Annotated in this window: 125 protein-coding genes, 1 other RNA gene, 3 riboswitches and 1 other annotated feature (2 of these 130 running past the window's edge); of the genes, 105 read left to right on the top strand and 21 right to left on the bottom strand. The window is 41.6% G+C overall.

Annotated elements, in window-relative coordinates; translation table 11 throughout:
- Both NRI27_RS02955 and dtd read left to right on the top strand, forming a co-directional pair.
- On the top strand, nucleotides 1-1,223 hold the 3' portion of the coding sequence (locus tag NRI27_RS02955; RefSeq protein ID WP_371389474.1) for a RelA/SpoT family protein. Its footprint begins 970 nt before the window's first position; the window shows 1,223 of its 2,193 coding nt (coding positions 971-2,193); the start codon falls outside the window, past its left edge; its stop codon occupies nucleotides 1,221-1,223.
- Nucleotides 1,224-1,259: 36 nt separating this feature from the next.
- Nucleotides 1,260-1,700 (top strand): D-aminoacyl-tRNA deacylase, encoded by a 441-nt coding sequence (gene dtd / locus NRI27_RS02960; protein ID WP_371389475.1) that lies wholly within the window; start codon nucleotides 1,260-1,262, stop codon nucleotides 1,698-1,700.
- Between the two features lie 245 nt (nucleotides 1,701-1,945).
- Here the strand turns inward: dtd and NRI27_RS02965 are convergent, their stop codons facing one another.
- A complete protein-coding gene (locus tag NRI27_RS02965) occupies nucleotides 1,946-3,466 on the bottom strand; it encodes an N-acetylmuramoyl-L-alanine amidase family protein (protein ID WP_371389476.1) in 1,521 nt (506 codons plus the stop codon).
- A 128-nt stretch (nucleotides 3,467-3,594) separates the two neighbouring features.
- Nucleotides 3,595-3,825, top strand: a binding site (T-box leader).
- 64 nt (nucleotides 3,826-3,889) lie between these two features.
- On the opposite strand from NRI27_RS02965, the gene hisS reads away from it, so the two are divergent.
- The 4 genes from hisS (at nucleotide 3,890) to NRI27_RS02985 (ending at nucleotide 8,061) form a co-directional block, all read left to right on the top strand.
- Entirely contained in the window at nucleotides 3,890-5,161 is a 1,272-nt protein-coding gene (hisS, locus tag NRI27_RS02970; protein WP_371389477.1) for a histidine--tRNA ligase, read from the top strand.
- An 18-nt stretch (nucleotides 5,162-5,179) separates the two neighbouring features.
- Nucleotides 5,180-6,937: an aspartate--tRNA ligase gene (aspS, locus tag NRI27_RS02975; RefSeq protein WP_371389478.1), complete on the top strand. Its 1,758-nt coding sequence runs from the start codon at nucleotides 5,180-5,182 to the stop codon at nucleotides 6,935-6,937.
- Between the two features lie 80 nt (nucleotides 6,938-7,017).
- A non-coding RNA gene (gene ssrS, locus NRI27_RS02980) (6S RNA) lies at nucleotides 7,018-7,200 on the top strand.
- A 93-nt stretch (nucleotides 7,201-7,293) separates the two neighbouring features.
- Nucleotides 7,294-8,061 carry a tRNA threonylcarbamoyladenosine dehydratase gene (locus tag NRI27_RS02985; protein WP_371389479.1) on the top strand — a complete coding sequence of 256 codons (768 nt, stop codon included), beginning with the start codon at nucleotides 7,294-7,296 and terminating at the stop codon, nucleotides 8,059-8,061.
- A gap of 110 nt (nucleotides 8,062-8,171) precedes the next feature.
- On the opposite strand, the gene NRI27_RS02990 is transcribed toward NRI27_RS02985, so the two are convergent.
- Nucleotides 8,172-8,936 (bottom strand): 3-oxoacyl-ACP reductase, encoded by a 765-nt coding sequence (locus NRI27_RS02990; RefSeq protein WP_371389480.1) that lies wholly within the window; start codon nucleotides 8,934-8,936, stop codon nucleotides 8,172-8,174.
- 73 nt (nucleotides 8,937-9,009) lie between these two features.
- Nucleotides 9,010-9,108: riboswitch (TPP riboswitch) on the bottom strand.
- Between the two features lie 175 nt (nucleotides 9,109-9,283).
- On the opposite strand from NRI27_RS02990, the gene NRI27_RS02995 reads away from it, so the two are divergent.
- On the top strand, nucleotides 9,284-10,189 hold the full coding sequence (locus NRI27_RS02995) for a chemotaxis protein (RefSeq protein ID WP_371389673.1): 906 nt from the start codon (nucleotides 9,284-9,286) through the stop codon (nucleotides 10,187-10,189).
- Nucleotides 10,190-10,233: 44 nt separating this feature from the next.
- Here NRI27_RS02995 and NRI27_RS03000 read toward each other — a convergent pair whose 3' ends face one another.
- Nucleotides 10,234-11,520: a replication-associated recombination protein A gene (locus NRI27_RS03000; protein ID WP_371389481.1), complete on the bottom strand. Its 1,287-nt coding sequence runs from the start codon at nucleotides 11,518-11,520 to the stop codon at nucleotides 10,234-10,236.
- Between the two features lie 130 nt (nucleotides 11,521-11,650).
- On the opposite strand from NRI27_RS03000, the gene cymR reads away from it, so the two are divergent.
- The 15 genes from cymR to mtnN all read left to right on the top strand — a co-directional run bounded on the left by cymR (nucleotide 11,651) and on the right by mtnN (nucleotide 26,222).
- Nucleotides 11,651-12,070: a cysteine metabolism transcriptional regulator CymR gene (gene cymR / locus NRI27_RS03005; protein ID WP_371389482.1), complete on the top strand. Its 420-nt coding sequence runs from the start codon at nucleotides 11,651-11,653 to the stop codon at nucleotides 12,068-12,070.
- A gap of 25 nt (nucleotides 12,071-12,095) precedes the next feature.
- Nucleotides 12,096-13,238, top strand: a complete 1,143-nt coding sequence (locus NRI27_RS03010) for a cysteine desulfurase family protein (protein WP_371389483.1) — start codon at nucleotides 12,096-12,098, stop codon at nucleotides 13,236-13,238.
- Nucleotides 13,239-13,259: 21 nt separating this feature from the next.
- Nucleotides 13,260-14,384: a tRNA 2-thiouridine(34) synthase MnmA gene (gene mnmA, locus NRI27_RS03015; RefSeq protein ID WP_371389484.1), complete on the top strand. Its 1,125-nt coding sequence runs from the start codon at nucleotides 13,260-13,262 to the stop codon at nucleotides 14,382-14,384.
- A gap of 12 nt (nucleotides 14,385-14,396) precedes the next feature.
- Entirely contained in the window at nucleotides 14,397-15,059 is a 663-nt protein-coding gene (locus tag NRI27_RS03020; protein ID WP_371389485.1) for a tetratricopeptide repeat protein, read from the top strand.
- A 27-nt stretch (nucleotides 15,060-15,086) separates the two neighbouring features.
- Nucleotides 15,087-17,543, top strand: coding sequence for an SF1B family DNA helicase RecD2 (recD2, locus tag NRI27_RS03025; protein WP_371389486.1), 2,457 nt, complete (start codon nucleotides 15,087-15,089; stop codon nucleotides 17,541-17,543).
- 315 nt (nucleotides 17,544-17,858) lie between these two features.
- Nucleotides 17,859-20,492 carry an alanine--tRNA ligase gene (alaS, locus tag NRI27_RS03030; protein WP_371389487.1) on the top strand — a complete coding sequence of 878 codons (2,634 nt, stop codon included), beginning with the start codon at nucleotides 17,859-17,861 and terminating at the stop codon, nucleotides 20,490-20,492.
- Nucleotides 20,493-20,573: 81 nt separating this feature from the next.
- Nucleotides 20,574-20,846, top strand: a complete 273-nt coding sequence (locus NRI27_RS03035; protein WP_317942329.1) for an IreB family regulatory phosphoprotein — start codon at nucleotides 20,574-20,576, stop codon at nucleotides 20,844-20,846.
- Nucleotides 20,843-21,259 carry a Holliday junction resolvase RuvX gene (gene ruvX / locus NRI27_RS03040; RefSeq protein WP_317942222.1) on the top strand — a complete coding sequence of 139 codons (417 nt, stop codon included), beginning with the start codon at nucleotides 20,843-20,845 and terminating at the stop codon, nucleotides 21,257-21,259. The genes NRI27_RS03035 and ruvX overlap by 4 nt, the downstream gene beginning before the upstream one ends.
- Nucleotides 21,260-21,272: 13 nt before the next feature.
- Nucleotides 21,273-21,566 (top strand): DUF1292 domain-containing protein, encoded by a 294-nt coding sequence (locus tag NRI27_RS03045; protein WP_317942221.1) that lies wholly within the window; start codon nucleotides 21,273-21,275, stop codon nucleotides 21,564-21,566.
- Between the two features lie 114 nt (nucleotides 21,567-21,680).
- The gene (mltG, locus tag NRI27_RS03050; protein ID WP_371389488.1) at nucleotides 21,681-22,799 is read left to right on the top strand and encodes an endolytic transglycosylase MltG; all 1,119 of its coding nucleotides are present in this window, start codon (nucleotides 21,681-21,683) and stop codon (nucleotides 22,797-22,799) included.
- Nucleotides 22,796-23,473, top strand: a complete 678-nt coding sequence (locus tag NRI27_RS03055) for an O-methyltransferase (RefSeq protein WP_371389489.1) — start codon at nucleotides 22,796-22,798, stop codon at nucleotides 23,471-23,473. The genes mltG and NRI27_RS03055 overlap by 4 nt, the downstream gene beginning before the upstream one ends.
- 31 nt (nucleotides 23,474-23,504) lie before the next feature.
- Entirely contained in the window at nucleotides 23,505-24,143 is a 639-nt protein-coding gene (gene udk, locus NRI27_RS03060; RefSeq protein ID WP_317942218.1) for a uridine kinase, read from the top strand.
- A gap of 101 nt (nucleotides 24,144-24,244) precedes the next feature.
- A complete protein-coding gene (greA, locus tag NRI27_RS03065; protein WP_317942217.1) occupies nucleotides 24,245-24,721 on the top strand; it encodes a transcription elongation factor GreA in 477 nt (158 codons plus the stop codon).
- A gap of 70 nt (nucleotides 24,722-24,791) precedes the next feature.
- Nucleotides 24,792-25,490: a YrrS family protein gene (locus tag NRI27_RS03070; RefSeq protein ID WP_371389490.1), complete on the top strand. Its 699-nt coding sequence runs from the start codon at nucleotides 24,792-24,794 to the stop codon at nucleotides 25,488-25,490.
- A 39-nt stretch (nucleotides 25,491-25,529) separates the two neighbouring features.
- Nucleotides 25,530-26,222 (top strand): 5'-methylthioadenosine/S-adenosylhomocysteine nucleosidase, encoded by a 693-nt coding sequence (mtnN, locus tag NRI27_RS03075; protein WP_317942215.1) that lies wholly within the window; start codon nucleotides 25,530-25,532, stop codon nucleotides 26,220-26,222.
- A gap of 263 nt (nucleotides 26,223-26,485) precedes the next feature.
- Here the strand turns inward: mtnN and sigK are convergent, their stop codons facing one another.
- The gene (gene sigK / locus NRI27_RS03080) at nucleotides 26,486-27,187 is read right to left on the bottom strand and encodes an RNA polymerase sporulation sigma factor SigK (RefSeq protein WP_317942214.1); all 702 of its coding nucleotides are present in this window, start codon (nucleotides 27,185-27,187) and stop codon (nucleotides 26,486-26,488) included.
- Between the two features lie 167 nt (nucleotides 27,188-27,354).
- On the opposite strand from sigK, the gene NRI27_RS03085 reads away from it, so the two are divergent.
- From NRI27_RS03085 to NRI27_RS03135, 11 genes are all read left to right on the top strand, one after another.
- Nucleotides 27,355-27,870 (top strand): YqeG family HAD IIIA-type phosphatase, encoded by a 516-nt coding sequence (locus tag NRI27_RS03085; RefSeq protein ID WP_317942213.1) that lies wholly within the window; start codon nucleotides 27,355-27,357, stop codon nucleotides 27,868-27,870.
- Nucleotides 27,858-28,973, top strand: coding sequence for a ribosome biogenesis GTPase YqeH (yqeH, locus tag NRI27_RS03090; RefSeq protein WP_371389491.1), 1,116 nt, complete (start codon nucleotides 27,858-27,860; stop codon nucleotides 28,971-28,973). Before NRI27_RS03085 ends, yqeH begins: the two co-directional genes overlap by 13 nt.
- A gap of 13 nt (nucleotides 28,974-28,986) precedes the next feature.
- Entirely contained in the window at nucleotides 28,987-29,817 is an 831-nt protein-coding gene (aroE, locus tag NRI27_RS03095; protein ID WP_371389492.1) for a shikimate dehydrogenase, read from the top strand.
- A complete protein-coding gene (gene yhbY, locus NRI27_RS03100) occupies nucleotides 29,818-30,105 on the top strand; it encodes a ribosome assembly RNA-binding protein YhbY (RefSeq protein ID WP_317942210.1) in 288 nt (95 codons plus the stop codon).
- 12 nt (nucleotides 30,106-30,117) lie between these two features.
- Entirely contained in the window at nucleotides 30,118-30,711 is a 594-nt protein-coding gene (locus NRI27_RS03105; RefSeq protein WP_371389493.1) for a nicotinate-nucleotide adenylyltransferase, read from the top strand.
- The gene (gene yqeK, locus NRI27_RS03110; RefSeq protein WP_371389494.1) at nucleotides 30,680-31,258 is read left to right on the top strand and encodes a bis(5'-nucleosyl)-tetraphosphatase (symmetrical) YqeK; all 579 of its coding nucleotides are present in this window, start codon (nucleotides 30,680-30,682) and stop codon (nucleotides 31,256-31,258) included. Before NRI27_RS03105 ends, yqeK begins: the two co-directional genes overlap by 32 nt.
- Nucleotides 31,259-31,262: 4 nt before the next feature.
- Nucleotides 31,263-31,607 (top strand): ribosome silencing factor, encoded by a 345-nt coding sequence (rsfS, locus tag NRI27_RS03115; RefSeq protein ID WP_317942207.1) that lies wholly within the window; start codon nucleotides 31,263-31,265, stop codon nucleotides 31,605-31,607.
- Entirely contained in the window at nucleotides 31,604-32,344 is a 741-nt protein-coding gene (locus tag NRI27_RS03120) for a class I SAM-dependent DNA methyltransferase (RefSeq protein WP_371389495.1), read from the top strand. The genes rsfS and NRI27_RS03120 overlap by 4 nt, the downstream gene beginning before the upstream one ends.
- Before the next feature lie 66 nt (nucleotides 32,345-32,410).
- Nucleotides 32,411-33,091, top strand: coding sequence for a helix-hairpin-helix domain-containing protein (locus tag NRI27_RS03125; protein WP_371389496.1), 681 nt, complete (start codon nucleotides 32,411-32,413; stop codon nucleotides 33,089-33,091).
- 17 nt (nucleotides 33,092-33,108) lie between these two features.
- The gene (locus NRI27_RS03130) at nucleotides 33,109-33,672 is read left to right on the top strand and encodes a ComE operon protein 2 (RefSeq protein WP_317942204.1); all 564 of its coding nucleotides are present in this window, start codon (nucleotides 33,109-33,111) and stop codon (nucleotides 33,670-33,672) included.
- Nucleotides 33,669-35,960 (top strand): DNA internalization-related competence protein ComEC/Rec2, encoded by a 2,292-nt coding sequence (locus NRI27_RS03135; RefSeq protein ID WP_371389497.1) that lies wholly within the window; start codon nucleotides 33,669-33,671, stop codon nucleotides 35,958-35,960. The genes NRI27_RS03130 and NRI27_RS03135 overlap by 4 nt, the downstream gene beginning before the upstream one ends.
- Nucleotides 35,961-36,018: 58 nt before the next feature.
- On the opposite strand, the gene NRI27_RS03140 is transcribed toward NRI27_RS03135, so the two are convergent.
- Nucleotides 36,019-36,153, bottom strand: a complete 135-nt coding sequence (locus NRI27_RS03140) for a YqzM family protein (protein WP_317942202.1) — start codon at nucleotides 36,151-36,153, stop codon at nucleotides 36,019-36,021.
- 158 nt (nucleotides 36,154-36,311) lie between these two features.
- On the opposite strand from NRI27_RS03140, the gene holA reads away from it, so the two are divergent.
- A complete protein-coding gene (gene holA, locus NRI27_RS03145) occupies nucleotides 36,312-37,331 on the top strand; it encodes a DNA polymerase III subunit delta (RefSeq protein WP_371389498.1) in 1,020 nt (339 codons plus the stop codon).
- Nucleotides 37,332-37,376: 45 nt separating this feature from the next.
- Here holA and rpsT read toward each other — a convergent pair whose 3' ends face one another.
- Nucleotides 37,377-37,628 (bottom strand): 30S ribosomal protein S20, encoded by a 252-nt coding sequence (gene rpsT, locus NRI27_RS03150; RefSeq protein WP_317942200.1) that lies wholly within the window; start codon nucleotides 37,626-37,628, stop codon nucleotides 37,377-37,379.
- Nucleotides 37,629-37,795: 167 nt separating this feature from the next.
- Between rpsT and gpr the strand changes: the two genes are divergently transcribed.
- The 25 genes from gpr (at nucleotide 37,796) to recO (ending at nucleotide 62,875) form a co-directional block, all read left to right on the top strand.
- Nucleotides 37,796-38,839: a GPR endopeptidase gene (gene gpr, locus NRI27_RS03155; protein WP_371389499.1), complete on the top strand. Its 1,044-nt coding sequence runs from the start codon at nucleotides 37,796-37,798 to the stop codon at nucleotides 38,837-38,839.
- 42 nt (nucleotides 38,840-38,881) lie between these two features.
- On the top strand, nucleotides 38,882-39,712 hold the full coding sequence (gene spoIIP / locus NRI27_RS03160; RefSeq protein ID WP_371389500.1) for a stage II sporulation protein P: 831 nt from the start codon (nucleotides 38,882-38,884) through the stop codon (nucleotides 39,710-39,712).
- A gap of 271 nt (nucleotides 39,713-39,983) precedes the next feature.
- Nucleotides 39,984-41,807, top strand: a complete 1,824-nt coding sequence (gene lepA / locus NRI27_RS03165; RefSeq protein ID WP_371389501.1) for a translation elongation factor 4 — start codon at nucleotides 39,984-39,986, stop codon at nucleotides 41,805-41,807.
- A gap of 146 nt (nucleotides 41,808-41,953) precedes the next feature.
- A complete protein-coding gene (hemW, locus tag NRI27_RS03170) occupies nucleotides 41,954-43,087 on the top strand; it encodes a radical SAM family heme chaperone HemW (protein WP_371389502.1) in 1,134 nt (377 codons plus the stop codon).
- A 95-nt stretch (nucleotides 43,088-43,182) separates the two neighbouring features.
- Entirely contained in the window at nucleotides 43,183-44,238 is a 1,056-nt protein-coding gene (hrcA, locus tag NRI27_RS03175; protein WP_317942195.1) for a heat-inducible transcriptional repressor HrcA, read from the top strand.
- Entirely contained in the window at nucleotides 44,238-44,852 is a 615-nt protein-coding gene (grpE, locus tag NRI27_RS03180; RefSeq protein ID WP_317942194.1) for a nucleotide exchange factor GrpE, read from the top strand. The genes hrcA and grpE overlap by 1 nt, the downstream gene beginning before the upstream one ends.
- 41 nt (nucleotides 44,853-44,893) lie before the next feature.
- Nucleotides 44,894-46,732: a molecular chaperone DnaK gene (dnaK, locus tag NRI27_RS03185; RefSeq protein ID WP_371389503.1), complete on the top strand. Its 1,839-nt coding sequence runs from the start codon at nucleotides 44,894-44,896 to the stop codon at nucleotides 46,730-46,732.
- A 277-nt stretch (nucleotides 46,733-47,009) separates the two neighbouring features.
- Nucleotides 47,010-48,134, top strand: coding sequence for a molecular chaperone DnaJ (gene dnaJ / locus NRI27_RS03190; protein ID WP_371389504.1), 1,125 nt, complete (start codon nucleotides 47,010-47,012; stop codon nucleotides 48,132-48,134).
- Nucleotides 48,135-48,149: 15 nt separating this feature from the next.
- On the top strand, nucleotides 48,150-49,094 hold the full coding sequence (prmA, locus tag NRI27_RS03195; RefSeq protein ID WP_371389505.1) for a 50S ribosomal protein L11 methyltransferase: 945 nt from the start codon (nucleotides 48,150-48,152) through the stop codon (nucleotides 49,092-49,094).
- Nucleotides 49,095-49,096: 2 nt separating this feature from the next.
- A complete protein-coding gene (locus tag NRI27_RS03200; protein ID WP_371389506.1) occupies nucleotides 49,097-49,837 on the top strand; it encodes a 16S rRNA (uracil(1498)-N(3))-methyltransferase in 741 nt (246 codons plus the stop codon).
- A 16-nt stretch (nucleotides 49,838-49,853) separates the two neighbouring features.
- On the top strand, nucleotides 49,854-51,194 hold the full coding sequence (gene mtaB, locus NRI27_RS03205; RefSeq protein ID WP_317942328.1) for a tRNA (N(6)-L-threonylcarbamoyladenosine(37)-C(2))-methylthiotransferase MtaB: 1,341 nt from the start codon (nucleotides 49,854-49,856) through the stop codon (nucleotides 51,192-51,194).
- A 107-nt stretch (nucleotides 51,195-51,301) separates the two neighbouring features.
- On the top strand, nucleotides 51,302-51,973 hold the full coding sequence (deoC, locus tag NRI27_RS03210; RefSeq protein ID WP_371389507.1) for a deoxyribose-phosphate aldolase: 672 nt from the start codon (nucleotides 51,302-51,304) through the stop codon (nucleotides 51,971-51,973).
- Between the two features lie 151 nt (nucleotides 51,974-52,124).
- Nucleotides 52,125-52,298 carry a 30S ribosomal protein S21 gene (rpsU, locus tag NRI27_RS03215; protein ID WP_009496905.1) on the top strand — a complete coding sequence of 58 codons (174 nt, stop codon included), beginning with the start codon at nucleotides 52,125-52,127 and terminating at the stop codon, nucleotides 52,296-52,298.
- Between the two features lie 170 nt (nucleotides 52,299-52,468).
- Nucleotides 52,469-53,803, top strand: a complete 1,335-nt coding sequence (locus NRI27_RS03220; RefSeq protein WP_371389508.1) for an NfeD family protein — start codon at nucleotides 52,469-52,471, stop codon at nucleotides 53,801-53,803.
- Nucleotides 53,803-54,816 (top strand): flotillin-like protein FloA, encoded by a 1,014-nt coding sequence (floA, locus tag NRI27_RS03225; protein WP_317942187.1) that lies wholly within the window; start codon nucleotides 53,803-53,805, stop codon nucleotides 54,814-54,816. Before NRI27_RS03220 ends, floA begins: the two co-directional genes overlap by 1 nt.
- Before the next feature lie 37 nt (nucleotides 54,817-54,853).
- Nucleotides 54,854-55,339, top strand: coding sequence for a hypothetical protein (locus NRI27_RS03230; RefSeq protein ID WP_371389509.1), 486 nt, complete (start codon nucleotides 54,854-54,856; stop codon nucleotides 55,337-55,339).
- A gap of 47 nt (nucleotides 55,340-55,386) precedes the next feature.
- Nucleotides 55,387-55,644 carry a hypothetical protein gene (locus NRI27_RS03235; protein ID WP_371389510.1) on the top strand — a complete coding sequence of 86 codons (258 nt, stop codon included), beginning with the start codon at nucleotides 55,387-55,389 and terminating at the stop codon, nucleotides 55,642-55,644.
- Nucleotides 55,619-56,725: a sporulation protein YqfD gene (locus NRI27_RS03240; RefSeq protein WP_371389511.1), complete on the top strand. Its 1,107-nt coding sequence runs from the start codon at nucleotides 55,619-55,621 to the stop codon at nucleotides 56,723-56,725. Before NRI27_RS03235 ends, NRI27_RS03240 begins: the two co-directional genes overlap by 26 nt.
- Before the next feature lie 5 nt (nucleotides 56,726-56,730).
- A complete protein-coding gene (locus NRI27_RS03245) occupies nucleotides 56,731-57,687 on the top strand; it encodes a PhoH family protein (RefSeq protein ID WP_371389512.1) in 957 nt (318 codons plus the stop codon).
- Between the two features lie 67 nt (nucleotides 57,688-57,754).
- Nucleotides 57,755-59,881 carry an HD family phosphohydrolase gene (locus NRI27_RS03250; protein ID WP_371389513.1) on the top strand — a complete coding sequence of 709 codons (2,127 nt, stop codon included), beginning with the start codon at nucleotides 57,755-57,757 and terminating at the stop codon, nucleotides 59,879-59,881.
- 20 nt (nucleotides 59,882-59,901) lie between these two features.
- Nucleotides 59,902-60,372, top strand: a complete 471-nt coding sequence (gene ybeY, locus NRI27_RS03255) for an rRNA maturation RNase YbeY (RefSeq protein WP_371389514.1) — start codon at nucleotides 59,902-59,904, stop codon at nucleotides 60,370-60,372.
- Between the two features lie 7 nt (nucleotides 60,373-60,379).
- Nucleotides 60,380-60,730 (top strand): diacylglycerol kinase family protein, encoded by a 351-nt coding sequence (locus NRI27_RS03260; protein ID WP_317942180.1) that lies wholly within the window; start codon nucleotides 60,380-60,382, stop codon nucleotides 60,728-60,730.
- 22 nt (nucleotides 60,731-60,752) lie between these two features.
- A complete protein-coding gene (locus NRI27_RS03265) occupies nucleotides 60,753-61,166 on the top strand; it encodes a cytidine deaminase (RefSeq protein ID WP_371389515.1) in 414 nt (137 codons plus the stop codon).
- Nucleotides 61,147-62,061, top strand: coding sequence for a GTPase Era (gene era / locus NRI27_RS03270; protein ID WP_317942178.1), 915 nt, complete (start codon nucleotides 61,147-61,149; stop codon nucleotides 62,059-62,061). Before NRI27_RS03265 ends, era begins: the two co-directional genes overlap by 20 nt.
- Nucleotides 62,062-62,089: 28 nt before the next feature.
- Nucleotides 62,090-62,875, top strand: coding sequence for a DNA repair protein RecO (recO, locus tag NRI27_RS03275; protein ID WP_317942177.1), 786 nt, complete (start codon nucleotides 62,090-62,092; stop codon nucleotides 62,873-62,875).
- A gap of 32 nt (nucleotides 62,876-62,907) precedes the next feature.
- Here the strand turns inward: recO and NRI27_RS03280 are convergent, their stop codons facing one another.
- On the bottom strand, nucleotides 62,908-64,287 hold the full coding sequence (locus NRI27_RS03280) for a glycine--tRNA ligase (protein ID WP_371389516.1): 1,380 nt from the start codon (nucleotides 64,285-64,287) through the stop codon (nucleotides 62,908-62,910).
- Between the two features lie 330 nt (nucleotides 64,288-64,617).
- Complete coding sequence (locus NRI27_RS03285) at nucleotides 64,618-64,932, bottom strand: hypothetical protein (protein WP_371389517.1); 315 nt, start codon at nucleotides 64,930-64,932, stop codon at nucleotides 64,618-64,620.
- Between the two features lie 328 nt (nucleotides 64,933-65,260).
- Here NRI27_RS03285 and ccpN point away from each other — a divergent pair, with 328 nt between their 5' ends.
- The 9 genes from ccpN to NRI27_RS03330 all read left to right on the top strand — a co-directional run bounded on the left by ccpN (nucleotide 65,261) and on the right by NRI27_RS03330 (nucleotide 74,339).
- A complete protein-coding gene (gene ccpN / locus NRI27_RS03290) occupies nucleotides 65,261-65,941 on the top strand; it encodes a transcriptional regulator CcpN (RefSeq protein ID WP_317942175.1) in 681 nt (226 codons plus the stop codon).
- Between the two features lie 36 nt (nucleotides 65,942-65,977).
- Complete coding sequence (locus tag NRI27_RS03295) at nucleotides 65,978-66,793, top strand: pyruvate, water dikinase regulatory protein (protein ID WP_371389518.1); 816 nt, start codon at nucleotides 65,978-65,980, stop codon at nucleotides 66,791-66,793.
- 202 nt (nucleotides 66,794-66,995) lie between these two features.
- Nucleotides 66,996-68,810 (top strand): DNA primase, encoded by a 1,815-nt coding sequence (dnaG, locus tag NRI27_RS03300; RefSeq protein ID WP_371389519.1) that lies wholly within the window; start codon nucleotides 66,996-66,998, stop codon nucleotides 68,808-68,810.
- 35 nt (nucleotides 68,811-68,845) lie between these two features.
- The gene (gene rpoD, locus NRI27_RS03305) at nucleotides 68,846-70,018 is read left to right on the top strand and encodes an RNA polymerase sigma factor RpoD (protein WP_371389520.1); all 1,173 of its coding nucleotides are present in this window, start codon (nucleotides 68,846-68,848) and stop codon (nucleotides 70,016-70,018) included.
- 80 nt (nucleotides 70,019-70,098) lie between these two features.
- A complete protein-coding gene (locus NRI27_RS03310; protein ID WP_317942172.1) occupies nucleotides 70,099-70,650 on the top strand; it encodes a hypothetical protein in 552 nt (183 codons plus the stop codon).
- Between the two features lie 99 nt (nucleotides 70,651-70,749).
- Nucleotides 70,750-71,889: an acyl-CoA dehydrogenase family protein gene (locus NRI27_RS03315; RefSeq protein ID WP_371389521.1), complete on the top strand. Its 1,140-nt coding sequence runs from the start codon at nucleotides 70,750-70,752 to the stop codon at nucleotides 71,887-71,889.
- Nucleotides 71,890-72,027: 138 nt separating this feature from the next.
- Nucleotides 72,028-72,408 carry a cytochrome c550 gene (gene cccA / locus NRI27_RS03320; protein ID WP_371389522.1) on the top strand — a complete coding sequence of 127 codons (381 nt, stop codon included), beginning with the start codon at nucleotides 72,028-72,030 and terminating at the stop codon, nucleotides 72,406-72,408.
- A gap of 114 nt (nucleotides 72,409-72,522) precedes the next feature.
- Entirely contained in the window at nucleotides 72,523-73,221 is a 699-nt protein-coding gene (locus NRI27_RS03325) for a tRNA (adenine(22)-N(1))-methyltransferase (protein WP_371389523.1), read from the top strand.
- Nucleotides 73,218-74,339 (top strand): Nif3-like dinuclear metal center hexameric protein, encoded by a 1,122-nt coding sequence (locus tag NRI27_RS03330; protein ID WP_371389524.1) that lies wholly within the window; start codon nucleotides 73,218-73,220, stop codon nucleotides 74,337-74,339. The genes NRI27_RS03325 and NRI27_RS03330 overlap by 4 nt, the downstream gene beginning before the upstream one ends.
- Before the next feature lie 119 nt (nucleotides 74,340-74,458).
- On the opposite strand, the gene NRI27_RS03335 is transcribed toward NRI27_RS03330, so the two are convergent.
- Both NRI27_RS03335 and vrrA read right to left on the bottom strand, forming a co-directional pair.
- Nucleotides 74,459-75,439, bottom strand: coding sequence for a 4-hydroxy-3-methylbut-2-enyl diphosphate reductase (locus NRI27_RS03335; protein WP_371389525.1), 981 nt, complete (start codon nucleotides 75,437-75,439; stop codon nucleotides 74,459-74,461).
- 67 nt (nucleotides 75,440-75,506) lie between these two features.
- Nucleotides 75,507-75,947 (bottom strand): VrrA/YqfQ family protein, encoded by a 441-nt coding sequence (vrrA, locus tag NRI27_RS03340; RefSeq protein WP_317942166.1) that lies wholly within the window; start codon nucleotides 75,945-75,947, stop codon nucleotides 75,507-75,509.
- A 111-nt stretch (nucleotides 75,948-76,058) separates the two neighbouring features.
- On the opposite strand from vrrA, the gene NRI27_RS03345 reads away from it, so the two are divergent.
- Nucleotides 76,059-77,360: a DEAD/DEAH box helicase gene (locus NRI27_RS03345; RefSeq protein WP_371389526.1), complete on the top strand. Its 1,302-nt coding sequence runs from the start codon at nucleotides 76,059-76,061 to the stop codon at nucleotides 77,358-77,360.
- Nucleotides 77,350-78,255 carry a deoxyribonuclease IV gene (locus NRI27_RS03350; RefSeq protein ID WP_371389527.1) on the top strand — a complete coding sequence of 302 codons (906 nt, stop codon included), beginning with the start codon at nucleotides 77,350-77,352 and terminating at the stop codon, nucleotides 78,253-78,255. The genes NRI27_RS03345 and NRI27_RS03350 overlap by 11 nt, the downstream gene beginning before the upstream one ends.
- Nucleotides 78,256-78,320: 65 nt before the next feature.
- Here the strand turns inward: NRI27_RS03350 and NRI27_RS03355 are convergent, their stop codons facing one another.
- Nucleotides 78,321-78,569: a hypothetical protein gene (locus NRI27_RS03355; RefSeq protein ID WP_371389528.1), complete on the bottom strand. Its 249-nt coding sequence runs from the start codon at nucleotides 78,567-78,569 to the stop codon at nucleotides 78,321-78,323.
- A gap of 147 nt (nucleotides 78,570-78,716) precedes the next feature.
- Here NRI27_RS03355 and NRI27_RS03360 point away from each other — a divergent pair, with 147 nt between their 5' ends.
- Genes NRI27_RS03360 through NRI27_RS03370 form a run of 3 tightly spaced genes read left to right on the top strand, consistent with a single transcriptional unit; the run spans nucleotide 78,717 to nucleotide 80,763 of the window.
- A complete protein-coding gene (locus NRI27_RS03360; RefSeq protein WP_317942162.1) occupies nucleotides 78,717-79,481 on the top strand; it encodes a metal ABC transporter ATP-binding protein in 765 nt (254 codons plus the stop codon).
- A 2-nt stretch (nucleotides 79,482-79,483) separates the two neighbouring features.
- Nucleotides 79,484-80,350, top strand: a complete 867-nt coding sequence (locus NRI27_RS03365; RefSeq protein WP_317942161.1) for a metal ABC transporter permease — start codon at nucleotides 79,484-79,486, stop codon at nucleotides 80,348-80,350.
- The gene (locus NRI27_RS03370) at nucleotides 80,347-80,763 is read left to right on the top strand and encodes a Fur family transcriptional regulator (protein WP_371389529.1); all 417 of its coding nucleotides are present in this window, start codon (nucleotides 80,347-80,349) and stop codon (nucleotides 80,761-80,763) included. Before NRI27_RS03365 ends, NRI27_RS03370 begins: the two co-directional genes overlap by 4 nt.
- Before the next feature lie 53 nt (nucleotides 80,764-80,816).
- On the opposite strand, the gene NRI27_RS03375 is transcribed toward NRI27_RS03370, so the two are convergent.
- From NRI27_RS03375 to NRI27_RS03390, 4 genes are all read right to left on the bottom strand, one after another.
- Nucleotides 80,817-81,404, bottom strand: coding sequence for a 5' nucleotidase, NT5C type (locus tag NRI27_RS03375; protein WP_371389530.1), 588 nt, complete (start codon nucleotides 81,402-81,404; stop codon nucleotides 80,817-80,819).
- Complete coding sequence (gene ispG / locus NRI27_RS03380) at nucleotides 81,401-82,525, bottom strand: flavodoxin-dependent (E)-4-hydroxy-3-methylbut-2-enyl-diphosphate synthase (protein WP_317942158.1); 1,125 nt, start codon at nucleotides 82,523-82,525, stop codon at nucleotides 81,401-81,403. The genes NRI27_RS03375 and ispG overlap by 4 nt, the downstream gene beginning before the upstream one ends.
- Nucleotides 82,526-82,614: 89 nt before the next feature.
- Nucleotides 82,615-82,941: a hypothetical protein gene (locus tag NRI27_RS03385; protein WP_317942157.1), complete on the bottom strand. Its 327-nt coding sequence runs from the start codon at nucleotides 82,939-82,941 to the stop codon at nucleotides 82,615-82,617.
- A 44-nt stretch (nucleotides 82,942-82,985) separates the two neighbouring features.
- Nucleotides 82,986-83,489 (bottom strand): DUF1189 family protein, encoded by a 504-nt coding sequence (locus NRI27_RS03390; protein ID WP_371389531.1) that lies wholly within the window; start codon nucleotides 83,487-83,489, stop codon nucleotides 82,986-82,988.
- Between the two features lie 204 nt (nucleotides 83,490-83,693).
- On the opposite strand from NRI27_RS03390, the gene NRI27_RS03395 reads away from it, so the two are divergent.
- The 4 genes from NRI27_RS03395 to NRI27_RS03410 all read left to right on the top strand — a co-directional run bounded on the left by NRI27_RS03395 (nucleotide 83,694) and on the right by NRI27_RS03410 (nucleotide 88,796).
- Nucleotides 83,694-85,325 carry a Na/Pi cotransporter family protein gene (locus tag NRI27_RS03395; RefSeq protein WP_371389674.1) on the top strand — a complete coding sequence of 544 codons (1,632 nt, stop codon included), beginning with the start codon at nucleotides 83,694-83,696 and terminating at the stop codon, nucleotides 85,323-85,325.
- 6 nt (nucleotides 85,326-85,331) lie between these two features.
- Entirely contained in the window at nucleotides 85,332-85,817 is a 486-nt protein-coding gene (locus NRI27_RS03400) for a DUF456 domain-containing protein (protein WP_317942155.1), read from the top strand.
- 84 nt (nucleotides 85,818-85,901) lie between these two features.
- On the top strand, nucleotides 85,902-86,504 hold the full coding sequence (gene sodA / locus NRI27_RS03405) for a superoxide dismutase SodA (RefSeq protein WP_317942154.1): 603 nt from the start codon (nucleotides 85,902-85,904) through the stop codon (nucleotides 86,502-86,504).
- 105 nt (nucleotides 86,505-86,609) lie between these two features.
- Nucleotides 86,610-88,796, top strand: a complete 2,187-nt coding sequence (locus tag NRI27_RS03410; RefSeq protein ID WP_371389532.1) for a peptidoglycan D,D-transpeptidase FtsI family protein — start codon at nucleotides 86,610-86,612, stop codon at nucleotides 88,794-88,796.
- Nucleotides 88,797-88,916: 120 nt separating this feature from the next.
- Here NRI27_RS03410 and NRI27_RS03415 read toward each other — a convergent pair whose 3' ends face one another.
- Entirely contained in the window at nucleotides 88,917-89,375 is a 459-nt protein-coding gene (locus NRI27_RS03415; protein WP_371389533.1) for a hypothetical protein, read from the bottom strand.
- Nucleotides 89,372-89,728, bottom strand: a complete 357-nt coding sequence (locus NRI27_RS03420) for a hypothetical protein (protein ID WP_371389534.1) — start codon at nucleotides 89,726-89,728, stop codon at nucleotides 89,372-89,374. The genes NRI27_RS03415 and NRI27_RS03420 overlap by 4 nt, the downstream gene beginning before the upstream one ends.
- Nucleotides 89,729-89,901: 173 nt before the next feature.
- Here NRI27_RS03420 and rpmG point away from each other — a divergent pair, with 173 nt between their 5' ends.
- The 5 genes from rpmG to NRI27_RS03445 all read left to right on the top strand — a co-directional run bounded on the left by rpmG (nucleotide 89,902) and on the right by NRI27_RS03445 (nucleotide 94,313).
- Complete coding sequence (rpmG, locus tag NRI27_RS03425; protein ID WP_317942150.1) at nucleotides 89,902-90,051, top strand: 50S ribosomal protein L33; 150 nt, start codon at nucleotides 89,902-89,904, stop codon at nucleotides 90,049-90,051.
- A gap of 60 nt (nucleotides 90,052-90,111) precedes the next feature.
- On the top strand, nucleotides 90,112-90,696 hold the full coding sequence (locus tag NRI27_RS03430; RefSeq protein ID WP_371389535.1) for a 5-formyltetrahydrofolate cyclo-ligase: 585 nt from the start codon (nucleotides 90,112-90,114) through the stop codon (nucleotides 90,694-90,696).
- Nucleotides 90,689-90,883 carry a YqgQ family protein gene (locus NRI27_RS03435; RefSeq protein WP_371389536.1) on the top strand — a complete coding sequence of 65 codons (195 nt, stop codon included), beginning with the start codon at nucleotides 90,689-90,691 and terminating at the stop codon, nucleotides 90,881-90,883. The genes NRI27_RS03430 and NRI27_RS03435 overlap by 8 nt, the downstream gene beginning before the upstream one ends.
- Nucleotides 90,884-91,209: 326 nt before the next feature.
- Nucleotides 91,210-93,075 carry an LTA synthase family protein gene (locus tag NRI27_RS03440; RefSeq protein ID WP_371389537.1) on the top strand — a complete coding sequence of 622 codons (1,866 nt, stop codon included), beginning with the start codon at nucleotides 91,210-91,212 and terminating at the stop codon, nucleotides 93,073-93,075.
- Between the two features lie 137 nt (nucleotides 93,076-93,212).
- The gene (locus NRI27_RS03445; RefSeq protein WP_371389538.1) at nucleotides 93,213-94,313 is read left to right on the top strand and encodes a YqgU-like beta propeller domain-containing protein; all 1,101 of its coding nucleotides are present in this window, start codon (nucleotides 93,213-93,215) and stop codon (nucleotides 94,311-94,313) included.
- Between the two features lie 49 nt (nucleotides 94,314-94,362).
- Here NRI27_RS03445 and NRI27_RS03450 read toward each other — a convergent pair whose 3' ends face one another.
- Nucleotides 94,363-94,545 carry a DUF2759 domain-containing protein gene (locus NRI27_RS03450; RefSeq protein ID WP_317942145.1) on the bottom strand — a complete coding sequence of 61 codons (183 nt, stop codon included), beginning with the start codon at nucleotides 94,543-94,545 and terminating at the stop codon, nucleotides 94,363-94,365.
- A gap of 162 nt (nucleotides 94,546-94,707) precedes the next feature.
- On the opposite strand from NRI27_RS03450, the gene NRI27_RS03455 reads away from it, so the two are divergent.
- Nucleotides 94,708-95,343, top strand: coding sequence for an MBL fold metallo-hydrolase (locus NRI27_RS03455; protein ID WP_371389539.1), 636 nt, complete (start codon nucleotides 94,708-94,710; stop codon nucleotides 95,341-95,343).
- A 43-nt stretch (nucleotides 95,344-95,386) separates the two neighbouring features.
- On the opposite strand, the gene NRI27_RS03460 is transcribed toward NRI27_RS03455, so the two are convergent.
- Nucleotides 95,387-95,629 carry a DUF2626 family protein gene (locus NRI27_RS03460; protein ID WP_317942143.1) on the bottom strand — a complete coding sequence of 81 codons (243 nt, stop codon included), beginning with the start codon at nucleotides 95,627-95,629 and terminating at the stop codon, nucleotides 95,387-95,389.
- Between the two features lie 279 nt (nucleotides 95,630-95,908).
- Between NRI27_RS03460 and comGA the strand changes: the two genes are divergently transcribed.
- The 11 genes from comGA to gcvPB all read left to right on the top strand — a co-directional run bounded on the left by comGA (nucleotide 95,909) and on the right by gcvPB (nucleotide 104,585).
- On the top strand, nucleotides 95,909-96,916 hold the full coding sequence (gene comGA, locus NRI27_RS03465) for a competence type IV pilus ATPase ComGA (protein WP_371389540.1): 1,008 nt from the start codon (nucleotides 95,909-95,911) through the stop codon (nucleotides 96,914-96,916).
- A complete protein-coding gene (comGB, locus tag NRI27_RS03470; RefSeq protein WP_371389541.1) occupies nucleotides 96,909-97,964 on the top strand; it encodes a competence type IV pilus assembly protein ComGB in 1,056 nt (351 codons plus the stop codon). The genes comGA and comGB overlap by 8 nt, the downstream gene beginning before the upstream one ends.
- A gap of 12 nt (nucleotides 97,965-97,976) precedes the next feature.
- Entirely contained in the window at nucleotides 97,977-98,303 is a 327-nt protein-coding gene (gene comGC, locus NRI27_RS03475; protein ID WP_371389542.1) for a competence type IV pilus major pilin ComGC, read from the top strand.
- A complete protein-coding gene (gene comGD, locus NRI27_RS03480) occupies nucleotides 98,269-98,733 on the top strand; it encodes a competence type IV pilus minor pilin ComGD (protein ID WP_371389543.1) in 465 nt (154 codons plus the stop codon). Before comGC ends, comGD begins: the two co-directional genes overlap by 35 nt.
- Nucleotides 98,723-99,025 carry a hypothetical protein gene (locus tag NRI27_RS03485; RefSeq protein ID WP_317942041.1) on the top strand — a complete coding sequence of 101 codons (303 nt, stop codon included), beginning with the start codon at nucleotides 98,723-98,725 and terminating at the stop codon, nucleotides 99,023-99,025. The genes comGD and NRI27_RS03485 overlap by 11 nt, the downstream gene beginning before the upstream one ends.
- On the top strand, nucleotides 99,010-99,459 hold the full coding sequence (gene comGF / locus NRI27_RS03490; RefSeq protein ID WP_371389544.1) for a competence type IV pilus minor pilin ComGF: 450 nt from the start codon (nucleotides 99,010-99,012) through the stop codon (nucleotides 99,457-99,459). Before NRI27_RS03485 ends, comGF begins: the two co-directional genes overlap by 16 nt.
- Nucleotides 99,440-99,619 carry a hypothetical protein gene (locus tag NRI27_RS03495; RefSeq protein ID WP_371389545.1) on the top strand — a complete coding sequence of 60 codons (180 nt, stop codon included), beginning with the start codon at nucleotides 99,440-99,442 and terminating at the stop codon, nucleotides 99,617-99,619. Before comGF ends, NRI27_RS03495 begins: the two co-directional genes overlap by 20 nt.
- Nucleotides 99,620-99,623: 4 nt before the next feature.
- Complete coding sequence (locus NRI27_RS03500) at nucleotides 99,624-100,136, top strand: shikimate kinase (protein WP_371389546.1); 513 nt, start codon at nucleotides 99,624-99,626, stop codon at nucleotides 100,134-100,136.
- A gap of 277 nt (nucleotides 100,137-100,413) precedes the next feature.
- A riboswitch (glycine riboswitch) is annotated at nucleotides 100,414-100,505 on the top strand.
- A gap of 1 nt (nucleotide 100,506) precedes the next feature.
- Nucleotides 100,507-100,585: riboswitch (glycine riboswitch) on the top strand.
- 59 nt (nucleotides 100,586-100,644) lie between these two features.
- On the top strand, nucleotides 100,645-101,742 hold the full coding sequence (gcvT, locus tag NRI27_RS03505) for a glycine cleavage system aminomethyltransferase GcvT (protein ID WP_371389547.1): 1,098 nt from the start codon (nucleotides 100,645-100,647) through the stop codon (nucleotides 101,740-101,742).
- Nucleotides 101,743-101,767: 25 nt separating this feature from the next.
- Complete coding sequence (gcvPA, locus tag NRI27_RS03510) at nucleotides 101,768-103,114, top strand: aminomethyl-transferring glycine dehydrogenase subunit GcvPA (protein ID WP_371389548.1); 1,347 nt, start codon at nucleotides 101,768-101,770, stop codon at nucleotides 103,112-103,114.
- A complete protein-coding gene (gcvPB, locus tag NRI27_RS03515; protein ID WP_317942035.1) occupies nucleotides 103,107-104,585 on the top strand; it encodes an aminomethyl-transferring glycine dehydrogenase subunit GcvPB in 1,479 nt (492 codons plus the stop codon). The genes gcvPA and gcvPB overlap by 8 nt, the downstream gene beginning before the upstream one ends.
- A gap of 137 nt (nucleotides 104,586-104,722) precedes the next feature.
- Here gcvPB and NRI27_RS03520 read toward each other — a convergent pair whose 3' ends face one another.
- Nucleotides 104,723-105,103, bottom strand: a complete 381-nt coding sequence (locus tag NRI27_RS03520) for a rhodanese-like domain-containing protein (protein WP_317942034.1) — start codon at nucleotides 105,101-105,103, stop codon at nucleotides 104,723-104,725.
- Between the two features lie 107 nt (nucleotides 105,104-105,210).
- On the opposite strand from NRI27_RS03520, the gene NRI27_RS03525 reads away from it, so the two are divergent.
- Both NRI27_RS03525 and NRI27_RS03530 read left to right on the top strand, forming a co-directional pair.
- Nucleotides 105,211-106,047 carry a lipoate--protein ligase family protein gene (locus NRI27_RS03525; RefSeq protein ID WP_371389549.1) on the top strand — a complete coding sequence of 279 codons (837 nt, stop codon included), beginning with the start codon at nucleotides 105,211-105,213 and terminating at the stop codon, nucleotides 106,045-106,047.
- Nucleotides 106,048-106,215: 168 nt separating this feature from the next.
- A complete protein-coding gene (locus tag NRI27_RS03530; RefSeq protein ID WP_371389550.1) occupies nucleotides 106,216-108,780 on the top strand; it encodes a vitamin B12-dependent ribonucleotide reductase in 2,565 nt (854 codons plus the stop codon).
- Nucleotides 108,781-108,827: 47 nt separating this feature from the next.
- Here the strand turns inward: NRI27_RS03530 and NRI27_RS03535 are convergent, their stop codons facing one another.
- Complete coding sequence (locus tag NRI27_RS03535; protein WP_317942031.1) at nucleotides 108,828-109,811, bottom strand: DUF1385 domain-containing protein; 984 nt, start codon at nucleotides 109,809-109,811, stop codon at nucleotides 108,828-108,830.
- Nucleotides 109,812-110,018: 207 nt separating this feature from the next.
- On the opposite strand from NRI27_RS03535, the gene NRI27_RS03540 reads away from it, so the two are divergent.
- From NRI27_RS03540 to NRI27_RS03580, 9 genes are all read left to right on the top strand, one after another.
- Nucleotides 110,019-110,432, top strand: coding sequence for a hypothetical protein (locus tag NRI27_RS03540; RefSeq protein ID WP_317942030.1), 414 nt, complete (start codon nucleotides 110,019-110,021; stop codon nucleotides 110,430-110,432).
- A 76-nt stretch (nucleotides 110,433-110,508) separates the two neighbouring features.
- Complete coding sequence (gene aroQ, locus NRI27_RS03545) at nucleotides 110,509-110,955, top strand: type II 3-dehydroquinate dehydratase (protein WP_371389551.1); 447 nt, start codon at nucleotides 110,509-110,511, stop codon at nucleotides 110,953-110,955.
- Nucleotides 110,952-112,010: a M24 family metallopeptidase gene (locus NRI27_RS03550; RefSeq protein WP_371389552.1), complete on the top strand. Its 1,059-nt coding sequence runs from the start codon at nucleotides 110,952-110,954 to the stop codon at nucleotides 112,008-112,010. The genes aroQ and NRI27_RS03550 overlap by 4 nt, the downstream gene beginning before the upstream one ends.
- A gap of 21 nt (nucleotides 112,011-112,031) precedes the next feature.
- Nucleotides 112,032-112,589 carry an elongation factor P gene (gene efp / locus NRI27_RS03555; RefSeq protein WP_371389553.1) on the top strand — a complete coding sequence of 186 codons (558 nt, stop codon included), beginning with the start codon at nucleotides 112,032-112,034 and terminating at the stop codon, nucleotides 112,587-112,589.
- Between the two features lie 145 nt (nucleotides 112,590-112,734).
- Entirely contained in the window at nucleotides 112,735-112,944 is a 210-nt protein-coding gene (locus NRI27_RS03560) for a SpoIIIAC/SpoIIIAD family protein (RefSeq protein ID WP_317942026.1), read from the top strand.
- Nucleotides 112,944-113,321 (top strand): SpoIIIAC/SpoIIIAD family protein, encoded by a 378-nt coding sequence (locus tag NRI27_RS03565; RefSeq protein ID WP_371389554.1) that lies wholly within the window; start codon nucleotides 112,944-112,946, stop codon nucleotides 113,319-113,321. The genes NRI27_RS03560 and NRI27_RS03565 overlap by 1 nt, the downstream gene beginning before the upstream one ends.
- 15 nt (nucleotides 113,322-113,336) lie before the next feature.
- Nucleotides 113,337-114,236, top strand: a complete 900-nt coding sequence (locus NRI27_RS03570; RefSeq protein ID WP_371389555.1) for a stage III sporulation protein AE — start codon at nucleotides 113,337-113,339, stop codon at nucleotides 114,234-114,236.
- 243 nt (nucleotides 114,237-114,479) lie between these two features.
- Nucleotides 114,480-114,905, top strand: coding sequence for a hypothetical protein (locus tag NRI27_RS03575; RefSeq protein ID WP_317942023.1), 426 nt, complete (start codon nucleotides 114,480-114,482; stop codon nucleotides 114,903-114,905).
- Nucleotides 114,892-115,343: the 5' portion of a SpoIIIAH-like family protein gene (locus tag NRI27_RS03580; protein ID WP_317942022.1), read on the top strand. The gene runs 91 nt beyond the window's last position; 452 of the gene's 543 nt are visible here — the first part of the coding sequence; it begins with the start codon at nucleotides 114,892-114,894; the stop codon falls past the right edge of the window. The genes NRI27_RS03575 and NRI27_RS03580 overlap by 14 nt, the downstream gene beginning before the upstream one ends.

Genomic DNA, 115,343 nt, shown 5'->3' on the forward strand with positions numbered 1-115,343 from the left:
AAATCCAAATTCGTACGGAAGAGATGCACCGGATTGCTGAATACGGGGTGGCTGCTCATTGGGCATACAAAGAAGGAAAAACTGTATCCGAAAAACCGGATAATATTGATTCTAAACTGAAATGGTTCAGGGAAATACTCGAATTCCAAAACGAATCATCAAATGCAGAAGAATTTATGGAATCCTTAAAGTTCGATTTATTCTCGGATATGGTGTATGTCTTTACGCCGGATGGAGATGTCATTGAAATACCGAAAGGATCCGTACCGATCGACTTTGCATACCGCGTCCATTCGGAAGTTGGGAATCGGACGATTGGCGCCAAAGTAAATGGCAAAATGGTTCCGCTAGATACAGAATTGGTAACTGGCGACATTGTCGAAATCCTCACATCGAAACAATCATTTGGACCGAGTCGTGATTGGTTGAAGCTTGCCAATACATCTCAAGCAAGAAATAAAATCCGTCAGTTTTTCAAAAAACAGTTGCGTGAAGAGAATATCGTCAAAGGTTCTGAAATGGTCGAAAAAGAGATTAAGCTCCAGGAATTTGACAGTAAAGCAGTGTTAACGACTGAAAATATACAACGGGTCATTGATAAATTCAGCTTTACATCTGAAGAGGACATGTATGCGGCAGTCGGTTCAAACGGCATTACTGCTCAGCAAGTCGTCAATCGATTAGCGGAGAAAATTCGCAAAGAACGTGAACAGCAAGATACAATCGATAAAATTGTCTCGGACATGAAAGCGACACATCCAGTGCGCACAACCGAATCAGGTGTTATCGTTCGGGGACTGGAAAACTTGCTAATTCGACTTTCGAAATGCTGTAACCCAATTCCGGGTGATGATATTGTCGGGTTTATCACAAAAGGCCGTGGTGTTTCTGTCCACCGAGCGGATTGTCCGAATATTGACGCAGAAGATAGCGACCGTCTCATTGATGTTGAATGGGCTGTAGAGCCGAATAATACGAGCAAAGATTTCCAAGTAGATATCGAAATTTCTGCGTTTGATCGTCAAGGTTTGCTGAATGAAGTGATGATGGTGGTAGCTGATACGAAAACGCCAATGGTGGCGGTAAGTGGCAAAGCGGATCGTGACAAATTGGCTAAAATCAATATGACGATAAAGATTACAGATATTGCCCATTTGCATCGTATTGTTGAGCGCATTAAGCAAATTAGGGATATTTATTCTGTGCAGCGCGTTATACATTAACGTTTAGTAATTGATCAACAAGAGAGGTGTTTTACGATGAGAGTCGTTTTACAACGTTCAGGTCAAGCGTCCGTAAAGGTGAACGGAGAAATGACCGGCTCGATTGAAAAAGGGTATGTCCTCCTCGTGGGCATCACACATGAAGATACTGAAGACGACGCAGCATATGTCGCAAAGAAAATCGCAGGCTTGCGATTATGGGAAGATGAAGAAGGGAAGATGAACCGGGCAATTGACGAAATCGATGGCGCCATTCTATCGGTTTCACAATTTACATTGTACGGAGATGTCAAGAAAGGCCGCCGCCCGAGTTTCATTGAAGCTGCAAGACCCGAAGTTGCAAAACCATTATGGGACTATTTCAATGAGTGTTTACGCGAATGTGGTTTACATGTTGAAACAGGTATTTTCGGAGCTATGATGGATGTTGAGCTAGTAAACGATGGTCCAGTTACAATTATCGTCGAATCGAAATGAGCAGATGTAGATCGGAAAGCGGAATTGCCATCGTGTAATTCCGCTTTTTGATTTTTTTGTATCGCGTCGGTAGTGCAAGTCCTTTGTGTTATGCCGCGCTTAGAACGAGCTATCCCTCGAAGAAAACCTAACATCTACTAAAAACGCATGGAGCCAAGCATTTAATTGCTTGGCTCCACGCGCTTTTCTAGTGATTATTTCATTCTTTAATACTTTTATAAAGCTAAATAAAATAGTAAAGTTCTTCATTGCTCATCAAAATACGCTAGCAACCCTTTATAAATCCCGTGAGTAGCTTGCTCGCGAAATTTTTCTGTGATGAGCACTCGCTCTTCTGAAGGGTTTGAAAGGAAGCCTAGTTCAATTAAGATCGAGTTTTTCCGATTTTCTCGGAGGACTAAAAAGTTTGCGGGTTGTGCGCCGCGGTTTCGTAAATTGATGTTATTGGCAAGCCCATCATTAATGGATGTAGCCAATTGCTTTTGATTCGAATGCGTGTAGTAAGTTGTAAAACCCGTGATCGAGGTATCTGGATTTGCATCATAATGCAAGCTGATGAAAGCATCTGCATCTGCCGTTTTGCTGATGGTCGTCCGTTTTCTTAAGGCGATATACGTATCGGATTCTCGTGTCATTACGACATTCGCACCCGCTGCACGGAGTTTTCCTGCTAACAATTCAGCGGTTTTTAGTGTCAAGTACTTTTCGTCAGTCCCTTGAGCACCAGTTGTTCCTCTGTCATGTCCTCCATGCCCGGCGTCGATGGCAATTGTTAACCCTTTTAATGTCCCTGGTACTCTTTTTTCTACTGGTTTATCGGTTGTCATATTTGCTTGCGATACATTGCCGGTAGAAACAACCCATTTAGCAATATAAGCAGGCTGTCCTGAAGGCAATGTCACATGATACCAATCTCCCTCTTCACCCGTAACCGTCAAACGATCACCTGCATCTGCACGTGTGACAATGGTGGAAGAAGTAGTTGCAGAGGACCGGATATTTGTCCCATTTGTCAATACCGTAACTTGCTTTGTTGTTGAAGCCGTTTCCGATTTAGTTTTCTTGGGTCCAAGTGTGCCATGGAAAGTGTATACCCAACCGTACCCATCTTTCCCCATTGAAATGCGGACCCAATTTCCGTCAATCGCATCAACAGGGTAAGCGTCGCCTTCGTGTACTTGTCCTATTACCTTAGAAGAGAGACCCGCTTCTTTACGGACGTTCAATGCATTGACAGACACAGTAAATTGTTGAGCATTTTTTGTTTCAGTTGTTTTTCCGTTTGTTTGTTGAGTAACTGAAGAAATGTAATCCGTATGTACCCATCCTTGTGATCCGTTTCGTGAGATAGAAGCCCATTGTCCTTGTCTGCCAGTGACCGTAACGGTTTCACCCGCTGATAGTTTACCGATTACAGCAGCATTCAGCGTAGGTTCTGTTCGTATGTTTAAAGCATCTACTTTTGAAACTGCTGTTCCTTGAACGGATTCAGAAACACCGTTTTTCAACACGAGCCATGAAGCAACCCAGCCAGTACCGGAGTTCAACTGAATTTTATACCAGTCGCCCGATGAAGATACTATTTCTGCCTTGTCCCCTTTTTTTAAGGAGGCGACTACAGGGTATGTAAGACCTGGGCCAGACCGCACATTCAACGATTGCGTATTGATTGTCACGGTTTCTCCACCTGCTAAAACAGATGGTGTGTTATGAAAAATTGAAATTAGCAGGATGAATGCGAGCACCCATTTCATTAATGTAGACAATCTATCACTCTCCCTTAGTTTCATTGTAGAAGTTTTTGTCGGAAAAAACCATAGTGAAATGAAAAAGGTTGACACTTTGCCAATCAATGATTAAGATAATGTTTAACTGAATTGCGTTTACGTCGTAAACAAAGCTAATGATATGGAAAGTAACTGTATTGCAGACTGACAAGAGAGGGATGAACGTGGCTGAAATTCATCCTACAGACGGATAAAGTGAACAACACCATTGAAGCTCCATGCTGAACGATTTCTAGTAGGTATGGACGGAACCGGCCGTTATCCGGATACGAGTGGGTACGATTTCTGTACCAATTTGGGTGGAACCGCGGAAGCTTAACTTAGCTCTCGTCCCTTGTGCAAACAAGGGATGGGGGCTTTTTTGTATTTCTGCATCTAACAGTATATGGGAGGGGAAGTCAAATGAATTTTAAAGTACCAAGAGGAACGCAAGACATTTTGCCTGCAGAATCGTGGAAATGGCAAAGAGTAGAGGCCATTATCCGTGAAGTTTGTGACATGTATCGCTACAAAGAAATCCGAACGCCAATTTTCGAACAAACTGAACTCTTTCAACGGACGGTTGGTGATACGACGGATATCGTAACAAAAGAAATGTATACATTCAAAGATCGTGGAGACCGGTCTATGACGCTTCGTCCAGAAGGAACGGCACCCGTTGTACGTTCATATGTGGAAAATAAAATGTTCGGTTATCCGGACCAGCCGGTAAAGCTTTACTATCAAGGTCCTATGTTTAGATATGAACGTCAGCAAGCTGGGAGGTACCGTCAATTCGTACAATTCGGTGTGGAAGCGATCGGTAGTGCGGATCCAGCCATTGATGCGGAAGTCATTTCATTAGCGATGGAAATGTACAAACGAGTCGGCTTGAAGGATGTCAAACTTGTGCTCAATTCGTTAGGAGATAAAGAATCAAGGACGGCTCACCGAGAAGCGCTTGTTGCGCACTTTACGCCAAAAATCGATGAACTTTGTTCCGATTGCCAGTCTCGTCTTGCGAAAAACCCGTTACGGATCCTTGATTGCAAAGTTGACCGTGAACATCCGTTAATGGCAACCGCACCATCTTTGACGGATTATTTGAATGAAGAGTCGGCAACCTACTTTGAACAAGTGAAACGCTATTTGGGCGCAATCGGTATAGAGTATGAGTTAGACCCGAACTTAGTACGAGGCCTTGACTACTATAATCACACAGCGTTTGAAATAATGAGTACTGCTGATGGCTTTGGAGCAATTACAACACTTTGCGGGGGCGGTAGATATAACGGAGTTGCTGAAGAAATTGGTGGTCCACCGTCACCCGGTGTAGGGTATGGAATGAGCATTGAACGCTTATTGCTTGCGATGGAAGCAGAGGGCAAGAGCTTTACGGAAGATGCCCAACTAGATGTCTATGTCGTAACGCTTGAAAAGGCCGCTCATGAAAAAGGGTTTGCTTTGTTGCAACAGCTTCGCAATGCTGGCATCCGTGCGGATATGGATTATTTGGATCGGAAAATGAAAGGGCAGATGAAGTCTGCAGACAGATTCAATGCGAAAGCAGTCATTGTAATCGGGGAAGATGAAGTGAATAATGGCGTGGTGCAAGTAAAGAATATGGCAGACGGCACGCAAGAGAAAATTACAGATGCAACAGTTATTGACACATTGTTAGAAAAGTTGAGATAAGGAAGGTTGATGAACAGTATGCAACGGACTCATTATTGCGGACAAATGACAGAAGAAGTAATAGGGCAGAAGGTAACCCTTAAAGGATGGGTGCAAAAAAGGCGCGATTTAGGTGGACTCATTTTCGTAGATTTACGCGACCGTACAGGAATTGTACAAATTGTCTTTAATCCGGATTTTTCACAAGACGCGCTTGCAATTGCTGAAAAAATTCGAAGTGAGTTTGTCGTTGAGGTTAGTGGAAAAGTAGTGGAACGTGAAGAGAAGCAAAAAAATCATAAAATCCCTACCGGTTCAATCGAAGTGCACATCGAAAATGTCCATATCATTAACGAAGCGAAGACGCCGCCGTTTATGATTGAAGATGATACAGATGTGAATGAAGAGACACGTCTTAAGTACCGTTATCTTGATTTACGTAGACCTCAATTGGCACGCGTGTTTAAAATGCGTTCAGATATTACGAAAACTGTTCGCAACTTCTTGGATGATGAAGGTTTCCTAGAAGTTGAGACACCAATCTTGACGAAATCTACACCTGAAGGGGCACGTGATTACTTAGTACCAAGCCGAGTACATGATGGCGAATTTTATGCATTGCCACAATCCCCTCAGTTGTTTAAACAGATGCTGATGGTGTCCGGTTTTGATCGTTATTACCAAATTGCCCGTTGTTTCCGTGATGAAGATTTACGAGCAGACCGTCAACCTGAGTTCACGCAAATTGATATGGAAATGAGTTTCATGACCATTGAAGAAATTATTGAGTTAAATGAGCGCCTCATGAAAAAAGTGATGAAGAATGTAAAGGGAATCGACGTAGAAACACCTTTCAAACGCATTCCTTACGACGAAGCGATGAGTCGTTTCGGTTCGGATAAACCAGATACGCGCTTTGGCATGGAACTACAAGATGTGTCCGAACTTGTGAAAGATTCATCCTTTAAAGTGTTTGCAGGAGCAGTGGAATCTGGTGGCCAAGTGAAGGCGATCACAGTCAAAGGAGCAGCAGCGAACTATTCACGAAAAGACATTGATGCTCTTGGTGAATTTGCGGCTCGATATGGCGCGAAAGGGCTTGCTTGGTTGAAAGTCGATGCAGAAGGATTGAAAGGTCCGATCGCAAAGTTCTTTGAAGGCGAATTAGCTGAAGCGCTTATTCAAACAGTACAAGCGGAAGACGGGGACTTATTGTTGTTCGTCGCAGATAAAAAATCTGTTGTCGCAGACGCACTCGGTGCTTTACGTTTAAAATTAGGGAAAGACTTAGGCTTGATTGATGAGTCGCAATATAATTTCCTTTGGGTGACAGATTGGCCGTTGTTTGAATATGACGAAGAAGAAGGTCGCTACTATGCTGCACATCATCCATTCACGATGCCTGCAGATGTTGAGGAACTAGAAACAAATCCGAGCGCGGTAAAAGCGCAAGCGTATGACCTTGTGCTAAATGGTTTTGAACTCGGTGGAGGATCGCTGCGTATTTATCAACGTGATGTTCAAGAGAAGATGTTCAAGGCGTTAGGCTTCACAGCGGAGCAAGCACGTGAGCAATTCGGTTTCCTTCTCGATGCATTTGAATACGGAACACCACCTCATGGGGGCATTGCATTCGGTTTGGACCGCCTTGTCATGTTGTTGGCGGGCGCGACGAATTTACGCGATACGATTGCATTCCCGAAAACAGCAAGTGCGAGTTGTTTATTGACAGAAGCACCAAGTTCTGTTGATGGAGCACAGCTAGCAGAGTTAGGAATCGCTATTCAATCGAAGTGAGTAGTTTGTTGAAAAAGGAACAAATTGCCGAAGTGTAATTGTTGAATCGGCAGGAGTGATATGATAGGATACTAGTAATACGAATCCTGAAGTGTACGTTTTATGTTCATCAATTTTTGACCCAACATTTTTGTCGTAGGGAGCTCTAATTTCACTCTAGATGACCTGCCCTTTAGGGGGACTTCAGAAAGAGTGGATTGGGCACCCACCTGCTGAGAGCGGGTTCAAAACGATAACGATAAGACGGCACATTTGGGATTCGTCTCAACCGATATTATACGGATTTACCCATATTCCCCTCTTGCGATCTTGCGGAGGGGTTTTTACTTGATTCATAGAAGAAAGGCGGAATTGTCATGCTCCATCAATTTTCCCGTAATGAGCTCGCGATAGGCAAAGAAGGACTTGAGCGTATGCGCAACAAGACGGTTGCCATTTTAGGTGTAGGTGGTGTCGGTTCGTTTGCTGCGGAAGCTTGTGCACGCAGTGGAGTCGGCCGAATCATTCTCGTAGATAAGGATACTGTCGACATTACAAACGTAAATCGTCAATTGATTGCGACGTTGTCGACGGTTGGTCGTTCAAAAGTGGAAGTGATGCAAGAACGGATAGCGGATATTAATAAAGACTGTGAAGTAGTTGGTCTTCATATGTTTTATACGGAGGAAACGTACGAAACCTTTTTCAGTTATGAACCTGACTATGTCATTGACGCTTCCGATACAATTAGTTACAAAATTCACCTTATTAAAGAATGCTTACAACGTGGAATACAAATTATTTCCAGCATGGGCGCAGCAAATAAATTAGATCCTACTCGTTTTCAAATTGCAGACATTTCTAAAACGCACACCGACCCAATTGCCAAAGTCATTCGCCTCCGATTACGAAAAGAGGGCATTCGAAAAGGCGTCCCGGTTGTTTTTTCTGATGAAAGTCCGATTGTTGTACGTGAAGATGTTGTTGAAACGGTAGGGAATCCGGATGCCGCTATACGGAAAGCAAAAATGCCGCCCTCGTCGAATGCTTTCGTACCATCAGTAGCGGGATTGGTTTGTGCAAGCTGGGTGCTTAACGATATTGTTAAGGACTTGCCGATTGAAAGAGTGAACGACAGTAAGTAAATTTCACAAATTTTAGAGAAGAAAAAATAAAACTGCACGAAACGAAGTTACACAAACTTGGTTTCATGCAGTTTTTTTATGCTTTTGAAATCCTGTAGTCACATGTGTAATTAGTTCATGACTAGTCCGCCGTCCACAATTAAGTTTTGGCCTGTCACTGCGCGGCTCCATGGGGATGCGAAAAATAAGATTGCGTCCGCCACGTCTTCAGGTGTCGTCACTTGTTGTAGAGGGGTGCTCGCTTTAATGATGTCAAAGACAGCATCAGGTGTTGCTGCACTTGCGTCCGTCTTATGTAACAACCCACCAGACACCATATTAGCAGTGATACCGTATGCCCCTAGTTCTTTTGCAATGTTCCTCGTTAAACCGAGTAACGCTGCCTTACTCGTATTGTATTCATGGTATGGGACGACAGGGTTTTGAAATAAATTTGTGCCGATTGTAATAATGCGACCGAACTGCAGGGATTCCATATCTTTTCTCGCTGCTTGTAACGTATTAAGAGTCGCTTTGACACTTCCTTCAAATTGACATTGAAAATCTTTCCATCCAATTGTTTCGAGATCTTTCCTTGCATCTCCATTGAACGAAAAATTGACAAGGGCATTATTAACGATCGTTGTGATAGGTTTCCCGAAAAATCTTTTACCTTCCTCGAACATTCTTTTGACATCTTCTTCACTTCGGATATCTGCTTGAATTGCGACCGCTTTTTCTTTGCCAATTGAGCGAACGAGCTCTTCTGCTTGTTCGGCGCTTTTATAATAGTTTACGATCACTTTTGCACCTTCGCGGGCAAATGCTTGGACCACAGCTTTTCCTAATCCTCGACTACCTCCCGTAATGACTACCACTTGTTCTGCAATGTTCATTCTCCATCTCTCCTTCAAATGTTTGAATTGCACAAAAAAAAGACCACTGGAAAAAGCGGTCATGTGCATAGATAAGATGAACTCGCCACTTCCCTCCGTCGGTATTAACCGAATCAGGTTCAAAGGGTCAGAGTTTCCTCTTCTCAGCCAATAGGCTCCCCCAGTGATCATATGTATTTGTGTCTACCTCTTACTATACCATAGTTTGTTAGAAATAAGTCACTTGTTGAAAGGGGAGGGAACTGCTACAATATGAATATGGGTCATAATACATAGAATTGTTCTTGTGATATGTAAGGAAGAAAGTTATAAATCCACTGCAAGTTACGATGAGAGGACTGGAAATGATGCAAAGACAAGACGGCATATTATTGGAAAGTGGTACGAACGAAATTGAAATCGTTGAATTTGAAATTGGTAATAATCGATATGGCATTAATGTGATTAAAGTAAAAGAAATCATTTTACCTACTCCAATCACAATCATTCCACATGCACATCCTTCAATTGAAGGGATAATCCAATTGCGTGGGGACGTATTGCCGGTCATTGATATGGAAACCGTTATGGGCTTACCGAAGACAATTGGAAAAAATGAAGGTAAATACATCGTCGCTGCGTTTAATCAACAACAAGTAGTTTTCCATGTGCAAGATGTATCACAAATTCACCGGGTATCATGGGATCAAATTGAAAAACCCGCAGACCTCTATTCAGGTGATACGACACAAGTGATCGGTGTAATTAAACGATCGGAAGATATGCTGTTGCTACTAGACTTCGAAAAAATTGTCCTGGACATAAATCCTGAGAGTGGAATCCGTGTCGAAGAAGTGAAGAAACTTGGTGTACGCGAGCGGTCTGACAAACGTATACTTGTTGCGGAAGACTCTCCTTTGCTACGTAAATTGTTAAATGATACGCTTACCGAAGCAGGTTATGCAAACATCGAGTTCTTCGAGAACGGAAAAGATGCATTGGCCTACTTGGAAAATGCGATTGCTTCAGGTAAGAAGGCGCAAGAAGTTGTCCAACTCATTATTACAGATATTGAAATGCCACAAATGGATGGTCATCATTTCACAAAACGTATCCGTGAAAACGAACAGAGTGCTATGTTGCCAGTCATTATTTTCTCATCATTGATTACGGATGAATTAAAACATAAAGGTGAAAACGTTGGTGCGAATGATCAAGTAAGTAAACCGGAAATTGCTGAACTTGTTTTGAAAATGGATCAATATATTTTATAAAAAAAGAACACATCCTGTACACAAAATAGACAGGATGTGTTTTTTTATTTTCTTTGTCTGAATTCCTTTAACCGTTCATAAATCCCTGCGAGTTTCTTCTCCTCACCCGCGATAACAGGTTCGTAAAATTCTACGTCTTTCAATTTGTCTGGGAGGTATTGTTGATTTACCCAGCCGCCGAAAGATCCAATTGGGGTATCATGAGGATATTGATACCCACCGTGGCCGAGTTCAGCAGCTCCAGCGTAATGCGTATCACGCAAGTGGAGGGGGATGTCACCTGTTTTCCCTTCGTTGATGGCGCGGATTGCTGCATCCATTGCTTTATATGCTGAATTGGACTTTGATGCGAGACACATTTCGATGACCGCGTTCGCAAGTGGGATACGCGCTTCGGGCATGCCTAATCGAATAGCGGCATCCGTCGCTGCAAGTACGTGTGGACCAACTTCGGGTGCTGCTAAACCGATATCTTCGTACGCCATGACGAGAAGCCGTCTTGAAACAGCAATCAAGTCGCCGGTTTCAAGCAGATTAGCCAAGTAGAAGATCGCTGCATTCACATCACTTCCACGCACAGACTTTTGCAATGCAGAGAGCAAGTTGTAATGATGAGATCCTTTTTTATCGCCAACGAGTCCAATTCTGCCAATTAAGTTTTCGATGAGCCAATCTTCAATAACAATTATTCCCTCTTCCTCATCACTCGCTGATACGATTGACTCGAGTAATGTAAGAGCTTTTCGAGCATCTCCGTTCACACCGCCTGCTATCTTTTCGACTTGCTCGTCCGTAATGGCAATAGGCGTTTTCCCAAGACCTCGCTCAACATCATGGATGGCACGTTTCAACAACTTGACAACATCTTCGGTTTCCAATCGTTTGAGCTGTAAAATCTCCCCGCACCGTGAACGAATGGCAGGATTCACGTCGTGGAAAGGATTTTCGGTTGTTGCACCGATTAGCACGATTGATCCCTTTTCGACATGTGGTAACAACGTGTCTTGTTGCAATTTATTAAAACGGTGGATTTCATCCAAAAACAAAATGACTTTTCCTGTTATCCGAGCTTCTGCAACAACTTCCTCGACATCTTTTTTACCGGAAACTGTTGCATTCAGTGCGATGAACGGTAAGTCGCTAGTGCCGGCAATTGCATACGCTAAAGAGGTTTTGCCGATACCCGGTTCGCCGTACAGTAGCATGGAAGGGACATGCCCTTTACGAACTAACCGGTAAAGGGCTGTATCTTTTCCGATAATATGTTGTTGACCGGCAATCTCGTCAATTGTTCGTGGTCGCATTCTAAAAGCTAATGGTTCGTTGTGCAAACTATTCACTCCCCGTACGTACATCCGTTCCACCATTATACACAAAGAAAACCGAGAAGTCATTTGCAGGAAGCCAACCTTCAATTATGCTATAATGTTTTGTACTTATTGAAAAGGACGTTGGTTATACATGAGAATTTCAACGAGAGGCCGCTATGGCCTTACAATGATTGTTGCACTTGGAAAGAAATATGGTGAAGGTCCAATGCCTTTACGGAAAATTGCCGAAGAGCATGATTTGTCTGATGCGTATCTTGAGCAACTCATTCCGGTATTGCGAAACAGTGGTCTCGTAACAAGTGTTCGTGGTGCTTATGGCGGCTATAAACTTTCCAAACCGCCAACAGACATTACAGCAGGGGACATCATTCGGTTATTAGAAGGTCCTATCCAAGTTGTTGAAGGGATTGAAGAAGGAAATATCCCTCAACAATCATTATGGAATCGGATTGGGGATGCAATTCGAGAAGTTCTTGACACGACAACGATCCAAGATCTCGTCGATGCAGAAGAATCTACTACAAATGACGGATATATGTATTACATTTAAACGGTTTCAATAAAGGAGTTTACTCATGCAAACAATCTATATGGATCATGCTGCAACTACACCTGTACATCCGGAAGTACGGTCAACATACATTGAAGCGATGGATAAAGTATTCGGCAACCCTTCGAGTATTCATCAATACGGACGTTTAGCTAGAAAATGGATCGATGACGCTCGTAAGGAAATTGCTCTGAGCTTACAAGCGGAGCCAAATGAAATTATTTTCACTTCAGGTGGTACGGAAGCTGATAACATTGCAATTTTTGGAACTGCGAGTGCAATGAAGGAGAAAGGTAATCACATTATTACAACAACCATCGAGCACCATGCCGTCTTACACGCCTGCCAGGAACTGGAGAAAACAGGTTTTCAAGTGACGTATTTACCTGTGAATGAAGACGGTGTAATTGCTGTAGAGCAAGTAAAAGATGCATTAACGGAGAATACGATTCTCGTTACGATTATGTACGGGAACAATGAAGTTGGTTCCATCCAACCGATTCAAGAAATTGGAGAACTGCTCAAAGGACATCAAGCAATTTTCCACACCGACGCTGTTCAAGCCTACGGTATTGCGCCCTTAGATGTACAAGAATTACAAGTAGACTTGCTCAGTGCATCCGCTCATAAGTTGAATGGGCCGAAAGGAATTGGCTTTCTTTATCAACGAAAGGGCATCTCTACCCACCCCTTATTATTTGGCGGAGAGCAGGAACGGAAGAGACGAGCGGGGACTGAAAATGTGCCCGCCATTGCCGCATTTGCTAAAGCGGTTCGTATTGCTCAGGTTGATATGGAGAACAACCAAAAAACGTATGAACGCTACAAACAGCTCATACAAGCTGTTTTTACCGAAGAGGGAATCCAATTTGAATTGAATGCCCAACGAGCGCACCGATTACCACACATCTTCAATATCAGTTTTCCAGGTACAGATATCGAGTCGTTACTCGTCAACATGGACATGGCAGGAATTGCTGTATCAAGTGGTTCTGCTTGCACTGCAGGATCACTTGAACCGTCTCATGTTCTGTCAGCGATGTACGGGAACAAGTCTTCAAAGCTAAGAAATTCGGTACGATTCAGTTTTGGCTTAGGATTGGATGAAGATATGGTGCGGCGTGCAGCTACTACAACAGCAACGATTGTTAAACGTCTAGTGAAATGAACGGATAAAGGATGAATATAAATGAGAACAACAACTAAATCGAAAGCAGAAACCCGCGTAGTTGTCGGGATGTCCGGAGGTGTCGATTCTTCTGTTGCTGCATTACTTTTAAAAGAGCAAGGCTATGATGTCATCGGTATTTTCATGAAAAACTGGGATGACACAGATGAATTCGGCGTATGTACGGCGACCGAAGATTACGAAGATGTCATTAAAGTTTGTAACGATATTGGTATCCCTTATTATGCAGTCAATTTTGAACAACAATATTGGGACAAAGTGTTTACCTATTTCCTTGAAGAATATAAAGCAGGACGGACACCAAACCCTGATGTGATGTGCAATAAAGAAATTAAATTTAAAGCTTTCCTCGATCATGCGATGAGTTTAGGTGCTGATTTCTTGGCAACAGGCCATTATGCGCAAGTTGTTGAAACAGATAACGGTGTTGCAATGTTGCGAGGGAAAGATGAAAACAAAGATCAAACGTACTTCTTGAACCAGTTAAATCAAGAGCAATTACAAAAAGTGATGTTCCCAATTGGCTCCCTTGACAAATCAGAAGTACGATTGATTGCTGAAAAGGCCGGACTAGCAACTGCGAAGAAAAAAGATTCAACAGGCATCTGTTTCATCGGGGAGCGTAATTTCAAAGTATTTCTTTCCCAATACTTGCCCGCTCAACCTGGTGATATGAAAACAATGGATGGAGAAGTTGTCGGCAAACACGATGGACTGATGTATTATACAATTGGTCAACGGCACGGTCTCGGAATCGGTGGAGCAGGGGATCCTTGGTTTGTTCTTGGAAAAGATTTAGCGGACAACGCTTTGCTCGTCGGACAAGGATTCCATAATGATGCACTCTACTCGGATAGCTTAACAGCCATTCAAATAAGCTTTGCAACCGCAAGAAACTTACCGGACACTTTTTCATGTACTGCGAAATTTCGTTACAGACAACCGGATACCGACGTCACTGTCCATTTAGGTGAAAACAATACTGCGACAGTCACTTTTGCACAACCGGTTAGAGCGATTACTCCAGGTCAAGCAGTCGTCTTTTATGATGGGGAAGAATGCCTAGGTGGAGGGACGATTGACACAGTCATTAAAAACGGTGTCCAACTAGATTATGTAGGATGAGAGGAATCACAAATGGAATTTAATGAATTAGGTATTAAAGCACTTCAAGACGGAGAATACGAAAAGGCGATTGAGGCGTTCATGAAAGCGGCAGAAGCAGAACCAGATAATCCAGTCGGATACATTAACCTTGGAAATGTATTTGCTTCTGCAGGTGATATTGAAAGAGCAGAACGCTTTTTCCAAAAAGCAATTACGCTTGATGAACATGCAGGATCTGCGTTGTATGGACTTGGAAATCTTTATTTTACAAATGAGCGCTTTGAAGAGGCGGCTAAGTTATATGAAAAAGCAATCCGTGCGGGATTAGATGAAGCGGATGCCTACTTTATGCTCGGGAAATGTTTACGAAATACCGACAACAGTAAACTCGCACTCCCTTATTTCCAACGAGCAGCTGAGCTGGCGCCTTCAGATTTGGAGATCAGATTGTCATTCGGCATTTTACTCGCAGAAATGGAATTGTTTAAGCAAGCTCAAGAAGAGTTTACATTCATACTGGATAATGATGCAGATAATGCAGATGCTCATTACAATCTAGGTGTATTGTATGCGGTATCTACAGATCGCAAAGACGATGCACTCCATCATTTGGAACAGGCTTTTACCATTGAACCTGAACATACTCAAGCTCGCTATATTTTTGACATGATCAAAATAGGGGAACAATCGTAACAAGTAGATGGCTAGGTGGTGATGACCATGACGGTAGGAAATGGACAAGGGAATATTGAGCAACTATTCATCGTCGGAAGACCGGTCGTCACGATTTTTCACAATCCTGACAGCCTTTTTTCTATTGTGAAAATGAAAATCACAAAGACGAACAGCGGTTATGAAGATAAGGAAATTGTCATCAAAGGCAGTTTTCCTCCATTGTCAAACGAAGATGATTACCGGTTTACAGGGCGACTCGTCAATCACGCCACTTATGGCAAACAGTTTGATGTATTCACGTTTACAAAAGAAATGCCTGAAACGGAAACTGGAATTGTCCATTATCTTTCGGGCGACTTGTTTCCGGGTATCGGGAGGAAGACTGCTGATACGATTGTAAAGCAATTAGGAAAAGATGCGATTAAACGCATCCTTGAAAATCCCGATGTTCTCGATCAAATCCCTAAATTAGCGGCTGATAAAAAAGAGACGCTCGTCACGGTGTTACAAGAAAATCTCGGTTTGGAACGGAGCATGGTCCAACTGAACGAATGGGGATTTGGTCCACAACTTTCCATGCGAATCTACCAAACATATCGTGAAGAAGTATTAGAACTTCTGAGAGAGAATCCTTATCGACTCATTGAGGATATTGAAGGAATCGGTTTTCAACGTGCAGATGAATTAGGAAGGCAATTGGGCATCACCGGCAATCATCCTTCACGCGTCAAAGCGGCTATATTACATACAATGAATCTAGCCGTTCAATCAGTAGGTCATGTTTACTTGGAAGCAGAGAATGTCTTGCCAGAAGTGAAACGGCTGTTGGAAAGTAGTCAACGTGCAGAAGTTCCTTTTGACAACATTTCTCAAGCAGTAATCGAACTGGTTGAGGAAGGAAAGTTGTGCGGAGAAGGAAGACGACTCTATATCCCTACTCTTTATTATTCAGAAATTGGTATTGTCTCCAAGCTGGATCGGATTATGGAAAATGACCATTCGGATAAATTCCCGGTGTCTGAAATCCGTAAAGCAATTGGGGAGGCGGAGGAACGGCTTGAAGTCAGCTACGCGCCTACACAAGTTGATGCGATTGAGAAGGCGCTCCATTCTCCTGCGATGATCCTGACAGGCGGACCAGGTACGGGCAAAACGACAGTTATTAGAGGTTTGGTTGAAGTTTATGCCGAATTGCATGGACTGTCACTCGATCCAAAAGTGTACGCGCAAAAAGAAGAGACATTTCCAATTGTTCTGGCAGCACCGACTGGTCGTGCGGCGAAAAGGATGTCAGAGTCAACAGGCCTTCCAGCCATGACTATCCATCGCCTTCTAGGATTCACTGGGCAAGAGAAAGAAGATGCCATTGGAAAAGAAGTCGAGGGAAGACTCATCATTATTGATGAGATGTCGATGGTTGACACTTGGCTTGCGCATCAGTTGTTAAAGGCGTTGCCGACTGAAATCCAAATTCTCTTTGTGGGGGATCAAGATCAGTTGCCTCCTGTAGGTCCTGGCCAAGTGCTAAGAGACATGCTCGATTCGAAAAAGATTCCCGTCGTGGAGTTGAAGGAAATTTATCGTCAAAGTGAAGGGTCAACGATTATCGAGCTCGCACATATGATTAAAAATGGATCATTGACAACTGATATAGTGAAAAAGACAGGTGATCGTTCATTTATACGCGCAACGGGCGATCAGATTCTCGAAGCTGTTGAACAAATAGTCAAAAATGCGGTCTCCAAAGGGCATCCAATTAAAAATATTCAAGTATTGGCCCCGATGTATAAAGGACCAGCAGGCATTGATGGCTTAAATAAAATGATCCAGAAGATGGTGAACCCCCCCGGTCCGGACCGTAAGGAAGTCACTTTCGGCGACGTCGTGTACCGAATCGGTGATAAGGTACTGCAACTTGTCAACCAACCCGAAAGTAATGTTTTCAATGGAGATATGGGAGAAGTCATATCAATAATTAAGGCGAACGAAACCGTAGACAAAAAAGAAATGCTCATCGTCTCTTATGACGGAATCGAAGTTGAATACGAGCGAAATGACCTGAATCAAATTACTTTGGCGTATTGTTGTTCCATCCATAAATCGCAAGGCAGTGAGTTTCCAATAGTCGTCATGCCTGTCGTACGTGGTTATCGTAAGATGTTGCGAAGAAATCTCTTATATACAGGGATTACAAGAGCAAAAGATTTCCTCATCCTGTGTGGTGAACCTGAAGAGTTTTCAATTGGTATACAGCGTACGGATGAACTGGAAAGGCAGACAACGTTGAAAGAACGTCTTCGAAAAGAAGTGGCTGCCCAGTCGCAAGAAGTTGAACCACCGATGCAGTCAGCAGATGAAGTGAAGAAGCAATCGGACAATCCTTCTTTGGCCGATGAAGAAACAGAAGACTTTAGACTGACCAAAGAAACGATCTTTGGAATTGATCCGATGATTGGTATGCAAGGAGCCAGTCCATATGATTTTATGGAAGTGATGGATTGACAACCCGTTAGGTTTTTCCTATAATCACAAGTAACATACGAATTCGTTGACGGAGACAGTACGCAATGAACCATGTAATAGAAAGGAATCCCACAGGCTGAAAGGATTCTCATGGTAATTGTCGGAAAGCTACTCCTGAGTGCAACTAATCCTTGCCGTTAGCCGCGTTATGGCTTCTTGAGATACCGGTCTAACCGGTAAATTAGGGTGGTACCACGAAAAGTCTTCGTCCCTTGTACAGGGGCGGGGATTTTTTTATTGCCAAACGGCATGACGCTCTACCGAATTCGTGCATATAGAACAGGAGGCTTACACATGAAACAATTGACTGCAGCAGAAATTCGTAAAATGTTCCTTGATTACTTTAAAGAATTTGGTCACGATGTAGAACCATCAGCTCCACTTGTGCCGATTGATGACCCTTCACTCCTTTGGATTAACAGCGGTGTGGCAACGCTTAAAAAGTATTTTGATGGACGTGTTGTGCCGACGAACCCTCGAATTGTCAATGCACAAAAATCCATCCGAACGAATGATATTGAAAATGTAGGGAAAACTGCTCGTCACCATACGTTTTTCGAGATGTTAGGGAACTTTTCGATTGGTGATTATTTCAAGAAAGAAGCGATACATCGTGCATGGGATTTTCTCACGAACGAAAAATGGATCGGCTTTAATCCTGAACTGTTATCGGTAACAGTCCATCCGGAAGACGAAGAAGCCTACGCTATTTGGCGAGATGAAATCGGTATTCCTGAACAACGAATCATACGATTGGAAGGGAATTTCTGGGATATTGGGGAAGGCCCAAGTGGTCCAAACTCAGAAATATTCTACGACCGTGGTCCGGCATATGGAGATGATTTTTCAGATCCTGAATTATATCCAGGCGGGGAGAACGAACGGTATTTGGAAATCTGGAACTTAGTCTTCTCTGAATTTAACCATAACCCAGATCATACGTACACGCCGCTCCCTAAGAAGAACATTGATACAGGAATGGGATTGGAGCGAATGGCTTCTGTTATTCAAAACGTGCCAACCAATTTCGACACAGATCTGTTCATGCCGATTATCCATGCAGTGGAAAAGGTATCAGGTGAAACTTATGGACAAGATGCAAACAAAGACACTGCTTTTAAAGTCATCGCAGACCATATCCGTACAGTAGCATTTGCAATTGGAGATGGAGCGCTACCATCCAACGAAGGGCGTGGATATGTCCTTCGACGACTATTACGTCGAGCGGTGCGTTTTGCAAAACAGATTGGTATTCACAAGCCTTTCATGTTTGAGTTAGTACCAGTTGTCGGTGCGATCATGGAAGATTTCTATCCACAAGTGACCGAGAAAGAAGCGTTCATCATGAAAGTCATTAAGAATGAGGAAGAACGCTTCCATGAGACGCTAAACGAAGGATTAACGATTTTAAACGGCATTATTGACAAAGCAAAGTCATCAGGTCAAGCAATCGTTTCAGGCGCAGATGCGTTTAGACTGTATGATACGTACGGTTTTCCGTTTGAACTGACAGAAGAGTTTGCTGAAGAAGCAGGCGTGACGGTCGATCGAGCAGGTTTTGATGAAGAAATGGACAGTCAACGAAAGCGTGCGAGAGCGGCTCGGGTTGACGTCGATTCGATGCATGTCCAATCAGAAGTACTAGGCAATATTCATGCTGCTAGTGAGTTTGTTGGGTATGATCAATTGACGACTGAAGCACAAATCATCGCATTGTTGCATAATGGTGAAATGGTTGCACATGCTTCTGAAGGTGATGAAATCCAATTCATGCTGGATCGTACCCCGTTTTATGCTGAAAGTGGTGGACAGATTGCAGATACCGGTACGATTTCTGGAGAAGCGTTCATCGTCGATGTGAAAGATGTTAAAAAAGCACCAAACGGTCAGCATTTGCATAATGCCATTGTTCGTTCAGGAGAAGTGAGCGTGGATGCAAACGTCTTGGCTGAAGTGGATGCTGTTTCACGTCAACAAATTATTAAAAATCACACAGCAACACATTTGCTCCATAAAGCATTGAAAATCGTACTTGGGGACCATGTCAACCAAGCAGGTTCATACGTAGGTCCAGATCGACTCCGTTTTGACTTTTCTCACTTCGGACAAGTGACGAAGGAAGAGTTGGAAAGAATTGAAGCAATTGTTAACGAAAAGATATGGGATGATATACCTGTTGGGATTGCTCAAAAGCCAATTGAAGAGGCAAAGCAAATGGGTGCAATGGCATTGTTCGGTGAAAAGTATGGCGATGTCGTCCGTGTGGTCACTGTGGGAGACTTCTCTTTGGAGCTTTGTGGAGGTTGTCACGTACCTGCAACTTCTTCCATTGGACTTTTCAAGATTGAATCAGAAAGTGGAATTGGCGCTGGGACGAGAAGAATTGAAGCGTTGACAGGTAAAAATGCCTACAAATCCTTTAAAGAAGAGGAAGCGTACCTAGGAGAAGCGGCAGCTCTGTTAAAATCAAACCCGAAAGAAATCGTCAACAAACTTTCTTCCACATTGGCAGAGATGAAAGAGATCCAACGTGAAAATGAATCCCTTTCTGCTAAATTAGGAAATAGCCAGTTGACGGACATTCTTTCTTCTGCGCAACAAGTGGACGATGTAACGGTCATCTCTGCGAAAGTGGACGTCAAAGATAATCAAGCGTTGCGCCAAATGATTGATGAGCTGAAACAGAAAGTTGCAAAAGGAATTATTGTACTCGGTGCCGCTGCAAACGACAAAGTTTTGTTAGCAGCAGGTGTAACAGAAGACTTGAAAAATGGGAACTTCCATGCTGGAAAAATCGTCAATCATGTAGCAACGATTTGTGATGGAAAGGGCGGCGGTCGTCCCGATATGGCAATGGCTGGAGCAAAAGATGCTTCCAAACTTGATGAAGCACTTCAATCCGTGTATGATTATGTCAAATCCGTTTAAGCGGAAATGGATGTCGGGTATAGAGAAATTGGGAAAGGTATCCGATTTGTAAACGGACGATTGGAAAGCGGGGTGTCGACTATGAATTCATACGACAAGACGATGAAATTCAACTTTCCTGAAGAATCGATGGAACAAGAAGTGAAACAGGTCATGCTTCATGTGCATACTGCGCTGGAAGACAAAGGTTATAATCCCATTAACCAAATCGTCGGTTATCTTCTTTCCGGCGACCCGGCTTACATTCCTCGTCACTACGAAGCTCGGAATCTAATCAGGAAGCTGGAAAGAGACGAAATTCTTGAGGAATTGGTCAAGTTTTACATTCGTGAAAACAGAGGTAAATCGAATTGAGAACAATGGGATTGGATGTAGGTTCAAAAACGGTCGGCATTGCAATTAGCGATGCGCTCGGGTGGACAGCCCAAGGTATCGAAACGATAAAAATCGATGAGAGTGCCGGCCAATTTGGCATCGAAAGAATTCAACAACTCGTTAAAGAACACGTTGTTACATGTTTCGTAGTAGGTTTTCCGAAAAACATGAACAATACCGTTGGACCTAGAGGAGAAGCATCTGAAAAATTTGCGGAGCTGTTAAAAGAGACGTTTAATTTGCCTGTCATTCTTTGGGACGAGCGTCTGACGACGATGGCAGCAGAACGGATGTTAATTGAAGCGGATGTCAGCAGGAAAAAACGCAAGTCAGTCATCGATAAGATGGCGGCTGTCATGATACTACAAGGGTATCTTGACTCAAAAAATTGATGAGGTGAATGAAATGGAACATGGACAAGAAACAATGACAGTAGTAGATGAGCACGGCGAAGAGCACGTTTGTGAAGTGATTTTCACATTTGAATCGGAAGATTTCGGGAAGTCATATGTTCTCTATCATATTTTAGGTGAAGATGAGAACGACGATGAAGAAGTTGAAATCCATGCATCTGCATTTATTCCTTCTGAAGACAATGAAGACGGTGAATTGTTACCGATTGAAACGGATGAAGAATGGGATATGATCGAAGAAATGTTGAATACCTTCCTAGCTGAGGAAGATGAAGACGAAGAGTAATTGATAATGTGCACGTACGGAATGGTGCAAGCCATTCCGTTTTTTTTCGGTGCAAAAAAGTAAACGATTTCTTTCTACTAGACAGCAAGATTGTTTGAAATGAGGTGAAGCAAAGTGGATAAAGGGACGAAAAAAGATCAGATGTTTGAAAAGATGTTGGAGCAAAAAAAAGAAGTGAAAATCGTTAGACGGATTGTATTTGTTGTAGCAATCGTACTACTGATTGTCGGGCTTCTAAGTGGCCGCGCCATGTATAAATACATAACAGAAGCCTTGCAACCAGTAGATCCCAATTCTGAAGAAGTCATTGAAGTTGAAATACCGATAGGATCAGGTCTCACTTCAATTGCACAAACTCTTGAAAAAAAGGGGATTATTAAAGATGCAAAGATTTTCAAGTACTATGCAAAATTTAATAACGAATCCCAATTCCAAGCCGGATCTTATGGCTTAACAAAAGCAATGACGTTAGATGAGTTAATTGAAAGTTTGAAAACGGGTAAAGTGTACCGGACGCCGGTATTTACAATGACTGTGCCTGAGGGATTAACACTGGATCAGATCGCAAAGGTTGTCGAAAAACGTACTGGTGTTAAAGAACAAGCTTTTCTTGATTACGTCAATGATAAAAATATTATCGCAGACTTGATGAATAAGTATCCAAATATCTTATCCGATGAAATTTTAGCGGAAAACGTGAAATATCCATTGGAGGGCTATTTGTATCCAGCGACTTATCCATTCTACGAAGAGAAACCATCTGTTGAGACAGTTGTCACAACGATGCTCGATGCAACTTCAGCCAACCTGACCCCGTATTTTGCTTATTTGCAAGAGAATGAGAAAACCGTTCATTGGTTGCTGACATTTGCCAGTTTGCTTGAGCGGGAAGCGACTGCGAAAACGGATCGTGAAACAATTGCAAGTGTGTTTTACAATCGGATGAAAAAAAATATGCCACTTCAGACAGATCCGACTGTTCTTTATGCTTTAGGAGAGCATAAAGATCGTGTTCTTTTTGAGGATTTGAAAATACAAGATCCTTATAATACGTATGTAAATACTGGGCTTCCTCCTGGTCCAATTGCCAATGCAGGGAAATCATCTATTGAGGCAGTTGTGGATCCGTCCATCACTGACTATTTCTATTTTCTTGCAGACAATGAAGGGAATAACTACTTTTCCAAAACGTACGAAGAACACTTGAAGAAAAGAGCGGAATTCATAGATTGATTAGACACAGAATGATTGGAAGTGGCGATGCATTGACTGACTATGAAAGTTACTTGGCAAGCTTTACAGGAACGGTAGAACCACTCATTACAGAGATGGAGGACTACGCACAGAAATATCACATTCCAATCATGGATTCTAATGGAATAAATACATTTCTTGGGTTGCTACGTATTCAACAGCCGAAGCAAATACTTGAAATTGGAAGCGCAATAGGATATTCTGCTATCCGTATGGTTTCTGCTTTGCATGGTGCATCCGTTGTAACAATCGAACGCGACCAGGAAAGGTACGAGAAGGCATTAGATTTTATTGCGAGAAGTGAATTCGGCAATCGCATACGGATTATTAAAGGCGACGCGTTGGAATTGGAAACGCAAGGAATTTTTGATGAATCATTTGATACGTTATTTATTGATGCAGCGAAGGGGCAGTATAAACGTTTCTTTGAAAAGTATTCTGAGTTTGTGCGGCCGGGTGGAATTATTTATTGTGATAATATGTTCATGCACGGTGCCGTTCTATTACCCGATGAGGATGTACCAAAGCGTAATCGAACGATGATCCGAAATTTGAAAGAATTTACAGCATGGGTTATGAAACACCCTGCCTACGAAACATCATTGTTACCTGTCGGTGATGGAATACTTATTGCAGTAAAAAAGAGCAACTGAGGCGTGCCTCTATGTGCTAGGGGGATAGTGAATGAATTCAAGTAAACCGCTTGTCATTGGAATTGCCGGTGGTTCCGGATCTGGTAAAACGAGCGTCACGAATCGAATTTATAATGTGTTCAAAGAGCATTCGGTCGTAGTCATCGAACAAGATTATTATTATAAGGATCAATCGCATTTAGAATTCGAAGAGCGATTGCTGACGAATTATGATCATCCGCTCGCGTTTGACACTGATTTATTAATTGAACATGTAGAGATGTTATTGCAGCGACAACCCATTCAAAAGCCGGTGTACGATTATGCGCTGCATACGAGAGCAGAAGACATCATACCAATTGAACCGAAGGACGTCATTATTCTGGAAGGGATCCTTGTCCTTGAGGATGAACGACTTCGTGAGTTGATGGACATTAAGCTTTTCGTCGATACGGATGCAGATTTACGCATTATTAGACGCCTTATGAGGGATATTCAAGACCGTGGAAGAACAATCGATTCAGTCATCGAGCAATATTTATCAGTCGTCCGTCCGATGCATAATCAATTCATCGAACCGACGAAAAGATATGCGGACATCATCATCCCTGAAGGCGGCCAAAATGAAGTAGCAATCGATTTAATGGTCACGAAAATAAAAACAATTCTTGAATATGGAACGAAATTGTAATATGATGTAGTCAGAATTCAATATAAATAATCCTATGTCGCATACCTCTTGAAGGAGCGGCATAGTGTTTTTATGAACAGGAATATGAGGAGTGTTGTATGATGGTATCAGAAAAAAAATATCCAATGACAGTTTCAGGGAAAAAGAAATTAGAAGAAGAACTTGAGTTTCTAAAAACGGTTAAACGAAAAGAAGTAGTAGAACGTATCAAAATCGCACGTAGTTACGGTGACCTTTCTGAGAACTCAGAGTATGATTCTGCGAAAGAAGATCAGGCGTTTGTTGAAGGGAAAATTTCTTCTTTGGAATCGATGATCCGTAATGCTGTTATCATTACAGAAGATGAATTGAACAACGATGAAGTGCAACTAGGGAAAACGGTTACATTTAAGGAACTCCCAGATGGGGATGAAGAGACGTATACAATCGTCGGATCAGCTGAAGCAAACCCAATTGAAGGCTTAATTTCTAACGATTCACCAATCGCAAAAGGGTTACTAGGCCGAAGCAAAGGTGACGAAGTGAAAATCATCACACCAGGCGGAGAAATGTCGGTTGTAATTGTCGAAATCAAGTAATTGAAAGTGGCCGCCGTCTATATGGTGGCCATTCTTCATTAGATGCAAGGATGATCAGGGGGAATAGAAAATGAATGAACATGAAGATTTTTCTCGGATTAACCGAAAAAAACGTCACAACAAAAGTAATCGTTTCCTCAACATAATGATTGGCATCGTGGTCGTACTCATACTCATCGTTGGAGCTACTCTTATAACAGGTGGTAAAGATAAAGGGAAAAAAGACGATCAGGCATCTGAAGAAGTACCAATTGACAAGCAAAAGAATGATTCAAGTACGGACGAGGGTGCTGAAGCAGACGATGAGACATCCAGACAGGACGAGGACGATGAAACAGATGGAACGTCAGAGGACTCGGCACTAGAGGATGAAGAGGACGCAACCGGAAGTAAAGAAGAAGAGCAGGATACGGAAGCTGGTTCTGTAACGATCGTACCTAACGACGATGCAATTATTGAAGAAACGGTTGTCAATACTGCATGGGAACCAATTGGGACCGAGCAATCTGGTGCGCATACTTCCAAATACGATGGTAATTCAGTTGACTGGAATGAGAAAAAGAAGGCCATTGCGTATGCGACTGGCATTCCGGAAAATGAGTTAATTTATTGGAAAATCAAAAACGGTGGAAGCCCTCAAAAATCGATTGGAATTGTTTCAACAAAAGACAAGCAACAAAAGTACCGTGTCTATTTGGAATGGATCGATGGAGCAGGGTGGAAGCCTGTAAAGATGGACAAACTAACAACTTTAGATTTTGACTATTAATTAAGTGGAAATTGTCCGCTGACACGGAGGGTAAACAACATGAAAATCGCAATAATTGGTGCAATGGAACAAGAAGTGGAATTGTTAAGAGGGAAAATTGATGCGGCTACAACAACTACGATTGCTGGCTGTGAATTCATTGAAGGAAGTGTCGGCAGTCACGAGGTAATTCTTGTGAAAAGCGGCATTGGGAAAGTGAATGCAGCGGTTGCAACGACATTACTTATTCAGAACTACGCTCCTGAGGCTATCTTGAACACAGGTTCAGCAGGAGGATTTAAAGAGGATCTGGAAGTCGGAGCAGTTGTGATTTCCGATGAAGTGCGGCACCATGATGTGGATGTCACAGCTTTTGGTTATGAAATTGGACAAGTGCCAGGTATGCCAAATGCATTCCGTTCGGATGACAAGTTGATTGCACTTGCAAAGGAAGCGGTTGAAGAGATTGGTGAACATCGACACGCTACAGGTCTTATTGCATCTGGAGATGTGTTTATGAGCGACCCCTCTCGCGTACAACTTGTGAAAAAACAATTCCCGACGATGATTGCTGCTGAAATGGAAGCTGCTGCAGTGGCTCAAGTTTGTCACCAATTCGGAACACCGTTTGTTGTCATCCGTGCACTGTCTGATATTGCTGGGCAAGAAGCGTCCATCAGTTTCGATGAATTCCTTCCGTTGGCTGCTAAGCATTCTTCGGAAATTGTCATGCATGTCCTATCGAAATTGTAAGGGCTTTATGATATGATACAAACAGGTATTATTTCGTTTAAAGGAGGGGATCATCGATGTTTTATCTAATGGCAGGTGTATTTTTTGCATCGACTGTGATTGCGGTAGTCATCATGCGCGAGGTTAGTGCAGACTGATTTCTTTTACAAACAGAGGTAGTTTATAAACGTAACAAGAGGCGTTTCCTTTCACAGGGCCGTACCCTGTGGTTGGAAACGCCTTTTCAATGACTTATTGTGAGCAACGGATGACTGAAGAAACGTTCACTCATTGTATTCGTGCTTAAACAGTTGATATAATCGAACGATCGCCCGCTTTTCAATGCGTGAAACATAACTTCTGGAAATGTTCAGTTGCTCTGCAATCTCTTTTTGGGTCATTGGTTTGTCATCTAACAAACCGTATCGCCGTTGGATAATTTCTAACTCTCGACTATCCAATTTGCCAAGATGTCGATATAGCCTCTCTTTTTGTTCCTTTTGTTGCACCGTTTCAATTGGCGCTTCTTCGTCAGTTTGCAGTAAGTCTGCGATTTGTAAAGATTGGCCATCCTTATCAGTACCAATCGGGTCAAATAGCGAGACATCTTTTTGCACTTTCTTTTGTGTGCGCAAGTACATAAGTATTTCGTTTTCGATGCAACGGGCTGCATATGTTGCCAGTTTGGTCTTTCGGTCCAATGTAAAACTGTTGACCGCTTTCATAAGCCCGATTGTACCGATCGAAATGTAATCATCAAGTTGTTCGTGTTTTGGATGGAATTTTTTTACGACGTGAGCAACGAGGCGCATGTTTCTTTCAATGAGCTCATCTCGTGCACTTTCATCACCTTCTGCCAATCGTTTCAAACAATCCGCTTCTTCTGCTTGTGACAGTGGTCTACGGAATGCCTGCCCCCGAATGTATCCTACCATTGCTGGGATTTCGACCCACAGTTGGACGAGTGCCATGACAAACCCGCTCATCAGTCCACCTCCTGTGTCGTTCTATGACAGCATATGCGTAGATGGCTTGTTTTAATTCGATGTTGAAGAAACGTTATGTATGAAGGGTTCGAATAACTGCAACACCTACTTTAGGCGTATGTTATGCTATAATTAATTTGAAAAAGTGAACTAACGGAGTGGATATTTTGTATAAAAACTTTTTACCGGATGAATATGTAAAAAGCATCTTTCAAATTTCACCGGATACATTACTGGAAAAAGGTATTAAAGGAATCATCACTGACTTGGATAATACGCTTGTTGAATGGGACCGTGCTGAAGCTACACCTGAAATTATTGAATGGGTCCGAATGATGGAGCAGGCTGGTTTAAAGGTGACAATTCTCTCGAATAATAATGAATTGCGCGTGAAGGCGTTTTGTGATCCTTTAGGAACACCATTCATCTTTGACGCACGTAAACCTTTACGTAGATCGTTTAAAAAAGCGCTTGCGCTCATGGGACTGAAAAGGGAAGAAGTCGTGATGGTCGGTGATCAGCTCATGACGGACGTGTTAGGTGGCAACCGTTTCGGTGTGCATACGATACTTGTTGTGCCTGTAGCTAGTTCCGATGGATTTTTCACGAAATTCAATCGCAAAATTGAAAGAAGAATCATGGCCAAGCTGAAACGTTCGGGACTGATTGAATGGGAGGAATAACATTGGAACCAATTACATGTATTGGGTGTGGAATTGAAATACAAACAGACGACCCCCAAAAAGAAGGGTATGCACCTGCCGCTTCTTTGGAGAAAGAGGAAGTCATCTGTCGTAGATGCTTTCGATTAAGAAATTACAATGAGTTACAACCTGTTTCATTATCAGGTGATGATTTTTTAGCGATTCTGAATGGAATTGGTGAAAAACAAGGCTTAGTTATTAAAGTCGTCGATATTTTTGATTTTAATGGAAGTTGGATTAATGGGTTGCAACGTTTTGTTGGCCAAAAAGATATTTTACTCATCGGTAACAAATCAGATGTACTGCCAAAGTCTGTCAATCGCAATCGTCTCATTAATTGGATGAAGGCGGAAGCTGCAAAGCTTGGATTAAAGCCGGTTGATGTTTTGCTTATTTCTGCCCATAAAGGACATGGAATGGAAGAGGCGATGGCTGCAATCGACCATTACCGTAAAGGCAAAGATGTATATGTCGTCGGTTGTACAAATGTTGGAAAATCGACGTTCATTAACCGCATCATTAAAAATGCTACCGGCATGGGAGAAGTCATTACGACTTCGCACTTCCCGGGTACAACGCTTGACCTTGTTGAAATCCCGATGGATGACGGGAAAGCAATCTATGATACGCCAGGTATTATCAATGAGCATCAAATCGCACATCATCTAGACGCTAAAGATTTAAAGGCGATTACACCGAAAAAAGAACTGAAGCCGAAAGTGTTTCAGTTAAACGCACAACAAACGTTATTTATTGGTGGGTTAGCAAGATTTGATTTTATGGCAGGTGATCGTTCGTCGTTCACCATTCATGTTTCAAATGAATTAACGATCCATCGGACGAAACTGGAAAATGCCGATGCGTTGTATGCTTCGCATCGTGGTGGAATGCTTGCACCGCCAACCGGTGAATCAGTTGAAAAATTGCCTCCACTCGTCAGGCATGAATTTTCCATTAAGAATTCCAAAATGGACGTTGTAATATCCGGATTAGGCTGGATCACCATCCAACATCCGGGTGTTGTCGTGGCAGTACATGCCCCACGTGGCGTGAATGTTGTTCTACGACCTTCACTCATTTAAGGAGGGGCACAACATGAAAAAATGGTACGCAGTCATTGGTGACCCAATTGCGCAATCCATGTCACCAGCCATGCATGATGCGTGGTTCAAGGAGAATGGAATTGATGCGTCCTATATTCCGGTTCGGGTAAAGTCGGAGGATTTGGAGAAAACTGTAGCAAGTTTAAAACAACTTGGCTGTAGTGGCTGGAATGTTACTGTGCCTCATAAGACAGCAATCATTCCGTTCTTAGATGAAGTGGATGAAGCGGCAAAACAAATGAATGCTGTGAATACGGTTTGCGTGATGGAAGATGGGACTTTGTACGGGACAAATACAGATGGTCGTGGTTTTTACAGATCGCTTGAAGAGGTTTATCCAGAAGAAGTGATCGATCGATCGATCTTAATGATTGGGGCAGGTGGAGCGGCCAGTGGTATCGCCTTCGCTTTACATGAAGCGGGATGCAGATCATTGACATTTACAAATCGTACTGTGGAAAAGGCACAACAGTTGCAAGGCAAGTACCCCGATGCTACTGTACTTTCAATTGAAGAAGCGGAAGCGATGGTCAATCAATATTCATTACTCGTGCAAACTACATCTGTTGGGATGAATTATGCACAGTCCGGTATGCCATTAAATCCTACTGGTATTCATAAAGATACGATTGTAGCAGATATTATTTACAATCCATTAGAAACTGAATTCCTTCATCAAGCACGTATAAGTGGCGGGCGTACGGTGAATGGCATTGGCATGTTTGTTCACCAAGGTGCATTGGCATTCGAATTATGGACGGGTATTTACCCGGACACAACAACAATGATTCAAACAATCTCAGAAAAACTTGGAGGAAATTAAATGTTAACAGGCAAGCAAAAAAGTTACCTTAGAAGTGAAGCACATCACCTTCAACCGATCTTTCAAATTGGGAAAGGTGGTCTAACTGAACCAATCATTAAGCAGATTGAGGAAGCATTAGAAGCACGTGAATTGATTAAAGTGAGCATTTTGCAAAATTGCGAAGAAGATAAAAGTGAAATTGCTGAAAGACTTGAAGAAGCAGGTATTGATGTTGCACAAGTGATTGGAAAAATTCTTGTGCTCTATAAAGAATCAAAAGAAAAAAAACGGATTGTTTTGCCATAAGAGGGACTGTCGATGAGAAAAATTGGACTATTGGGAGGTACGTTTAATCCGCCACATATAGGACATTTAATCATTGCAAATGAAGTGAAACAAGCACTTGGATTAGATGAAGTGCGTCTCATGCCTACTGCAATTCCTCCTCATAAACACAATCCAACCGATGCAACACCAGCACAACGGTTGCGGATGGTACAGCTTGCAGTTGAAGGCACGGATGGGTTAATGGAATCTTCATTTGAAATTGACCGTGGTGGTGTTTCGTACACCTATGATACAATGAGAGCTTTAAAAGAAGTGGAACCTGAAACGGATTTTTATTTCATCATTGGTGGAGACATGATCGACATACTGCCACAGTGGTTTCAAATCGAAGCGCTATGTAAGTTGGTCACGTTTGTAGGTGTCCAACGGCCGGGCTCTTCAGGTGAACAATCAGTCATTCCAGTTGAGTTCATAGATATCCCATCAATCGATCTTTCTTCTACGATGATTAGAAAAAGGACGGAAGCGGGACAGTCTATTCAATTTCTAGTACCGGATCCGGTCATATCGTATATTCGACAGGAGGGTCTGTATGGAAGTACAACTGCTAAAAGAAGAACTTGAACGTAGACTACCTCAGAAAAGATATGAGCATGTATTACGAGTGGCTGCCACTGCCAAGACGTTAGCGCGCCATTATGATGTGGATGAAATACGTGTCGAACTAGCTGCGTTGTTTCATGATATCGCAAAATTCATGGAACCAGCAGAAATGCGCACACTGATTGAAAAGCATGGTGAAGATGTGCGACTCCTCACTTTCCATCACGAGTTATGGCACGCTGCAGCTGGCCGAATTATTGCAGAAAAAACGTTCAATGTGACCGATGAAGATGTTCTTAACGCCATCCGGTATCACACGACGGGAAGAGCGGGAATGTCTCCCATTGAGAAGATTGTCTATGTAGCCGATTTAATCGAACCGGGCAGAGCGTTTCCTGGTATTGAACAATTACGTACCGTAGAAGGTAAATCTCTAGACCGAGTGATGCGGGATTGCGTGTCACATTCCATTAAATACTTACTGGACAACCATGTGGCGGTTTTTCCGGACTCGCTTGAATGTTATAATGAACATGTACAAAAAACGCAACTACGAAAGGAATCGTGAAAATATGCCAACATTACTCGAAACAGCTTATAAAGCGGTAGATGATAAGAAAGCACAAGAAATTGTCGTTCTAAATATGGAAGGAATCTCATTAATTGCAGACCAATTCATCATTTGCCATGCAAACTCTGAACGACAAGTGCAAGCAATCGCAAGAGAAGTAGTCGATAAAGCTGCTGAGCACAACTATGAAGTGAGAAGAATGGAAGGGTTGGACAACGGACGATGGGTCCTTGTTGATCTTGGGGATGTAGTCGTTCATGTATTCCATAAAGATGAGCGTGGCTATTACAACCTTGAAAAATTGTGGGGAGACGCGCCGTTATTACAATTGGATGAAATGCAATGACAGCAGCATATAAGGAATTTGCGACGGTCTATGACGAATTAATGACCGATATTCCGTACGATGACTATGTTGAACTGCTTGAATTAGCAATTGGCAGACTAAATGGAAAAAAGGTATTGGATGTCGGTTGTGGAACAGGGTTGCTGTCAGTGAAGCTTGCGCAAATGGGTGCGGAAGTCACGGGCATCGACCTTTCAAACGACATGCTTGAAGTTGCTCGCAATCGGGCGATTGATTCCTCGCTATCTATCGAATTCAATCAACTGCCGATGCAACAAATTGCTGGGAATCCTAGCTTTGACGCAGCAGTGATTGCAATCGATTCATTAAATTATGTGTGTACCGAAGAAGAGGTACTCCAAACGTTCAAAGGCATCTACTCAGTGTTACAAAACGGTGGCACCTTGTTGTTTGATGTCCATTCTACTTTTAAAATGGATACAATTTTCCTCGAAGGTCCATTTACGTTTGATAATGAAAAGATTACGTACATATGGGAAACAGAAGAAGGGGAAGAAGCATACTCCGTCTATTCGGAGCTTGCTTTTTTCGTTAAACAAGGTAGCGGACTGTATCGCCGTTTTGACGAGCGTCATACACAACGCACTTTCCCAGTCAATCGTTATGCAGAAATGCTAGCTGATGTAGGTTTTCACATTGAACGGATTTTTTCTGACTGGGAAGATGAGCCACCACATGAGGAAAGCGAAAGAATATTTTTTCAAGTGCGCAAATAACACTTTCAATTTTCTGTGAAATCGTTTATAGTGGGAAGGACTCCATGTGAATGCCTCGTAGAAAGGGTGACTGCACTGTTTTTTACGAAGCTCTCTAAAAAATGGCGCATAATCATTACCCCTATTGCAGCAATCGCAATCCTATCCGTATTCTTGTTCTTCCCCCGAGAGCAAAATGACAATACATCTGCAATTGTCAGCGGAAAATCTCCTGTTATGAATGTAATTGATGAAGAACCGACAATAGCGGCTGAACTACCCGCTGATGATCCACTCCCAACGGTATTGAGTGAACCAGCTCCAATCGTTGTGGATATTCGTGGTGCCGTAAAATATCCAGGTGTATACTCCTTGTTGGAGGGCGACCGTCTTATCGATGCAATTAACGCGGCAGGCGGTTATTTACCTGATGCGCAAACAAAGATGCTGAATCACGCGATGAAGGTTCATGATGAATTTTTCATCTATGTTCCAAGTGAAGGCGAGGAAGTTGAGCCACTGGCATCTGTTGGGCTGCTCGGCCAACACGAAGAAGAAACTGCTGTTGATGAGTCTACGGTAAATATTAATCTTGCGAATATGCAAGAGCTTATGACGATACCGGGGATTGGTCCCTCGAAAGCGACTGCGATACTTCAATATCGAGAGGAACATGGACCGTTTCAAACAGTAGATGCAATTATGGAAGTGTCTGGCATTGGACAGAAAACATTCGATAAGTTGAAAACTTATATTTCAGTGAACTAATGTTAGGAGGCATACATATGGAGCGAATTACATGGGATCAGTTTTTCATGGCGCAATGCCATTTACTAGCAGTCAGAAGCACGTGTACGAGGCTTGCTGTAGGTGCAACGATCGTTCGAGATAACCGGATAATTGCAGGCGGTTATAATGGCTCGATTTCAGGTGGAGATCATTGCATCGACAATGGATGTTATGTTGTGGACAACCATTGCGTCCGCACCATCCATGCTGAAATGAATGCATTATTGCAATGTTCCAAGTACGGGAGTCCTGTGGAAGGTGCGACGTTATATGTCACACATTTTCCGTGCTTGCAATGCTCAAAAGCGATCATCCAGTCAGGCATAAAGAAGGTCAATTATGCAACTGATTACAAAAATGATGCTTATGCGATAACGCTTTTTGAACAATCAGGCGTCGAAGTAAAACACATTCCTTTTGACGAAAGGGAAGTGGACTTCACGAAGGATTTAAAAATTGAGCTTATGCATGACTTGCTTTCAAAAATGGAGAGCGTTGGCACTCCGCATGAAGAACTTGTTCCATTCAGACAAAGGATGGATGACTTATTTGGAAAATGATCGGTCAAATACGTCTGATCTATGTGATGATACCGTTGACCGTATCGGCATTTGCTGTGTACGGTCAGGTTCATTTACTGGCACTTAATCTCCTTCTTATCCCCATCTTTCTTCGTAGAAAACAAGATTATTTGACCCCCATTATTGCATTGGCTACGGCAATTATTTCTTATACTTTTTTCTCTACACAAATACCTTTTTCCAATGAATTCGTTGATGACGTGATTGATATTCGATGGACGGACAAAGTGAAAGTCGATGGCGGTTCACTTAAAGGGTTTGCGAAAACACAAACTGGTGACGTCGTCTATGTTATTTATCGGCTTGAAAGTGAACGTGAGAAAGAGCAATTTCAGTCTATGCATATTCCATCTTTACAAATGAAACTAGCTGGGACTTTCAAACAAATTCCAGATAGTCCACATGCGTATTCATTTCAAATGGCTTCATACTTACGAATGAATGGTGCTGCTAATTTGTTTGAATCAGATATGTTGGTAGAAGTCCGATATGCAAACGGTTTGTATTCATCGCTAAGTGCACATCGATGGTCGGTGCAACAGCATATTGAACGACTATTTCCAGTTGATTTGCAAACTGAGGCGAAAGCGTTATTGATAGGTGATCGTAGTGGGATGTCAGACGAACTGGCAGCTACCTATCGTACATTAGGCATTACACATTTGTTTGCGATCTCGGGACTTCATGTAGGATTGTTGACATACTTTATACGGGTTTTGCTCATTCGAATGAATGTCAGAATGGAAACCGTGGATACGTTGCTCGTTATCCTGTTACCTCTGTATGCTGTGCTTGCAGGAGGCGCACCCTCTGTATGGCGGGCGGTATTGGTCACGATGCTTGTTTTATTAACAGCTACTGGAAAAATGAAGATGAAGACAGACGATGCATTAGCCCTTAGTGCCATCCTTTTTATTAGTTGGCAACCGTATGTCGTCTTCCAGCCTGGATTTCAAATGTCCTATGTGGCTGCTTTTTCCCTCGTTTACTCCAGTACGCTCTTATCGAGGGCACAGTCACCAATAGTAGTAGCTTTTCTCGTTACGGCGATTACACAAATTGCATTATATCCAATTTTATTGGTACATTTTTATGAACTGTCTTTGTCTTCTTTCTTCGTGAATCTACTTTATGTACCGTTGTATGCGACGATTATTTTACCAGCAAATATTTTATTACTTGTATTCACGTATGTTGCGCCAGTCCTTGCTTCAATTAGTTTTACATTGTATACACCCTTTAGAGTTTTGGTAGAAGAAGGTACTTTTTTCTTCGCTTCGCTTCCTTTTCAATTATGGACTCCTGGTAAACCTCATCCTCTATTTGTAACGCTGGCATTGATCGGTAGCTTGGTCTTTTTCATCAAAATAGAACAGAGGAGAAATCTATTCTATGCTTCACTTTTCCTACTTGTCCCAGCATTATGTATACAGTTTACGCCTTATTTGGATTCGACGTTACGCGTAACGTATGTAGATGTCGGACAAGGGGATGCAATTGTTATCGAATTGCCGAATCGTAAAGGTGTATATGTGGTGGATACGGGAGGAGTCGTCAGGTGGGGTGAACAAGATTGGAAGACACCTGAAAAAGAGTTCGAAGTGGGTAGAAGAATTGTTCTTCCTTATTTAAAAGGGAAAGGTATTACGAAGGTAGATAAGCTAATCCTTACGCATGCAGATAGTGATCATATGGAAGCTGCGGATGAAATAATAGAAGAAATTGAAGTGGTGGAAATTCATATTGCGCCGCATACTGAGAAGGAAGAGACGATGAAAGAAGTATTGGAACTGGCGAGAGCGAAGCAAATACCGGTGTTAACCGTATCTGAAGGGGCTACTTGGTCTAACTCGTCGATCACTTTCACTTACCTCGCACCAGATGAAGGAATTTATAAAGGGAATGATAGTTCGCTTGTTTTGTTCATGCAAACAACAGGGCCGAATTTTCTTTTTACTGGTGATTTGGAACGTGAAGGGGAAAGCAAGCTCATTCGGGACTACCGACATATCAATTGGGGGGAAGTCTTCTTAAAAGCGGGTCATCATGGCAGCCGGACATCGAGTTCAGATGCTTTCATCGAAATGATACGACCGACAGTAGCCATCTTGTCGTATGGGAAGGACAATCGCTACGGCCATCCGCATGAAGAAGTGATAGAGACTCTTCACAAGTATAATGTGAAGTCGTATTCAACTGCTGAAGATGGATCGATTACAATTTCAGTAAATAAGGGGAAGTATGTCATTTCAGCTACAAGAAATTGATAAGACGGTCTTGTCTAGTTCAATTAAGGACTAAACAGACCGTCTATTCATCGTACAATTATTGTGCGACGAAGTCGATAACTGTAGCAATAACGAAAATTGCAGAAAAAGCTACGAATGCTACAACAAAGCCGACACCAGAATCAATTAAATCATTGCGTTTTGACTGTACGTCATGTTCAAACTCATTCATTGCTACACCTCCAATTCCTATATAGTATAGATGATAATGACTAAAAAATCTATATGTAACGATTTATTCGTAAGACTTTATGACAAACGACACAAAGTGTTCATAGTTAGGGGAACGTGCTGTATAATGAAAACAGCTTTAGACTGGAGGGGAAATTTGTGGTCAATGCAATTTGGAAAAAAATCAGTAACGGTAACATCGAACCGGTCTATTTGCTTACGGGAATCGAACAACAGTTAATTGATACAACGGTCCAACGGCTTATCAAAGCGATGCCTGATATTGACGCAGCAACGGTGATTCGTTTTGATTTAGAGGAGACGCCGATAGAAGCTGTCATTGAAGAGGCGGACACGCTGCCGTTTCTAGAAGAACGAAAGCTCATTATCGCCAACCATGCAACATTTTTAAAAGCTGCTGATAAATCGAAAGAGAAAATTGTACATAATGTTTCATTGTTAGAGCAATGGCTGGAAAATCCTTCGCCTACCGCTGTCGTGGTGTTTGTTGCGCCTTATGAAAAATTGGACGGTCGAAAAAAAATTACGAAGCTGTTCCAACAAAAAGCAGTCGTTGTCGAAACATCTCCGCTAACTGGCCGAGATTTAACGACTTGGGTTCAACAGGAAGCAGCGAGTAGAGGAATTACAATTAGCGGAGAAATTGCGCAGTTGCTTGTTACGATGGCAGGAGATAGTTTGCTCGCGTTATCGTCAGAAATTGCAAAGATTGCGATGTACATGGACGGTGATGGAGAAGTTACTGGGCAAATTGTTGAAATGCTCGTCCCTCGTCAACCCGAAATGGATGTATTCAGATTGACGGATGCTTATATGACAGGAAATGTACCTGAAACGATCAAGATTTACCATGACCTCTTACGAAACGGTGAGGAACCAATCATGTTGACGTCACTTATCGCGGGACAAATCCGTTTGATGATTCATGTGTCGTCACTGGTGAAAAAAGGGTATCACCAACAACAAATCGCGAAAACGTTGAATGTGCATCCTTATCGCGTAAAATTGATTATGGAAAATCGACGGATTCCATCGATGCAAAGGTTGTTACGGATTTTAGAGCGACTCGCCCATATTGACCATCAATTGAAATCAACTGGTGGGAAGAGGGAGAGAGTGTTGGAAATTTTCTTTATGGATCCAATGCGAGGCGAATGAAAAAGGCTGTACCTTGTCCATGTTAACAAGGTACAGCCTTTTCTCTTATAGCGCCTTTTTTGTAAGACGTGCTTTTTGACGAGCAGCTGTGTTTTTGTGGATTAGACCTTTACGAGCAGCTGTGTCCAATTTTTTAACTGCGTCTTTCAAAAGATCAGTAGCGTTCTCTTCCTTATTGACGATCGCAGTGTCAGCTTTACGTACAGCAGTACGCATAGCAGCTTTAATTTGTGAGTTTTGCTCATTTGCAGCAGCACTTTGTTTAACGCGCTTAATAGCACCTTTAATGTTTGGCATTCCATTCACCTCCAATTTCAGGTAAGGCAAGAGTGTTTCCATAATTACCATCCGGATATCTCTATACAACATTAACATTTTAGCAAAATGAGCGCAAGAACGCAATAAAAATATGCAAAGAATATTTCCTTGACACAACGTGCAAACTGCATCATGAGGTGATGACAATGGAAAAGTTGAATTTCTTTCGTACGGACTTGTTAGTAGAACACGAAGAGATGGTACGCCATCGGACTGAGCAAGAAAAAGAAACATTGAAAGAATCCAAGGGCGTGTTATTCGATGAGCAAAGAAAGGGTAGAGTCATTGTTACTTCAGTGACGATAGATGCTGAAGGGGAGAAACGTATTGGGAAAAAGGCAGGAAAATACTTGACGTTGACTTGTCCCACGTTAACTCCATCTGACACAGATGGATTGGAGGAGTTGACGAACGTATTAAAAACGAAGTTGGCTGAAATGACAGCGCACATTCCGAACTTGCAAAGTGGGAAAATATTATTGATTGGTCTTGGCAATCGTGAAGTGACACCGGATGCAGTCGGGCCATTGACAATGGACCGTATGAAAGAAATCGTTCCTCACTACTATTCAGATGAGGGAAGTGAACTTTATGTCTATGCGCCAGGTGTCACAATCCAAACAGGTCTTGAGACAGCCCATTTTGTCAAAGCAATCGTTACGGAAATTAAACCAGACCTTTTAATTGTTGTGGATGCGTTAGCCGCCCGAGACAGTTCGAGATTATGTAAAACCATTCAACTCACGGATACGGGAATCCATCCAGGATCGGGAGTAGGGAATAGCAGAAAAGAGGTATCCCGTGAAACATTAGGGGTGCCTGTAATCGCAATTGGCATTCCGACAGTCGTAGATGGACCTGTGCTAATCGCAGATGCCATCAATACGTTATTCAATTACATTGCAACAAAAATTGAAGAAGAAAATAGCCCTTCTTCTCGCTTGTCCGTTTCTCCTTGGCTACGTAGTGAAAATAAAAATGCAGATCAATCGACATTGGTACCCATTTTTGGCGATTGGACAGCTTGGCCACACGAAGAACGCGTTCAATTGTTTGAAGAAGTTTTGGCAAACCATGAGTTGAATACGTTCATCTCCCCAAAAGAAATCGACTCATGGGCATATCAATATGCAGACTTACTTGCGACTGCTGTTACGGATTGGATGGAAACGATAAAAACGAGTCATTGACCTCCTTCTTCAAGCATATAGTTTTAGACGGGGGGATGTCGCTTGAAGAAAAATATGCAAATTTGGACCGTTATCGTATTCGCTCTTTTCCTGTTCCCGGTGATCATTCAATTTATACCGGAAGAATCCAAAATCTCCAACACTAAAATCATTAAAGAGAACGCATTGATCGTGTATGCATCCAATGTTGTTGAGGAAGAAGTTGAACCTGTCGTTCCGACTGAAGTGACCGCTGGCAAAGTGTTATTGTACTACACCCATTCGCATGAAGCGTATGAACCGATGACGAAAGCCGCGGATGGCAAAGTAGCCGTTTCACACCATACGGAAAATATCATGAAGATGGGAGAAAAACTGAAAAACCAACTAACCATCAATGGATTGGAAGCAGAAGCGATTGAAGTGGACATTATGAAAGAAATGCTGAAAAACCGTATTCCTTATGCGAGAGCCTATAAAGAAATCCGACCTCACGTTAAAAAACGTTTAGCCGAAAAAGAGTATGATCTCATTATAGATATACACCGGGATGCAGTCGGACCGGAATTGACAACGCTCGTCCATGAGGGACAGCGTTATGCAAAAGTAGCGTTTGTTGTCGGGACGGATCATGCCGGATATAAACAAAACGAACAGCTTACAAAACAATTGAAGTTGCAGATGGAAAAAAGGATACCTGGTATTACACGAAATGTAATTTCTAAAGGTGGAGCAGGTGTCGATGGCAAATACAATCAAGATTTACATCCGAAAATCATCTTGATTGAACTAGGAGGCATCGGAAACAACGAAGAAGAGTTGAATCGGACAATTGGCGTCATTGCAGAAGCTGTGAAAGAATTAGTGGAGCAAGGAGAAGGAACTGAAAAATAAGTGTTTGAGCGGAACGGTGACAATTACAAGGCTTGCAACATAAAAATCGTCCTAAACGATTATCTATGTAGGATATCGTATGGACGATTTTTTGTTTACTTTAGGACAACCCTTTTTCCGAAAGCCATTCTTTATCTAATGCCATTCATCTGTTAGACTTGAGAAGCCTACAAAGTATCTATAGTAGTTTGGAATTTGAAATAAGAAAATGTAACATGTTTATCAGTTATTTGCTATAATGCAAATAGCTTATATAGGAGTGAACTGACAGATGAATCATGAAGAGAGAATGGCACGTCAAAAGAATATACGAAACTTCTCCATTATCGCGCATATCGACCATGGGAAATCGACATTAGCCGATCGATTATTGGAAAAGACTGAAACCGTTAGCTCGCGCGAATTGAAGTCGCAAACATTGGACTCCATGGATTTAGAGCGTGAAAGAGGAATTACGATCAAGTTAAATGCGGTACAATTGAAATACACAGCTAAAAATGGTGAAGATTATACGTTCCATTTAATCGATACACCTGGGCATGTCGATTTCACGTATGAAGTATCAAGAAGCCTTGCTGCTTGTGAAGGGGCAATACTTGTAGTAGACGCAGCGCAAGGAATTGAAGCGCAAACATTAGCGAATGTGTATCTTGCGCTCGATAATGACCTTGAAATATTGCCGGTTATTAATAAAATTGATTTACCAGCAGCAGATCCTGACAAAGTGAAACAGGAAATTGAAGATGTTATTGGTCTTGATGCCTCTGAAGCTGTACATGCTTCCGCAAAAGCGGGCATCGGTATAGAAGAGATATTGGAACAAATCGTTGAAAAAGTACCTGCACCGACCGGAGATCCAGAAGCACCACTAAAAGCTTTGATTTTTGACTCGCATTACGATCAATACAAAGGTGTCATCGTCAATATCCGTATTGTTGAAGGAACCGTGAAACCGGGTGATAAGATCCGCATGATGGCGACAGGTAAAGAGTTCGAAGTTATTGAAACAGGAGTCTTCACGCCAAATGTTTCTTTACGTGATGAACTATCCGTCGGAGATGTTGGGTTTTTATCAGCTGCCATTAAAAATGTCGGTGACACACGTGTTGGTGATACAGTAACGAACGCTAAAAACCCGGCGAGCGAGCCGCTTCCGGGATACCGTCGAATGAATCCTATGGTATTTTGTGGATTGTATCCAATTGACTCATCGAAATACGTAGACTTACGTGAAGCGCTTGAAAAGCTCGAACTCAATGACTCTGCACTCGAATACGAAGCCGAGACTTCCCAAGCACTTGGTTTCGGATATCGTTGTGGATTCTTAGGCCTTTTGCATATGGAAATCATTCAAGAGCGTATTGAGCGTGAATTCAAGATTGACCTCATTACAACGGCGCCGAGTGTTATTTATAATGTTGTTTTGACTGATGGTACCCAAAAGAAAGTGGACAATCCATCAATGATGCCCGACGCTCAAAAAGTGGATTATGTAGAAGAGCCATATGTAAAAGCGTCGATTATGGTTCCGAACGAATATGTTGGTTCAGTAATGGAACTTTGCCAACAAAAACGTGGAAACTTCAAAACAATGGATTACATGGATGCATCACGTGTAAACATCATTTATGAACTACCGCTCGCGGAAATCGTTTATGACTTCTTCGATCAATTAAAATCAGGCACGAAAGGCTATGCATCACTTGATTACGAGTTAATCGGTTATAAACAATCGAAACTTGTGAAAATGGACATCTTGTTAAATGGTGAGCAAGTAGATGCTTTGAGCTTCATTGTTCACCGTGATTTCAGCTATGAACGTGGAAAAGCGATTGTCGAAAAGTTGAAGACATTAATTCCGAGACAACAATTCGAAGTGCCAGTACAAGCAGCGATTGGACAAAAGATTGTTGCTCGTTCAACGATCAAATCCATCGGTAAAAACGTATTGGCGAAATGTTACGGTGGAGATATTTCACGTAAACGGAAATTGTTAGAGAAACAAAAAGAAGGTAAAAAGCGTATGAAGCAAGTCGGTTCTGTTGAAGTACCGCAAGAAGCCTTCATGGCAGTTCTTAAAATGGATGAAGAGTAAAAGGAGACGGGGGTCCGAATGGGACTCCTTTTTCTATGGAATCCGTTCATTTGTAGCGAGCGACTTGATAAGGTAAACTAATTGGATGTAGAAGATCCAACGATATTGTTTAGACCATTAGCAGTTTAGAAAGGAGCACACTTTTTATGCGAGGCATGTACATTCATATTCCTTTCTGTCATCAAATTTGTCATTACTGTGATTTCAATAAAGTATTCTTTCAAAATCAACCAGTGGATGCTTATATCGAATCCATCGGAACGGAACTTTCGATAATGGTGGATGAAGGGCATTCATTCAACGAGTTAGAGACGGTGTTTATAGGAGGTGGAACACCGACCTCCTTATCAGAAAAGCAGTTAGAACGCTTACTCGAAATCGTTCATCAATTTGTGGATGTTCGTTCATTAAAAGAGTTTTCAACTGAGGCGAATCCAGATGAATTGACAGCAGGTAAGCTGGCGGTCTTAAAAAACGGAGGCGTAAACCGATTAAGCATTGGTGTCCAATCTTTTGATGAACAACTATTGAAACGAATTGGACGGACGCATGGCGCGAATGACCCGATAAAGGTGGTTCAGGATGCAAGACGCATCGGTTTTGAGAACATTAGCATTGATTTAATATACGGACTACCCGATCAAACAATGCAACAATGGAAAGAGACGCTTGACCTTGGGCTAGGACTTGACTTGCCTCATTACTCAGCATATTCATTAATCGTAGAACCGAAAACTGTGTTTTACAACTTAATGAATAAAGGGAAATTACCTCTACCGGGAGAGGACGCCGAAGCAGAAATGTTTGAGGTCCTCATGGAAAGAATGCATAAAGAGGGCAAGCGGCAATATGAAATCAGCAATTTCTCTGTACCAGGTCTTGAATCGGTGCACAACCTCATTTATTGGGAAAATGATGAATATGCCGGAATTGGTGCTGGTGCGCACGGGTATTTGAACGGTTGGCGATATGCAAATCTTGGCCCGTTAAAAAAATACATGGGCAGTTTAGAGTCACAAGCTAGACCCATTATGGAACAACATGAAGTGACGCAAACGGAGGCGATGGAGGAAGAGTTGTTTTTAGGCTTACGTAAGCTGTCAGGTGTATCAACGCACACATTTCATGAGAAGTTCGGCAAAACGCTTGAAGATGTGTACGGAAAAGTGCTCAACGACTTAAACCAAAAAGGGTTAATTGAATTGACACCGACTCGTATTAAACTGACGAGGAAGGGAATCTTTAGGGGCAATGAAGTGTTTCAACAATTTCTTATGTAACCTCGAGTTTATCCGTTGACAGTCAATCGTCAATTTGATAAATTATGAGTAGTATTAGCACTCGCTTATAAAGAGTGCTAACAGGAGTGATGATCATGTTGACAAACAGACAATTGCTTATTTTGCAACTGACGGTTAACGATTTCATCGAGTCCGCACAACCTGTCGGGTCAAGGCAGTTATCTAAAAAACCGGAAGCGCCTTTCAGTCCTGCAACGATTCGGAATGAAATGGCTGATCTGGAAGAACTGGGTTATCTTGAAAAAACCCATACTTCTTCAGGAAGAATCCCTTCTGACAAAGGATACCGTTTTTATGTCGATCATTTACTGACACCAGAAAAATTGACAGTGGAAGACAGTGTCCAATTGCGTTCCATTTTTCAGGACCGCGTTGTAGAAACAGAAGAACTCATTCGTAATTCCGCGAAGATTATTTCTGAATTGACGAATTACACAGCAGTATTATTAGGGCCAGACATGTCCATGCACTCCGTGAAAAGGTTCTCCATCGTTCCGTTGGATGAAACAAAAGCGGTCGCAATTATCGTTACCGACAATGGGCATGTTGAAAATCGGGTTTTTGACGTGCCAAATGGTATGCGCGCATCCGATATTGAAAAAATGGTCAATATTTTAAATGAACGTCTAGTAGGAACCCCGTTAAGCTTTCTTCAAAACAAGCTTGCCCGTGAAGTGAAAATGATTTTTGACCAACATGTACACCAAGCTGGTGACTTGTTTGCTTCGTTCCAACGGGCTATGACAATCAAGCCTGAAGAACGTTTATATTTTGGCGGTAAAATGAACATGATGAAGCAACCGGAATTCCATGATTTTCAAAAGATGAAATTGTTTTTTGAAATGATGGAAAATGGCATGCCTGCTATGACTTTTTTCCAAGATGACAAACAAGGAATTCATGTACGAATTGGTTCTGAGAACAACAATAATGCAATTGAAGACTGTAGTGTCATCACCGCTAAATACGCTGCAGGTAGTAACGTAACAGGTGCAATTGCAATTATCGGACCAAAACGGATGGATTATGGTAGAGTCATTACGATGTTGGATATTTTAAGTGGTGATTTATCTAAAGCACTTGGAAAATTGTCAATAGGCGGCGACGGATTGGACAGGAGGAAAGATTGATGGCTGAAGTGACTAAGAAAGAAACAGAGGAAACCGTTTCACAACAACAGGTTCCTGAAGAGGCTGAACACGAAGTTCAACTAGAAGAAGATCAGCAACCTACGAATGGAACTGATGAAGGTGAGGACCAACTAGCTGGTGAACCTGAAGAAGTTGACGAGAAAGAGGAACGCATTCGTGAATTGGAAACAAAACTCCAAGAGCAAGAAAATAAGTTGCTGCGTGTTTTAGCAGACTTTGAGAATGCCAAAAGAAGAGCAACTCTTGATAAGGAAGCGTTAAACAAATACAAAGCGCAAAGTCTTCTGACAAACCTCTTGCCAGTATTGGACAATTTCGAACGCGCGCTTGCTGTAGAAGTCAAAGCGGAAGAAACACAATCTCTACTTACGGGTATGGAGATGATTTATCGAAATCTGATGGATTCACTGAAAGGTGAAGGATTAATAGAAATCGAAGCGCAAGACCAGGAATTTGATCCGAATTTCCATCAGGCCGTCATGACAGACAGTGACCCTGACAAAGCCTCAGGTATTGTGCTTCAGGAGCTCCAAAAAGGGTATATGTTAAAAGATCGTGTTCTTCGACCAACAATGGTTAAAGTTAACGAATAATAATTACTTGTTGAGACGCATTTATTTAGGAGGAATTTAGAATGAGCAAAATTATTGGTATTGACTTAGGGACTACAAACTCAGTAGTAGCAGTCTATGAAGGTGGAGAAGCAAAAGTAATTCCGAATCCGGAAGGCAACCGCACAACGCCATCTGTTGTAGCATTTAAAAATGGTGAAAGACAAGTTGGTGAAGTCGCTAAACGTCAATCCATTACAAATCCAAATACGATTATGTCCGTCAAAAGACATATGGGTACAGATTACAAAGTAAAAGTTGAAGATAAAGAGTACACGCCACAAGAAGTTTCTGCAATGATCCTTCAATATATGAAAGGGTATGCAGAAGAATATTTAGGCGAAAAAGTAACGAAAGCAGTTATTACTGTGCCGGCTTATTTCAATGATGCACAACGTCAAGCGACAAAAGATGCTGGTACGATTGCTGGTTTAGAAGTTGAGCGTATCATTAACGAACCAACAGCTGCAGCATTAGCATATGGTTTAGATAAAACAGAAGAAGATGAAACAATCCTCGTCTATGACTTAGGTGGCGGGACGTTCGACGTATCTATCCTTGAACTTGGTGACGGTGTATTCCAAGTCCGTGCAACGGCGGGAGACAACAAATTAGGTGGAGATGACTTTGATGATGTCATTATCGACTACCTTGTACAAGAGTTCCGCAAAGAGAACGGCATTGACTTGTCAAAAGACAAAATGGCGATGCAACGTTTGAAAGATGCGGCAGAAAAAGCGAAAAAAGACCTTTCTGGTGTAACATCAACGCAAATCTCATTACCATTCATCACTGCTGGAGAAGCAGGTCCTCTTCACTTGGAAATTTCTCTAAGCCGTGCGAAGTTTGATGAACTGACTGCGAACCTAGTAGAGCGTTCAATGGTGCCAACTCGTCAAGCGATGAAAGATGCTGGTTTGTCTCCATCTGAAATTGACCGTGTCATCCTTGTTGGTGGTTCTACACGTATCCCGGCAGTTCAAGAAGCAATTAAGAAAGAAACAGGTAAAGAGCCTTTTAAAGGCGTAAACCCTGATGAAGTAGTTGCAATGGGTGCAGCGGTTCAAGGATCCATCATCCGTGGAGACGTGAAAGACGTCGTCTTATTGGATGTAACGCCACTTTCCCTTGGTATTGAAACAATGGGCAGCGTGTTTACAAAATTGATTGAACGGAATACGACAATTCCTACAAGTAAATCACAAGTATTCTCGACAGCAGCTGATAACCAACCAGCAGTAGACATTCACGTGTTACAAGGTGAGCGTCCAATGGCAGCAGACAACAAAACACTTGGTCGTTTCCAATTGACAGATATTCCACCAGCACCACGTGGCGTTCCACAAATCGAAGTAACATTTGATATCGATAAAAATGGTATTGTAACTGTTAAGGCGAAAGATCTTGGAACGCAAAAAGAACAAAACATTACAATTCAATCTAGCTCAGGTCTTTCTGATGATGAAATTGATCGCATGGTAAAAGACGCTGAAGCAAATGCAGAAGAAGATAAAAAGCGTAAAGAAGAAGCAGACTTGAAAAACGATGCGGACCAACTCGTATTCATGGCTGAAAAAACAGTCAAAGACTTGGAAGGCAAAGTTTCTGAAGAAGAAGTGAAAAATGTTGAAGAAGCGAAAGAAGCGTTGAAAGCTGCAATTGAAGCAGGCAAGTTAGAAGACATGCGTGCGAAGAAAGAAGCGCTTGAAGAAATCGTTCAACAAATGACAATGAAGCTCTATGAACAAGCTGCTGCAGAAGCACAAGCGCAAGGTGAAAACGGCGAAGCAGGCAACCAATCGAAAGATGATGGTGTAGTAGATGCTGATTTCGAAGAAGTAGAAGATGACAAGAAAAACTAATTGATCGACCGATTGACGGAAAAGTCAAAGTCCGATATTCCGGCTTTGACTTTTTCTTTTTGAAAGATAAAAGAAAGAAGTGGAGAAATGACCGCACTTTTGTCTCTTTTTTCTTAGCGTGTTACAATGAAGCGAGTCTCCAACCTGTTGATGGTTGGTAACGGGAAAATTTACGGGCAGTTGGGTTCCAATATGCATCTATTGAATTGTATGGATGCAGGAGTCTACTGCTCATTCATTTGAATAAGCAGTCAATGATTCATGGGAGAGTGGAATGATGAGTAAGCGAGATTATTACGAAGTGCTTGGCGTGCCTAAAACAGCTACAAAAGAAGAAATCAGAAAAGCCTATCGAAAACTTTCTAAACAATACCATCCTGATTTGAACAAAGAAGCTGGTGCTGAACAGAAATTTAAAGAAGTGACAGAAGCATTCGAAAACTTAAGCGATGAAAATAAACGAGCACAATATGATCAATTCGGTCACGCTGGTCCAAATCAAGGCTTTGGTGGCTTTGGTGGTGGCGCTGCAGACGGATTCGGTTTTGAAGATATTTTTAGTTCGTTTTTCGGTGGTGGTGGTTCACGACGCCGTGATCCAAACGCGCCACGAAAAGGTGACGATCTCCAATATACAATGACAATTGATTTCATGGAAGCAGTGTTCGGTAAAGAAACTGAAATTGAAGTACCGCGTGAAGAAGCTTGTGACACATGTTCTGGCACAGGTGCGAAAAAAGGTACACCAGTCAATACATGTTCACACTGTGGTGGTTCCGGTCAAATTTCAGTGACTCAAAATACACCACTTGGTCAAATGGTAAACAGACGGACATGTCCACATTGTCAAGGAACAGGAAAAATCATCCCAGAAAAATGTAACACTTGCCATGGTGCAGGTCGCGTAATAAAACGTAAAAAAATTAAAGTAACTATCCCTGCAGGCGTTGACAACGGTCAACAATTGCGTGTGAGCGGTCAAGGTGAAGCAGGCATAAATGGTGGACCATCCGGCGATTTATATATCGTCTTCCGCGTCAGAGATCATGAGCGCTTTGTTCGTGAAGATGACGACATCTATTTAGAAGTACCAATGACCTTCCCGCAAGTTGCATTAGGAGACGAAATCGAAGTGCCAACAGTCCATGGGAATGTTAAATTGAAAATACCTGCAGGTACACAAACTGGAACGAACTTCCGTTTAAGAGGCAAAGGGATAAAAAATGTCCACGGGCATGGGATTGGTGATCAACATGTCATCATTAAAGTGGTAACACCTAAGAAAATGACTGAAAAACAAAAGGAATTGCTACGTGAATTTGCTTCAATTGAAGGAAGTTCACCAGACGAGTTCTCAAGTTCTTTATTTGATAAAATCAAGCGGACGATAAAAGGCGATTGAAAGGGATGAATGCTGTTGAAGTGGTCTGAAATCTCCATCCATACGACACACGAAGCAACTGAAGCCGTTGCAAACATTTTACATGAAGCAGGTGCGAGTGGGGTGATCATTGAAGATTCCCATGAGCCTGATAAAATTCATGAAGATCGATTCGGAGAAATTTACGAATTGAACAAAGATGACTTCCCAGCAGAAGGGGTCATTGTAAAAGCCTATTTGCCAGTCAACAGTTTTCTAATCGAAACAGTGAAGGAAATTAGTGAATCTGTTAATGATTTAGCAGATTACGGACTTGACATTGGTATGAATATTGTAAAAACGAACGAAGTGGATGAAGAAGATTGGGCAACAGCATGGAAAAAGTATTACCACCCAGTTAAAATTTCAGAACGTTTTACAATTGTGCCCACTTGGGAAACCTACACTCCGGTGGCTTCAGATGAATTAATTATTGAACTTGATCCCGGCATGGCTTTCGGAACGGGGACGCATCCTACAACGGTCATGTGTTTACAAGCACTGGAGAAGTATGTGAAAAAGGGCGATCGTGTCATTGATGTAGGTACAGGTTCTGGTGTTTTAGCAATTGGTGCTGCACTCCTTGGGGCATCTCATGTTCATGCATTGGATCTCGATGAAGTCGCAGTCACGGCTGCAAAAGAAAACATTCATTTGAACAAAGTGCATGAAACGATTCAAGTAACACACGGAAACTTATTGGACTCTGTCAAAGACCCGGCATCTATCATCGTTGCAAACATTCTAGCAGAAGTAATCATGACATTCTCCCAGGATGCATTTGACATATTGCCAAATGAAGGCCTTTTCATCGTATCTGGCATTATTGCGCAAAAGAGAGACTTGGTAAAAGAAGATTTGATTGCAAAAGGATTTGAGATTGTAGAATCCGTTTTAATGGAAGAGTGGGTTGCAATTGTTGCTTCCAAAAGGAGTGCGTAACGATGCAACGCTATTTTCTAGATACTCCATTTAGTAATGAAGGAAATGCAACAATTACCGGAGAAGATAGTAAGCATATCGTAAAAGTAATGCGAATGACGGTCGGCGATACACTGATTGCTGTATCAGAAGGTGAAGCGTGCGTCGCGAGCATTATTCAGACTCAACCTGATGGGGTAACCATTCAACGGCAGGAAGGTTCTCTTCCCTTAAACGAGATGCCAGTCAAGGTGACGATCGCGTGTGGTTTGCCGAAAGGCGATAAATTGGATTTGATCGTTCAAAAAGGTACTGAACTTGGGATGCATGCTGTTATACCATTTGAAGCAGAACGGTCGATTGTCAAATGGGACGCAAAGAAAGGCGATAAAAAAGTAGAACGTTTACGTAAAATCGCAAAGGAAGCAGCCGAACAATGTCACAGGACGGTTATTCCGAATGTTAGTGAACCCTTGTCGTTCAAACAGTTAATCCAAGTTTCCTCTCAATACGATGTTTGTCTTTATGCAGATGAAGAAGATGCCAAAAGTGATCGTCCGAACAAGATTGCAGAGAGACTGAAAAACGTGTATGATAAACAATCAGTATTAGTTGTTTTTGGTCCGGAAGGTGGCCTGTCCAGAAAAGAGACGGCTTCAATGTCGACTGCAGGATTTCTTTCTGTTTCATTAGGACCACGTATTTTACGCACCGAAACAGCTCCATTATACGTATTGTCCGCTATGTCTTACGAATTTGAATGAAAGAGGTGAGCAGCTAGTGTCTTCTGTCGCTTTCCATACATTAGGCTGCAAAGTGAACCATTACGAAACGGAAGCGATTTGGCAACTTTTCAAAGATGCTGGATATGAACGCGCCGATTTCGAGAAAAATGCTGATGTATATGTTATTAATACTTGCACAGTTACAAATACAGGAGATAAAAAGAGCCGTCAAGTCATACGGAGAGCAATCCGAAGAAATCCGGATGCGGTCATCTGTGTGACGGGTTGCTATGCCCAAACATCTCCGGCAGAAATTATGGCAATCCCAGGAGTCGATATCGTTGTCGGCACCCAGGACCGTACAAAATTGCTTGGGCTTATCGATGAATACCGTGTTGAGCGACAACCGATTAACGCTGTCCGTAACATTATGAAGAACAGAGTGTATGAAGAATTGGATGTTCCAGCGTTCACGGATAGAACTAGGGCTTCACTTAAAATCCAAGAAGGGTGTAATAACTTCTGTACATTCTGCATCATTCCTTGGGCGCGCGGGTTAATGCGTTCAAGAGATCCAGAAGAAGTAATACGCCAAGCTCAACAACTTGTAGACGCGGGTTATTTGGAAATCGTCTTGACGGGTATCCATACGGGTGGTTACGGAGAAGATTTGAAGGATTATAACTTGGCTCGCCTTTTAAGGGACCTAGAAACAAAAGTAAAAGGCCTGAAAAGACTTCGCATCAGTTCAATCGAAGCGAGCCAACTAACCGATGAAGTCATTGAAGTGCTTCGTCAATCCTCTACGATTGTGCGTCATTTGCACATTCCGATCCAATCAGGATCCAACACGGTTCTTAAGCGAATGAGAAGAAAATATACGATGGAATTTTTTGCAGAACGTTTGGATCGTTTACGTGAGGCATTACCTCATTTAGCGATTACATCAGATGTCATCGTTGGTTTTCCGGGAGAGACAGAAGAGGAATTCATGGAGACGTATAATTTCATTAGAGATCATCGTTTTTCTGAATTACATGTCTTCCCGTATTCAAAGCGTACCGGTACACCTGCAGCAAGAATGGAAGATCAAATTGATGAAGACGTAAAAAATGAGCGCGTTCATCGATTAATTGAGTTAAACGACCAGCTTGCGAAACAATATGCAGCTGATTTCGAAGAAGAAGTATTGGAAGTCATTCCTGAAGAGAAATACAAGCTCGATCCAGCGAGCGGCTTGTATGAAGGCTACACAGACAATTACTTGAAAGTCGTTTTCCCGGCAGATGAATCAATGGTCGGTAAAATTGTCAAAGTCAAAATTACAAAAGCAGGCTATCCATATAATGAAGGTCAATTCGTCCGGACAATAGAAGCCGAAGCCACGCTTGTTTAAAAGAAACAAACACAGTCCACTCTATATCGGGTGGACTGTTTTAATGCGTTTGCGACAAAGGTTTGCTATGATGTAAGAGGTACATACATCTTAAGGAGGGTATTGCATTGAACAAAGATTACGCAGCGTTTATCGATCATACATTATTAAAAGCTGACACGACGAAAGAAGAAATTGTTACATTATGTGATGAAGCTAGGGAATACTCCTTTGCGTCCGTTTGTGTCAATCCAACATGGGTGAAAACTGCGAGTGAACAATTGAAAGGTTCACCGGTTAAAACATGCACGGTCATCGGCTTCCCTTTAGGGGCTTCGACTTCAGAAGTGAAACGTTTTGAAACGAAAGATGCTCTTGCAAATGGCGCAACTGAAATTGACATGGTTATTAATATTGGTGCCTTGCGAAGCGGGCAGGAGCAGCTTGTTAAAGAAGACATTGAAGCTGTCGTAACCGAGGCGAAAGGAAAAGCAATTGTTAAAGTAATCATTGAAACTTCCTTGCTAACCGATGCAGAAAAAAGAACAGCGTGTGAGCTTGCAAAAGAAGCAGGTGCGGACTTCGTTAAAACGTCTACAGGTTTTTCTACAGGCGGAGCAACTGCAGAAGATGTTAAATTGATGCGTGGAGTTGTCGGACCTGAAATGGGCGTGAAAGCATCAGGTGGCGTTCGTAGCTTTGAGGATATGAAAAAGATGATGGAGGCTGGGGCAACGAGAATCGGAGCAAGCTCTGGTGTGCAAATTATGCAAGGTCTGCAAAGCGATTCTGATTATTAAGTCACATGAATGGCACTAAAAAATAAGTTCCTATTTCGCATCGATATTTTGAAAGTTTTTTATTGACCATCTAGGCATTGTGCGATATAATTTTTTAGTACAAGGAGTAACACCTTGTTTCGAAGTGTGCTCGGAGGGAGGGACAAGAGATATGACGAAAACTGTCGTTCGCAAAAATGAATCGCTTGAAGATGCTCTTCGCCGCTTCAAACGTACTGTATCAAAATCTGGTACAATACAAGAGGTAAGAAAGCGTGAGTTCTACGAGAAACCAAGTGTCAAACGTAAAAAGAAGTCTGAGGCTGCTCGTAAGCGTAAATTCTAATAGCTGTCCATATGAAATAAAAACTAAGCATGTTATGCATGAAACCGGAGAATCCATTGCGATTCTCCGGTTTTTTACATTAAAAAAATTCTTGCATTCAAGTGAATCTTTTCGCCATCTTAATCGTATTAAAGGTATAATTACATATATAGAAAGAGGTGAACGTCTACATGCGTAAAATGATTGGCAAGTTTCTCCTTTTCCTTCTATTTGCTTCAGTCCTTTCCGTTCCATTTACAAGTGCAGTGAATGCGGGAGGCAATCCTGTTTATCACGTGAAACTGGATGAGTCTGTGGAAAGAGGGCTTCATGCTTATTTAAAGAGGGTTTTCGGCGAAGCGGAAGAAGCGAATGCGAAGGCGATCATTTTAGAAATTAATACACTTGGTGGATTAATCGATGCTGCGGGACAAATTGGTAAGCTTATGGATGAGACGGAAGTCGAGATCATCGCTTATGTCAATGACCGTGCGATTTCCGCTGGTGCTTACATTGCACTACATGCCGATGAAATCTATATGTCACCGAATGCCAAAATTGGTGCTGCACAGGCCGTTGATGGTGCAGGGAACGCAGCACAAGAGAAGTCGGATAGTTTTTGGAAAGCAGAAATGGTCAGTGCTGCCAATTCGTCAAATAGAGACCCGAAGTTTGCATTAGCGATGGCGGACGATTCGGTTGATTTACCGAAATACCGTGCTGGTATAGGGCAATTGCTAACACTCACGGCTAAAGAGGCTGAGGAAGTGGATTACAGCGAAGGCACAGTGTCTTCATTCAAAGAATTGATTGATTTGAAAGGTCTAGATAAATCTGAAATCATCCAGACAAATCTTACCTTCACTGAAAGTTTAGCACGTCTCTTTACGCATCCTATCGTTGTCCCGATCTTACTGTCAATAGCAGGTTTAGGCCTAGTTGTGGAGCTCTATTCACCAGGGTTTGGTGTTCCGGGTACGATGGCAATCACATCTTTACTGCTATTCTTATTCGGCCATCTCGTTGCAGGTTTGGCAGGTTATGAGACAATGATTTTGTTTATAATTGGTGTCATACTCGTCATATTAGAGTTTTTCTTAGCAGGAGGGATAGCCGGAGCGTTAGGTGCGATTGCTATCATTGCAAGTATTATTTTGGCGGGTGGCAACCCTGTGTATATGGCGTATTCTGTCCTTATCGCAATTGCCGTCGCTATGAGCGGGATGGTGATCTTAATGAAATTCTTCGGAAAAAAACTGCATCTTCTTAATAAGATGGTGTTAATGGATGCGACAGACACGGAAAGCGGGTATGTGTCGAACGTCAATCGGGTAGAATTGTTAGGGAAGCAAGGATTAGCGATTACACCACTTCGTCCTTCAGGAACGATTGAATTGGATGGCGAACGGATTGATGTAGTTTCCCAAGGTAGTTACATTGACAGAGGGAAACATGTTACGATAGTAAGGGTTGAAGGTTCCCGTATCGTTGTAAGGGAATCAAAAGAAAAGGGGGACAATGAATAATGGGTGAGTTATTAGGTTTAGGTGGTGTTTTCGTTCCGATTTTAATCATTATCGGAATCATCATCATTTTGTCGGTATTCTTTACGCTTGTACCAGTAACGCTATGGATTTCAGCGTTAGCTGCAGGTGTACGTGTAAGCATTTTCACATTAATCGGTATGCGCTTACGTCGCGTTATCCCAAGTCGTGTTGTTAATCCGTTGATTAAGGCACATAAAGCAGGATTAAATGTTGCGATTAACCAATTGGAAAGTCACTATTTGGCAGGTGGTAATGTCGACCGCGTTGTTAATGCGTTAATTGCAGCACATCGTGCGAATATCGAGTTATCGTTTGAGCGTGCAGCAGCGATCGACCTAGCTGGCCGTGACGTGTTGGAAGCGGTTCAAATGTCCGTAAATCCAAAAGTCATTGAAACGCCATTTATCGCTGGTGTTGCGATGAACGGTATTGAAGTGAAAGCGAAAGCAAGAATTACGGTTCGAGCGAACATCGATCGACTCGTCGGTGGTGCGGGTGAAGAAACGGTTGTTGCCCGTGTCGGTGAAGGGATTGTTTCCACGATTGGTTCTTCTGTGGACCATGCAAAAGTATTGGAAAATCCTGATTTGATTTCACAGACAGTATTGGCAAAAGGGCTTGACTCTGGAACAGCGTTTGAAATCCTGTCCATTGATATCGCGGATGTTGATATCGGTAAAAACATTGGTGCGGAACTTCAAACTGAACAAGCGATGGCTGACAAAAATATTGCACAAGCAAAAGCTGAAGAGCGTCGTGCAATGGCTGTTGCAAACGAACAGGAAATGAAAGCAAAAGTTCAAGAGATGCGTGCGAAAGTTGTCGGAGCAGAGGCGGAAGTTCCACTCGCGATGGCAGAAGCGCTACGTACAGGTAATATCGGAATTATGGATTATATGAACTATAAAAACATCCAAGCTGATACGGGCATGCGTGATTCCATCAGCAAAATCGGTGGAGACCAACAAAAGCCTGACACGACGAAAGAATGACGTTTGAGCACTTAATTCCCGGAAAGGGGATGCACGGATGGAATCATTAATTATTTTTGTGGTCATTACGATTCTTGGTATGCTCTTTAAAGGGAAGCAACCTGAGAAGAACGAGAAACCAGCGCCACGGCAACCTTCTTCACAACCGAACAGACCGGATACGATGCGTAAACTGAAAGACCTTTCACAAGAGATGGTCAAAGAGTTGCAAAGGGAGTTTCAGACAGAAGTGGATGAACCGCCAAGTCGACAAACACCTCCCATCCGTCAGGAGACACCGGCTGCTCCTAAGCCAGTCATTCCTAAGCCTGTGAAAAGTGAACAGATGTTGCCGAAGGAACGACCCGTTTTTGACCGGAATGTACCACGGGAAAGTTCTCGAGGAAGGTTATCCGCACATCAAGGAAAACATGTGTGGAATGAACAATTTAAACAACCTGACATGATTCCTAAGGACGAGCAAGACCTTATTAAAGGAATCATCTTCTCTGAAATTTTAGGACCACCAAAAGCAAAACAATAATCATCTACCCCCTATCCAAATCATAGGCTTGGATAGGGGGTTTTATCTTGAAAAAATTATTTAAAATGAACTCATCTGTCACAATTGATGAATTTGTAACAATCCGAATTACAGGGCCGTATTCACTTCTAAAACTTGGACCTGATTACGCAGCTATCCGAAGTGGTAATCATGTAATTGAAGCAACCGGTGAAGACCTTATTGTAGAAACGTTATCTGAAGAAGTAGCTGTCCTATCGTTTGAACTGATTACATCAATGTCTGTAAAAGAATTGAAAGATGGACAGGATGCTTATGATTCATAATCGGTATAACATCACAATGACAGGTAAAGTACATCCGTCGAGATTCTTGAGCTTTCTAGCTTCCTCTGGTGTTAAAGTGATTGGCTTAACAGAATCGGGTTCTGTCATCCATTTCCACACCGATAAAAAAGGAGTTGCTTTCATCCGAAAACACCGTAGGAACTATCGGGTGAAAGTGGAAATTAGACGCAATGAGGAGCGTTCGCTTGAAAGAAGGTTGTTTACAGCGTACCGGTTCCTCATTGCATGTGTCATACCCTTAGTCGCATCACTGTTTTTATGGGACATTACGATTGAATCTGAAGTGCCTGAAGTGAATGAACGCATTGTTAAGCAATTGGAGAAGGTCTCTATTAAAAAATATCGGCCGCTCTCCAAACTGCCTGACGAAGGAGAGATAAGAAGAGTGCTCATGCAAAATGACCCTTCTCTTTCATGGGTGCGTTTTACAAGATCGGGTAGTACAATGACGATTACACCGATGCTCTCACCGAAACTGAATGATCCCGTCAAAGACGATGGACCTCCTGCTGATCTTGTTGCACGGACGAGTGGTGTCATCACTGGCTTTCAATTAAGTAGAGGTGAAAGAGTGGCACGACTTCACCAAACGGTTGAAAAAGGAGACATTCTAGCGACAGGCATTTTAGAACAAGGCGGTAAAAAGACTGTAGTTGGTGCTGCAGGGAAGGTTTATGCAGATTATTGGTCCAAGTATACATTTACCATACCGAAGAAAATCGATTATGCATTGTTAGGAGAAGAGAATATTCGTTTGATATGGCAATCTCCTATCACTTGGAATTCAGGCAATGATTTTCCTTCTTTTCGTTCGTTTCTTGAAACCGAATGGCAAAGGAATGATCGCAAGGGACAGTTTGAATTGGCTGAAGGGATGGAGGAAACGGTTATCATTCCGTTAATAAAATACAAAATCATGACAGAATCATCTTCAGAATTAATTATAAAGGATGAAAACATTTTACACCTGACGTTCCAAGATGATACAGTTAGAGGGACCATATTATTTTTAATGAATGAAAATATAGCGACAAAAAGACCCATACCCCAAGGAGACTGAAACTATTGAGCGAACAACAAATTCAACTTCATATTGAAGAGCCGAATGAGGCGGTAATGCTTCTTGGTATTTCCGATCAAAACATGAAATTGATTGAAGAAGCGTTACAAGTTTCAATTATTACACGAGGCGATACAATTTCTCTAGTTGGTGACGAGCAGGCAATTGTATCGGGAAAATATTTATTAGAACAACTATTGAAAGTGATCCGTAAAGGAATCAATATAAACTTGCGTGATATTTCCACTGCGTTAGAAATGGTGAAAAACGAAACGATTGAATACTTTGCTGAACTCTATGATGAGGAAGTTGCAAGAACTGCTAAAGGAAAAGCAATTCGGGCTAAGACAATCGGACAGCGTGAATATATCCATGCGATTCGAAACAAGGATCTCGTCTTCTGTATCGGACCCGCAGGAACAGGAAAGACCTATTTGGCAGTTGTACTTGCTGTGCAAGCAATGAAGACGGGATCAGTGAAACGAATTATTCTAACAAGACCAGCTGTGGAAGCAGGGGAAAGCTTAGGGTTTCTTCCAGGTGACTTGAAAGAGAAAGTAGACCCGTATTTACGCCCTTTGTATGATGCGTTACATGACGTTCTAGGAGCAGAACATACAGAACGACTCATGGAGAGGGGGACAATTGAAATCGCGCCTCTCGCCTATATGAGAGGGCGTACGCTCGATGATGCATTCGTCATTCTTGATGAAGCACAAAACACAACGAAAGCGCAAATGAAAATGTTTCTGACACGATTAGGATTTGGTTCCAAAATGGTCATTACGGGTGATAAGACGCAAATCGATTTGCCGCGTGGTGTAGAATCAGGTTTGAACGCTTCAGAATCCATACTGAAAAAAGTATCGGAAATCCATTTTCAGTATTTAGAGCAAGGTGATGTAGTCCGCCATCCAATTGTCGCGAAAATCATTGAAGCGTATGAAAACGAGCAGTCATAAAACTGACTGCTTTTTCATCATTTTATGCTACGTTAGGAAGTTCTAGAGAATAGGTGGGGTTATCATTGTGTTTAAGACAGCTAAAAAATTGTTTACGTCATTAAAATTCAACTACTTTTCCCTGTTTATCATTAGTCTCGTAGCCATTGGGCTTTTTTCATTCATGTACGACAGTGTGAAACAAGAGACGTATGAGCTCCATGAATTCAAAATTTCTCCTAAAACAATCCGCTCCTTGAAAACCATTGAGGATACTGTAAAAACCGAGCAAGAAAAACGCAGGATTGAAAACGAAGTGACGCCTTTTTATCAATTTGACGAGGAAGTCTCCAAAACGCGACAAGCGATTGCAGCAAATCTCTTCGATTTCATCATTGAAGAGAAAAAAGCAAATATCCCGGATCCTGAAAATCCTGATAAGCTTGTTAAATCTCGTTCCGAACAAATTGAAGAAGTGCGAAACAAATTTAAAAAGCTTGAAAAAGAGGAACCCGGACTACGGCTTACGGACGAAGCGATTGCGAGTCTATTAACTGCTGAAGTGTCAGATTTAACGAAAATGAAGCAGGAGATTGTTTCGATTATAGGGGAAGAGTTGTCCAAACCTGTCAGGTCTGAAGATCTTTCTGCAGTCAGATATGAAGTGGAGAGAAAACTTCGATCATCCGAAGCCGTTCCACCAGCTGAATTACAAACAATGATTACACTTGGTAGATCGCTTGTCGTTGAAACAGAAACAATCAATAAGGAATTGACCGACAAACGCATTGAAGAAGAGAAAAATGCTGTTGAGCCTACCCGTATTCTCCAAGGACAAGTCATTGTGAGGGAAGGTCAATTCATCGACTCTGAAATTTACCGTCAATTGGAATTGACTGGACTATTAACGAATCAATCCTCCTACAAACCGATGATCGGTCTTATTTTGTATGTTTTGTTCGTCTCGGCAATTATTTATTTGCATTTTGCAACATGGCGAACAGATAATTATCAAAAAAAGAAATCATTATTAATCGCTATCGCAGTATTTTTTATTCTTGTCATTATTATGAAACTATTAAGTTTGATTGACAAAGAATTTGATGTGCAAGTTGCTTTTTTATTCCCTACAGCACTAGCTCCATTGCTTGTAAAGCTATTATTAAATGAACGGCTAGCATATATGATGACGATTGTAACGGCTGCGACTGCTGGTATTATGTTGTTAGAAGGCTTTTCAGCAATTATGCAGATGGAAATTGCCTTATACATCCTCTTTGGTGGAGTTATTAGTATTTATTTGTTAGGGAACAATGGGCGAAGATCAAACATTTTACGGACGAGCCTTATCGTTTCTGTCTCTAATATTCTATTTGTAGCTTTTTATTTACAAATGACACAATCGACGTATAATCTTTCGGAACTATCATTCTATTTAATTGCTGCTTTTGCTTCTGGTATTTTGTCTGGTGCATTGACGATTGGGCTTATGCCATTTTTTGAATCGTTTTTTGGGATTCTATCGGATATGCGGTTAATAGAATTGTCGAACCCGAATCACCCGCTCCTTAAAAAAGTCCTTACAGAAACGCCTGGAACCTACCACCACAGTGTCATGGTTGCGAATCTAGCGGATGCGGCTTGTGAATCGGTTGGTGCAAATGGATTACTGGCACGTGTCGGAAGCTATTATCATGACATTGGTAAAACTGTACGTCCGAATTTCTTTATAGAAAACCAGCATGGTAATTTAAATCCGCATGATGAATTGCCACCAGAAAAAAGCCGTGATATTATTATTGCCCATGCGACTGATGGGGCGGAGCTATTAACGAAACATAAAATGCCGCGTGAAATCATCGATATTGCACGTCAGCACCATGGAACAAGTTTTTTAAAATTCTTTTTTGTAAAGGCGAAGGAGTTAGGGCAAGATGTCATAGAGGACGACTTCCGTTATCCTGGCCCTAAACCGCAGACGAAGGAAATTGCGATTATTTCCATTGCGGATAGTGTGGAAGCGGCTGTCCGAACGATTAAAGAACCGACACCTGACAAGATTGCAAAACTGGTGAATTCGATTATTACGAGCAAGTTGAACGATGGTCAATTTGACGAGTGTGAATTATCGATGAAGGAATTGCGAAAGGTCGAACGCGTTATTTGTGAGACGTTAAACGGCTTTTACCACAGTCGGATCGAGTACCCTGAATAATGAGGAAAGAGGGAGTTGTAATGCTCGCGATCTATTTTGAAGATGAAACGGCTAAAGTAACGGAAGATAGTATGAAGCTTGTGCAACAAGTGTTAGAACATGCTGCGGAAATGGAAAACTTAACAGGCAATCTTGAAGTGTCCGTTACATTCATGAATGATAAAGAAATTCAAGCCATCAACGCCGAATATCGAGGAAAGGACAAACCTACCGATGTCATTTCGTTTGCTTTGGAAGAAATGACAGAAGGAGAAGTCCCCATCGTTCAAACGGATGATATGCCTGTGTTGCTTGGAGATATCGTCATTTCCATTGAGACTGCAAAACGACAAGCAAGTGAATATGGGCATGATGAAAGAAGAGAGATTGGATTCCTTGCACTCCATGGCTTCTTGCATCTGCTTGGGTACGATCACTTGACGGAGCAGGACGAGGAAAAAATGTTTGGAAGACAACGAGAAATTCTTTCATCACTTGGCCTGGAAAGGTAAGAATTGTATGGTTCGTTTTTTTAAATCTTTTTACTATGCAATAAATGGTGTGTTGCATGGTTTTCGTTTTGAAAGAAATATGCAGTTTCATCTGCTAGCCGCAATCATTGTCTGTCTAGCTGGTGCTCTTACAGGCTTATCGACAACTGAATGGATGATTATCATCTTGCTGATTGGTGGTATGATGGCTTTGGAGCTCATGAATACCGCTATTGAAAGAACAGTTGATTTGGTGACAAAGGATATCCATCCTTTAGCAAAACAGGCGAAAGACGTGGCGGCAGGTGCTGTGTTGCTGTTTGCAATTGCAAGTGCCGTCATCGGTTTAATTATTTTCATCCCAAAATGGTTCGGATAAAAACTTTGGTAGAGGTGTAGTCATGGAAAAGCAAAATTTAATGAATGAAGCAAAAATGGCACGGGAGAAAGCGTATGTCCCGTATTCGAAATTCCCTGTTGGCGCAGCACTGATAGATACAGATGGAAACGTCTATCATGGTTGCAACATCGAAAATTCAGCGTACAGTATGACAAATTGTGCGGAACGAACCGCATTCTTTAAAGCGGTATCAGAAGGTGTCACGACATTCAAAGCACTCGCGGTCATCGGAGACACTGAAGGTCCAGTCTCGCCATGTGGTGCATGCCGACAAGTCATTGCAGAGTTTTGCGAAGGCTCGATGCCGGTCTACTTGACGAACTTAAAAGGAGACGTCGAAGAGACGACAGTAGAGCAGTTATTGCCAGGTGCATTTTCCAAGGAGGATCTTCAGTATGCAGAAGGAAAGCAGTAAATTTACATCAGGATTCATTAGCATTATCGGTCGACCGAATGTCGGCAAATCGACGTTTTTAAATCGAGTTGTAGGACAAAAAATCGCTATTATGAGTGACAAACCACAAACAACTCGAAACAAAGTGCAAGGCGTTGTTACTACAGACAATTCACAAATGGTTTTTATCGATACACCGGGAATTCATAAACCGAAGCATAAGCTCGGTGATTTCATGGTGAAATCAGCACGTAACACGTTAAAAGAAGTGGACGTCATCATGTTTATGGTGAATGCGAATGAACCGATTGGTGGGGGAGACAAGTTCATCATCGACCTCTTGCAAAATACTGAGACACCAGTGTTTCTAGTCATCAATAAAATTGACTTAGTTCACCCGGATGATTTGCTGACAACGATTACGTCGTATACGAAAGAATACGATTTTGCAGAAATCGTCCCACTTTCCGCTCTAAATGGTAACAATGTTGAACGATTGATGGAAACATTAACAAAATATTTACCGGAAGGGCCAAAATACTATCCGGATGATCAAGTGACCGATCATCCTGAACGGTTCATCATTTCGGAATTGATTCGAGAAAAAGTGCTTCATTTAACACGTGAAGAGATTCCTCATTCCGTTGCGGTCGTCATTGAAAAAATTGCTCGGGATGAAGAACGGGACATGGTCGATGTGGCAGCTACAATTATTGTCGATCGTGATTCCCAAAAAGGGATTGTCATCGGTAAAAAAGGTGCACTGTTAAAGGAAATTGGAACGAAGGCACGTCGTGATATTGAAATGTTACTTGGTTCCAAAGTATTTCTGGAACTTTGGGTGAAAGTGCAAAAGGATTGGCGGAACAAACCGGGTCATCTTCGTGAATTCGGTTTCCGTGACGATGAGTATTGAGCAGTCAACTTGAAAAGGAGTGATGTCCTTGTTGAATAAATGGGAAGGCATCATTCTAAAGAGCATGCCATACGGTGAATCGAATAAAATCGTGACACTATACACACGGGAAGCAGGGAAGATGACCGCGATGGCGAGAGGTGCGAAAAAGCCTGCAAGCCGTTTAGCTGCTGTTACTCAAACGTTCACCCATGGCTTCTTTCTGCTTCACGCAGGACGAGGGATGGGGACGTTGGAACAAGGTGAGCCAGTCAATTCGATGCGTCATATTCGCGAAGATCTTGAAGCGACCGCTTATGCAAGCTTTGTTGTTGAATTGATTGACCGATTGACGGAAGACAAAGGGCAAGGACCGAATGTATTTGCGCTGTTACAAGACGCGTTACATGCAATGAATGAAGGGTATGACCCGGAAGCAATAGCGCTTTTCGTTGAATGGAAGATGCTTCCGGTGGCAGGTATCCATCCTGTTTTGCATCAATGTGCACATTGTAGAGCTACAGAAGGGGAATTCGCTTTTTCGTTTCAGATGATTGGTTTCTTGTGTCATCGCTGTTTCCAGATTGATCCCTATATTGTGCGTATTACACCAACGCAACTGCGTTTGATCAGGACATTTTTTACGGTTCCCATCCAGCAAGTTGGTTCGTTAACTTTAAAAAAAGCGACAAAACAATTCATGCGAAAAATTGTAAGGACGGTTTATGATGAACAGGTGGGTGTTCGCTTGAAATCGAGAGCGTTTCTCGACCAGTTGGAGCGTACGCCACAATTATTACCACAAAAAGAAAAACCGCAGGAAGACGGCGAATGACCTCTTCCTCGGTTTTTCTTTTTCTCAATTTATTAGAATGTAAGATGTTTTTCGATATAAGCTTTTACATCTGCGATTGGCATACGAACTTGCTCCATTGAATCACGGTGACGAACAGTCACTTGTCGATCTTCTTCAGAGTCGAAGTCATACGTAATACAGAATGGTGTACCGATTTCATCTTGACGACGGTAACGACGACCGATTGATTGTGAATCATCGTATTGGACTGGGAAGTGTTTACGAAGTTCTGCGTACACTTCATCTGCCCCTTCAGCAAGCTTTTTCGATAATGGTAGGACTGCTGCTTTAATTGGCGCAAGAGCAGGGTGGAAACGCATAACTGTACGTTTGTCATCGCCTTCAAGCTCTTCCTCGTCAAATGCATCACAAAGGAATGCGAGTGTAACGCGGTCCGCACCAACGGAAGGCTCGATGCAATACGGGACATATTTCTCATTCGTTACAGGGTCTTGGTAATGGAAGTCTTCACCAGAATGTTCCATATGGCGCGATAAGTCGAAATCTGTACGGTTTGCAATACCCCATAGCTCGCCCCAACCAAACGGGAATTTATATTCGATATCGACTGTCCCTTTTGAGTAGTGAGAAAGTTCTTCATCGCTATGTTCACGTAAGCGAATGTTTTCAACTGACAAACCAAGGTCCAATAGCCACTTCTCGGAGAAGTCTCTCCAAAATTCATACCATTTCATGTCTTCTCCTGGTTTGCAGAAGAATTCCAACTCCATTTGCTCGAATTCACGTGTACGGAAAGTGAAGTTTCCAGGTGTGATTTCATTTCTGAAGCTTTTACCGATTTGGGCAATCCCAAATGGCATTTTTTTACGCATTGAGCGTTGAACGTTTTTAAAGTTGACGAAAATTCCTTGAGCCGTTTCAGGACGTAAGTAAATTTCGTTTGCAGATGAATCCGTAACCCCTTGAGAGGTTTTGAACATTAAATTGAATTGACGGATACCTGTATAGTCCATCGCCCCACAACTCGGACAAACAATTTCGTGTTCACTGATTAACGCTTCCATTTTCTCAAATGGCATACCGTCCACGACTAATTCAATGCCTTTCGCGTCTAATGCATCTTCAATCAATTTATCTGCACGATGACGCGTTTTACACTTTTTGCAGTCAATCATCGGATCATTGAAATTACCGATATGTCCGGAAGCTGCCCAAACTTTTGGGTTCATTAAAATGGCAGCGTCAAGTCCTTCATTGTAAGGGGACTCTTGGACAAATTTTTGCCACCAAGCTTTTTTAATGTTGTTTTTTAAGGCAATTCCTAGCGGACCATAATCCCAAGTATTCGCCAAACCTCCGTAAATTTCAGAGCCAGGAAACACAAATCCACGCTGCTTCGATACATTCACAATTTGTTCCATTGTCATCATAACTAATCCCTCCAATTAAAATAAGCACCCATCCCCGGACATAAAGTCCGAGGACGAGTGCATAATGACCCGCGGTTCCACCTCGATTGGTTGCAATAACAACCCACTTGAATGCATGCTAGCTCAAGGTTGCCGTTTCATGTCGTTACGGGCTTTCACTATCCCCGTTCGCTACCAAGACATTACTTATAGACCTCTCATCGCCTATTGAATTCTGTACATAGTGTAGCATGGTTCTTGAATCTCTGCAATTTATTAAATTTGTATGTGTAAAGGATTGACGGATAGTTGTGAAGAAGTAAAAAAGATGAAAGTAACTGATTCCCCGCGTTACGTTTCTGTCGTCCTCCACCTATAAATGTTGTAAATGATTTGTATAACTGCGATAAGTATGAATGAAAGGATTAACCAGAATGTGGCCACTTCACTCAGGTCTGAAAAAAGAATGATGAAAGCAATTCCTGCAATGAATAAAGGAAGTGATGTAAAGCAACGGATTAACTTTCGTCTATAAGACAATTTAAAATAAATTAATTCAAATCCTTTATCAATCTTAGGTGTCCGCCGATAAAGGTAGGAAAGAAAAATGGTTATAAATAAGACACATATTCCACTCGTAATGAGGTGAGGAAGTATTGATTGCATAAAAACATGCTCCTTTCTAACGTTTTTCTTTCATTTCATCCTATTCAGACGTAAGGTGTTTTATAGTTTCATCTGTCTTCATTCTAGCATGAATTGTCTACTAAAAGCAGTGGCACTCTATTAGTACCATTCGATGAAAGACTAAAATGAATACAGATTGAACTTTGCTTGTTTTATTGGTTCAATTGTATTTAGTGATAAGGTGCATGTTGAAGCACATAAGTCGATTATCGTTCGTTTTATCACAGCTTGTATCTTATTCTTAAATCAGCCTCAATCATCCTAGCCAAGTGACAAAAGCCATTGGGTTAGGAAATCTGATAGCAAAATGCTATACTATTCAAGGATATATTATCGAACGATTAAGGCGGTGATTCACTTGGAATTGAATAAGCGCCAGACCGAAATCCTTGAAATTGTGAAAGTGGATGGTCCTATAACAGGTGAACAGATTGCTGAAAGATTAAGTTTAGCTAGAGCGACGATAAGACCTGATCTAGCAATTCTCACTATGGCGGGTTATTTAGATGCTAGGCCACGCGTAGGTTACTTCTATTCAGGGAAAAAACCGGCACCATCCATTGCAGATGGCATGATTGGTATGAAAGTTGGGGACTTCCAATCGATTCCGGTAGTTGTGAACGAAAATGTAACAGTTTATGATGCGATTTGTCAGATGTTCCTTGATGACGTAGGAACGCTGTTTGTTGTGGATAAATCCTCATTCTTAACAGGTGTTTTATCACGAAAAGATTTATTGCGAACAAGTCTTGGGAATACCGAGCTAGACAAAATACCGGTACATGTAATCATGACACGGATGCCGAACATCACGTATTGCAAAAAACAGGATTCCCTCATCCAAGTTGCAAAAAAGATGATGTTGCAACAAATTGATTCGCTACCAGTCGTTTCAGCGACAGAAGATGGGCTTGAAGTCGTCGGGAGGATTACGAAAACGAACATTACTGCTGCTTTTCTTTCACTTGCTGAAGAACATGATCTATAAAGTTGACCTCTGATAAAATGACAAAGGAGTGTTCCTATGACGAAATTGACATTGTTCATCGTTTCCGATTCAGTAGGGGAAACGGCCGACTTAGTAGCGAAGGCGGCAGCAAGCCAGTTCAGACATGACCTGGAAGCAGTTTCAATCAAACGGTTTTCGCATGTCGAAGATGAATCGCAACTCCGAGAGATTGCTTTTCTAGCCAAACGTCAGAATGCAATTCTCATTTATACACTTGTGAAAAGCTGCATGCGTGAAAAATTGAAAGAGGAGTGTCGGGCGAATGATTTGCAATGTGTCGATTTGCTAGGCCCTCTCCTCCTTGAAATCAGCAACTTGGTAAACGAGAAACCTTATGAAGAACCGGGGCTCGTTAGACAACTGGATGAAGATTATTTCAAGAAAATCGAAGCGATCGAATTTGCGGTCAAGTACGATGATGGCCGGGATCCTCGTGGTGTCCTTAAAGCGGATATTGTTTTAGTCGGTGTATCTAGAACGTCGAAGACACCGTTATCTCAATATTTGGCTCACAGAGGATTTAAAGTTGCAAATGTTCCCCTTGTTCCAGAAGTGGAGCCGCCAGAAGAGCTGTATCAAATTGATTCAGCTAAATGTTTCGGTCTAGTCATCTCACCAGGTGTATTAAATTCCATCCGCAAAGAGAGATTACTAGCTCTTGGTTTGAAAGATGATGCGAATTATGCACAAATCGAGCGGATTCAAGAGGAATTGCGGCATTTTGAAACTGTTGTTTCTAAAATTGGCTGTCAAGTGATTGATGTTTCAAATCGAGCAGTTGAAGAAACAGCGAATGTCATCCTCACCAAATTAGCTAGTCGATTCCTATGAATTAATAAGGAGAAGGACCGTCCGATAAAAAAGGGTTGGTTCTTCTATTTAGATTGTGTACAATAGTGAATTGTCGCCGTTCTATAATCTTCTAGATTACATACACGGTTTTTTTATAATGTCACGAAATTTTTTTGTCGAATAAGCAGGATTTATGAAAACTATCTAGAATTCAAGTATGTGAGAAGAAAATGGTGATAGAATGACTAAAATTCCAGAAGAGACAATTGAGGCAGTCAGGTCGAAAACGGATATTGTCGATTTGATCGGAGAGTACGTCCAATTGACAAAGCGAGGGAGAAATTGGTTTGGATTATGCCCATTCCATGGTGAAAGTACCCCTTCGTTTTCTGTGTCAGAGGATAAGCAATTGTTTCATTGCTTCGGTTGTGGAGCGAGTGGTAACGCTATTACATTTGTCATGGATATTGATAATAGCCCATTTACAGAGGCGGTCTCAAAATTGGCCGGACGCGCTGGTATCGAATTGGATATCTCTCTAACAGAAAGTGCAAGCCATTCGAAGTCTGGTGAGTTCCAACAGATGAGGGAAGCGCATGAACTTGCGGCTAATTTTTATAGTCATTTATTACTGAATACAGTGGAGGGTGAAAAAGCATTACAATATTTGGAACAAAGAGGATTTTCGCGTGAGCATATCGAAAAGTATGGTATAGGGTGGTCACTTGACGATCGGGAAGTGTTAAGTCAACTTCTCCAACGTAAGAAATATGATATGAAGGAGATGGAGCGTGCCGGTCTTTGCATCATGAAAAATGATGGTACAGGCTACTTTGACAGGTTTCGAGGACGTATTATGTTTCCGCTGCATGACGATAATGGCAATGTAGTCGGTTTTTCAGGTAGGACGTTATCGACGTCCAAAGACGAAGCGAAGTATTTAAATAGTCCAGAAACACCCATATTTGAAAAGAGCCGATTGCTTTATAATTTTCATAACGCACGTCTTAATGTTCGTAAAACGGGTAAAGTAATATTGTTCGAAGGTTTTATGGATACAATTGCAGCAGAAAGAGCTGGAATTATGAATAGTGTAGCAGTTATGGGTACATCCTTGTCTGACACACATATTACGAAATTAAAAAGAATTGCGAACCAAGTGATCATCTGTTGTGATGGTGACAACGCAGGTTGGGAAGCGGCTAAGCGATTTGCTAATCTTACTGCTCAAAAAGGACTAGACGCACAAATTGCGTTACTTCCTTCAAAGTTAGATCCCGACGAATACATTTCCACGTATGGTGGTGAATCATTCGTTGAGAAAGTGATCGGCAACCCACATACGTATATGTCGTTTATTCTGGCTTTTTACAAAAGGTCAAAAAACTTAACACATGAAAACGATGTGCTCCAATATATTCATGAAGTGCTAGAAGAGCTTGCCCAGAAAGTTTCCCCGATTGAACGAGATCTTATGATCCGTCAATTGTCTACGGAGACGGGTGTTTCTGCACAGGCACTTCAAGAGCAATTCATTAAAAAGGTTGGCGAGTTTGCAAAACAGGAAAAAGCTGAAGTGTTTACTGGACAAGCACCGCCTTCCTTACCGAAGATGCAAAACCGAAACCTGTCCAGTATCGAAAGGGCAGAGCGGTTACTCTTATGTCACTTGTTGAATGATGGCCAGTTGTTTGACAGGATACGTGAATCCCATTCACAAGTATTTGACGGTGATGACTATACGGCTATTTTCGTCAAGTTGGCAGGTTTTTATGAACAACATGGGACACCAGACTTCCACAGATTTGCAGAATCCTTGGAAGATCGAGGACTCCGTAAAACGGTCATGGAAGCGGCGATGCTGGAGAGAGATCCTGAATATGCCGAACAGGAAATCCATGACTGCATTCATCATCTTGAGAGACATCGAATTATCAAGCAAATCAATCAGATGATGCATGAATCAAAAGAAGCGGAAAAGATGAACGATTATACCCGGGCACTGGAGCTGGCCAGGGAAATCATACAGCTCCGGAAATCATTATCGGCGATGTAAGCCGTATTCCGGTGAATTAAGGAGGAACGGGTATTATGACTAAAAATGAGCAAGCTGGAGAGATGGAGAACGAGATGACATTAGAAGAAGTGAAAGCAAGTTTATTGGAAGCGGGTAAAAAAGCGGGAGAATTATCACAGGACGAAGTGGCGGAAAAGCTTTCCGTATTTGAAATGGAACCGGATCATTTTGAGGAATTTTTGGATCAACTTGAAGCAGCCGGCATCGAAATGGAAAGAAAAGAAGACGAAGAAGCAGGTAAAGATGAAGAGCAATTTGATTTGAATGATTTAAGTGTTCCCCCAGGTGTGAAAATTAATGACCCTGTCCGGATGTATTTGAAAGAAATCGGACGTGTCGACTTGTTGACAGGTGATCAAGAAGTGAAGTTGGCGATTGCTATTAAAGATGGCGTAGCCGCTGAAGAGAAACTTGCAGAAATGCAAACTCCTGATCCGGAATTACTGGAAATTGTTGATAAAGGGGAGCACGCAAAAAAACGTCTTGCTGAAGCGAACCTTCGTCTTGTCGTCAGCATTGCGAAAAGATATGTTGGTCGTGGCATGCTCTTCTTGGATTTAATTCAAGAAGGAAATATGGGGCTTATTAAGGCGGTCGAAAAGTTCGATCATACGAAAGGCTTTAAATTCAGTACGTATGCGACTTGGTGGATTCGTCAAGCCATTACGCGAGCGATTGCGGACCAAGCCCGTACAATCCGTATCCCTGTGCATATGGTGGAGACCATCAATAAACTGATTCGTGTTCAACGTCAATTGTTACAAGACCTAGGTCGTGAACCTTCTCCAGAAGAAATCGGAGAAGAGATGGACTTGACTGCTGAAAAGGTCCGTGAAATCTTGAAAATTGCTCAAGAACCTGTTTCACTTGAAACACCAATTGGGGAAGAGGATGATTCTCATCTAGGAGACTTCATTGAAGACTCCGAAGCGCAATCCCCATCGGACCACGCTGCATATGAATTGTTAAAAGAGCAGCTTGAAGATGTATTAGATACATTGACAGACCGTGAGGAAAATGTGTTACGTCTTCGTTTCGGTTTAGATGATGGTAGAACAAGAACACTTGAAGAAGTAGGTAAAGTGTTTGGTGTCACACGTGAACGAATTCGTCAAATTGAAGCAAAAGCACTTCGTAAGTTAAGACATCCTTCAAGAAGCAAACGTCTAAAAGATTTCTTAGAGTAAAACTGGGCATCGGCATACTGACTATGCCGATGTTTTCTTCATTATTCGTGCAGTTATCATGAGTAGGAGCGAGTGAAAACATGAATGCTCAACGGAAAAAGATCATCATGGCTGAAATCCATTATTGGAAACAAAACAAGTTATTACCTGAACACTATTGTGACTTTTTGCTTACGTTGTATACACAAGGGGAAGAACAAGTAGTCGATGTCAATGATGCGATTCTCGTGAAAGAAAAAAAGAGTGAGACGGCAAGTTTGCTAGGGATTGTTTTTTTTGTAAGTCTCATAGGTGCAAGCTTGTTCTTTCTAAATACGATTCCACTCGTTACGATAAGCGTAGCCATTTTATCGACGATTGTATTGCTTATGGTGGCAAAGAGGCTATTTCAACATCAATCTATCAATCGATCAATTGTATACATATTATCCGCTTTATTGGTATTAGGCGTTTCGGTGAAAATTTGGTTATTGTTTTTTGAGGGGCAAAACGTCTTGTTAATCATTTTGTTAAGTTTAAATTGTGTGCTTTGGCTTCTAGCAGGAAAATTTTTTAGATTAGTCTATTTTACACTTTCGGGCACTGTTGGATTAGCATTCATTGTCGGATTTTATGTTATGAAACTACTGTAAATAGGCAAGTGTTCCGGTCGTTCGAAAGAATGATTGTGAATCACTTGCAATTTTCGGTATAATAGAAATGTAAGCGTTAACAAATAGGGGGTCTGTACGATGAATTTCGATTTGACAGATGAACAGCTCATGATTAAAAAGATGATGAGGGAGTTTTCAGACGAAGTAGTTGCTCCGGGGGCCATCGAACGGGATAAAACGAAACATTTTCCTGTCGATATTTTTAAAGAGTTGTCTAAAATGGGGATGATGGGACTTCCGTTTCCTGAAAAATATGGGGGAGGCGGTGCGGATACAACAAGTTTCGCAATTGTCACAGAAGAATTGAGTAGAGCCTGTGCTTCAACTGGCATTACGTATTCTGCGCATATATCTTTAGGTGGTGCGCCTCTTCACTTGTTTGGCACGGAAGAACAGAAACAGGAGTACTTGGCGCCAATTTGTAAAGGTGAATCATTTGGAGCTTTTGGATTGACTGAACCGAATGCTGGGTCTGATGCGGGGGGGACACAGACGACTGCTAAAGAAGATGGCGATGATTTCGTCATTAATGGCTCAAAAGTCTATATTACAAACGCGAGTTACGCCAAACATTTAGCAATTACTGCGATCACTGACAACACCAACGGTAAAAAAGAAATCAGTGCCATTATTGTACCGACGGATGCAGAAGGTTTCACGGTTATTGATAACTATGAAAAAATGGGCTTGAATGCATCCAATACAACTGAATTAGTGTTAGACAATGTACGTGTACCGAAAAAGAACTTATTAGGTACACGGGGTCATGGATTTAGACAATTCCTCGTTACATTAGATGGCGGCAGGATTGGAATAGGCGCTATGGCTGTAGGAATTGCTCAAGCTGCTTATGAACGTGCGCTCCGCTACTCGAAGGAACGGAAACAATTTGGAAAGACGTTGTCGGAATTCCAAGTGACGCAATTTAAACTTGCAGATATGGCGATGAAAATCGAATTGGCTCGAAATATGGTCTATAAAGCGGCTTGGTTAAAAGATCAAGGCCGCCCATTCACGAAAGAAGCAGCGATGTGTAAGCTGTATGCTTCCGAAATTGCAATGGAAGTCGCAGACGAAGCCATTCAAATACATGGTGGCTATGGGTATATGAAGGAATATGAAGTGGAACGCTATATGCGTGACGCCAAATTATTAGAGATTGGTGAAGGAACGTCAGAAGTGCAACGTATGGTAATTGCTCGACAAATTGGTTGTTAAGGAAAAAGTTTGTCCAAATTGTCACAAACAATTAAATGTACAGTGATAACTCTTTCAGTTTTTCTCACTATACAGTACAATGTTAGATGTGCACTGTATACTTTTACAGAATAAATCCTGAAAAAGGAGGGTAATTCGATGAAAAACAATCCTGTTGTACCTTATATCCTAATTTTCGCACTAGGATTGGGCCTAATTTTCTTCATGTCCCTTTATGGTATCGAGCAGAAAGAAGAGATCGCTGGAGCAGATGAAGAAGGCAAAACTGAAGAAACGAACGATGATGCAGCAGCTTCTGAAGATTTTGATCCTGAAACCTTCGTACAAGGACAATGTATCAGCTGTCACGGTAACGATTTAGCTGGTGGTTTTGGTCCTAGCCTAGTCGGACTGTCAGATTCCAAAGAAGACATTCATGCAATCATTAAAAACGGTGAAGGTAGTATGCCGGCGTTTGGAGATAAAATCTCGGACGAGCAAATCGACCAATTGGCTGAGTATATCCTAACACTTAAATAAGCCTATGTAAGAGCTAGCAGGACTGGAATTCCATTCAGTCCCGCTAGCTTTTTCATTTCTGGCATTACACAGCTATATGCCTTACAATAAGAGCATTGGAAAGGTGGGGATCATTTGAATTCCGAAAAGTTATCAAATCGATTGATGGTAGTTGCATCATTCGTCGAATCGGGAGCGATTGTCGCAGATATTGGAAGCGATCACGCATATTTGCCATGTTTTTTGGTGAATGCCTGCAAAATCAATAAAGCAATAGCGGGTGAAGTTGTAAAAGGTCCCTATGAATCCGCTGTGAAAAATGTGAAGAAAAACGGTTTGGACAATGCAATTACCGTTCGTCTAGCAAATGGTTTGCATGTAATTCAAGAGGCGGACGCTGTTGACACAGTGACGATTGCTGGTATGGGTGGTCCTTTAATCGCTTCGATTTTAGAGGAAGGCTCTTCCCAATTGCAAACGGTCTCCCGAATTATTGCACAACCAAATATTCATGCGTTGGCGATTCGTCAATGGGCAATAAAAAACAACTGGCAGCTTGTTGATGAGGAAATTATTAAGGAAGATCATAAAATCTATGAAGTGCTTGTCCTTGAACGAGGTGAGGCTTCCTATAATGAGGCAGAAATGCTTGTAGGGCCATTTCTAGCGAAAAAAAGATCATCTGTCTTTTTGGAAAAATGGGAACGGGAACTAGTGGAGTGGCAACGAATCGTTCAAGAATTACAACAAGCTGGAGAAAGCTCCAACATTTTAATGAAAAAGCGCGAACTACAAACTAAAATTGACTTGGTGAGGAGTGTACTGTCACGATGAAAAAAGTGAATGGGCATGAAATCATTTCTCTCTTTGAGCAATGGTCGCCAAAACGGTATGCAGAAGACTGGGATCCTGTTGGTTTACATATTGGACAGTTAAACAGAACTGTTCAGAAAGTATTAGTAACGTTAGATGTCAATGAAGCAGTCGTTGATGAAGCGATCGAACAAGGGGCAAATCTTATCATTGCACACCATCCACCAATTTTTCAGCCGCTAAAGCATATTTGGACAGACACACCCCAAGGTCGATTAATCGAAAAATGTATAAAAAACGATCTATCTGTTTATGCAGCACATACAAATTTGGATGTTGCACCTGGTGGGGTCAATGATTTGTTGGCGCATAAGCTCCAATTACGCCAGTTAGAGGTGATGAAGCCGACCGTATCAGATCCCTTGTACAAATTAGCCGTTTTTTGTCCAGCGGATTATGCGGATGATTTGCGGGAAGCGTTGGGGAATGCCGGTGCGGGCGCATTAGGAGATTATGCTGGTTGCAGCTTCAGTTCGACAGGTATAGGTCGATTTACACCGATCACCGGTGCAGATCCATTCATTGGGAAAGTTGGTAAAAGTGAAAGTGTTCCGGAAGAACGAATTGAAGTCATACTTCCTGGACCAATAAGAAACAAAGTATTACAAGCAATGCTAGCTGCACATCCTTACGAAGAACCTGCCTACGACTTCTTCGTGCTCGATCAACGAACAGAGCAACTAGGTTTAGGCAGGGTCGGTGTATTGGAGGAAACAATGAGCCTTAAAGAGTTCGGGAGCTATGTGAAAAGTGTACTAGATGTTCCAGCGATCCGGCTTGTTGGTGATCCAGACAAACAAGTGAGGAAAGTGGCCGTATTAGGGGGCAGTGGAAGTAAATATATTCGAGCTGCTAAAAGGAAAGGCGCGGATGTTTTCGTATCGGGTGATATCGATTTTCACAGCGCACAAGATGCCGAATTAATGGACTTAGGAATTATCGATCCAGGCCACCACGTAGAAAAAGTAATGATTGAAGGTGTCGCAAAGAGAATGCAAAAGGAATGCACTGATAAAGAATTTGACGTTACGTTCATCCAATCAGCCATCGATACTGAACCTTTTACATTCCTTCAGTAAATCTTTCTAAACTGATGAACTCGTTTCATTGGAACGATATGGAATGACATGACGTTGTTACGTAATCATAAAAACGAGCTGTCCCGTCGGTATTTCACCGTAGGGACAGCTCTTCTGTATCATTCATTTGATACATAAGGTTCAATTCGTTTGACAGGTTCAGGATTTTTGATTTTTGGTAAAATCCGATTCAAAGTGAATTTTCTTTCTGGAATATGTGTCGCTGGATCTGCCGGGTCAAATTGTTCAAGGAAATTAATCACTTCACGCACGATGAGTGTCGGTGTAGAAGCCCCAGCAGTGACAGAAACAGTTTCTACTCCTTCTAACCAGGCAATATCAATCTCGGAGACATCCGAAATTCGATAGGATGGTGTATTCGCAATTTCAACAGAAACTTGTGTTAACCGGTTCGAGTTATTACTCTTCGGATCGCCAACTACGATGAGCAGATCTGATGCTCCTGCTTGTTCAGCAACGGCTTCTTGTCGAACTTGCGTGGCGAGACAGATCTCTTTGTGCACTTCAATGTGTGGGAATTTCTCTTTTAACGCATCCATGATGTGCTCAACATCCCATTGACTCATCGTTGTTTGATTCGTAACGAGGAGTTTCTCATTGTGGAGATTTAGTTGCTCAACGTCTTCCATCGTCTCAATGAGATGGACTGCGTGTGGTGCAACACCAATCGCGCCTTCAGGTTCAGGATGGAGTTTTTTTCCGATATAAATGATATGATAACCTTCTGCGGTTTTTTCTCTAATCAGATCATGTGTAACCGTTACGTCAGGGCACGTCGCATCGATAGAAACGAGTCCTTTTCGCCGAGCGAGTTCACGGACTTCAGGTGAGACGCCATGTGCCGTGAAAATAACAGTACCTGTCTCCACTTTTTCAAGAATTTCTAATCGGTTTGGACCATCGAGTGTAATGATTCCATCTTCTTCAAAAGCGTCTGTTACATGTTTATTATGAACAATCATGCCTAGTATATAAATAGGTCTCGGCAACGTTTTGTCGAGTGCCGCATTTCTTGCAATGACCATTGCATCGACAACCCCGTAACAATAGCCGCGCGGGGAAATCTTCATTACTTTCATTTATTCCACACTCCTCAACAGGGATCTGTCTCCATTATAGCGGAGTTGAGGAACTGATTCAAAGTTATTAATTAGGTGGCTGAAAAATGCGAGGGCCCGAACCGCCTGCCAGATTACTTAATGCAGATCCTGCCGCTGATGCACTGCTTGGCGTCCCACTAGCTGGTGTAGCGCCTGCGTTCGGTAATGACTGGAAGCCTTTGTACAATCGCCACATTGCCGGCAAGTTTTGAACCATTGGCGCCATTTGTTGGACGAGAGGTGCGAATTGTTGGGCAGTGTTTAAGAACTGATTGGCCGTTTGCATGTACATTTCCATTTTGTTTGTATTCTTTTGACCGGCATTTTGTGAAGGCGGGCCAAACTGGTTTCCAGTTGGAGCCCCATAGAATTGTCTTTGCGGCATGTCGTAATTTTGGATAGGCTGTGGTCCGTACGGAATGGTTTGCCTCATCGCAACGGGAGGAGACTGATTTGAAGCAAATGGATAAAAAGATTCGTATCTCATAGGTAACCCCTTTCTATTCGTCATTGTGATCTTTCACAATATATACTATGCCAAAATCGCATACGACGGAACGGAATCATGATACAATAAGAAAACGTTAGGAGGCATACAATGTCTAAATTTACAGATTATCAATTTAAACCGTTTTTACGTGAAGCAATTGAACAATTAGGTTTCACATCCCCTACACCGATACAAAAAGAAATGATTCCATTGATCCTAAAAGGCACGAATGCAATTGGACAAGCCCATACCGGAACAGGAAAATCTCACAGTTTTCTCATACCAATCGTAGAACGGCTGGATGAACAGAAAGATGAATTACAGGCGGTTATCACTGCACCTACAAGAGAACTGGCAATGCAGTTATTTGAGGAATTGAATAAGATGATTGCTAAGACTGCTATTAAAAGTTCGCTTTTGATTGGTGGCACGGATAAGCAACGTGCAATGGATAAGTTAAAGTCAAATCCGCATATTATTGTCGGTACACCAGGACGTATCCGTGATATGGCTGAAAATAAAGCATTAGCGATTCATACGGCTTCCATTCTTGTCATCGATGAAGCAGACCTAGCTTTTGACATGGGATTCATCGAAGATATCGATCAATTTGCTTCGAAAATGCCGACTGATTTAGAAATGTATGTGTTTTCTGCGACGATTCCAGAAAAACTAAAACCTTTCCTCTCAAAATATATGGAAAGCCCAGTGCATGTACAAATAGGCGATAAAAAACCTTTAACAGAAGGAATGCACTACTCACTCGTTCCCGTGAGAAGTATGGATCGAAAAAAGAAACTGTTGCATATCGTTCAGTCGATTAATCCCTATTTGGCGATTATATTTACGAACACAAAACAAAACGCTGATCAACTTGCCGATTATTTGGCCGATCAAGGCATTAAGGCAGGTAGAATTCACGGTGATTTATCACCTCGTGAACGGACACGGATGATGAAACAAGTCCGTGATCTCGACTATCAATTTATTGTGGCGACTGACCTTGCTGCTCGTGGAATCGATATCCCGGGCGTCAGCCATGTCATTAACTACGAATTACCCGATGACTTGGAATTTTTCATTCACCGCGTAGGGCGTACTGCACGTGCAGGATTGGAAGGCAATGCCATCACACTTTATGAGCCATCCGAGGATGATAAAATCGTTCAAATTGAAAAACTCGGCATACCGTTTGTGCATGAAGATGTCAAAAACGGCGAGTGGTTTGAAGTGAAAGAACGCAATGCTCGTAAAAAGCGTGTCAAAGAAACAGACGAATTGGACCGTAAAGCTGCATCTTATGTACGTAAACCTGACAAAGTAAAGCCGGGCTATAAAAAGAAAATGACAAAAGAGATGGAGAAATTTAAGAAGAGGGAAAGGAGATTGAAACGGAAAAATGGGAAATGATCAACCGCTACTGTTAGGATCACATGTTTCAATGAGTGGCAAAAAAATGTTGCTTGGTTCAAGTGAAGAGGCACTCGGTTATGGGGCATCCACATTTATGATTTATACGGGTGCTCCGCAAAATACAAGAAGAAAACCAATTGATGAACTGAATATTGATGCAGGCTTGCGTCATATGCAGGAAAATGGCATGGCCAATATCGTCGTGCATGCTCCTTACATTATCAATATTGGCAATACGACGAAACCCGAAACTTTCCGATTGGGTGTGGATTTCTTACAAGAAGAAATTAGACGAACAGCTGCACTTGGCGCAGATCAAATCGTCCTTCACCCAGGTGCACATGTCGGAGCGGGTGCTGATGCAGGTATTGTTAAAATTATCGAAGGGTTAAACGAAGTGCTGTCGGAAGATGCAAACGTTCGAATTGCTTTGGAGACGATGGCAGGTAAGGGCAGCGAATGTGGTAGAAGCTTCGATGAGATTGCAAAAATTATCGATGGTGTAACGCATAACGAACGCTTGTCTGTCTGTTTTGACACGTGCCACGTCCATGATGCTGGCTATGATATTGTCAATGACTTCGAAGGTGTACTTGCACAATTTGATGAGATAGTTGGTAAAGATCGTATTTCGGTCATCCATGTCAACGACAGTAAAAATGAACGTGGTGCCATGAAAGACCGACATGAAAATATAGGACATGGGTATATCGGTTTTGAACCGTTATCGTATATTGTCCATCATCCAGATTTCAAGCACATACCGAAGATCCTGGAAACACCATTTGTCGGTACGGATGCAAAAAACAAACGTGCTCCATATGAACAGGAAATCGCTATGCTCAAAGCGAAAAAGTTCCAACCGGAATTACGGGAACTTCTACTCGTTTAATGTTTATGGATTGACACCTCACTCGTTCCGTGAGGTGTCAATCCAATTTACATTCGACTAGTAGTTCAAATCCTGTCTAAATATTGCCTGAACAATTCCTCGCCTTTTTTATCTCCGACAGCAGCCTTCACTTTTGAGATGAAGCTCTCCGGAACGCCAGTAAACAACCAATGAAAAGAAATTTCGTCTAGCAATGGCCGTAAAGCTTGTATTTCTCTGATCGATAAATCAATACCATATCGATCTGCTAACTGTTTTGCCTCTGCATCACTTTTCATTTTAATTTCATTTACAAATTGCAAATAGTCCAACATCCATCATTCCTTCTCAAATATTTGTATACATAAGAAACTTCGTTTATACTTTTACAAGTAATAGTAATCGTTCCTGTTTACTAGCAAGCTGTTACGTGATTCGAGCGAATTGCGTTAAATGAGGAGTAAGATAGAGAGGGTTATCGCATGACCAACACAATTATTGAATGCTCAAATATTAGTTTTACCTATGAACAATCTACAGTTCTCGATTCTATTTCCTTGAAAGTGAACGAAGGGGAGTTTTGGGCGCTCATCGGTCCAAATGGTTCGGGAAAATCTACCTTAATCAAAATCATTTTAGGGTTATTACAACCGGATCAAGGGCGTGTAACACTGTATGGGGAAGATGCCGCTTCTTTTAGACAGCGTGAAAAGATTGGTTATGTCTCCCAAAAATCCAATTCTTTTAATGCTGGTTTTCCAGCGACAGTACTTGAAGTCGTCAAGAGTGGCCTTACGCGTAAAGTAGGTTTGTTTAAAAACTTCACGAAGGCAGACGAAAAGCAGGCATTGGAAGCCTTGAAAATTGTTAAGATGGATGCCTACGCTGCATCAAATATCGGCGAATTGTCCGGTGGGCAGCAGCAGCGAGTTTTCATCGCACGTGCATTAGTCGGCAATCCTGAATTACTCATTATGGATGAACCAACTGTTGGTATCGATCAAAAAAATGTTGCTTCGTTCTATTCTATGCTCAATGACTTAAACCGTGAACACGGTATTGCAATCCTACTCGTGACACATGAAATTGACTTAGTGACAGAGCTTGCTTCCCATGTTGCATGCCTCAATCGAACAATTCATTTTCATGGTCCTCAAGCGGCTTATCAGCAGATGGATAACCGAGAAATTTCAAATTGGTATGGGCATCCAGTTCGTCGTGTTCATTCGTCGAAGAAGGAGGCTTGACGATGCTTTCAGCTATATTATCCTATGAGTTTTTGCAAAATGCTTTCTTGTCTGGGCTAATTATTGGGGTGATTGCACCACTTTTAGGCTTGTTCATCGTCGTCAGAAGACTTGCGCTCATTGCGGATGCATTAAGTCATGTTGCGCTGGCGGGTATTGCAGGTAGCCTTTATTTAAGTCAGACGGTGCTGTTCTTTGCTCCATTGAATCCAATTTATTTAGGAATGGCTACAGCGGTAGGAGGCTCTTTGTTAATCGAAAGGTTAAGAGGGGCTTATAAAAACTTTGAAGAACTTGCAATTCCGATTATCCTTTCAGCGGGCATTGGGTTCGGCGCAATCTTTATTTCACTGGCTAAAGGGTTCGGCTCTGATTTAGTCGGTTATTTATTTGGATCCGTTTCGGCAGTGAGTCGACAAGATTTAGGGATCGTTCTAATTATTGCAGTTGTCGTAATCGCTTTTATTTCAATCTTTTACAAAGAATTGTTTGCATTATCTTTTGATAAGGAGTATGCGCGTGTCTCGGGCGTGAATGGAAAAGTGATTCAAACGGTGTTTATGATAATTGTGGCGCTTGTCATTGGCGCTTCAATGAGAATAGTCGGGATTTTACTTGTTTCTTCACTAATGACATTGCCAGTTGCCGCAGCGATTCAATTAGCGAAAAGTTTCAAAGGGGCTATGTTGTATTCCATCGTGATTGGAGAGTTATCTGTTTTAATCGGCCTTTTTGCAGCCTATCATCTGGACATTGCACCAGGAGGAACGATTGTAGTCACCTCCATTGTGCTATTATTACTAGTGCTGGGTTGGAATAAATTCAAAGGGAAGAAGCCAACTCGGAAAGTGAGAGGGGAATTTGTATGACACTTGATGAGGCATGGAGAATTTTACAAGCAAACCAATTTAAACGAACGAAAAATCGGGAAACGATCTTAGAATTTTTTGCGGATAAAGATCGCTATTTGACAGCGATGGAAGTTCGGAATTTTATGGCAATCGATAATCCTGGAATTAGTTATGACACGATTTATCGAAACTTGACGACTTTTGCGGAACTTGGCATTTTGGAGGAGACGGAATTGAACGGCGAGCGGCACTTTCGTATGCAATGCGATCACGGTGTCCATCATCATCACTTCATTTGTACGGATTGTGGAAAAACGAGAAGTATTCCACATTGTCCGATGGAAGAGATCTCTGTCAATCTACCTGGTTATTCAGTTGAAGGGCATAAATTCGAGATTTACGGAAAATGCCCATTATGTATAGAAGCATAGTATGTGAACAATAAAAAGTAGAGAACGGACAATTACGCCGCCCTCTACTTTTTTTATTTGTTCATAAGTTGTTCGGTTGGAAAGTGCTTTTTAATCCATTCATCTGCTTCTTGCCAGCTGTGTACTCGAATGACACCTTCAGGAATCGGTTGACGGTTATAAGGTGTATCGAAAAGCAACACCGGAATCGATAGTGCCTCGTGGATATCTACGGCATTATCGTGCTTATCTTCGAAGAATGCTTCCACGTTGAACTTTTTCGCCGTCTCGACTTTGTGATGACTGCCAATGAGTTCGATGTGATCGAAAGGAATCGCTTGCTGTTCAAACCAGTTATGTGTGCAGTCCATGACATTTTCACCGCGAGCAGATATATAATACAACTCGTAATGCTGTTGCCAGTCGGTTAATATCATCTTTGCATACTCCTGAGCAGGTGATGTCGCATAGATGGTAGATTCCGCTTGCTTGTACCACGTATAGAATTCTTCTTCTGTGATAGGAAAAGCTTTTGTTAAATCATATTCAACGATATCGTCTAACACAAGATTACAGCCGAATTGCTCATTGATATGCGGTAACAGGGAAGTCGGGCACGTGACAGTTCCGTCAATATCAATGCCGAAACGAAATTTCCTCATTCAGTTGCTCCGCTTTGTAGAAGTAGCTCTTCTTGTCGTTTCTTTTCAAAGTATTCCTCTGCTAGCTTATCGATTTCCATCTTCAGTTCTTCAACCATTGTTTCTTCAGGCACTTTCCGAACAGTTTTCCCTTTCATGAAAAGTAAACCTTCCCCACGTGCGCCTGCAATGCCGATATCCGCTTCTCGTGCTTCTCCTGGTCCATTAACTGCGCAACCGAGTACCGCTACTTTAAGTGGTGCTTTAATCGTTGAAATGTACTCTTCGACTTCATTTGCAATGGAAATTAAATCGATTTCAATTCGACCGCACGTTGGACATGAAATAAGTGTTGCTGCGTTGGAAGAGAGACCGAATACTTTCAACAACTCACGGGCAACTTTAACTTCTTGGACTGGATCCGCACTTAATGATACGCGGAGTGTGTTCCCAATACCTGCAGATAATAATGTTCCGAGCCCGGCAGCACTTTTAATTGATCCAGCAAATAACGTTCCTGACTCAGTGATGCCTAAGTGGAGCGGATAATCAAAAGCAGCCGCCGCTTTTTTATAGGCTTCGACTGCCAAATTCACGTCAGAAGCTTTCAAAGATACGATAATATCGTGGAAATCAAGATCTTCTAGTATCTTAATGTGATGCAAAGCACTTTCCACCATACCGTCCGCTGTTGGATAGCCGTATTTCTTCAAAATATGTTTCTCAAGGGATCCTGCATTTACACCGATACGTATTGGGATTCCTTTTTCTTTTGCAGCTTGAACGACCGCTTCCACTTTTTCTTTTCGGCCGATGTTGCCGGGATTAATGCGGATTTTATCAGCACCTTGTTCAATTGCAATTAACGCTAATTTGTAGTCAAAATGGATATCCACTACAAGAGGGATGTTAATGCGCGCTTTAATTGCTCCGATTGAGTATGCAGCACGCTCGTCAGGACAAGCGACACGAACAACTTGGCAACCTGCTTCTTCGAGGCGTAAGATTTCTTCAACCGTTGCGTCGACATCATGTGTTTTTGTCGTCGCCATACTTTGAATAAAAAGCTCGTCACTGCCACCGATTGTCAAATTACCAACACGGACTGGACGGGTCTTCGATCTGTGTATCATTTCATTCATCAACATTCTCTCCTTAAAAAAACGATAATACTAGAATCTATTTTACCAATCAATGTGTTGAAAAGACAAGAGAGACCGCTCAATGCCCATTATTTGCAATTTGTAAGGTGTGTTTCTGTAAGTGGGAGCTTAATGGATAAACCACCTACAAGATCTTGGTTTTGTAAATGCGGATTAAGGGAATAGAAAATTGATAACCTTTCAACAAAAGATACGTCGCCATCTGGGTACATCGCAAAGAGGGTCTCAATTGTATCACCTTCAATTGTCTTGACGGGAATATAGTCTACGGTTGTTTCTTGACACGGTACTTCATCGCCAAAAAAGGAAGCGAGAGTGATTGTCCCATCAAACAAATCAACACGTATAATGTGAAAAATAATAAACAACACGACAGCAATGCCAAATGTACGCATGAACATCCCTCCTTTTACACTATATGCGTCAAAGAGGGAAGTATTCATTTTACTGTTTTTGGATAATACTTGAGTGCAAAGGCGATATAACTTATATGAATGATGGACGTTAGCCATGCACTAAAAGTTTCGGTCATTGGAAAGAAATCAAGAATCATTGTCAGTAAAATGGGAAGGGTAATGGCTATGGCAGTCGTTCGCCATATGAAACGATATTCCACTCTCCTGCGAAACAACATCCCAAGCAACATGCCGAATGCGGCGAACAGACTAATTCTGACAAATACATAAAAAGTCGCGATGACGAACTGAAACACAATCGCAATTGGATAAAGCAAACTACCGATCGTTTGACTGTATGCTTCCAATTCAGGCGATGCTTCAAATAAACCACCATCTCCGAGCAAGTATCGTATAAAAGAGATCAGCGTCATCGTAAAAATGAAATAAAAAATATACCGAATTACACGGCCAATTGGAAGCAGACGGAAAGCTGCTAATTTCTTTGGTGCAGACACGCCTGCAAGGAACAAATGTCGAAATGTCACAATGGTGCTACCTCCTTCTGTTTACTATCAGTTTACCACCTTCAGCAACTCGTTTGTTGGCTGGCAGATTCGACAGAATGATGACAATTTCTGAGTCGAATGTTAAGGGAATGTAAAGATTTGCGCACGACTATTTACAATTCGTTAATAATATCAACATAATAAGGGTGCGTATTATTAAGCATGATGGAGGTTGACAGTTTGATGGAAGTGAATTGGCAAGAAATGCTGTTTCAATTTGTAGGAGGTCTTGGGATTTTCCTATTCGCCATAAAATATATGGGAGACGGTCTACAAAAGGCTGCTGGAGACAGATTACGATCTATTTTGGATCGCTTTACAACGAATCCGTTCATGGGCGTACTTGTGGGGATCATTGTAACAATCTTAATCCAGTCTAGTTCTGGAACGACCGTAATTACTGTAGGTCTTGTAAGTGCTGGTTTCATGACATTACGACAAGCGATTGGTGTCATAATGGGTGCCAATATCGGTACGACTGTAACTGCATTTATCATTGGGTTGGATGTAGGCGCATATGCATTGCCAATCATGGCAGTTGGTGCATTTCTCATCTTCTTCATTAAAAAGAACAGCATTAAAAACTTGGGGGAAGTCATTTTTGGATTCGGTGGACTATTCCTCGGTCTCGAACTGATGAGTGCAGGGATGAAACCACTTCGTTCACTTGAAGTGTTCACAGACTTTACACTTGCAATGAGTGAGCATTCTATACTCGGAGTTGTTGCAGGGACAGTGTTTACTTTAATTGTCCAAAGTTCAAGCGCTACTGTTGGTATTTTACAAGGCTTATACGCAGAAAACCTTGTCGATATGAAGGCTGCACTTCCAATTTTGTTCGGAGATAATATCGGGACAACGATAACTGCAATTTTAGCTGCTATCGGAGCATCCGTAGCTGCAAGAAGAGCAGCTGCTACACACGTACTATTCAACGTTGTCGGCGCGATTATTTTCCTGTTGCTACTTCATCCGTTCACATTGTATATCGAATGGATTTCAGGCGTATTAAACTTGGAAAGTAAAATGCAAATTGCATTTGCACATGGAACATTCAACGTCATTAACACATTAATCCAATTTCCATTAATTGGAGCGTGGGCTTTATTTGTAACAAAAATTATTCCAGGTAAAGATGTAACGATCGAATACAAACCGAAGCATCTAGATCCGAACTTCATCAACCAATCACCTTCTGTTGCGATTGGACAAGCGAAAGAAGAGATTATCCGAATGGGTGATTTTGCGGTCCAAGGAATGCAAGAGACATTTGAATATTTAAAGACAAGCAATAAAAGACATGCAGAAACGGCTTATCAAATAGAAGATGCCATTAACAATTTAGATCGAAAAATAACGGATTATCTCGTTGATATTTCAGCTGTGAATATTTCACCAATTGAATCAGCACGCCACGTTATGCTCATGGATACGGTACGTGACATTGAACGAATTGGTGATCATTTTGAAAATATTATTGAACTGATTGATTTCCGTGAAGTGAACCGTGTTAAATTGACGCCGGATGCATTAGAAGATTTAACAGAGATGTTTACATTGACAATTGAAACTGTGGACAAAGCGATTCGTTCACTCGATATGAATGATGTTGAACTTGCGAAGACCGTTGCTGAACAAGAAGACTTGATCGATAAGATGGAACGCAAATTTAGAAAAAATCATATTGTCCGTTTGAATGGTGGAAATTGTTCTGCGCAGGCTGGTATTGTATTTGTCGATATCGTTTCCAATTTGGAGCGTATCGGAGACCATGCCGTTAACATTGCGGAAGCAATTTTAGGAAAGCGAGTGTAAACGACAATGGAAGTGATCGGCTGGATTGTTACGATCGTTATGTTTATCGTTGCATTTGCGGGATTAGTCTATCCAATCATTCCATCCGTAATTTTCATCATCGCTGGATTTCTATTATACGGATGGATTGTATCGTTTGAAGAACTTACTTGGTTGTTTTGGGTGATTCAAATTCTATTTGTCATCTTACTTTTTGGCGCAGACACACTTGCGAATCTTGTCGGTGTTAAAAAGTTCGGTGGGTCGAAGGCAGGGATGTGGGGAAGCACGATTGGTTTGCTCGTCGGCCCATTTGTCATACCGGTTGCTGGAATCCTAATTGGTCCTTTTATCGGTGCTGTACTTGCTGAACTGATTGTTTCGAGGTCTGGACTGAAACAATCACTCCTAACAGGGATTGGCTCATTGGTTGGCTTTTTAACATCTTTTGTCACGAAAGGTGCGATTATGCTCCTAATGATTGGGATTTTTATCTTCTTTGTTGCCATATAATTCATTTGAATTGAATGGCTTTAGAAATTTTGCTATCGTTAACATTGTAGGATAAAAACCAATCTATCGAGGAGGAATGGACAAATGGCTTACCAATTACCTGAGCTACCATACGCATATGATGCATTAGAGCCTCATATCGACAAAGAAACAATGAACATTCACCACACGAAACACCACAATACGTATGTAACGAATGTGAACAATGCATTGGAAGGACATGCAGATTTAGCATCTAAATCTGTTGAAGAACTCATTTCGAATATGGATGCAGTGCCTGAAAACATTCGTACAGCTGTCCGCAACAATGGTGGCGGTCATGCAAACCACTCATTCTTCTGGAAAATTCTATCTCCAAATGGTGGCGGTGCGCCAACTGGTGAACTTGCAGAAGCAATTGACAAGAAATTCGGTAGTTTTGATGCATTTAAAGAAGAATTTGCAAAAGCTGCTGCAACGCGCTTCGGTTCAGGATGGGCATGGCTTGTTTCCAACAATGGAGAACTTGAAATCATGTCAACACCAAACCAAGATTCTCCGTTAATGGAAGGAAAAACGCCAATTCTTGGATTGGATGTTTGGGAGCATGCTTACTACCTAAACTATCAAAACCGTCGTCCTGATTATGTTTCAGCGTTCTGGAACGTTGTAAACTGGGATGAAGTCGCGAAAAACTATCAAAAATAATTGTTAATCGGCAACCAAGCATACATCCTTTTCGTCAGGATGTATGCTTTTTTATATTTTGAATGCTATAATTCATAATGAACTTATTATGTAAGGGGATTACCAATGAAGAAGTCGATGCGCAAAACGGATCAAGCAAAAATCCGACAACGTAAACATATTGCTTTCAGGATGAATCTATTGTTCTTTTCGATATTCGTCCTATTTTCATTGCTCATTTTCCGACTTGGCTATTTACAGATTGTCAAAGGGGATGACTATAGAAGAGGCTTAGAACAAAAAGAAGAGATATCAGTGAACACGAGTGTACCTAGAGGAAGAATTTATGACCGTACAGGTAAAGTCTTAGTGGATAATCATCCGATGAATGCCATTACATATACAAAAACCTCTTCCACAACAGCAAAGGAAATGTACCAAATCGCTGAAAAGCTTTCACAATTAATTGAGCAAGATACGAAAAGGGTCACACTCGGTGATAAGCGGGATTTCTGGATTTTATTGCACAGTGAAGAAGCGGAGGCGAAAGTAAGTCGTAAAGAGATTGAGCAAATTAGTGAAGACGGTGTATCGAAAAAAGAAATCCAACGAGAGATTAATCGCCTTACACGCGAACGAATTACAGACGAAGAGTTAAATTCTTTTACGGATCATGAATTGGAAGTATTGGCGATCTATCGAGAAATGATGTCAGGTTACGCGTATTCACCGCAAATCATTAAGAGCGGGAATGTGACACCAGAAGAGTTTGCAGCCGTCTCAGAACGACTTGATGAGTTTAAAGGTGTGAATACGACAACTGACTGGGAACGTGTGAAATTCTCCGATAGTACAATTCTTGGTACAACAACAAGCCCAATCGAAGGCATACCGAGGTCCCATTTGGATTACTATTTGGCAAGGGATTATTCCAGGAATGACCGGGTAGGTAGAAGTTATTTTGAACAGTATTATGAAGAACTGCTAAATGGCGAGAAAAAAATCGTGAAAAACGTGAAGGATCGAACGGGTACTGTCATTGAAACGAAAACTGTACGCGAAGGGGAACCAGGTAAGGACCTTGTGTTGTCGATGGACAGTGAATTGCAAGAGTCAGTAGAGGAAGTAGTGTCAACTAAACTTCTTGAGATGAAAAAAGACCCGAAAGCTGGTTTGTTGGACCGGGCATTTGTAGTGATGATGGATCCGAATAACGGTGAAGTCCTGTCGTTGGTTGGGAAACGGTTAGTGAAGGATGAAGACACCGGCAAATGGGAAGTACGCGATTATGCCTATGGTACATTCACGTCTGCTTACGAAGTAGGTTCTACTATAAAGTTGGCAACTGTATTAACGGGGTATAGTGAGGGTGTTCTCTCAATTAATGAGACAAAAATCGATGAGCCGATTTATTTAAGAGGGTCGACAAAACGTTCGCTATTCAATCAGAACGGACGTGTTCAACTGAATGATGTTGTGGCCATTGGTCGGTCTTCAAACGTGTATATGTTCCGTATTGCGATGTCTTTAGGAAACGCAGTCTATCGACCGCATATGCCGTTACCGATTGACATGGAAGGGTTCGATAAATTAAGGAACTACTATGCTTCATTCGGTCTGGGCGTAAAGACTGGAATTGATTTGCCTGGAGAGTATACGGGGGTTACAGGCCGAGAAACTGTCACTGAATCAGGAAAGTTGTTAGACTTCGCGATTGGTCAATTTGATACGTATACACCGTTGCAACTTGCACAATATGTCTCTACTATTGCAAATGGTGGTTATCGAGTTGCACCCAAAGTGCTCAAGGAAATCCGTGAACCGTCTCAAGATGGAAAGACATTAGGTGTGTTGTTACAAGAAACGGAAGCAAATGTCCTAAATCGCATTAACAATACAGCTGAAGAAATTGAGCAAGTCAAAAAAGGGATGGAATACGTCTATTATGGTCCGAATGGTACGGGACGTGGTATTTTTGACGGCGCATCGTACAAGGCAGCAGGTAAGACCGGAACAGCCCAATCGTTTTATTACGGAGATGACCGTAGCAAATATGGGACGCCTTCTGTCAATTTAACGCATGTCGGCTTTGCTCCTGCGGAAAATCCTGAAGTTGCCTATGCGGTTGTTATTCCTTACGGATCCACCCAACGTGATGATTATCGTTACGCCAGCGATGCAATGAAATTGTTCGTTAGAAGTTCGGTCGATACGTATTTTGAGTTGAAAGAGAAGCGTATGAAGGAAAACCCGATTGAATCGACAACGCCACAAATTGAGCGTGTTATGGAAAAAGAGGGGGCTGACGAGTAGACTCGTTGGCTTGGATTGATGGGAAGTTGATTTATCAATTTATTGACATGAAAAAAGGCTGTCACAGAAGTTCAGTTGTTACTGGCTTCTGGACAGCCTTTTTAGCAGCTCGCAAGGAGACTAATTTGTTATTAACTTTGCAATTTGTGGGATGTCCATCGATGAATCGACTTCGTATTCCCCGATTTGTATCCGACCGGATAGTTTGTTTTGATTTAAATAATGTTCCAACTCGTTCTTGTTTTCAATAATGCCAGCACGCACAAGTTTGTTTGCGACACTCGTGGAAGTAGAGCCTTGTTCGATCGTTAAAATTGTTTTCGTAATTTGTTGCACTGGATCATTTGGCTTCGAATCGTCCTTCTTGTTTGTGGATGCTTTGCTTTGCTGTTGATCTGCCATAGAGTTGGTTTGAGCAATCGCTAACTCTTTTTTTACCCGTTCCAATTCAGCCGTAACTGCTTTTAAATTGTCTTTGTAAGATGAATCGTCCGCTTGTGTAGATGCATCCTGTGTAAAATAAAGGATACCCGCAGCGAGGATACAACCGATGCCAATACTTCTGAATACGTCTTTCATCGTGATGATACACCTCGTGTCTGCAGTACATGCATAACTTCTTCATTGGTTAACGAAGAGCGTTTCGCAATATCGGATATAGAATAACCTTGTGCATGAAGGGAAAGGATCTGGTTAACGATAATTTCGTGTATTGGCTTTGTTTTGAGTTGTTTTGAAGGGCTGATAGGATTGACGTCAATGAGCAATTCCTCTTCAACTGCTCGCAGTCTTTTTTTCAATTGATTTGTTTCTTGATGTAGACTAATTGAGATATCTTCTAATTCATCTGCTTGTTTACGCGAATTTTTAAAGAAGAAGGAAACGATAATACATATGATTCCGATGATTAGTAAAATTTCTGTAACATTCACTTCAATACGCCTCCGAAAATAGATTGCTTTTTCCCATAGTATCATAAGGAGCACCTGAATGTAATTTGAAACTTTCTTCTTTACATACACGTATGTTATGATACAATAAATAAGTCGTATAAATCATGCTCATATTTAATTTATCTAATTGCCAATGAGTGGGAGGGACAACAATGCGCGTAAATATTACACTTGCTTGCACAGATTGTGGAGAGCGTAATTATATTACAAAGAAAAACAAGCGTAACAATCCGGAACGTCTTGAAATGAAAAAATATTGCTCACGTGAAAAGAAACAAACTTTGCACCGTGAAACAAAATAATCGCTCATGCCAAAACCTTTACCGGTTTTGGTTTTTTATTTCAAAATGGGGGAATACTAAATGGGGAAACAATTTACGCGTACACAAATACTAGAAGTTATGAATGATATAGATAGATTGGCACATGCCGATCAATCAAGAAAAATTTCTGAACAACTGTGTTTAACAGAAGGTTTTAAGGCGGCTTCAACAGTCGGTATTACGATTTCCAGATATCCTGAAGTTGATACAAGAACGATTATTGAACATGCGTGGGCTTTAGGAAAACGAGTTGCTGTACCTCGATGCAATCCATCCACAAAAGAGATGGACTTCAGAATCATCAACTCGTACGATGACCTTGAAATTGTATATATGAATTTACAGGAACCAATTATTGATCGGTCGGTATCGGTTAGACCGGACGAAATTGACTTGCAAGTTGTTCCGGGGGTCGTATTTACAAAGGATGGTTATCGTATCGGCTATGGTGGCGGGTATTACGATCGTTATCTATGTACTTTTCATGGTAACACGCTTTCATTAGCTTTTGATTTGCAAGTAGTCGAAAAAATACCGATTGAAACATATGATCAACCTGTGGGAAAAATTATTACCGAAACAGCTATTATAGATTGTGAAGCGGTGCGTGAAGAGAATGACTAACTACTTGACTGTATTGCAACTACTAAAACGGTTTGGCATTCACATTTATACAGGTGAAAAGAAGACAGATATAGAGCTTATGATGGCGGAAGTGAAAGAGTTGCATGAAAGTGGCCTACTGATGAAAGAAGACTACTTACAAGCGATTCTTATCTTACGGAATGAGCTGGGTAAAATTAATTCTTGATAGGTTTATCGTAGGATTTACAGAAATTCTCATATTAAAAAATGAAACTTTCTTGTCCCAAATCCGTCTATTATATGTAGTGCAAGACGAGATGCTGGAAAACAAATTTGTCATACGTACAAACAGTCCTTGCATTAACATAATAGACTGGATAGGGATTTCCCGCTGATGGCATGTCAGTAAATGACGCGTCCAACATGGACAGGGAACTCAAAAACGGTTCATTCATGCTGGTCAAAAAAAGGCGCAGCAATACTCTTTTGCAAAAGAACGTTAAATAGAATGGTAAGCTGTTTTGATTGATTTACGAAAGGAAGAGAACAAAAATGAAAAAAATAAATTGGCCAAAACATGCCATACTTGTGATTGCCATCATTGCAACTTGGCTAACAACTTATATTGGTTATAAGACTAGTTTCAGCTTGAAAATCGATAATGTGATGCAAGAATTTATATTGTTCATGAACCCACTTAGCTTTTTGTTGTTTGTTTATGGCGCTACATTATTTATTAAGACGACAAAAAAACGGAATATCTACTTGTTTTCAGTCAGCTTGATTACATCAATTATTATGTTTAGTAATGCTGTGTTCTATCGTTTTTTCAGTGATTTCATCACGTTGCCAGTATTATTTCAAACAAGTAATTTTGGGGATTTATCATCGTCTGTCTTTGCAAATATGCATGTTACAGATATTTTCTTCTTTACGGATGTTGTAATTGTCGGATTGGCGATTAAATTCGTGAATGAAGCACAAACTTCAACAAGCCAGCGTAAAATTGGACGTAAGCTCTACTTTGTCGTAGCTGCGACAATCTTAATGGTCAACTTGGGGTTATCAGAAGCACAAAGACCGCAATTGCTAACAAGAAGTTTCGATCGGGAATTGCTTGTTAAAAATATTGGTACGTACAACTATCATATTTATGATTTGTTCATCCAGTCAAAGACGCATGCACAACGTGCGTTGGCAGATGGCAGTGAGTTAACGGAAGTGGCGAACTATATTAATGCGAACTATGCTGAGCCGAATCCAGAAATGTTTGGTGCTGCGAAAGGTCGGAATGTCATTTTTGTTTCACTCGAATCACTTCAAAGTTTTGTTATTAACAATGATATGAAAGGTCACGAAATTACCCCTTTCCTCAATTCATTGACAAAAGATCCGGATACTTTTTACTTCAATAATTTTTATCACCAAACGGGTCTAGGAAAAACTTCTGATTCGGAGTTCATTGTTGAAAACTCTTTGTATGGACGCAATGGTGGCGCGGTATTCTTTACGAACAGTGGTAACACGTACAATTCAATGTCTGAAAAACTAGGTGATAACGGCTATTTCACAAGTGTGATGCATGCGAATAACCGAAGCTTCTGGAACCGTGATATTATGTATCAGGCGCTTAAAATCGACAAATTCTATGATGTAGAGAGTTATGAAATCGGTGAAGGTGATGCTGTTAACTGGGGTATGAAAGATATTCCTTTTGTGGAGCAGTCTGTAGAGATGATGAAAGAAATGCCACAACCGTTTTCAACACGTTTGATTACATTGACAAACCATCACCCATTTACATTGGATGAAGAAGATATGATGATTCCAGCTTATGATTCAAATTCACGTACTTTGAACCAATATTTCCAAACTGTCCGATACATGGACGAATCGATTAAAGTCCTGTTTAACAATCTGAAAGAGAGCGGTCTTTATGACAATTCAATCATTGTCATGTATGGAGACCACTATGGAATATCCGAAAACCATAATAAAGCGATGGGTATGTATTTAGAGAAGGAAATTACACCATTTGATAATGTTGAACTGCAAAAAGTTCCTCTATTCATTCATATTCCAGGTTATGGAAAAGGTGAAGTGTCAGATGAGCTAGCAGGTCAAATGGATGTTAAACCAACTGTCTTGCACTTACTCGGCATTGATACAAAAGAAGATATGCAAATGGGATCTGATATTTTCTCTCCGGATCATGAACCATTCGTTATTTTTAGAGATGGAAGATTTGTGACGGAAAATACGATTTATGCACATGAAGTGTGTTATGATAAGAAGACAGGAGAACCAACTGATAGTGGTGCGTGTGAGCCTTATATTGAACGTGCTACAACTGAACTTGGCTATTCAGACTTGATTATCAATGGCGACTTACTCAGATTTACTGAGGAAGATCAATAATAGGTTGTATTGATGAAGTTCTGCACGGGTTCTTTTCCCGTGCAGGCTATTTTTTTGTAATGAATTGCACACGTGTTGTAGATTTGATGGTACATACTAATTAAGCAATGAAAAATTGAATTCGGAGGAGGGTCGCTGTGAAACAATATGCATCTATCTGTTTTTTATTATGCGTACTACTTGCTGGGTGTTCTAAGACAACCGACAACTTAGATGAAAAGATAACCGAAGATGAAAAAATTGAACAGGATAAAGAAATTATTAATGAAGTCGCAGAACAGCGATTGCAAGCAGATCCTTCCGTTTTTCATTTTATTGCTGATTGGCTTACCGATACCGAAATTTTGTATGTTGAAAAAAATGAAGGAAAATACGAAGTGAAGAGCTTCAATATTGAGTCGGGACAACGTAAAGTTATCTTTGAAGATGACGCATTTGTCATAAATGTTTGGGTTCACCCATCGCAGGAATATTTGTTAATTCATACGAGTGATCAGTATGATGCTGCAATTGTAAAGATGCTGTCGTTGGATGGTCGAGTGCTCCATGAAATTGAAATTGCGTCGACAGAGTTAGAAGTACAATGGAATTCGATAGACCCTCAAAAAATCCTTTTTACAGCTTTCCATGAAGATTGGTCCTTTGATATATTTGCATTTGACGGACATCTTGAAGATTTAAAGATTGTCAATGTGGAGGATCCTTTTCCGAAGTGGTTTGGTGAAAAACATATTGTTGCAGCCAAGTTGAATGATCATCCACTGGATGGAGCGCGTGTGGAAAGGGTTCATGTAGAAACTGGCGAAAGAGAAATGCTTAGTGAAAACCATATTGTTTATATGGATACATTTAAGGACTCCATTCTTTTTGTCGAAGCACCGGTTGACGGCTTCTATACGTATAAACTGCAGTCGGCAAATCGGACTGATTTTACAGAATGGAAAATGCCTGCAGTAAGCAATTATTCAGAGTGGGTAGTTCCTGAAATTGAATGGATTAATGAAACGACTGTCGTGCTAACGGGGAGCGAAAAAGAAGGCCAACTAGATGACTTGGCTGGACAGTATAGCCTTTATTTGATCACTGAAGGTCAGTTACAAAAGAAGTTACATGATCTCGATAATGCACCGTTGAAATGTTCACCTTCAGGAAATAAATGTTTAATAGATCATACGTCAGAAGAGCTTGTAGATATGGAGACAAGCAAGCGTTACCGATGGATTGAGTTTACAAAATAAAAACATCCTCTGTAGAAATGTGACAGAGGATGTTTTTATGCTTGGCTCATCAATGTACGAGCACTGGTGGATATCCTTGGAATACGATTGTTGCAATTGTAAAGCCGCCAAATATGACAGCAGAAGCAACATTGAACACGATACTAAGTACGTTTCGCTCTTTGAATCCTTGGATTGTACCGATAACAGATAGGATCGCAACGAGCCCAAAAATCACCATTAATAAGTTCATGCGGAAGACACTCCTTTCAACATAGAAAAAATGAATGCCGAATTAGCAATTATTCCTCTTCCATTGTACTGTTTCCTAAACAATTTGTCGAGGTTTATAAGTGACGATTGTTTGAAAATGGCGTATTAATTCATTACTATCATTTATAGGAGGTGTTATAGGATGTTGGAAATAAAGACTTATCCACTTGGACCTATTCAAACAAATTGTTATTTTGTAGGAAATGATAAAGGAGAATACTTAATTGTCGATCCTGGCGAGGAAGGGCAAAAAATACGAACTGAATTGGAAAAGTTGCAAGGAAAACCTTTGGCGATCCTTTTAACTCATGCACATTTCGATCACATTGGTGCTGTAGAAGACATTCGACGCACTTACCAAATTCCGGTGTACATTCATGAAGCGGAAAAGGATTGGCTAATGGAGCCTGCTTTGAACGGTTCTTCAAGATACCCTGGTTTGCCGCTTGTTCGTAACGAAAAAGCAGATTATTTCTTGGAAGAAGGGGAAATGGAAATCGGTCCATTTCGTTTTGAGGTGCGCCACACTCCAGGACATTCCCCGGGAAGCGTTTCTTTCATTTTTCATGATGCCCAAATTGCGGTTGTGGGAGACACGCTTTTTAAACAAAGTATCGGTCGAACGGATTTGCCGGGAGGAGATACACAATTACTGCTTCACTCTATCCACGAAAAGCTATTATCACTGGATGATGAAGTGATCATTTACCCCGGTCACGGACTACCGACGACTCCAGGGGAAGAAAAGGATCAAAATCCCTTTTTGAATGGATTTTAAAGAATTAAAAAAACAGCCGGAGGGCTGTTTTTTGCTTAGAGCATTAGTGTCCTGCACCTGGTACGTGAATGAATGTTGCATAGTAGCTGAATCCTACCATGAAAATCATCAAGTAAGCACCGAACATGTACATATACATACGCTCAGTCAGATTCAAGAATCCAAGTAACAGGAAGAAAATAGTGCTAGCGATGAAGATGACGGAAGCTGGTATCATCCCACCGACAAAAAACATGACAGCGAAAATACCAGTCCAAAAACCACATAGCTTGAACATGTTATCCATAAGTGCGTCCCTCCTTACCATCAAACAATACAAACTTCTCTCATTTATTATAATGGATAGGAACGGCAAAAGTAAACTCTTATCAAATCGACATTGTGACAAAACAATGGATTGCGAATAATCAACACAACACATTAGCAGTCATCAATAACGGAATTTGCCTGCATTTTAGCCTCCAAAAATTGAACTTACGTCAAACTATTCACTTTTTCGTTGTTTGTCCGTATACTCAATTTAAGGTGTTATGCGGCCTAACATCTATAGAAAGAGGGGTGTTCAATGGAAAAGAAAGATAACTTCATTGAGGACAAGTGCTTTACCTTATTGGAAAAAGCCATTCATAATGAAGCAACCGACATCCACCTTGTTCCTATGCAAGACTACTATGATGTATGTTTCAAGAAGAATTCCAAACTACACCAATTTGACACATATCCCCCGCATTTAGCAGCACGGATGATCTCCTTTTACAAATTCCTTTCCTCTCTCGATATAAGTGATAAACGAAAACCTCAAAGTGGCTCATTTCATAAAAAAATTCATGGACAAAATTATTCTTTTCGCGTGTCAACCATTCCCTCAGTACACCTTAGAGAAAGTGTGGTCATACGACTACAGAAACACGACAATATTGTCGGTTTAGATGAGTTATGTTTGGATCCGATTTGGGCCCAACATCTGCTAACAGCCATTCAAAAAAGACAAGGGCTTATTTTAGTGACGGGTCCTACAGGAAGCGGAAAGACGACAACCATCTATTCTTTGACTGCACATTGTGTCAATCAATTGGAGAGACACGTTATCACATTGGAGGATCCCGTTGAGAATAATCATTCCCACTTGTTGCAAATTCAAGTGAACGAGCAATCTGGCATGACGTATGCGGCAGGACTAAAAGCAATCTTAAGACATTCTCCAGATGTCATTATGATTGGTGAAATCCGAGATGCTGAAACCGCAAAAACGGCAGTTGGAGCGTCTCTGACAGGTCATCTCGTGCTAACGACAGTGCATGCGAAAGATCCTGAAGGCTGTTTTTTTCGTTTAATGGACTTCGGCATTACGGCGGAAGAATTGAGGCAAACAATTGTCTGTATTTCTTCGCAGCGTTTAATTCAACAACCGAATGGCCAAACGAAAGCAATCTTTGAAATTGTACAAGGAGCATTGTTAGAAAAAATGGCTGATAGTATTGTGAACGGAGAAAAGGTAGCTGTTCCTCCTGAAATCAGATTGGAAGCCGTCATGAAAAAATACTTAACAGACAAGCGGGACTTCTATGAATAAACACGTACTTAGACGAATCAGCCAACCGTCTAAACAAATTATCAATCAATCAGCTTTTCTGAAACGTTTAGCCAGCTTGCTGAAGGAAGGTTACACGTTTCATGAAGGTCTAATTTTGTTAATCCCACACCACCATAAAGAATACGATGAATTGCTTCGTTCAATTGAAAACGACTTAAAAGAAGGAGCGGAAGTTTCTACTATTCTTTCCCGTTTAGGGTTTTCGAAAAGTATCCTTTTGCCAATCGTCATTTCAGAAGTAGACGGAAGATTAGCGGAAGCGCTGGAAGGCATTGCAGTTCGGTTGCAAATGGTAGAGCAACGAAGGAAAAAACTCAAAAGCATTCTTTTGTATCCACTCGTCCTCTTCTTTTTCATGGCGGTGTTGTTAGTAGCTTTTAGAAATTACTTCTTGCCGAACATGCAACTGTTGTCCATGACTCGAAATGATGATGCAACTGGACTCGTTTCAGTATTACCCATCATAGTTTCGAAACTGCCGGATATTGTTATTGCGAGTAGTATCACTACAATTTTCATCGTTTGTGTCGTGTTGGTCTTTTATCGCCGAATGTCGCCAGCGAAGCAGCTACTCTTCATCATGAAACTACCTATTATCGGTTCGCTAATCTCTAAAATTAAGACGAGGGACTTTGCGGGTGAAATAGGTAGTCTTCTAGACTCCGGCATTTCCATGCAAGATGCACTCGCAATACTCGCCAATCAAGAAGTCGATGTGTTAGTAAGTGAAATGGCTAAAGTATTGAAAGGCTATGTCATTTATGGAGAACCGTTAGATCAAGCAATTCGTTTGACGAACGGTTTACGTAAAGAATTAAGTGCTTATGCGAAACATGGTGCAGATACAGGACACTTAGGGAAAGAGTTGCTGATCTACAGTGACCACCTGCATCAAACGATAGAAGAGGAGTTAACAAAGTGGCTGTCCTTGTTACAGCCTTCCCTTTTTACGATTTTAGCGCTTTGTATTTTAGCTGCTTATTTAGCGCTACTATTACCCGTATACGATTTATTTAACACTTTTTAAGGGAGGAAACCAATGTTTACGATAAAATCACAAAAAGGTTTTACGTTAATTGAAATGATGATCGTCTTGCTCATTATTTCAGTTTTAGTGTTAATTGCCATTCCGAACGTCACAAAGCACTCCAGTACAATTGATCAGAAGGGGTGCGAAGCTTTTATTAAGATGGCACAAGGGCAGTTACAAGCTTATTTGCTTGACCATAAAGATCCTATCAATGATATTTCTGTACTTGTAACAAATGGTTATTTGCCTGACAATAAATGCCCAGATGGTACAAGTGTTGCAATTGAGGATGGAAAAGTAGTTGCTGCACCAAATGCAGGAAATGGAAACAACTAATGAGAAAGGTTTTACCTTCCTTGAGTTGTTACTCGTCCTTAGCGTGGTAGGTATTGTATCCATGACGATTCTTTATGTTGGTAATCGTTGGTTTACTGAACAAAGTGAAAAGGAAGCTGTAGATGCTTTTATTGCCACCATCCACCACGCACAGGCCTATGCAATCGGCCATGAAACTGCTACTGCAGTAAGATTTAGGAATTCTGGAAAGTCCTATAGTTTATTTACCCCATATACAACGACATATTCGACAACGGATTTTCCCGCTGATATGAAATGGGTGGCAGGGGGGAATAGAATTAGCGCCATAGAATTCCAATCGAACGGACGGATTGCGAAACCTGGAACAATTATTTTGCGGACATCGACGGGAAATATACGGCTAACATTGCAATTGGAACATGGAAGGGTGTTTGTTTATGAGGAATGAAGATGGATATTCGTGGTCGGAATCAATCCTAGCCTTTGTCATCGTTGTAGTAATTTTCGGCACGCTTCTCCCGCTGTACGCAAATATGTCTGCACAGTTAGAGCGTAAAAAGAAAGAGATGCACGCTTCTGAAGCTGCTTATCATGCAGCAATTCTATACCGGGCGTATGGAATGACGCACGGGATCGTAGCGATTGCAGACGTTACGTTTAATTGGCGTGTTACGGAGGATGCAATTTGCGTTTCGTACGTAGATGCTCAAAAGGAATTTTTGAAGTGTTTAGATGGTTAACATTGAGGCAGGAGTCCGGCTATTCACTCATAGAATCGATTTTTCAATTAGTCATATTTTGTATATTTGTTCATTTTATCGTTCTTTTCTTTTTGTGGAAAGCGCCTGTAGAGAGTAAGATGGCTGATTACTATGCGACTGAATGGGAGTTGTTCGCCATTGAGTTACAAGAGATGCTAGCAGAAGTTTCAACGTTTAATGTGTTGGTCGGTGACCGAGAGATTGTATTAAAAACGAATAGAGGAGATATCGAAATCGGTCAGAGGGGGGCTGTCATTCGGAAGACGGTAAATCAACAAGGGTATGTTCCAATGTATACGAATGTTGCTCAAGTCATCTTTTCCCGCCACGATGAAGAGTTGCATATGGAAGTGACCATGTTGGATGGACGCATACGGGAGAGGAGATTTGCAATTGGACTCCGTCAGGAATGAAAGAGGTACAGTATTGGCTGCTGCGTTACTTTTACTAGTTGCAGTGAGCCTTTTTCTATTTACACTCGTGTCGTGGCATAGTAATATATATAGAACTTTTGATTCGATTGAAATCTATTACGATAAGCAGGCAACAGAGACGATTAAGTTAGGAAGGTAATTCTATGAACAAGGTCTATTTAGTAGGATTCATGGGTAGTGGTAAAAGTGCAATCGGTAAGCGGCTCAGTACGTTGTTAGATATCCCTTTCTATGATATGGATGCAGAAATCGTTACAAGGACCGGAATGACAATCCCCCAAATTTTTGAAACGTATGGTGAACCAAAGTTCAGGGAAATGGAGACAGAATTCCTTCGTGAATTTCCTGATGAATTCTGCATTATCGCGACGGGTGGTGGAGTGGCTATGCGTGCGGAAAACAGGGAAATCATGCGGCAAACTGGATTAGTCTTTTACTTGAATTCAACATTTCGAGATATTTGGCGGCGTGTGTCGACCGATACGAATAGACCGATTGTACAACGGTCTTCTCGCGGAGACTTAGAAGCGCTCTTTCTAAAAAGGAAGCCGCTTTATTTACAAAGTGCTCACATACGAGTAGAAACGACGAATCGGTCTCTCAATGATATTACTCAATATATTGGGTTCCAAGTGTTGAGATTGAAGAATGGCTGAAAGGTGTAGATGGAAGAATGGCTGTTAACAGCCGCATACGTCAGAATGTTTTCTAGTGATCAACCTAACAAAAAAGAGGAAGTTCAATTAGCACATAAAAATATGTTCCTCCCCTTCATTAACGAACGATAAATATTTTATCGTTAATAATGTTCGTGTTTTAAACATTACTTGAAAAAGGATTGCGCTTACGTTTTTGAAATGTTAAGATATAAGGCGAAAGCATATGTTGTTGTCCGAATCTTAAACATTTTCATTGGAACGTAAATATGGGCGGATGATTGGATGGGGAGAGCACGCATAGGCGTCGCCGAAGGAGCAAGTAACGGAAGTTATGAATCTCTCAGGCAAAAAGACTCATTCAGGACGCATCTCTGGAGAGTGCCGAGAAGATCGGCCACCAACGAGGAAAGCCGTAAGGTCAAACTTTCAGGTACACGGACAGAGGTTCTCTTAGCGATAAGGGGATCTCTGTCTTTTTTTATTCAAATTAAGGAGGATGACGTCTGTGACAGAAACATTGAAACGAACCGCTCTTTTTGATACGTATCAACAATTTGGCGGGAAAACAATTGATTTTGGTGGATGGGAATTGCCTGTTCAATTCTCTAGCATCAAGGCTGAGCACGAGGCTGTAAGAACGAATGCGGGCTTATTTGATGTATCCCATATGGGTGAAGTGTTTGTAGAAGGTGAAGGGGCGCTTCCATTTTTACAAAAGTTAGTGACAAATGATGTTTCAAAATTGAAAGACGGTCAAGCGCAATACACAGCAATGTGCTATCCCGATGGTGGTACAGTTGACGATCTTCTCATTTATAAAAGAAAAGAAAACGACTATTTACTTGTCGTGAACGCTTCGAACATTGAAAAGGACGTTGCATGGATGAATGAACATGTAACAGAAGATGTCACAATTACTGATCGTTCAGATGAATACGGACTCATCGCTATTCAAGGGCCAAAAGCGCAGCAAGTTTTGCAAAAACTCACAAAAGAACCACTTGAAGACATTAAATTTTTCCGTTTTAAAGAAAATATAGATGTTGCAGGGCACCAAGTCCTCGTTTCACGCACTGGTTATACAGGTGAAGACGGTTTTGAAATCTATGGAAACCATGAAGCGATTGTCGCCTTGTGGTCTACGATTTTAGAAGCAGGTTCTGAAGAAGGCGTCGTACCTGCTGGATTAGGTGCGCGTGACACGCTTCGGTTTGAGGCAGGATTACCGCTTTATGGACAAGAATTGTCTAAGGATATTACACCATTGGAAGCAGGCATCGGCTTTGTGGTGAAGTTGAACAAAGAGGCTGATTTTAACGGAAAAGCTGCACTAGCTGCTCAGAAAGAGAATGGCGTCCCTCGAAAACTGATTGGTCTTGAAATGATTGATAAAGGTATTCCACGGACGGGTTATAAAGTATTCATCGGTGAGCAAGAAGTTGGAGAAGTAACGACTGGTACCCAATCGCCTACCCTGAAGAAGAATATTGGTTTTGCGCTGCTGAACACGGAGCATGCCGCAGAAGGAACAGAAGTCGAAGTGGAGATTCGTAATAAGAGACTAAAGGCAGTTGTAATTTCCACGCCATTTTATAAACGATAATTGATAGTAGAGGAGAAGTGTTGATATGAAGCATCGTTATCTTCCTATGACCGAAACAGATCGGGATGAAATGCTAGCTGCAATTGGTATTGCAACAATTGATGAACTTTTCGAAGATATTCCTGAAAAAGTTCGATTTAAAGGTGAACTAAACATTAAACCTGCAAAATCCGAATCAGCGTTAACGAAAGAGTTAGCACAAATTGCTGCTAAAAACGCAGATGCACGTACATATGCATCTTTTCTAGGGGCTGGTGTATATGATCATTACAAGCCAATCATTGTCGATCATGTCATTTCGCGTTCAGAGTTTTACACAGCGTATACACCTTATCAACCCGAAATTTCACAAGGTGAGTTGCAAGCCATTTTTGAATTCCAAACGATGATTTGTGAATTGACAGGTATGGATTTAGCGAACTCGTCGATGTATGACGGAGGGACAGCATTAGCGGAAGCTGGAAATTTGGCAGCAGGTCATACAAAGCGAAAGAAGATTCTCGTTTCTGAAACTGTTCATCCTGAGTCAAGAGATGTTGTGAAAGCTTATGCTTCGGGTCAATTCATTGATGTCGTGACGGTTCCTCAAAAGAATGGCGTGACAGACATGGAGAAACTTGCGGAATTAGTCGATGAGGAGACAGCTGCAGTTCTTGTTCAATACCCGAACTTCTTCGGTCAAATCGAGGATCTTCAAACTGTTAGTACGCTAACGCATGAAAAAGGCGCATTGGTCGTCGTTTCGTCCAACCCATTAGCATTAGGTGTCCTTACACCACCAGGTAAACTGGGGGCAGATATTACGGTTGGGGATGCGCAACCATTTGGTATTTCAGAGCAATTTGGCGGTCCACATTGTGGATTCTTTGCAACAACGAAGAAATTAATGCGTAAAGTACCTGGTAGATTAGTAGGGGAAACAACTGATGACCAAGGTAGAAGAGGGTATGTATTGACGCTTCAAGCGCGCGAACAACATATTCGTCGTGATAAAGCAACGTCTAATATTTGTTCCAACCAAGCATTGAATGCACTCGCTGCGTCCGTAGCGATGACAGCTCTTGGAAAAGTCGGCGTCAAGGAAATGGCTTATCAAAACATCGCAAAAACCGCTTATGCAAAACAAGCATTTGAACAAGCGGGCTTCACTGTAACATTCAAGGGTGCGCACTTTAATGAAATTGTTGTAGATTTACAACAACCCGTCAAAGAAGTGAATGAAAAATTGCTTGCCAAAGGATTCATTGGCGGATACGATCTGGCGTTAACTTATCCAGAACTTGCAAATCATGCGCTCATTGCAGTAACTGAGCAACGTACGAAAGAAGAAATCGATGCACTCGTGCAGGAATTGGAGGCTCTTCATGCATAAGGAAAACCAACCGCTTATTTTTGAAATGACAAAAGAAGGTCGTGTAGGCTACAGTTTACCTGCACTTGATGTGCCGGAAATCGATCTTTCCAGTCACTTGCCTAGTGGATTTTTACGTGAAGAAAGTGCTGAACTACCAGAAGTTTCAGAGCTTGATATTATGCGTCACTATACTGCGTTGTCAAACCGTAACCATGGTGTAGATACTGGTTTTTATCCACTAGGTTCTTGTACGATGAAATACAACCCGAAAATTAACGAAGCGGTAGCTCGTTATGCAGGCTTTGCGCATATCCATCCATTGCAAGATGAATCTACGGTTCAAGGCGCGATGGAAATCATGTATGACCTTCAGGAGCATTTATCAGAAATTACAGGAATGGATGAAGTGACGCTTCAACCGGCGGCAGGTGCTCATGGAGAATGGACAGCACTCATGATGATCCGTGCATTCCATGAAGCAAATGGAGAATTCAACCGTACGAAAGTACTTGTTCCGGATTCTGCGCACGGAACAAATCCTGCTTCTGCAACAGTTGCAGGTTTTGATACTGTTACGGTGAAGTCTAACGAGCTAGGACTCGTCGACATTGAAGATTTGAAATCTAAAGTAGGACCAGATACTGCAGCATTAATGCTTACAAACCCGAATACACTAGGCTTATTTGAAGAGGAAATTCTTACAATGGCTGAGATTGTACATGGGGTTGGCGGCAAGTTGTATTATGACGGCGCGAACTTAAATGCTGTTATGTCGAAAGCACGTCCAGGAGACATGGGCTTCGATGCGGTGCATTTGAACTTGCATAAAACATTTACAGGACCGCATGGCGGTGGTGGACCAGGATCAGGTCCAGTTGGTGTCAAGAAAGACTTAGCAGCGTTCTTGCCAAAACCAGTATTAGTGAAAAAAGAAGATCGCTATACGTTTGAATATGATCGTCCTCAATCTATCGGTCGAGTGAAGCCGTTCTACGGAAACTTCGGAATTTATTTACGTGCGTATACGTATATCCGTTCAATGGGTCCAGATGGTTTGAAAGCCGTTACCGAATATGCTGTGTTAAACGCGAACTATATGATGCGAAGACTGGAGCCTTATTTCGATCTTCCATATACACAACATTGTAAACATGAATTTGTTTTATCCGGACGTCGCCAAAAGAAATTGGGTGTACGTACATTGGATATGGCAAAACGCTTGCTCGATTTCGGATTCCATCCACCAACAATTTACTTCCCGCTAAATGTTGAAGAGGGAATGATGATTGAACCAACAGAAACAGAGTCAAAAGAGACATTGGATTCTTTCATCGATGCAATGATTCAAATTGCAAAAGAAGTTGAAGAGAACCCTGAAATCGTTCAAGAAGCACCTCATACGACGGTCATTAGCCGTCTTGACGAAACAAAAGCGGCACGTCAACCAGTATTACGATACACGAAAGAACAAGAGCTTGTGAATGTTTAATAAATGAATTGCAAAAGGAGATCCCTCTTCACGGATCTCCTTTTAGCTGTTCGTTCCGATTTTGTTTATAAGCATAAAATAGTAAAAAAGTTCCTCCTAATTGGAAGAACTTTTTTTTACTTCGTGATTAGAGATGATTACTTGCTTTTTACTTTACCGGTCCACGTACGGAATCCACCTTGCAATTGGTACAAGTGTGCATAATCTTTTTTCTTTAAAAACATTGCAGCACGAGAACTTTTACCGCCGTTTTGATCGTATAGATAGACAGGTTTGTCTGGACGAATCTCTTTAAAACGTTGTCTGAATTGTGAATACGGAATATTGCGTGCTCCTAAAATATGCCCCGATTCGAATTCTTTTGGTTCGCGCACATCGATTAGTTGTGCTTTGCGATACCCTTCAATGAATTGTTCTTGTGTTAAATTTGTAACTGATTTACGCACACGCAACATCGTAATAACGAAATACACTACGATGGCAACGAGAAGTGCAATAAGAATATATAAGCTGCTCACAATCAATTTTCCCCTTTCTATCTATACATTCATTATAAAGAATGAGTAGCACATGTTCAATGAGAATGATAAAATGAAATGCATTGCAGTTAATAGGGGGAAACGTTATGTCAAAAACAGTATGGCATTTCATCAATTCAGGAAAGTGTTCACCGTCTTACAATATGGCGCTTGATGAAGCGTTAATGGAGTGGCATAGCCAAGGCGAAATCGGACCGGTTCTGCGGTTTTATGAGTGGGAGCCTGCAACATTATCGATCGGTTATTTTCAACGTGTTGAAAAGGAAATTGATATGGCAGCCGTAGAGGCACATCAATTAGGGTTTGTACGTCGGCCGACAGGTGGACGGGGTGTATTGCATGAACATGAACTTACTTATAGTGTCATTGTGACGGAAGAGTATCCTAACATGCCTGAGACTGTAACTGAAGCCTATCGGGTGATCTCAGGAGGTTTACTGGAAGGATTCCGGAACTTAGGCTTGAACGCTGAATTTTCCGTTCCTGAAACAAAGAAACAAAGTGATGATTTAAAGCGTCCGAAAAGTGCAGTTTGTTTTGATGCACCGAGCTGGTATGAATTAGTCGTCGAAGGGAAAAAGGTGGCGGGAAGTGCTCAAACACGTCAAAAAGGTGTGATTTTGCAACATGGCGCTATTTTACTTAGTTTAGACGAGGAAAAGTTAGTGTCATTGTTTAAATTCGATAGCGAGGAATCGCGTAAACGTATGCTTGAAAGCCTTCCGAACAAAGCGGTTGCCATCGATCGATTGACAGATAAAGAAATTTCTATTGATGCTTGTATTGATGCGTTTTCGAAAGGATTTGAAAAAGCGCTATCTATACAATTACAACCATTGGAGCTGTCGATTGAACAAAAGCAGTTTGTGCATGAAATAGAGAAAAAGAAGTACGCAAACGATGAATGGACATACCGTAAGTGAACACTATATCTTTTGTTCTATTTTTCATGAATGAAATCGAGTAGGTATGCGATTTGTTAAAATGTGTAAAATACTACAAGTTGAAGCGTGTGTCAATATGTAGTAGATTATTTACTAGTTAACACACTAGATGTGGTGTGTAATATATTCCGTGAAGGAGAATGTAAGATGGTTGTAGTTTCAAGTGGACAAAATCCTGTGTTGGACATTGCGCAATTAAATGAGGATATTGCGGTGTTTCCACAGGTACATCCAATCACGGATGACATGAAGATTGTACATAGTGGTGTATCTCGTCTCGTCATGATTGATCGCTACTCTTTCAAGGACACAGAGAAAAAGACTTTAAAAGCAGGTGACTTTGTCGTTCTGACAGTGAAAGAGGATCCGAAATTTCCTGCACGAGGACTAGGTTTTATCAAATCCATTGACATGGAAAAAGGCACTGCTTCTATCTGGATTGAACCTGAATACCGGACGTCTATCGACAATGTGGATGAGCAAGAAAACGGAGTTATCACTCGGCCGCTAGATGTCATTGAGAAACCGCTGGAAGTATTTTACGAGCAAATCGCTAAAAGAAATGCAACAGGTCTAGCTTCCGTTGAATCGACGGAGGACAAGCGTCAACAATCCTTTGAACTGTTCTACGATCAACTGGCACGCTTGAACTTCATCCCGGCAGGTCGTGTTCTATATGGGGCTGGTTCTGAAACGGAAGTGACATTCTTTAACTGTTACGTGATGCCGTTCGTAGCGGATTCGCGTGAAGGTATTTCAGATCATCGTAAACAAGTGATGGAAATTATGAGTCGTGGCGGTGGAGTCGGGACAAACGGCTCAACACTACGTCCCCGCAACACGCTGGCAAGAGGTGTGAACGGGAAGTCTTCTGGATCTGTTTCTTGGCTAGATGACATTGCAAAATTGACGCATCTAGTAGAACAAGGCGGAAGCCGCCGCGGTGCACAGATGATCATGCTTGCGAACTGGCATCCGGATATTTGTGAATTTATCATTTCGAAAATGCAGAACCCGAGAATTCTCCGATTTCTTTTGGAAAACACAGAAGAGGAATTGATTAAAAAGCTAGCGAATGAAAAATTGAAATTCACACCTCTAACTCAACAAGAGGAAGCGATGTATCAAGGGATTCTGAACTACCGAACGATTCCTGGCATGGGTGGTTTCAATGAAGCAATTATCCGTGATGCAGAAATGAAGTTAAAAGATGGCGGTACGTATTCTGTCCACAACCCTGAATTCTTAACGGGTGCAAACATTTCCGTAACGTTAACGGACGATTTCATGAAAGCTGTAGAAAACGACGAGGCGTATGAGCTTCGTTTTCCAGCAGTTGAAAAGTATACAGCAGAACAAATGAATGTCTATAACGAACAATGGCACAAAGTTGGAGACGTCCGTGAATGGGAACGTTTAGGACATGAAGTGCGTGTCTACCGTACAATTAAAGCAAGAGCATTATGGGATCTCATCAATATCTGTGCTACGTATTCAGCGGAACCGGGTATCTTCTTTATTGATAATGCGAACAAGGAAACGAATGCAAAAGCATACGGGCAACAAGTTGTTGCAACGAATCCATGCGGTGAGCAGCCGTTAGCACCCTATTCCGTTTGTAACCTTGCAGCAGTGAATCTAGCAGAGTTTGCGGATAAAGAAGCGAAGACTGTAGATTTCGAGAAATTGAAAGAAACCGTAAGCGTCGGTGTGCGTATGCAAGATAACGTAATTGATGCAACCCCTTATTTCCTTGAAGAGAATAAAAAGCAAGCACTTGGTGAACGACGTGTAGGACTAGGTGTAATGGGCTTAGCCGACCTGCTGATTTATTGTGAAAAAGAGTACGGTTCACCGGAAGGGAACGAACTCGTTGAACAAGTGTTTGAAACGATCGCTACGACCGCTTACCGGACGTCTATTGAACTCGCTAAAGAGAAAGGGAGCTTCCCATTCTTAATCGGTAAAAATGATGATGAAACGGCTGCATTGCGTCATGCATTCATCCAAACAGGGTTCATGAAGAAAATGCCGAAAGATATCAGAAATGGCGTTTTGGAACACGGCATTCGAAATTCGCACTTATTAACGGTCGCGCCAACAGGATCGACTGGCACAATGGTAGGTGTTAGTACGGGATTGGAACCGTATTTCTCATTCACGTATTACCGTAGTGGTCGATTAGGGAAGTTCATTGAAGTGAAAGCGGGAATTGTTGAAGAATATTTAACACGTCATCCTGAAGCGGATCCAAATGAGTTGCCAAACTGGTTTGTTTCGTCAATGAGCTTATCTCCTGAAGCGCACGCTGACGTCCAATGCATCATCCAACGTTGGATTGACAGCTCGATTTCTAAAACAGTCAATGCACCACGGGGCTATACAGTTGAACAAGTGGAAAGTGTGTACGAGCGTCTCTACAAAGGCGGAGCAAAGGGCGGTACTGTTTATGTAGACGGAAGCCGTGATTCACAAGTGTTGACGCTAAAAGCTGAAGAGAATGTCATGGACAACAATGAAATGACGGAAGAAGTCATTGAACAACGCAAAGTCGTTCTTGTGAATACTGTTCACGATTTACGTTCTACAAATGTGACTATTGGCTCGGAAGTCGGTAACACATGTCCGGTATGTAGAAAAGGGACAGTAGAAGAAATGGGTGGCTGTAACACGTGCACAAACTGTAACGCACAGTTGAAATGTGGTTTGTAAATTATTGAACAAAAAATAAAGGGAGTGCCACTAGCGGCACTTCCTTTTTAGTTCGCAGCAACAGTTGTATTCACTGTTTTTTCAGTTGTGGACTTTAAGATGTCGATGTTTTCAATGCCTTTTTCTTCAATCTCTAATAACTTGTTGAACGAAGCAATTGCGACTTCCACTTGTTTGTCGTCAGGCTCTTTTGTTGTCAACAATTGCAACCAGAGTCCAGGATACCCTAGAAACTTCAAGACGGGGATATTCCGAAGGCTATTTGTAAATTGCAACACCTCAAAAGAAACACCGATGACAACAGGTATTAACAGAATGCGGTTCACAATACGAAGCCAAAAAGGATCGGTTGGTACGAGGAAATAAATGAACATCCCGACGATGACCGTAAACAATAGAAAACTACTGCCGCAACGATAGTGCAAGCGAGAAGACGCTTGGACGTTTTCTACGGTGAGAGGAAGGCCACTCTCGTAAGCATTGATTACTTTGTGCTCTGCACCGTGATACTTAAATACACGTTTAATGAGAGGTGTCATCGAGATCAACGAAATATACGTCAATAAAAGCGCGAGTTTAAAGAAGCTTTCGAGTAGGATTTGAGCTGTTTTACCGGGTGCGATGAATTCAAGCATTTGCGCAAGAAACACAGGTACTAGCGTAAATACGAATTTACCAAAAATGAATGATAAAACACCGACAGCTGCTACACCGAGTACCATTGCGAGTTTTGATGATTCTTCTTCAGTGTGGTCGACTTCTTCTCCAGGCATAACATCATAACGTTCGTTTGCAAAAGTAAGATGCTTGGAACCGATGCCAGCAGATTCAATTAGTGCAACAATACCACGCACGAAAGGAATCTTTTTCAGCTTCGCAGCAAGTGGTTTTTGCTCTTTGGGCACGTAATAGTAGTCAAGGGAATCGTCTTTTCTCCGAATCGCTGTAACTGTATGATTCCTACTTCCGAACATGACGCCTTCAATTAAAGCTTGACCACCGTATGTGGGGGCTTGTTGTTTTTTACTCATGGATTTTCCAACACCTTCTCTTTTCAATTGACCTTCATCTATTTATTGGTATGCCACGCTACTGTAATTGCCTGTAGTTCGTTGTATACCATTCATATAGCAAATCTTATATCTTTCTATTGTACAAAAAAACGAAGAGCTACTCCACCATAAAGGTTTAAAAATTGCGTCGCATTCCTACACTTCGAGTGAGGAGGGAATTGCACAATGACAAAAACAATGATATGGACAACTGTTGTAGCAGCATTGTTCACGACTGCATCACTTAAGATGTTGCATTATTTTAATTTTATTAAATGGTCGCCGATTGGATGGGCGAAGAAATGGTTACTCTTTGGCTCTACGCATGAATGGTGGAAATGGAGTGTTCTCTTTATTGTCCTGTTCATCATTTTCGGTATATTTTATCAAGTAGCTGTACGGACATCCCGCATTCCACCGTCTGTAACAGCTTTGTGTATCAGTGCGATTGCTGCTGTGACGATTGAGTGGCTCATCCATGCACCTACTTCCGTAACAGAAGGGTTCAAAACACTTTCCATCCCATTCTTTTCAATTCTTGCAATTGTAAGCAGGTTTGTAACTGGAACCGCTGTGTATATGAAGAAATCTTTCCGCTAAGCACGATAAAATAGGTTGCGACTATTGGACAGTGTGATAAAATGGGAAAGAAAAAGGTGAGGGGAATGATGTAGCTGTGAAACTGCTCGTTCTGAATGGACCGAATTTAAATCGATTAGGCAAAAGGGAACCTGGCATCTATGGAGCGGAAACTTTGGAAGATATTGAAAACCATCTAAGAAAAGTTGCTTCTGAAAACTTTGTGGACATTTCCTTTTATCAATCGAATCATGAAGGAGCTCTCATTGACAAAATACATGAAGCCGAAGACGATGGGTACGATGGTATCGTTTTCAATCCGGGAGCGTATACACATACGAGTATCGCTTTGCGGGATGCAGTGTCATCGGTAAATGTACCTGTCATTGAAATCCACATTTCCAATATACATAGTCGGGAGTCTTTCAGACAACATTCAGTCATTGCACCCGTCTGCATTGGGCAGCTTTCCGGTTTTGGGGCACATGGGTATGAATTAGCAGTTCAAGCTTTCCTTCTCCGCAGAAAAGGGGTAGAGCTATGAATCTTGTAACATTACGTGAAGCACTTAAAGAAAATGCCTTAGATGCAATTCTCGTAACCAATTCGTATAATCGTCGCTACATCACTGGTTTCACAGGTAGTTCAGGTGTTGCAGTTATTTCCGCAAATGATGCAGTTTTCATTACGGATTTCAGATACACTGAACAAGCAGCTGAACAAGTGAAAGGTTTCCGAATCGTTAAGCACGAACGGACGATCATTGAAGAAGTTGCTGCGCAAGTGCAAGAAATGAATATTCAAACGCTCGGTTTTGAAAAAGACGATGTGACATTCGGCATGTACGAACTGTATAATGAAAAGGTGCAAGCGGAATTAAAACCTGTTTCGGGAATCATTGAAAAGCTAAGAATGATCAAATCTGCTGAAGAAATTGAAATCCTAAAAGATGCAGCAAAGATTGCCGATGACGCATTTGCACATATTTGCACATTCATTAAACCAGGCGTTTCTGAGCTTGAAGTGTCAAACGAATTAGAAATGTTCATGCGGAAGCAGGGAGCGACTTCATCTTCATTCGATATCATTGTTGCTTCAGGTGAAAGAGGCGCATTGCCACATGGTGTAGCTTCTGCTAAAATCATTCAATCAGGCGAATTGGTCACTTTGGATTTCGGAGCTCTTTATAATGGGTACATTTCCGATATTACACGAACAGTCGCTGTAGGTGAGCCTTCGGAGCAAATGAGAGAAATCTACGAAATTACCCGTGCTGCTCAACAAAAAGCTTTAGAAGAGATTAAACCGGGTATGACTGGAATAGAAGCGGATGCAATTGCTCGTGACTATATTAAGTCAAAAGGGTACGGTGAAGCCTTTGGACACTCGACAGGGCACGGTATTGGGTTAGAAGTGCATGAAGGTCCAGCTTTGTCTTTCCGTTCAGAGACAGTACTTGTACCGAATATGTCTGTAACAGTAGAACCAGGTATTTATGTACCAGGAGTAGGTGGCGTTCGAATCGAAGATGACATCATCATTACCGAAGAAGGTAATGTCCGTTTGACGCACTCACCAAAAGAATTAATAATCCTATAACGACATAATGGAGGAACATGCATGATTTCAGTAAACGAATTTAAAACAGGTTTGACAATAGAGGTTGACGGAGACATTTGGCGTGTAATTGATTTTCAACACGTGAAACCAGGTAAAGGTGCAGCATTTGTACGTTCAAAATTACGTAACCTTCGTTCTGGTAACGTCAATGAAAAAACATTCCGTGCAGGCGAAAAAGTAGAAAAAGCCCAAATCGATAACCGTCGCATGCAATACTTGTATGCAAACGCTGACGATCACGTATTTATGGATAACGAATCCTACGAACAAATTGAATTACCTTCCGCACAAATTGAGGAAGAATTGAACTACTTACGTGAAAACATGGAAGTGCATATCATTTCCTACAAAGATGAGATTCTCGGCGTAGAACTTCCTTCAACCGTTACTTTGGAAGTAACAGCGACTGAACCAGGCATTAAAGGCGATACAGCGAGTGGTGGCTCTAAGCCTGCAACGCTGGAAACAGGATTAGTCGTCCAAGTACCATTCTTCGTTAACATCGGAGACAAACTCATTATCAATACTGAAGAAGGCGCATACGTTTCAAGAGCTTAATACATTGTATATAACAAACACTCCATTTCTCGACAAAAGAGAAATGGAGTGTTTGTTTTTTTGCATCTGTATGAAGTTTCGGTTGAACAAATCTTCATATTCCCTCAGCCGTCCTCATAAGGTGTTACATGAAGGGGGCACCCGAATGGAATTAAATGATCTATTGCGTATTGCAGGCATTGGCTTGGTGATTGGTTTTCTTCATGTCTTTTTTGAGCAGACCGGCAAGAAGGAATTTTCTTTTTTTCTCTTTTTTGTAGCATACATTTATATCGCTGCAGAAATGCTTCGCTTCCTGCGGATTTTCTTCTCGGAAATCGCTGAATTCTTCCAATGGCTGTCCATGGCGTTCTAATGAGTATACTGTTCCAATTAATTGTCGTCTATTTACTACTGATCATGTTGTCGTTTACATCAAAAAGCCTACAACCTGTTCTCTATGCGGCAGTCTTTTTCATTTTTCTGGCGTATGTCAGTATGACGATTATCGTGCCGTTTGGAAAAACATTCATGCAATTATTCGACCCACTGCCTACCCCTTTTGCAAAGTTATTAATCGGAAGTGTCGTTCTCTATTATTTAGCAGAATTAATTTGCAAACATATTGCCGAAGCAGGATACGAATCAATTGCTTCTGTTGCGCAAGTTGCTATTAAAATTGCCATTTTGTCATTGTGGTTGCCACAACTTTCAACTCTTATCGACACGCTCTCCAAATTAATCATTAAATGATTGGATGTTACATTCATGCTCAATATGCTGCAATCTGTTGTTGGAACAGTACTCTCCAGTTTCCTCATTGTAATCCTTACATCATTCATGGCACTTATCGTCGATTTCCTTTTTCCGTCCTTTAAAAGATGGACGAGGCTCTTTTTGTTCTTCATTATATTGACAATCGTATTGCAACCAGCTTTTGAACACCTCCAAATGATTCGTACGATTACGCAATCGATTGCAACGATTTTCATTTCAATATATCCATTGTTAACAGCTAGTATCATTGCATCGGGTGGCTCTTTTAGTATGTTGAACTTCCAACCTGCCATGCTGCTGTTTGCCAATGGCGCAGTTCTTCTAGCGGATAAAGTATTAATACCGATGTTGGCGGCTGCAATCTTATTGGATATTTTGACAAGGATTCTCCCTGATGTCTCTTTTTCGAAGATGTCAGACTTGCTTCGAACGACATTATTAGGTGTCGTTTCAGCACTTGTTGCCGCTTATTCCATTTTCATCACGGCTGGTGGCACACTATCTTGGGCACTGACGGGTGTTACGAGTGAACCGATTAAAGAACTCGTTCGTCAAAATGTTCCACTCATTGGATCATTTCTAACAGATAGTATGGGGGCGATCGGAAGATATTCTTCTGGTGCTAGCGTGTTTGTTGGGGCGTGGCTTATTATTACGATTTGGACGGTCGCTCTTTTGCCGACGCTTAAAACTTTACTGACAGGGTTTCTTTACCGATGGACGGCTGCACTGATTGAACCATTCGCACATGAGGAAATCACTGGCGTACTAGATGATATCGGTAAAACATTGTTTGTCTTATGCGCAGTTTCATTTCTTGTCGCATTCGCATTTATTTATTCAGCATTGTTCACCGTCATTCTAATCAAATTAATAACCGCAGTGAAATGAGGGGTGGCATGCTTGAGTTTTTGAATGGCCTTATGCTCATTATTTTATTGTCTACTAGCCTATTGTTGCTGCTACCAGAGGAATCGGAGTCGGATTTCCTTCCACTTGTCAAAATAGCAATAGGAATTTGGATCATTCATTCAATCACGCGAATTTTTGGTCATACCCTCTTTTGAACAAGCATATTATGCATCATAGATGACACGAACCAGATCCGGCTCGAAGGGATGAAGTGGTGATCAAATGCAAAAACCAAAACGAAAAATCCATATGCTCTTCATCGGTACACTGCTCGCGCTCTTCATCATTTTCATCAATACGACTTTTGGTTCGATTGGAGGGGAGAAAAAGAAGGGGGAAGAGAACCGGGAAGTGGCAGCGCTTGAAACGGCGCTGATGAAGATGGAAGGAATCGGGGAAGTGTTTATCTACTTCCACTATGAGCACGTCGACACGTCGAGTTCGCTCGCGGATATGTTATCGGTTAGTGGCTCATCTCCGAAAAAAGCTAGTTCATTACAAGGGATTTTAGTTGTAGCGGAAGGTGTAGAAAATAGTAAGAAGAAAAATGAATTGACACGCATTCTATCGGCAGTGCTCCAATTGCCAGAACATCGAATTGTCATCGTTGAACATGAAAAAAGGGGGATACAACTTGAAAGCGAATAAACGTACTGTGTGGTTTTTAACTTTACTAAGTCTCGTAGCGGTTATCTCAATCTACTATTTAAAAAAGGAAGCACCAATGGATTTGGATGCAATGGCGATATTCGGAGATGCTGATAAGGTCACTGTATCAAAGCCGGGAGATGCGGACAGTGCTAAAAAGCCCGTGTATGCGGATTCAATGTTGCTTGAAGAAATGCGAATGACCGTTCAAAATGAGCGCAGCAACTTGAAAAGTCAGTTGACGGACAAGATGACGTCAGCGGACTCGACAGCAGAAGAAAAAAGTGCTGCATATGACGCAATTGCGGAATTGACAAAAACGTCATCTGCTGAAGAAATGATGGAGATGCAAATTCGAGCACTTGGCTACCCTGAAGCGTTCGTCAAGAAGGACAATGGTAAAGTGACGATTACTGTCATTTCCGAAGATGGTGGTCA

This window comes from Sporosarcina sp. OR05 (assembly GCF_041414805.1).
In the GTDB taxonomy this organism is placed as follows: Bacteria; Bacillota; Bacilli; order Bacillales_A; family Planococcaceae; genus Sporosarcina; species Sporosarcina saromensis.

Coding starts and splice junctions, on each gene's coding strand:
- vrrA (WP_317942166.1), bottom strand. CDS start 75,947: ATGAGATACGAATCTTTTTATCCATTTGCTTCAAATCAGTCTCCTCCC.
- NRI27_RS03455 (WP_371389539.1), top strand. CDS start 94,708: ATGTTGGAAATAAAGACTTATCCACTTGGACCTATTCAAACAAATTGT.
- NRI27_RS03565 (WP_371389554.1), top strand. CDS start 112,944: ATGAGTATACTGTTCCAATTAATTGTCGTCTATTTACTACTGATCATG.
- NRI27_RS02990 (WP_371389480.1), bottom strand. CDS start 8,936: ATGAACATTGCAGAACAAGTGGTAGTCATTACGGGAGGTAGTCGAGGA.
- NRI27_RS03395 (WP_371389674.1), top strand. CDS start 83,694: ATGGAAGTGAATTGGCAAGAAATGCTGTTTCAATTTGTAGGAGGTCTT.
- NRI27_RS03070 (WP_371389490.1), top strand. CDS start 24,792: ATGAATGAACATGAAGATTTTTCTCGGATTAACCGAAAAAAACGTCAC.
- rpsT (WP_317942200.1), bottom strand. CDS start 37,628: ATGCCAAACATTAAAGGTGCTATTAAGCGCGTTAAACAAAGTGCTGCT.
- NRI27_RS03220 (WP_371389508.1), top strand. CDS start 52,469: ATGCGTAAAATGATTGGCAAGTTTCTCCTTTTCCTTCTATTTGCTTCA.
- ybeY (WP_371389514.1), top strand. CDS start 59,902: ATGCTCGCGATCTATTTTGAAGATGAAACGGCTAAAGTAACGGAAGAT.
- ispG (WP_317942158.1), bottom strand. CDS start 82,525: ATGAATGAAATGATACACAGATCGAAGACCCGTCCAGTCCGTGTTGGT.
- NRI27_RS03560 (WP_317942026.1), top strand. CDS start 112,735: ATGGAATTAAATGATCTATTGCGTATTGCAGGCATTGGCTTGGTGATT.
- floA (WP_317942187.1), top strand. CDS start 53,803: ATGGGTGAGTTATTAGGTTTAGGTGGTGTTTTCGTTCCGATTTTAATC.
- rpmG (WP_317942150.1), top strand. CDS start 89,902: ATGCGCGTAAATATTACACTTGCTTGCACAGATTGTGGAGAGCGTAAT.
- NRI27_RS03450 (WP_317942145.1), bottom strand. CDS start 94,545: ATGAACTTATTAATGGTGATTTTTGGGCTCGTTGCGATCCTATCTGTT.
- NRI27_RS03430 (WP_371389535.1), top strand. CDS start 90,112: ATGGGGAAACAATTTACGCGTACACAAATACTAGAAGTTATGAATGAT.
- NRI27_RS03280 (WP_371389516.1), bottom strand. CDS start 64,287: ATGATGACAATGGAACAAATTGTGAATGTATCGAAGCAGCGTGGATTT.
- NRI27_RS03435 (WP_371389536.1), top strand. CDS start 90,689: ATGACTAACTACTTGACTGTATTGCAACTACTAAAACGGTTTGGCATT.
- NRI27_RS03120 (WP_371389495.1), top strand. CDS start 31,604: ATGACAGCAGCATATAAGGAATTTGCGACGGTCTATGACGAATTAATG.
- NRI27_RS02985 (WP_371389479.1), top strand. CDS start 7,294: ATGCTCCATCAATTTTCCCGTAATGAGCTCGCGATAGGCAAAGAAGGA.
- NRI27_RS03230 (WP_371389509.1), top strand. CDS start 54,854: ATGGAATCATTAATTATTTTTGTGGTCATTACGATTCTTGGTATGCTC.
- NRI27_RS03570 (WP_371389555.1), top strand. CDS start 113,337: ATGCTCAATATGCTGCAATCTGTTGTTGGAACAGTACTCTCCAGTTTC.
- NRI27_RS03365 (WP_317942161.1), top strand. CDS start 79,484: ATGCTTTCAGCTATATTATCCTATGAGTTTTTGCAAAATGCTTTCTTG.
- NRI27_RS03260 (WP_317942180.1), top strand. CDS start 60,380: ATGGTTCGTTTTTTTAAATCTTTTTACTATGCAATAAATGGTGTGTTG.
- gpr (WP_371389499.1), top strand. CDS start 37,796: ATGGAAAAGTTGAATTTCTTTCGTACGGACTTGTTAGTAGAACACGAA.
- NRI27_RS03540 (WP_317942030.1), top strand. CDS start 110,019: ATGACAAAAACAATGATATGGACAACTGTTGTAGCAGCATTGTTCACG.
- NRI27_RS03375 (WP_371389530.1), bottom strand. CDS start 81,404: ATGAGGAAATTTCGTTTCGGCATTGATATTGACGGAACTGTCACGTGC.
- efp (WP_371389553.1), top strand. CDS start 112,032: ATGATTTCAGTAAACGAATTTAAAACAGGTTTGACAATAGAGGTTGAC.
- dnaG (WP_371389519.1), top strand. CDS start 66,996: ATGACTAAAATTCCAGAAGAGACAATTGAGGCAGTCAGGTCGAAAACG.
- comGB (WP_371389541.1), top strand. CDS start 96,909: ATGAATAAACACGTACTTAGACGAATCAGCCAACCGTCTAAACAAATT.
- mnmA (WP_371389484.1), top strand. CDS start 13,260: ATGAGAACAACAACTAAATCGAAAGCAGAAACCCGCGTAGTTGTCGGG.
- NRI27_RS03330 (WP_371389524.1), top strand. CDS start 73,218: ATGAAAAAAGTGAATGGGCATGAAATCATTTCTCTCTTTGAGCAATGG.
- NRI27_RS03130 (WP_317942204.1), top strand. CDS start 33,109: ATGGAGCGAATTACATGGGATCAGTTTTTCATGGCGCAATGCCATTTA.
- NRI27_RS03295 (WP_371389518.1), top strand. CDS start 65,978: ATGACGAAATTGACATTGTTCATCGTTTCCGATTCAGTAGGGGAAACG.
- aroE (WP_371389492.1), top strand. CDS start 28,987: ATGAAAAAATGGTACGCAGTCATTGGTGACCCAATTGCGCAATCCATG.
- NRI27_RS03265 (WP_371389515.1), top strand. CDS start 60,753: ATGGAAAAGCAAAATTTAATGAATGAAGCAAAAATGGCACGGGAGAAA.
- dnaJ (WP_371389504.1), top strand. CDS start 47,010: ATGAGTAAGCGAGATTATTACGAAGTGCTTGGCGTGCCTAAAACAGCT.
- ccpN (WP_317942175.1), top strand. CDS start 65,261: ATGCTATACTATTCAAGGATATATTATCGAACGATTAAGGCGGTGATT.
- dnaK (WP_371389503.1), top strand. CDS start 44,894: ATGAGCAAAATTATTGGTATTGACTTAGGGACTACAAACTCAGTAGTA.
- NRI27_RS03360 (WP_317942162.1), top strand. CDS start 78,717: ATGACCAACACAATTATTGAATGCTCAAATATTAGTTTTACCTATGAA.
- NRI27_RS03485 (WP_317942041.1), top strand. CDS start 98,723: ATGAGGAATGAAGATGGATATTCGTGGTCGGAATCAATCCTAGCCTTT.
- NRI27_RS03135 (WP_371389497.1), top strand. CDS start 33,669: ATGATCGGTCAAATACGTCTGATCTATGTGATGATACCGTTGACCGTA.
- NRI27_RS03550 (WP_371389552.1), top strand. CDS start 110,952: ATGAATCTTGTAACATTACGTGAAGCACTTAAAGAAAATGCCTTAGAT.
- gcvPB (WP_317942035.1), top strand. CDS start 103,107: ATGCATAAGGAAAACCAACCGCTTATTTTTGAAATGACAAAAGAAGGT.
- cccA (WP_371389522.1), top strand. CDS start 72,028: ATGAAAAACAATCCTGTTGTACCTTATATCCTAATTTTCGCACTAGGA.
- NRI27_RS03525 (WP_371389549.1), top strand. CDS start 105,211: ATGTCAAAAACAGTATGGCATTTCATCAATTCAGGAAAGTGTTCACCG.
- udk (WP_317942218.1), top strand. CDS start 23,505: ATGAATTCAAGTAAACCGCTTGTCATTGGAATTGCCGGTGGTTCCGGA.
- NRI27_RS03140 (WP_317942202.1), bottom strand. CDS start 36,153: ATGAATGAGTTTGAACATGACGTACAGTCAAAACGCAATGATTTAATT.
- greA (WP_317942217.1), top strand. CDS start 24,245: ATGGTATCAGAAAAAAAATATCCAATGACAGTTTCAGGGAAAAAGAAA.
- NRI27_RS03530 (WP_371389550.1), top strand. CDS start 106,216: ATGGTTGTAGTTTCAAGTGGACAAAATCCTGTGTTGGACATTGCGCAA.
- rsfS (WP_317942207.1), top strand. CDS start 31,263: ATGCCAACATTACTCGAAACAGCTTATAAAGCGGTAGATGATAAGAAA.
- yhbY (WP_317942210.1), top strand. CDS start 29,818: ATGTTAACAGGCAAGCAAAAAAGTTACCTTAGAAGTGAAGCACATCAC.
- NRI27_RS02995 (WP_371389673.1), top strand. CDS start 9,284: ATGCAAAGACAAGACGGCATATTATTGGAAAGTGGTACGAACGAAATT.
- NRI27_RS03355 (WP_371389528.1), bottom strand. CDS start 78,569: ATGTTGGACTATTTGCAATTTGTAAATGAAATTAAAATGAAAAGTGAT.
- rpoD (WP_371389520.1), top strand. CDS start 68,846: ATGACTAAAAATGAGCAAGCTGGAGAGATGGAGAACGAGATGACATTA.
- NRI27_RS03415 (WP_371389533.1), bottom strand. CDS start 89,375: ATGAAAGACGTATTCAGAAGTATTGGCATCGGTTGTATCCTCGCTGCG.
- NRI27_RS03105 (WP_371389493.1), top strand. CDS start 30,118: ATGAGAAAAATTGGACTATTGGGAGGTACGTTTAATCCGCCACATATA.
- alaS (WP_371389487.1), top strand. CDS start 17,859: ATGAAACAATTGACTGCAGCAGAAATTCGTAAAATGTTCCTTGATTAC.
- NRI27_RS03045 (WP_317942221.1), top strand. CDS start 21,273: ATGGAACATGGACAAGAAACAATGACAGTAGTAGATGAGCACGGCGAA.
- NRI27_RS03460 (WP_317942143.1), bottom strand. CDS start 95,629: ATGGATAACATGTTCAAGCTATGTGGTTTTTGGACTGGTATTTTCGCT.
- NRI27_RS03535 (WP_317942031.1), bottom strand. CDS start 109,811: ATGAGTAAAAAACAACAAGCCCCCACATACGGTGGTCAAGCTTTAATT.
- dtd (WP_371389475.1), top strand. CDS start 1,260: ATGAGAGTCGTTTTACAACGTTCAGGTCAAGCGTCCGTAAAGGTGAAC.
- hemW (WP_371389502.1), top strand. CDS start 41,954: ATGCGAGGCATGTACATTCATATTCCTTTCTGTCATCAAATTTGTCAT.
- gcvPA (WP_371389548.1), top strand. CDS start 101,768: ATGAAGCATCGTTATCTTCCTATGACCGAAACAGATCGGGATGAAATG.
- NRI27_RS03350 (WP_371389527.1), top strand. CDS start 77,350: ATGGGAAATGATCAACCGCTACTGTTAGGATCACATGTTTCAATGAGT.
- NRI27_RS03335 (WP_371389525.1), bottom strand. CDS start 75,439: ATGAAAGTAATGAAGATTTCCCCGCGCGGCTATTGTTACGGGGTTGTC.
- NRI27_RS03310 (WP_317942172.1), top strand. CDS start 70,099: ATGAATGCTCAACGGAAAAAGATCATCATGGCTGAAATCCATTATTGG.
- NRI27_RS03500 (WP_371389546.1), top strand. CDS start 99,624: ATGAACAAGGTCTATTTAGTAGGATTCATGGGTAGTGGTAAAAGTGCA.
- mtnN (WP_317942215.1), top strand. CDS start 25,530: ATGAAAATCGCAATAATTGGTGCAATGGAACAAGAAGTGGAATTGTTA.
- NRI27_RS03575 (WP_317942023.1), top strand. CDS start 114,480: ATGCAAAAACCAAAACGAAAAATCCATATGCTCTTCATCGGTACACTG.
- NRI27_RS03240 (WP_371389511.1), top strand. CDS start 55,619: ATGGACAGGATGCTTATGATTCATAATCGGTATAACATCACAATGACA.
- NRI27_RS03440 (WP_371389537.1), top strand. CDS start 91,210: ATGAAAAAAATAAATTGGCCAAAACATGCCATACTTGTGATTGCCATC.
- yqeK (WP_371389494.1), top strand. CDS start 30,680: ATGGAAGTACAACTGCTAAAAGAAGAACTTGAACGTAGACTACCTCAG.
- recD2 (WP_371389486.1), top strand. CDS start 15,087: ATGACGGTAGGAAATGGACAAGGGAATATTGAGCAACTATTCATCGTC.
- yqeH (WP_371389491.1), top strand. CDS start 27,858: ATGGGAGGAATAACATTGGAACCAATTACATGTATTGGGTGTGGAATT.
- NRI27_RS03345 (WP_371389526.1), top strand. CDS start 76,059: ATGTCTAAATTTACAGATTATCAATTTAAACCGTTTTTACGTGAAGCA.
- NRI27_RS03385 (WP_317942157.1), bottom strand. CDS start 82,941: ATGCGTACATTTGGCATTGCTGTCGTGTTGTTTATTATTTTTCACATT.
- aspS (WP_371389478.1), top strand. CDS start 5,180: ATGCAACGGACTCATTATTGCGGACAAATGACAGAAGAAGTAATAGGG.
- NRI27_RS03315 (WP_371389521.1), top strand. CDS start 70,750: ATGAATTTCGATTTGACAGATGAACAGCTCATGATTAAAAAGATGATG.
- era (WP_317942178.1), top strand. CDS start 61,147: ATGCAGAAGGAAAGCAGTAAATTTACATCAGGATTCATTAGCATTATC.
- hisS (WP_371389477.1), top strand. CDS start 3,890: ATGAATTTTAAAGTACCAAGAGGAACGCAAGACATTTTGCCTGCAGAA.
- NRI27_RS03400 (WP_317942155.1), top strand. CDS start 85,332: ATGGAAGTGATCGGCTGGATTGTTACGATCGTTATGTTTATCGTTGCA.
- comGC (WP_371389542.1), top strand. CDS start 97,977: ATGTTTACGATAAAATCACAAAAAGGTTTTACGTTAATTGAAATGATG.
- NRI27_RS03410 (WP_371389532.1), top strand. CDS start 86,610: ATGAAGAAGTCGATGCGCAAAACGGATCAAGCAAAAATCCGACAACGT.
- NRI27_RS03370 (WP_371389529.1), top strand. CDS start 80,347: ATGACACTTGATGAGGCATGGAGAATTTTACAAGCAAACCAATTTAAA.
- grpE (WP_317942194.1), top strand. CDS start 44,238: ATGGCTGAAGTGACTAAGAAAGAAACAGAGGAAACCGTTTCACAACAA.
- NRI27_RS03200 (WP_371389506.1), top strand. CDS start 49,097: ATGCAACGCTATTTTCTAGATACTCCATTTAGTAATGAAGGAAATGCA.
- lepA (WP_371389501.1), top strand. CDS start 39,984: ATGAATCATGAAGAGAGAATGGCACGTCAAAAGAATATACGAAACTTC.
- hrcA (WP_317942195.1), top strand. CDS start 43,183: ATGTTGACAAACAGACAATTGCTTATTTTGCAACTGACGGTTAACGAT.
- sodA (WP_317942154.1), top strand. CDS start 85,902: ATGGCTTACCAATTACCTGAGCTACCATACGCATATGATGCATTAGAG.
- sigK (WP_317942214.1), bottom strand. CDS start 27,187: ATGAGCGGGTTTGTCATGGCACTCGTCCAACTGTGGGTCGAAATCCCA.
- NRI27_RS03010 (WP_371389483.1), top strand. CDS start 12,096: ATGCAAACAATCTATATGGATCATGCTGCAACTACACCTGTACATCCG.
- NRI27_RS03020 (WP_371389485.1), top strand. CDS start 14,397: ATGGAATTTAATGAATTAGGTATTAAAGCACTTCAAGACGGAGAATAC.
- NRI27_RS03285 (WP_371389517.1), bottom strand. CDS start 64,932: ATGCAATCAATACTTCCTCACCTCATTACGAGTGGAATATGTGTCTTA.
- NRI27_RS03035 (WP_317942329.1), top strand. CDS start 20,574: ATGAATTCATACGACAAGACGATGAAATTCAACTTTCCTGAAGAATCG.
- cymR (WP_371389482.1), top strand. CDS start 11,651: ATGAGAATTTCAACGAGAGGCCGCTATGGCCTTACAATGATTGTTGCA.
- rpsU (WP_009496905.1), top strand. CDS start 52,125: ATGACGAAAACTGTCGTTCGCAAAAATGAATCGCTTGAAGATGCTCTT.
- comGA (WP_371389540.1), top strand. CDS start 95,909: ATGGAAAAGAAAGATAACTTCATTGAGGACAAGTGCTTTACCTTATTG.